The sequence below is a fragment of the Phyllobacterium sp. OV277 genome, assembly GCF_900104355.1.
In the GTDB taxonomy this organism is placed as follows: domain Bacteria; phylum Pseudomonadota; class Alphaproteobacteria; order Rhizobiales; family Rhizobiaceae; genus Phyllobacterium.
In genome coordinates, this window is the sequence record NZ_FNIY01000001.1 from 397551 (window position 1) to 512290 (window position 114740).

General features: G+C 56.0%; 108 protein-coding genes and 1 pseudogene (2 of these 109 cut by a window edge). 53 read left to right on the forward strand and 56 right to left on the reverse strand.

Translation table 11 applies throughout. The features are described from left to right. Positions 1–103 carry the end of a glucoamylase family protein gene (locus BLU05_RS02065; protein WP_091877481.1) on the forward strand. It extends 1202 nt beyond the left edge of the window, so the window shows 103 of its 1305 coding nt (coding positions 1203–1305); its start codon lies off the left edge, out of view; the stop codon is at positions 101–103. Between the two features lie 77 nt (positions 104–180). Continuing rightward, positions 181–1092 carry a diacylglycerol/lipid kinase family protein gene (locus BLU05_RS02070; RefSeq protein ID WP_091877483.1) on the forward strand — a complete coding sequence of 304 codons (912 nt, stop codon included), beginning with the start codon at positions 181–183 and terminating at the stop codon, positions 1090–1092. Positions 1093–1139: 47 nt separating this feature from the next. On the opposite strand, the gene BLU05_RS02075 is transcribed toward BLU05_RS02070, so the two are convergent. The 8 genes from BLU05_RS02075 to BLU05_RS02110 form a co-directional block, all read right to left on the reverse strand. After that, entirely contained in the window at positions 1140–1589 is a 450-nt protein-coding gene (locus BLU05_RS02075; protein WP_091877485.1) for a hypothetical protein, read from the reverse strand. A gap of 128 nt (positions 1590–1717) precedes the next feature. After that, complete coding sequence (locus BLU05_RS02080; protein ID WP_244518178.1) at positions 1718–2584, reverse strand: alpha/beta hydrolase family protein; 867 nt, start codon at positions 2582–2584, stop codon at positions 1718–1720. Between the two features lie 27 nt (positions 2585–2611). Continuing rightward, positions 2612–4231: an NTP transferase domain-containing protein gene (locus tag BLU05_RS02085; protein ID WP_091877489.1), complete on the reverse strand. Its 1620-nt coding sequence runs from the start codon at positions 4229–4231 to the stop codon at positions 2612–2614. After that, complete coding sequence (locus tag BLU05_RS02090) at positions 4228–4941, reverse strand: XdhC family protein (protein ID WP_091877491.1); 714 nt, start codon at positions 4939–4941, stop codon at positions 4228–4230. The genes BLU05_RS02085 and BLU05_RS02090 overlap by 4 nt, the downstream gene beginning before the upstream one ends. A gap of 2 nt (positions 4942–4943) precedes the next feature. Next, positions 4944–5276: an XdhC family protein gene (locus tag BLU05_RS02095; protein WP_091878411.1), complete on the reverse strand. Its 333-nt coding sequence runs from the start codon at positions 5274–5276 to the stop codon at positions 4944–4946. 17 nt (positions 5277–5293) lie between these two features. Further along, on the reverse strand, positions 5294–6532 hold the full coding sequence (locus BLU05_RS02100; protein ID WP_091877493.1) for a vWA domain-containing protein: 1239 nt from the start codon (positions 6530–6532) through the stop codon (positions 5294–5296). Between the two features lies 1 nt (position 6533). Then, the gene (locus tag BLU05_RS02105) at positions 6534–7460 is read right to left on the reverse strand and encodes an AAA family ATPase (protein ID WP_091877496.1); all 927 of its coding nucleotides are present in this window, start codon (positions 7458–7460) and stop codon (positions 6534–6536) included. Between the two features lie 16 nt (positions 7461–7476). Further along, positions 7477–7932, reverse strand: coding sequence for a flavin reductase (locus BLU05_RS02110; RefSeq protein ID WP_091877498.1), 456 nt, complete (start codon positions 7930–7932; stop codon positions 7477–7479). Positions 7933–8207: 275 nt separating this feature from the next. On the opposite strand from BLU05_RS02110, the gene BLU05_RS02115 reads away from it, so the two are divergent. From BLU05_RS02115 to purB, 4 genes are all read left to right on the forward strand, one after another. After that, positions 8208–9290: a branched-chain amino acid ABC transporter substrate-binding protein gene (locus BLU05_RS02115; RefSeq protein ID WP_244518114.1), complete on the forward strand. Its 1083-nt coding sequence runs from the start codon at positions 8208–8210 to the stop codon at positions 9288–9290. Then, positions 9290–10297, forward strand: a complete 1008-nt coding sequence (locus tag BLU05_RS02120) for a P1 family peptidase (protein ID WP_091877500.1) — start codon at positions 9290–9292, stop codon at positions 10295–10297. Before BLU05_RS02115 ends, BLU05_RS02120 begins: the two co-directional genes overlap by 1 nt. 70 nt (positions 10298–10367) lie before the next feature. Continuing rightward, a complete protein-coding gene (rpe, locus tag BLU05_RS02125) occupies positions 10368–11039 on the forward strand; it encodes a ribulose-phosphate 3-epimerase (RefSeq protein ID WP_091877502.1) in 672 nt (223 codons plus the stop codon). Positions 11040–11334: 295 nt separating this feature from the next. Continuing rightward, the gene (gene purB / locus BLU05_RS02130; RefSeq protein WP_091877504.1) at positions 11335–12642 is read left to right on the forward strand and encodes an adenylosuccinate lyase; all 1308 of its coding nucleotides are present in this window, start codon (positions 11335–11337) and stop codon (positions 12640–12642) included. Between the two features lie 260 nt (positions 12643–12902). On the opposite strand, the gene BLU05_RS02135 is transcribed toward purB, so the two are convergent. Next, complete coding sequence (locus BLU05_RS02135) at positions 12903–13814, reverse strand: VOC family protein (RefSeq protein ID WP_091878415.1); 912 nt, start codon at positions 13812–13814, stop codon at positions 12903–12905. Positions 13815–13989: 175 nt separating this feature from the next. Here BLU05_RS02135 and BLU05_RS02140 point away from each other — a divergent pair, with 175 nt between their 5' ends. Then, positions 13990–14538: an RBBP9/YdeN family alpha/beta hydrolase gene (locus BLU05_RS02140; protein WP_091878417.1), complete on the forward strand. Its 549-nt coding sequence runs from the start codon at positions 13990–13992 to the stop codon at positions 14536–14538. An 8-nt stretch (positions 14539–14546) separates the two neighbouring features. Here the strand turns inward: BLU05_RS02140 and BLU05_RS02145 are convergent, their stop codons facing one another. Together BLU05_RS02145 and BLU05_RS02150 are read right to left on the reverse strand one after the other, a co-directional pair. Beyond that, complete coding sequence (locus BLU05_RS02145) at positions 14547–15311, reverse strand: HpcH/HpaI aldolase family protein (RefSeq protein WP_091877506.1); 765 nt, start codon at positions 15309–15311, stop codon at positions 14547–14549. A gap of 123 nt (positions 15312–15434) precedes the next feature. Next, positions 15435–15752, reverse strand: coding sequence for a DUF1476 domain-containing protein (locus BLU05_RS02150; RefSeq protein WP_091877508.1), 318 nt, complete (start codon positions 15750–15752; stop codon positions 15435–15437). A gap of 334 nt (positions 15753–16086) precedes the next feature. On the opposite strand from BLU05_RS02150, the gene purC reads away from it, so the two are divergent. The 5 genes from purC to BLU05_RS02175 all read left to right on the forward strand — a co-directional run bounded on the left by purC (position 16087) and on the right by BLU05_RS02175 (position 18974). Continuing rightward, on the forward strand, positions 16087–16851 hold the full coding sequence (gene purC / locus BLU05_RS02155; protein WP_091877510.1) for a phosphoribosylaminoimidazolesuccinocarboxamide synthase: 765 nt from the start codon (positions 16087–16089) through the stop codon (positions 16849–16851). Positions 16852–16884: 33 nt separating this feature from the next. Next, on the forward strand, positions 16885–17124 hold the full coding sequence (purS, locus tag BLU05_RS02160) for a phosphoribosylformylglycinamidine synthase subunit PurS (protein ID WP_091877513.1): 240 nt from the start codon (positions 16885–16887) through the stop codon (positions 17122–17124). Then, the gene (gene purQ, locus BLU05_RS02165) at positions 17125–17793 is read left to right on the forward strand and encodes a phosphoribosylformylglycinamidine synthase subunit PurQ (protein ID WP_091877515.1); all 669 of its coding nucleotides are present in this window, start codon (positions 17125–17127) and stop codon (positions 17791–17793) included. A 78-nt stretch (positions 17794–17871) separates the two neighbouring features. Continuing rightward, positions 17872–18531 carry a glutathione S-transferase family protein gene (locus tag BLU05_RS02170; RefSeq protein ID WP_091877517.1) on the forward strand — a complete coding sequence of 220 codons (660 nt, stop codon included), beginning with the start codon at positions 17872–17874 and terminating at the stop codon, positions 18529–18531. 26 nt (positions 18532–18557) lie between these two features. Next, complete coding sequence (locus BLU05_RS02175) at positions 18558–18974, forward strand: hypothetical protein (RefSeq protein ID WP_091877519.1); 417 nt, start codon at positions 18558–18560, stop codon at positions 18972–18974. 47 nt (positions 18975–19021) lie between these two features. On the opposite strand, the gene BLU05_RS02180 is transcribed toward BLU05_RS02175, so the two are convergent. Together BLU05_RS02180 and BLU05_RS26390 are read right to left on the reverse strand one after the other, a co-directional pair. Beyond that, positions 19022–19243 carry a DUF1127 domain-containing protein gene (locus BLU05_RS02180; RefSeq protein ID WP_091877521.1) on the reverse strand — a complete coding sequence of 74 codons (222 nt, stop codon included), beginning with the start codon at positions 19241–19243 and terminating at the stop codon, positions 19022–19024. 156 nt (positions 19244–19399) lie between these two features. Further along, a complete protein-coding gene (locus tag BLU05_RS26390; protein ID WP_244518115.1) occupies positions 19400–19645 on the reverse strand; it encodes a DUF1127 domain-containing protein in 246 nt (81 codons plus the stop codon). Positions 19646–19738: 93 nt separating this feature from the next. On the opposite strand from BLU05_RS26390, the gene BLU05_RS02190 reads away from it, so the two are divergent. From BLU05_RS02190 to BLU05_RS02200, 3 genes are all read left to right on the forward strand, one after another. Continuing rightward, complete coding sequence (locus BLU05_RS02190; RefSeq protein ID WP_091877525.1) at positions 19739–21160, forward strand: aminotransferase-like domain-containing protein; 1422 nt, start codon at positions 19739–19741, stop codon at positions 21158–21160. Positions 21161–21496: 336 nt separating this feature from the next. Beyond that, a complete protein-coding gene (gene purL / locus BLU05_RS02195; protein ID WP_091877527.1) occupies positions 21497–23728 on the forward strand; it encodes a phosphoribosylformylglycinamidine synthase subunit PurL in 2232 nt (743 codons plus the stop codon). A 21-nt stretch (positions 23729–23749) separates the two neighbouring features. Then, on the forward strand, positions 23750–23983 hold the full coding sequence (locus BLU05_RS02200; RefSeq protein WP_091877529.1) for a BolA/IbaG family iron-sulfur metabolism protein: 234 nt from the start codon (positions 23750–23752) through the stop codon (positions 23981–23983). Between the two features lie 3 nt (positions 23984–23986). On the opposite strand, the gene BLU05_RS02205 is transcribed toward BLU05_RS02200, so the two are convergent. Then, entirely contained in the window at positions 23987–24799 is an 813-nt protein-coding gene (locus BLU05_RS02205; protein ID WP_091877531.1) for a phosphodiester glycosidase family protein, read from the reverse strand. Between the two features lie 108 nt (positions 24800–24907). On the opposite strand from BLU05_RS02205, the gene grxD reads away from it, so the two are divergent. Further along, complete coding sequence (gene grxD, locus BLU05_RS02210) at positions 24908–25240, forward strand: Grx4 family monothiol glutaredoxin (protein WP_091878419.1); 333 nt, start codon at positions 24908–24910, stop codon at positions 25238–25240. A 141-nt stretch (positions 25241–25381) separates the two neighbouring features. Further along, positions 25382–26587, forward strand: coding sequence for a multidrug effflux MFS transporter (locus BLU05_RS02215; RefSeq protein ID WP_091877533.1), 1206 nt, complete (start codon positions 25382–25384; stop codon positions 26585–26587). Between the two features lie 21 nt (positions 26588–26608). Here BLU05_RS02215 and BLU05_RS02220 read toward each other — a convergent pair whose 3' ends face one another. The 4 genes from BLU05_RS02220 to rpsD all read right to left on the reverse strand — a co-directional run bounded on the left by BLU05_RS02220 (position 26609) and on the right by rpsD (position 30355). Next, on the reverse strand, positions 26609–27436 hold the full coding sequence (locus BLU05_RS02220; protein WP_091877535.1) for an inositol monophosphatase family protein: 828 nt from the start codon (positions 27434–27436) through the stop codon (positions 26609–26611). Continuing rightward, a complete protein-coding gene (ttcA, locus tag BLU05_RS02225) occupies positions 27426–28289 on the reverse strand; it encodes a tRNA 2-thiocytidine(32) synthetase TtcA (protein WP_091877537.1) in 864 nt (287 codons plus the stop codon). Before ttcA ends, BLU05_RS02220 begins: the two co-directional genes overlap by 11 nt. A gap of 442 nt (positions 28290–28731) precedes the next feature. Then, positions 28732–29661, reverse strand: a complete 930-nt coding sequence (locus tag BLU05_RS02230; protein ID WP_091877539.1) for a glutaminase — start codon at positions 29659–29661, stop codon at positions 28732–28734. Positions 29662–29737: 76 nt separating this feature from the next. After that, positions 29738–30355 carry a 30S ribosomal protein S4 gene (rpsD, locus tag BLU05_RS02235; RefSeq protein WP_091877541.1) on the reverse strand — a complete coding sequence of 206 codons (618 nt, stop codon included), beginning with the start codon at positions 30353–30355 and terminating at the stop codon, positions 29738–29740. Positions 30356–30649: 294 nt separating this feature from the next. On the opposite strand from rpsD, the gene BLU05_RS02240 reads away from it, so the two are divergent. Then, a complete protein-coding gene (locus BLU05_RS02240; RefSeq protein WP_091877543.1) occupies positions 30650–31642 on the forward strand; it encodes an extensin-like domain-containing protein in 993 nt (330 codons plus the stop codon). 247 nt (positions 31643–31889) lie between these two features. Here the strand turns inward: BLU05_RS02240 and BLU05_RS02245 are convergent, their stop codons facing one another. Both BLU05_RS02245 and BLU05_RS02250 read right to left on the reverse strand, forming a co-directional pair. Beyond that, positions 31890–32081, reverse strand: a complete 192-nt coding sequence (locus tag BLU05_RS02245; RefSeq protein WP_091877545.1) for a DUF3008 family protein — start codon at positions 32079–32081, stop codon at positions 31890–31892. A 265-nt stretch (positions 32082–32346) separates the two neighbouring features. Beyond that, on the reverse strand, positions 32347–32763 hold the full coding sequence (locus tag BLU05_RS02250) for a winged helix-turn-helix transcriptional regulator (protein WP_091878421.1): 417 nt from the start codon (positions 32761–32763) through the stop codon (positions 32347–32349). Positions 32764–32911: 148 nt separating this feature from the next. On the opposite strand from BLU05_RS02250, the gene BLU05_RS02255 reads away from it, so the two are divergent. Continuing rightward, positions 32912–33553, forward strand: coding sequence for an NAD(P)-dependent oxidoreductase (locus tag BLU05_RS02255; RefSeq protein ID WP_091877547.1), 642 nt, complete (start codon positions 32912–32914; stop codon positions 33551–33553). A gap of 1036 nt (positions 33554–34589) precedes the next feature. Next, positions 34590–35651, forward strand: a complete 1062-nt coding sequence (locus BLU05_RS02265) for an LLM class flavin-dependent oxidoreductase (protein ID WP_091878423.1) — start codon at positions 34590–34592, stop codon at positions 35649–35651. Between the two features lie 36 nt (positions 35652–35687). On the opposite strand, the gene murI is transcribed toward BLU05_RS02265, so the two are convergent. Together murI and BLU05_RS02275 are read right to left on the reverse strand one after the other, a co-directional pair. Then, positions 35688–36488 carry a glutamate racemase gene (murI, locus tag BLU05_RS02270; RefSeq protein WP_091877551.1) on the reverse strand — a complete coding sequence of 267 codons (801 nt, stop codon included), beginning with the start codon at positions 36486–36488 and terminating at the stop codon, positions 35688–35690. Then, entirely contained in the window at positions 36481–37341 is an 861-nt protein-coding gene (locus BLU05_RS02275) for an RNA methyltransferase (protein ID WP_091878425.1), read from the reverse strand. The genes murI and BLU05_RS02275 overlap by 8 nt, the downstream gene beginning before the upstream one ends. A 547-nt stretch (positions 37342–37888) precedes the next feature. Between BLU05_RS02275 and BLU05_RS02280 the strand changes: the two genes are divergently transcribed. After that, complete coding sequence (locus BLU05_RS02280; protein WP_091877553.1) at positions 37889–39103, forward strand: NADP-dependent isocitrate dehydrogenase; 1215 nt, start codon at positions 37889–37891, stop codon at positions 39101–39103. A gap of 213 nt (positions 39104–39316) precedes the next feature. Continuing rightward, the gene (locus tag BLU05_RS02285; protein ID WP_091877555.1) at positions 39317–39916 is read left to right on the forward strand and encodes a histidine phosphatase family protein; all 600 of its coding nucleotides are present in this window, start codon (positions 39317–39319) and stop codon (positions 39914–39916) included. Between the two features lie 519 nt (positions 39917–40435). On the opposite strand, the gene BLU05_RS02295 is transcribed toward BLU05_RS02285, so the two are convergent. From BLU05_RS02295 to recA, 3 genes are all read right to left on the reverse strand, one after another. After that, complete coding sequence (locus tag BLU05_RS02295; RefSeq protein ID WP_139210384.1) at positions 40436–41050, reverse strand: hypothetical protein; 615 nt, start codon at positions 41048–41050, stop codon at positions 40436–40438. Between the two features lie 1108 nt (positions 41051–42158). Further along, positions 42159–44816, reverse strand: coding sequence for an alanine--tRNA ligase (gene alaS / locus BLU05_RS02300; RefSeq protein ID WP_091878427.1), 2658 nt, complete (start codon positions 44814–44816; stop codon positions 42159–42161). 418 nt (positions 44817–45234) lie between these two features. After that, positions 45235–46329, reverse strand: coding sequence for a recombinase RecA (gene recA, locus BLU05_RS02305; RefSeq protein ID WP_091877561.1), 1095 nt, complete (start codon positions 46327–46329; stop codon positions 45235–45237). Positions 46330–46646: 317 nt separating this feature from the next. Here recA and BLU05_RS02310 point away from each other — a divergent pair, with 317 nt between their 5' ends. Beyond that, entirely contained in the window at positions 46647–47594 is a 948-nt protein-coding gene (locus BLU05_RS02310; RefSeq protein ID WP_091877563.1) for a carbohydrate kinase family protein, read from the forward strand. A 40-nt stretch (positions 47595–47634) separates the two neighbouring features. Beyond that, a complete protein-coding gene (locus BLU05_RS02315) occupies positions 47635–48558 on the forward strand; it encodes a pseudouridine-5'-phosphate glycosidase (RefSeq protein ID WP_091877565.1) in 924 nt (307 codons plus the stop codon). Here the strand turns inward: BLU05_RS02315 and BLU05_RS02320 are convergent. Both BLU05_RS02320 and BLU05_RS02325 read right to left on the reverse strand, forming a co-directional pair. Further along, the gene (locus BLU05_RS02320; protein WP_091877567.1) at positions 48551–49210 is read right to left on the reverse strand and encodes a YiaD family glycine zipper/OmpA-like lipoprotein; all 660 of its coding nucleotides are present in this window, start codon (positions 49208–49210) and stop codon (positions 48551–48553) included. The genes BLU05_RS02315 and BLU05_RS02320 overlap by 8 nt on opposite strands. Before the next feature lie 71 nt (positions 49211–49281). Then, entirely contained in the window at positions 49282–49806 is a 525-nt protein-coding gene (locus BLU05_RS02325) for a GNAT family N-acetyltransferase (protein ID WP_244518117.1), read from the reverse strand. A gap of 323 nt (positions 49807–50129) precedes the next feature. On the opposite strand from BLU05_RS02325, the gene BLU05_RS02330 reads away from it, so the two are divergent. Then, positions 50130–50843, forward strand: a complete 714-nt coding sequence (locus tag BLU05_RS02330) for an SDR family oxidoreductase (protein WP_091877573.1) — start codon at positions 50130–50132, stop codon at positions 50841–50843. 300 nt (positions 50844–51143) lie between these two features. Here BLU05_RS02330 and BLU05_RS02335 read toward each other — a convergent pair whose 3' ends face one another. Both BLU05_RS02335 and BLU05_RS02340 read right to left on the reverse strand, forming a co-directional pair. After that, on the reverse strand, positions 51144–51839 hold the full coding sequence (locus BLU05_RS02335; RefSeq protein ID WP_091877575.1) for a winged helix-turn-helix domain-containing protein: 696 nt from the start codon (positions 51837–51839) through the stop codon (positions 51144–51146). Positions 51840–51947: 108 nt separating this feature from the next. Further along, complete coding sequence (locus tag BLU05_RS02340; RefSeq protein ID WP_091877577.1) at positions 51948–54536, reverse strand: cell cycle histidine kinase CckA; 2589 nt, start codon at positions 54534–54536, stop codon at positions 51948–51950. Between the two features lie 338 nt (positions 54537–54874). Here BLU05_RS02340 and BLU05_RS02345 point away from each other — a divergent pair, with 338 nt between their 5' ends. After that, positions 54875–55957 (forward strand): flagellar biosynthetic protein FliO, encoded by a 1083-nt coding sequence (locus BLU05_RS02345; RefSeq protein WP_091877579.1) that lies wholly within the window; start codon positions 54875–54877, stop codon positions 55955–55957. 69 nt (positions 55958–56026) lie between these two features. On the opposite strand, the gene dksA is transcribed toward BLU05_RS02345, so the two are convergent. Next, entirely contained in the window at positions 56027–56443 is a 417-nt protein-coding gene (gene dksA, locus BLU05_RS02350; RefSeq protein ID WP_091877580.1) for an RNA polymerase-binding protein DksA, read from the reverse strand. 373 nt (positions 56444–56816) lie between these two features. On the opposite strand from dksA, the gene BLU05_RS02355 reads away from it, so the two are divergent. The 4 genes from BLU05_RS02355 to BLU05_RS02370 all read left to right on the forward strand — a co-directional run bounded on the left by BLU05_RS02355 (position 56817) and on the right by BLU05_RS02370 (position 60611). Beyond that, entirely contained in the window at positions 56817–57332 is a 516-nt protein-coding gene (locus BLU05_RS02355) for a SixA phosphatase family protein (protein ID WP_091877581.1), read from the forward strand. Between the two features lie 91 nt (positions 57333–57423). Further along, a complete protein-coding gene (locus tag BLU05_RS02360; protein WP_091877583.1) occupies positions 57424–58887 on the forward strand; it encodes a YcjX family GTP-binding protein in 1464 nt (487 codons plus the stop codon). Continuing rightward, positions 58884–59966 carry a YcjF family protein gene (locus tag BLU05_RS02365; RefSeq protein ID WP_091877585.1) on the forward strand — a complete coding sequence of 361 codons (1083 nt, stop codon included), beginning with the start codon at positions 58884–58886 and terminating at the stop codon, positions 59964–59966. The genes BLU05_RS02360 and BLU05_RS02365 overlap by 4 nt, the downstream gene beginning before the upstream one ends. Positions 59967–60074: 108 nt before the next feature. Continuing rightward, complete coding sequence (locus BLU05_RS02370) at positions 60075–60611, forward strand: hypothetical protein (RefSeq protein WP_091877587.1); 537 nt, start codon at positions 60075–60077, stop codon at positions 60609–60611. Here the strand turns inward: BLU05_RS02370 and folK are convergent, their stop codons facing one another. Further along, positions 60612–61136 carry a 2-amino-4-hydroxy-6-hydroxymethyldihydropteridine diphosphokinase gene (gene folK / locus BLU05_RS02375; protein ID WP_091877589.1) on the reverse strand — a complete coding sequence of 175 codons (525 nt, stop codon included), beginning with the start codon at positions 61134–61136 and terminating at the stop codon, positions 60612–60614. After that, positions 61136–61972: a dihydropteroate synthase gene (gene folP / locus BLU05_RS02380; protein WP_091877591.1), complete on the reverse strand. Its 837-nt coding sequence runs from the start codon at positions 61970–61972 to the stop codon at positions 61136–61138. The genes folK and folP overlap by 1 nt, the downstream gene beginning before the upstream one ends. Positions 61973–62109: 137 nt before the next feature. Between folP and BLU05_RS02385 the strand changes: the two genes are divergently transcribed. After that, positions 62110–62724 (forward strand): DUF922 domain-containing Zn-dependent protease, encoded by a 615-nt coding sequence (locus tag BLU05_RS02385; protein ID WP_091877593.1) that lies wholly within the window; start codon positions 62110–62112, stop codon positions 62722–62724. 44 nt (positions 62725–62768) lie between these two features. On the opposite strand, the gene BLU05_RS02390 is transcribed toward BLU05_RS02385, so the two are convergent. The 3 genes from BLU05_RS02390 to BLU05_RS02400 all read right to left on the reverse strand — a co-directional run bounded on the left by BLU05_RS02390 (position 62769) and on the right by BLU05_RS02400 (position 64716). Beyond that, positions 62769–63797 carry an NAD(P)/FAD-dependent oxidoreductase gene (locus tag BLU05_RS02390; protein WP_091877595.1) on the reverse strand — a complete coding sequence of 343 codons (1029 nt, stop codon included), beginning with the start codon at positions 63795–63797 and terminating at the stop codon, positions 62769–62771. Positions 63798–63897: 100 nt separating this feature from the next. Then, complete coding sequence (locus tag BLU05_RS02395; RefSeq protein ID WP_091877597.1) at positions 63898–64218, reverse strand: 2Fe-2S iron-sulfur cluster-binding protein; 321 nt, start codon at positions 64216–64218, stop codon at positions 63898–63900. Between the two features lie 123 nt (positions 64219–64341). Beyond that, complete coding sequence (locus BLU05_RS02400) at positions 64342–64716, reverse strand: Hpt domain-containing protein (protein WP_227986384.1); 375 nt, start codon at positions 64714–64716, stop codon at positions 64342–64344. A gap of 301 nt (positions 64717–65017) precedes the next feature. On the opposite strand from BLU05_RS02400, the gene BLU05_RS02405 reads away from it, so the two are divergent. Further along, complete coding sequence (locus BLU05_RS02405) at positions 65018–70159, forward strand: apolipoprotein A-IV repeat region-like domain-containing protein (protein ID WP_091877599.1); 5142 nt, start codon at positions 65018–65020, stop codon at positions 70157–70159. Between the two features lie 469 nt (positions 70160–70628). Here BLU05_RS02405 and ftrA read toward each other — a convergent pair whose 3' ends face one another. Further along, complete coding sequence (gene ftrA, locus BLU05_RS02410) at positions 70629–71642, reverse strand: transcriptional regulator FtrA (RefSeq protein WP_210184592.1); 1014 nt, start codon at positions 71640–71642, stop codon at positions 70629–70631. 65 nt (positions 71643–71707) lie between these two features. Between ftrA and BLU05_RS02415 the strand changes: the two genes are divergently transcribed. Next, complete coding sequence (locus BLU05_RS02415; RefSeq protein WP_091877603.1) at positions 71708–72133, forward strand: rhodanese-like domain-containing protein; 426 nt, start codon at positions 71708–71710, stop codon at positions 72131–72133. 3 nt (positions 72134–72136) lie between these two features. Here the strand turns inward: BLU05_RS02415 and BLU05_RS02420 are convergent, their stop codons facing one another. The 3 genes from BLU05_RS02420 to BLU05_RS02430 all read right to left on the reverse strand — a co-directional run bounded on the left by BLU05_RS02420 (position 72137) and on the right by BLU05_RS02430 (position 74666). Continuing rightward, complete coding sequence (locus BLU05_RS02420; protein ID WP_244518119.1) at positions 72137–72730, reverse strand: ABC-type transport auxiliary lipoprotein family protein; 594 nt, start codon at positions 72728–72730, stop codon at positions 72137–72139. A gap of 67 nt (positions 72731–72797) precedes the next feature. Beyond that, positions 72798–73790: an MlaD family protein gene (locus BLU05_RS02425; RefSeq protein WP_091877605.1), complete on the reverse strand. Its 993-nt coding sequence runs from the start codon at positions 73788–73790 to the stop codon at positions 72798–72800. 12 nt (positions 73791–73802) lie between these two features. Next, positions 73803–74666, reverse strand: a complete 864-nt coding sequence (locus tag BLU05_RS02430; protein WP_091877606.1) for an ABC transporter ATP-binding protein — start codon at positions 74664–74666, stop codon at positions 73803–73805. Between the two features lie 167 nt (positions 74667–74833). Between BLU05_RS02430 and dgcA the strand changes: the two genes are divergently transcribed. Further along, entirely contained in the window at positions 74834–75817 is a 984-nt protein-coding gene (dgcA, locus tag BLU05_RS02435; RefSeq protein WP_091877608.1) for an N-acetyl-D-Glu racemase DgcA, read from the forward strand. On the opposite strand, the gene BLU05_RS02440 is transcribed toward dgcA, so the two are convergent. The 3 genes from BLU05_RS02440 to BLU05_RS02450 all read right to left on the reverse strand — a co-directional run bounded on the left by BLU05_RS02440 (position 75814) and on the right by BLU05_RS02450 (position 79071). Next, positions 75814–77025: an MFS transporter gene (locus BLU05_RS02440; RefSeq protein ID WP_091877610.1), complete on the reverse strand. Its 1212-nt coding sequence runs from the start codon at positions 77023–77025 to the stop codon at positions 75814–75816. The genes dgcA and BLU05_RS02440 overlap by 4 nt on opposite strands. A 138-nt stretch (positions 77026–77163) precedes the next feature. Beyond that, entirely contained in the window at positions 77164–78222 is a 1059-nt protein-coding gene (locus tag BLU05_RS02445) for a glycosyltransferase family 4 protein (RefSeq protein ID WP_091878433.1), read from the reverse strand. Between the two features lie 27 nt (positions 78223–78249). Then, complete coding sequence (locus tag BLU05_RS02450) at positions 78250–79071, reverse strand: UDP-2,3-diacylglucosamine diphosphatase (RefSeq protein ID WP_091877612.1); 822 nt, start codon at positions 79069–79071, stop codon at positions 78250–78252. Positions 79072–79299: 228 nt separating this feature from the next. Here BLU05_RS02450 and BLU05_RS02455 point away from each other — a divergent pair, with 228 nt between their 5' ends. Continuing rightward, complete coding sequence (locus tag BLU05_RS02455; protein ID WP_091877614.1) at positions 79300–81597, forward strand: NADP-dependent malic enzyme; 2298 nt, start codon at positions 79300–79302, stop codon at positions 81595–81597. Positions 81598–81692: 95 nt separating this feature from the next. Further along, a complete protein-coding gene (locus tag BLU05_RS02460; protein ID WP_175540505.1) occupies positions 81693–82805 on the forward strand; it encodes a DUF2865 domain-containing protein in 1113 nt (370 codons plus the stop codon). On the opposite strand, the gene gltX is transcribed toward BLU05_RS02460, so the two are convergent. From gltX to BLU05_RS02495, 7 genes are all read right to left on the reverse strand, one after another. After that, on the reverse strand, positions 82723–84096 hold the full coding sequence (gene gltX / locus BLU05_RS02465) for a glutamate--tRNA ligase (protein WP_091877618.1): 1374 nt from the start codon (positions 84094–84096) through the stop codon (positions 82723–82725). The genes BLU05_RS02460 and gltX overlap by 83 nt on opposite strands. A gap of 538 nt (positions 84097–84634) precedes the next feature. After that, the gene (locus BLU05_RS02470; protein ID WP_091877620.1) at positions 84635–86449 is read right to left on the reverse strand and encodes an ABC transporter ATP-binding protein; all 1815 of its coding nucleotides are present in this window, start codon (positions 86447–86449) and stop codon (positions 84635–84637) included. A 607-nt stretch (positions 86450–87056) separates the two neighbouring features. Continuing rightward, entirely contained in the window at positions 87057–88739 is a 1683-nt protein-coding gene (locus tag BLU05_RS02475) for an NAD+ synthase (RefSeq protein WP_091878434.1), read from the reverse strand. Between the two features lie 87 nt (positions 88740–88826). Further along, a complete protein-coding gene (locus BLU05_RS02480) occupies positions 88827–89177 on the reverse strand; it encodes a diacylglycerol kinase (RefSeq protein WP_091877622.1) in 351 nt (116 codons plus the stop codon). Between the two features lie 122 nt (positions 89178–89299). After that, complete coding sequence (locus BLU05_RS02485; protein ID WP_091877624.1) at positions 89300–89719, reverse strand: GFA family protein; 420 nt, start codon at positions 89717–89719, stop codon at positions 89300–89302. A 64-nt stretch (positions 89720–89783) separates the two neighbouring features. After that, positions 89784–90971, reverse strand: a complete 1188-nt coding sequence (gene nhaA / locus BLU05_RS02490) for a Na+/H+ antiporter NhaA (RefSeq protein ID WP_091877626.1) — start codon at positions 90969–90971, stop codon at positions 89784–89786. A gap of 146 nt (positions 90972–91117) precedes the next feature. Further along, positions 91118–92497 carry a class II 3-deoxy-7-phosphoheptulonate synthase gene (locus BLU05_RS02495; protein ID WP_091877628.1) on the reverse strand — a complete coding sequence of 460 codons (1380 nt, stop codon included), beginning with the start codon at positions 92495–92497 and terminating at the stop codon, positions 91118–91120. A 207-nt stretch (positions 92498–92704) separates the two neighbouring features. On the opposite strand from BLU05_RS02495, the gene BLU05_RS02500 reads away from it, so the two are divergent. Further along, a complete protein-coding gene (locus BLU05_RS02500) occupies positions 92705–93589 on the forward strand; it encodes an alpha/beta hydrolase family protein (RefSeq protein ID WP_091877630.1) in 885 nt (294 codons plus the stop codon). Between the two features lie 181 nt (positions 93590–93770). Continuing rightward, positions 93771–94379: a class I SAM-dependent DNA methyltransferase gene (locus tag BLU05_RS02505; RefSeq protein ID WP_091877632.1), complete on the forward strand. Its 609-nt coding sequence runs from the start codon at positions 93771–93773 to the stop codon at positions 94377–94379. 72 nt (positions 94380–94451) lie between these two features. Here the strand turns inward: BLU05_RS02505 and gor are convergent, their stop codons facing one another. The 3 genes and pseudogenes from gor to rpiA form a co-directional block, all read right to left on the reverse strand. Continuing rightward, positions 94452–95843 carry a glutathione-disulfide reductase gene (gor, locus tag BLU05_RS02510; RefSeq protein ID WP_091877634.1) on the reverse strand — a complete coding sequence of 464 codons (1392 nt, stop codon included), beginning with the start codon at positions 95841–95843 and terminating at the stop codon, positions 94452–94454. A 227-nt stretch (positions 95844–96070) separates the two neighbouring features. Then, positions 96071–96595: pseudogene (locus BLU05_RS02515) on the reverse strand (DUF2059 domain-containing protein); the annotation flags it as partial. Positions 96596–96632: 37 nt separating this feature from the next. Then, entirely contained in the window at positions 96633–97328 is a 696-nt protein-coding gene (rpiA, locus tag BLU05_RS02520) for a ribose-5-phosphate isomerase RpiA (RefSeq protein ID WP_091877637.1), read from the reverse strand. A 182-nt stretch (positions 97329–97510) separates the two neighbouring features. On the opposite strand from rpiA, the gene BLU05_RS02525 reads away from it, so the two are divergent. The 6 genes from BLU05_RS02525 to BLU05_RS02550 all read left to right on the forward strand — a co-directional run bounded on the left by BLU05_RS02525 (position 97511) and on the right by BLU05_RS02550 (position 103171). Continuing rightward, complete coding sequence (locus tag BLU05_RS02525; RefSeq protein ID WP_091877638.1) at positions 97511–98194, forward strand: phosphoglycolate phosphatase; 684 nt, start codon at positions 97511–97513, stop codon at positions 98192–98194. 187 nt (positions 98195–98381) lie between these two features. Continuing rightward, positions 98382–98936 carry a BA14K family protein gene (locus BLU05_RS02530; RefSeq protein ID WP_244518121.1) on the forward strand — a complete coding sequence of 185 codons (555 nt, stop codon included), beginning with the start codon at positions 98382–98384 and terminating at the stop codon, positions 98934–98936. 241 nt (positions 98937–99177) lie between these two features. After that, positions 99178–100590: a circularly permuted type 2 ATP-grasp protein gene (locus BLU05_RS02535; protein ID WP_091877639.1), complete on the forward strand. Its 1413-nt coding sequence runs from the start codon at positions 99178–99180 to the stop codon at positions 100588–100590. Positions 100591–100662: 72 nt separating this feature from the next. Continuing rightward, positions 100663–101604 carry an alpha-E domain-containing protein gene (locus tag BLU05_RS02540; RefSeq protein ID WP_091877640.1) on the forward strand — a complete coding sequence of 314 codons (942 nt, stop codon included), beginning with the start codon at positions 100663–100665 and terminating at the stop codon, positions 101602–101604. Between the two features lie 5 nt (positions 101605–101609). Further along, positions 101610–102407, forward strand: coding sequence for a transglutaminase family protein (locus BLU05_RS02545; RefSeq protein ID WP_091877641.1), 798 nt, complete (start codon positions 101610–101612; stop codon positions 102405–102407). A 32-nt stretch (positions 102408–102439) separates the two neighbouring features. Continuing rightward, a complete protein-coding gene (locus tag BLU05_RS02550) occupies positions 102440–103171 on the forward strand; it encodes a proteasome-type protease (protein ID WP_091877642.1) in 732 nt (243 codons plus the stop codon). A gap of 348 nt (positions 103172–103519) precedes the next feature. On the opposite strand, the gene BLU05_RS02555 is transcribed toward BLU05_RS02550, so the two are convergent. Together BLU05_RS02555 and BLU05_RS02560 are read right to left on the reverse strand one after the other, a co-directional pair. Then, entirely contained in the window at positions 103520–103813 is a 294-nt protein-coding gene (locus tag BLU05_RS02555; RefSeq protein ID WP_091877643.1) for a GIY-YIG nuclease family protein, read from the reverse strand. A gap of 534 nt (positions 103814–104347) precedes the next feature. Further along, positions 104348–106264: a L,D-transpeptidase family protein gene (locus BLU05_RS02560; protein ID WP_091877644.1), complete on the reverse strand. Its 1917-nt coding sequence runs from the start codon at positions 106262–106264 to the stop codon at positions 104348–104350. A 293-nt stretch (positions 106265–106557) separates the two neighbouring features. Between BLU05_RS02560 and BLU05_RS02565 the strand changes: the two genes are divergently transcribed. Continuing rightward, positions 106558–107166: a L,D-transpeptidase gene (locus tag BLU05_RS02565; protein ID WP_091877645.1), complete on the forward strand. Its 609-nt coding sequence runs from the start codon at positions 106558–106560 to the stop codon at positions 107164–107166. A 2-nt stretch (positions 107167–107168) separates the two neighbouring features. On the opposite strand, the gene BLU05_RS02570 is transcribed toward BLU05_RS02565, so the two are convergent. Beyond that, positions 107169–107549, reverse strand: coding sequence for a gamma-butyrobetaine hydroxylase family protein (locus tag BLU05_RS02570; RefSeq protein ID WP_091877646.1), 381 nt, complete (start codon positions 107547–107549; stop codon positions 107169–107171). A gap of 201 nt (positions 107550–107750) precedes the next feature. On the opposite strand from BLU05_RS02570, the gene moaA reads away from it, so the two are divergent. From moaA to BLU05_RS02610, 8 genes are all read left to right on the forward strand, one after another. Further along, positions 107751–108740: a GTP 3',8-cyclase MoaA gene (gene moaA, locus BLU05_RS02575; RefSeq protein WP_244518180.1), complete on the forward strand. Its 990-nt coding sequence runs from the start codon at positions 107751–107753 to the stop codon at positions 108738–108740. 100 nt (positions 108741–108840) lie between these two features. Beyond that, positions 108841–109761 (forward strand): DMT family transporter, encoded by a 921-nt coding sequence (locus tag BLU05_RS02580; protein WP_244518122.1) that lies wholly within the window; start codon positions 108841–108843, stop codon positions 109759–109761. A 3-nt stretch (positions 109762–109764) separates the two neighbouring features. Further along, positions 109765–110412 carry a molybdenum cofactor guanylyltransferase MobA gene (mobA, locus tag BLU05_RS02585; protein WP_091877648.1) on the forward strand — a complete coding sequence of 216 codons (648 nt, stop codon included), beginning with the start codon at positions 109765–109767 and terminating at the stop codon, positions 110410–110412. Continuing rightward, entirely contained in the window at positions 110409–110918 is a 510-nt protein-coding gene (mobB, locus tag BLU05_RS02590; RefSeq protein WP_091877649.1) for a molybdopterin-guanine dinucleotide biosynthesis protein B, read from the forward strand. Before mobA ends, mobB begins: the two co-directional genes overlap by 4 nt. 231 nt (positions 110919–111149) lie before the next feature. Continuing rightward, positions 111150–111938, forward strand: a complete 789-nt coding sequence (locus BLU05_RS02595) for an ABC transporter substrate-binding protein (RefSeq protein ID WP_091877650.1) — start codon at positions 111150–111152, stop codon at positions 111936–111938. Positions 111939–112079: 141 nt separating this feature from the next. Beyond that, positions 112080–112790, forward strand: coding sequence for an ABC transporter permease (locus tag BLU05_RS02600; protein ID WP_091877651.1), 711 nt, complete (start codon positions 112080–112082; stop codon positions 112788–112790). Then, positions 112787–113623 (forward strand): ABC transporter permease, encoded by an 837-nt coding sequence (locus BLU05_RS02605; protein ID WP_091877652.1) that lies wholly within the window; start codon positions 112787–112789, stop codon positions 113621–113623. Before BLU05_RS02600 ends, BLU05_RS02605 begins: the two co-directional genes overlap by 4 nt. Positions 113624–113641: 18 nt before the next feature. Further along, positions 113642–114262 carry a glutathione S-transferase family protein gene (locus BLU05_RS02610; RefSeq protein WP_091877653.1) on the forward strand — a complete coding sequence of 207 codons (621 nt, stop codon included), beginning with the start codon at positions 113642–113644 and terminating at the stop codon, positions 114260–114262. A 2-nt stretch (positions 114263–114264) separates the two neighbouring features. Here the strand turns inward: BLU05_RS02610 and BLU05_RS02615 are convergent, their stop codons facing one another. Further along, positions 114265–114740, reverse strand: partial view of a penicillin acylase family protein gene (locus tag BLU05_RS02615; RefSeq protein ID WP_091877654.1) — the 3' portion only. The gene runs 1981 nt beyond the window's last position; 476 of the gene's 2457 nt are visible here — the last part of the coding sequence; the start codon falls outside the window, past its right edge; its stop codon occupies positions 114265–114267.

Consider the following 114740-nt stretch of genomic DNA (forward strand, 5'->3'; position numbering starts at 1 on the left):
GTTCATGAGCGCGCCAGAAGTGCAGCAGGGATTGCAGAAGCTTGGTTTCACCAGCCCGCATCTTGCCAATAGTGAGCAGGCAATTTTGGAACCAATGGCCTGATTGTGCATTGCCACATCGAGAACAGCCGGTCACATTCCGGCCTGATATTATGACATGCCTGCCATCGGGGACCATTCATGAAAATCCATGCCGTTTTCAACCACGATGGCGGAACGTTCCGCACGATGGATATGAATGCATTCGCCCGGACAGCGAAGGAAATCTTTGAAAAACATGGCCATAGCTTCGAGAGTGAAAGCGTGGCCGGTAAAGACATCGTCAAGGCGCTGACAAAGGCCGCAACACAAGACGATGATCACATATTGATGGCAGGCGGCGGCGATGGCACCATTTCCGCTGCAGCGGATGTTGCATGGAAAGCGGGTGTGCCGCTCGCTGTCTTACCTGCGGGGACCATGAATCTTTTTGCCCGCTCGCTGAAAATACCGCTGGAACTCAATGCCGCGCTGGAAAGTCTGGCAGATGGAACCATTAAGGCGGTGGATATCTCGACCGCCAATGGACAGACATTCGTTCATCAGTTTTCCATCGGGTTTCAGCCGCGAATGATCAAGCTGCGCAATACGCTGGAATTTAACTCGCGCTGGGGAAAACGTCTGGCGAGTATGCGGGCCTTTACGGTTGTCATTGGCAATCCGCCGCGTTTTGCCGTCCGCATGACCATTGACGGCGCACCGACAGAGCGTACCGTCTCGGCAATTTCCATCTCCAACAATCCCTATGGCCGGGGCATGCTGCCGATCGCCGATGATCTGGATCGGGGTGAGCTTGGTGTTTACATCGCCGAGCGGCTTTCGCCGCTGTCAGTGATCAAACTGGCGGCAACAGTGCTTATGCGCTCATGGCGCAAAAACATTGATGTGAACGAAATTCTGGCCAAAGAAGTGGATCTGCACTTTCCGCATCTTTATTCCGAGGCCAGGGCAACAATAGATGGTGAGCTTGTTCCATTGGGGCAGGACGTGACCATCAAAATCCATGCGGGCGAATTGAAAGTTCTGGTTCCCGCTCAACCGCTGCTCAAATAAAAACGGCGCAGCTCGCGCCGCGCCGCTTCATCAACAAGGTAAAACAATCAGCCCTGCTGCTGAGCCTGCTTCTTGCGGGTCTTCTTAACAGGCGCATCGGCAGCAGTGCCACCAGCGGCCTTCTTGGCAGCGGCAGCTTCTTCAGCGGCGGCCTGATCAGCGCTCTTTCCCATTGTATCGACAACCGAGCGAACCTTGCCCTTGTCGGAAACGGTGCAAAGCGCATCGCGAATATCAACCTTCAGGCTGACTTCGTTCAAACCAGCGCCAACTTCACGTTCATCAACAGCACGGATATTGCGTTCCGACAGAACATATTTGCTGGCTGCCGCCGCGATGCACGGACCTGCGAGTTCCGAGCTAACGGGAGGACGAACCGGCGAGAACGTTGCGAATGTCGGGCCCATGCTGGGCTCACCGGTCGTCGAACATGCGGCCAAGGGAACAAGAATTGCCAAGGGAGCAATCCGGCTGAAAAGAGAGGTAGGCAGGCGCATGGCTTTCTCCGCAAAGTCTCATCGCAGGGTGATGTCTGATTAGGCCGGAAACTATTCGCTTTTAGCCATTTGTCTAGTGGCGCAATTGCCACAATGGCACTTTATTGCCACAATCCCCAAACCTTACCTCATGGTGCAACGGTGAGCATCCAATTCAAAACGCCACGCCAATCCGACATACGGATCGGCGTTCCGTGATTACCGGTCTCGAAGCGAACGAAGCGCACGGGATAGCCTTTGGAGGATTTGCGTATCTTTTGGTAAAACGCCTCCTGATCATCGATACCAAACACCGGATCGCGGCTGCCATGGCCGAAGAAAACAGGAATACGCCGCTTATATGAGGGCGAACCGATGAATTTGTCTTCCCAGAGAGAGCCGAGAATAACCAGACCGGATATGTTTTTCGCCGCCTCTGCATCCTGCGCCAGCCCCCAGCACAGGGAGCCACCCATCGAACCGCAGGCGACGAACAGCTTGGCTTGTGGTGATTGCGATTTGAAATAGGCAATCAGCCCAGCAATCTGCGCGACGCCTCTATCGCCAAAATCATGAAAATCCGGCGTCAGATACAGCCCGCCATTGAGAACCATCAAATTCTTGATGCGGTTGAAATTGCCGCCAAAGGTAAAATCATTCATGCCTTGCTGGCGATTGCCGCCCTGCCCGTGCAGATAGATTGTGATGATGGAAGCGCCGGGCTCAATCTTCCCGGCAGCCATGACCTTCACCGGTCCATTGGCTGTTGTCACCACCAGATCTTTCTGGGCCCGCTTGGCGGCAAGATCGATATATTTGCGTCTCACGCGCAGTTCAGGCACCTCGTCACGACCGTTGATATCGCGCATTTCATTGTAATCGACCACGATGTAATCGCCGCCATCGCCAGTTTTCATGATGCCCGGATAAGCAAATATATCGTCTTTGAACGGCTCAAGCTGCGTGGCAAGCGCGGCGCTGGAAAAACAGACGGCAGCCAGCGCGCCAAGAAGAATAGTCCTGATCAAATGCAAGTCCCCTGATTACCGCACCGTTTCCACGATGGTCCCGCCTGCCTGCCGCAACATATCCGGCGTGTCCACGTCAATGGCCGCCGCTTCGCCAAGCTCTACATCAATGACGGGAATATCGCCACGCTCCACCAGATGCCGCGCACCGACATCTCCGGCGAGCGTGAATACTTCATCAAAGAGGAAACGCGGCAGGATGACCGGATTGCCACGCTTGCCCCGAAACGTGGCTCGCACGACCGTTTGCCCGCCGACATCATGGAACTGCCGGATCAGGGTCTGCAGGTCGGATGCAGACAAAGCAGGCATATCGGCAAGCATGATCATCACCCCATCCACTGATGCCGGAAGATGCCTGATAGCCACATGCAGCGAAGAGGCAAGCCCGCTGGCATGATCCTTGTTGAGCGCGATGTTTACGGGCAAGCCATCGAGCGCCGCGCTGCATTCCTCCGCCATATGTCCGAGAACAGCAATGACCGGTTCGCCTCCCGCCCTGATCGCCATCTCCGCCGAGCGGCGGATCAGCGGCACGCCATCGAACGTCGCCAGCAATTTGTTGGTACCGCCCATGCGGGTGGATTGACCGGCGGCAAGAATGGCGATGGCAACTACGGGCTTGGGTAAGGGAGGCCGGGGGTCGCGCGGCTGTGGCCGTGTCGGGATTTCCATCAGCAGGCCACCGACACCCATGCCGACAATATCAGCCTTGGTGACGGGAATATTGGCCATGAGACGGTCAATCACCCAGTCAAAACCGTTTTCCTTCGGGCTGCGCGCGCAACCTGGCGCACCAATAACGGGTTTTCCATCCAGCTCGCCCAGTACCAGCAGATTGCCGGGATCAACGGGCATGCCGATATGATGCACCGTCCCACCCGCTTCGCGAATAGCTGCCGGAACCACATCATCCTTGTCGACCACAGCGGAAGCGCCGAAAATGATGACCATATCGCTGTTCCGGTGCATTTGCCGGATCGATACCGCCAGCGGGCTGGCTTCATGCGCCGGGCGCAATTCACCAATCAGGGTGCCACCACTGGCAGCAGCGCGCGCATCGAGAACCCGTGTTGTCTTGTCGAGTACGGAGGATTTGACCGATGCGAGCGTTGTCTGGATCAGCCCGACGCGTGTGCCGGAAAAAGCATGAACCCCAAAAGCATTGCCTCCATGGGCAAGACTGGCAATCTCACTGAGAACCGATTTCGCGACGGCAAAAGGGATAATCTTGATGGTCACAACCATCTGCCCCTGCTCGACCCGCTCAAACGGTTTCAGCGTCGCGATAGTCACAGACGGATCGACTGAATTGATCGCATTGATGAGATCGGCATCCACGGTAAAAACGCCCGATGCCTGCGCATAGCAATTCACCCGCCCCGTTGCGGCAGGCCCGGCCTGAATACCGAACCATTGCAAGGCGCTGGTTATCTGCCGGGCGGCGGCGTTCTCCTCGACATCATCAGCGTCAAGCCGAGCCGCCGTCACCTGCGTAACACCGGCACCGCGCAACTGCTCGATATCATCCGTCGTCAGGACATGACCCTTTTTCAGCTTCACGGCACCCGCGTGGGTAGAATGAGCCAGAACGGCCCCAAGAGCCTGATCCAGAGGTGTATCGCCGAAAATCATGCGGTCTTTTCCAGTGTTTGCGGCATGCGCAGACTGCGGGCGCGAAAAGCCTCAATGATTTCAGCCAGCACCGCCACGGCAATCTCCGCAGGGCTAGCCGCACCTATATTGAGCCCGATCGGCGCGTGAATGGTGGCAATGCTTTCATCGCTAAGACCAACCGCCTGCAGACGCTCCACCCGTTTGGCATGGGTTTTGCGGCTGCCCAGCGCACCGACATAGAAGCACCCGGCTTTCAGGGCTGCTTCCAGCGCATAATCGTCAATCTTCGGATCGTGGGTAACAGCCGCAACCGCCGTATAGGCATCAAGCGGATGCGTTTTCAACACATCCTGCGGCCATTCGGTAAAAAGCCTCACATCGGAAAAACGCTCCGGCGTGGCGAAAGCCGTACGCGGGTCGATGATTTCCATATCATAGCCTGCAACCCTCGCCATAGGCACCAGCGCCTGACTGATATGCACAGCGCCGATAACCACAAGGCGCGGCGGCGGCAGATGCACATTGAGGAAGAATGAACGTCCATCAACCTCGACAACACCTGACTGACCCGACAGGAATGCCTTGGCAATCACCTCGCCCAACTCTCCGGCAACCGGATCGCCTTCCTTGATCACCCGGTCACGGCCATCGCCAAGATCGGTCAAAAGCAGCGCTGCGCGGCGCGCCCGGCGCTCAATGTTCAATTTCTTGAGGCAATAGGGGTCCACGATCAGCCCAACCGTTCCACATAGACTTTGATGTGCCCACCGCAGGAAAGTCCAACCTGCCATGCGGTTTCATCGGCAACGCCAAACTCCAGCAATCGCGGCTCCCCGCTGGTCAAAACATCCATCGCCTCCGATATCACCGAGCCTTCGACACATCCGCCGGAAACCGAGCCTTCAAAATTACCCTTCTCGTCAATGACAAGGTGGCTGCCAACGGGACGCGGCGCTGATCCCCATGTTTCGACAACCGTGGCGATAGCAACATCACGGCCATCAAGCATCCAGCTTTCGGCAATCAGCAATGGGTCCAGCTCATTCGTGTTCAATTGTGTCATAAAGGCCTCCCGCAGCATTATGAATATAACGTGGGTTGTGGGAAAGACCTTTGCAACCAGCGTTTCGGATCATCCCGCTTTTCTGACGGACGCCCCAGCGCTTTGCACAAATCCTCCAGCGCATCGAGATTATGCACGGCGCGAAAATCATCGACATAGGGCAACATCGCCCTCACCCCTCGGGCGCGTGGTTCAAAACCCTCGAACCGCAGAAGCGGATTGAGCCAGATCAGCCGCCGGCACGATTTTGCCAACCGTTCCATCTCCGCTTCCAGCCCATCGGTTTCCTCCCGCTCCAGCCCATCGGTGATCAGCAGAACCACCGCACCTTGCCCCAGAACCCGGCGCGACCAGTGCCGATTGAATTCGCGCAGCGTTTCGCCGATCCGCGTGCCGCCCGACCAGTCGCGTACAGCACCGGTGCAATGGGCAATCGCGTCATCCGGGTTCCGGTAGCGCAAGGGGCGGGTGATGTTGCTCAGCCGCGTTCCAAAGACAAAACAATTGATACGGCGGCGCTTGGCCATCATCGCATGCATGAAATGCAGGAAAATCCGGGTGTATTGGCTCATGGACCCGGAAATATCCGCAAGCACAACCAGTGGCGGGTGTATTTCTCGCCGCGCGCGAAATTTCGGCAAAATGAGGTCGCCGCCGGTTTTCAGGCTCGCACGCATCATGGCGCGTGGATCGATACGCCGTCCTTTCGGATCAGCCCGAAAGCGCCGCGTCTCCACCTTGTCGACAGGCAAGACCAGTTGATCCATCGCCCGGCGCGCTTGGGCAAGCTCGCCAGCGCTCATCTGGGCGAAGTCCTTGGAACGCAACACTTCCCTGCCGGAAAAGGTGAAACGCGCATCAATATCTGTTTCAGGCGGTTGCTGCTGGGGTTCATGGCGGCCATTGCCGTTGAAAAGCGCTTGGCCGACACGCGCTTCGGTTGGCTTTGACCGCTCCGGTTCCATGGCATCGGGCGAAAACATGGCGAGCATTGCCTCAATCAGCTCACGTGAGCGCCAGTAAAGCCTGAAAGCCTCGTCAAATGTCGCATGATCCTCGCGCCTGACAATGAGAACGCTGCGTAACGTCCAATAAAAATCGTCACGCGAGCCGATACCACCGGCAAGGACAGCCTCTATGGCATCCTTTACCGCCGCGGGACCAACCCGCACACCCGCCTTGCGCAGGGCTCTGGCGAAATAGACAATATTGTCTGCCAGCCGGCTGGTTGATGGCGATGATGTCGGCGTTTCCATTCTAGGCTGCGTTCAGCTCCGCCTTGACCTCGTCAAGAATGCGCCGTCCCTCGCCCGCAGCGATCCGTGCGATGTCATCCTGATATTTGAGCAGCACGCCAATTGTATCGGAAACCGTCTCCGGATCGAGCGCCAGCTTGTCCATCTCGGTCAATGCCCCTGCCCAGTCGATGGTTTCGGCCACACCTGGCAGCTTGAACAGGTCCATATCCCGCAGTTTCTGCACGTAACGGACGATTTCGTCGGAAAGCCGTTCATTGGCGGATGGGACTTTGCGCCTGATGATCTCAAGCTCGCGTTCCGCCGTGGGGTAGTCAACCCAATGATAGAGACAGCGGCGCTTCAAGGCATCATGGATTTCGCGGGTGCGGTTGGTGGTGATGATGACGATGGGCGGTTCGGCGGCCACAATCGTGCCAAGCTCGGGTATCGTCACCTGATATTCAGATAGAACTTCCAGCAGAAACGCTTCAAAAGCCTCATCCGTGCGATCCAGTTCATCGATCAGAAACACCGGAGCCCTGCCCGGTTCCCCCGATAACGCCTGCAACACGGGACGCCGGATCAGGAACTTTTCGGAAAATACATTGCGTTCAATGGCAGATTTGTCGAGCGTTCCTGTCGCTTCATCCAGCCGGATCTCGATCATCTGCGCCGCATAGTTCCACTCATAGACGGCGGAGGAAATATCAAGACCTTCATAGCATTGCAGACGGATGAGCGGGCGATCCAGCGTCGACGCCAGAACCTTGGCAATCTCTGTTTTGCCGACACCCGCCTCACCTTCGAGAAACAGCGGGCGCTTCATGCGCAGGCAGAGAAACAGCACCGTTGCCAGCGCCCGATCCGCCACATAGCCACCGGTTTCAAGCAGTGCCAACGTCTCGTCAATCGATTGCGGCAATGGTGAAACGGACTGTTCGGCCATGGAGTCTCCGTTGGTTCTAGTCTCCTACACCGTGATAGGAGCGGTTGAGATAGACGAGTGACTGGCTGCGCTCGCCAATATGCAGTGCCGTCACCTTGCCATAGATGACATAATGCGTCGCCACCTCATGGGTGGCAAGGATACGGCAGTCAAAGCTGGCCAGCGCATCGGCGAGCACCGGCGCGCCCGTTTGCAGCGTCTGCCAGTGCCCAAGCCCAAAGCGGTCTTCCTGCGAAAGATCACCCTTGCCTGAGAAAGCCTCCGAAACCGCCTGCTGGCCCGACGAAAGCACGTTCAGGGCAAAAACCTGATTCTCGATGAAGAGATGATTGAATTCATGCTGGCGGTTCAAACAGACCAATATGGTCGCCGGATCGTCAGACACGGAACACGCTGCGGAAATAGTCACGCCGCGCCTGCCCGCCGGTCCATCTGTCGTAATGATGTGAACCGCTTCCGCAAAATGGCTCATGGCATTGCGGAAGGCGAGCGGTTCTATCTTCTGATCTTTGGCGATGAGCACTATATTGTTTCCATTGTCCAAATCATCACTATCGCAACATGCTTCCGAACCATAGGGCTTGAACCACTGGAGCAGAATATTTTTTCCACGCCTGCGATCTGACGCCGATATTATCGCACCATGCCTATCCTTTTATATAGAGCCGCATTGCGCAGAGTGAAGGAAACAGCTACCCAAATCGAACGTTTGGTTATCCAATGTCCCGAAGGTACGGCAATATCGCAATGAATCCCATGATACGCGCCGCAACGCTTGGCCTATGCCTGTTGTTTAGCTGTGTCGCCTATGCGCAGGATAAGATCGGCGTCATCGCACCGCTTTCCGGCTCCTTTGCGCGGCTGGGCAGCCAGCTTGTGGATGGCGTCAATGTGGCTGTCTCGGGCAACAAGCAGGGTCAGGATATTGGCGTTGTCACCGCCGATGACAAATGTGACGCTGCGGGCGGTGCCGCTGCGGCCCGCGAAATGGTGCTTGCCAATGCCACCATCGTTATCGGATTTCTCTGTGCAGAATCGCTTGAAACAGCCCTGCCCATTCTCAGCCAGAAGGGCATCGCCGTCATAACACCGGGTGTACGGGACCAGACGCTGACAGAATTGCGCGCCGAAACACCCTATCAGGTATTTCGTATCGCTCCGTCCGAGCGCAATGCCGCACGCGAGACTGGCGATCTTCTGGCGGGTATCTGGCGATCTTCCCCCTTTGCGATCATCGATGACGGCACCATTTTTGGCCGCGAGATCGCCTCCGCCGTGCGGGCGCGGCTGGAGGAAAAGCGCCTGAAGCCGGTGTTTACCGATACCTATCGCCCCGGTCTCGATAATCAGAACGCGCTTATCGCCCGGTTGAAACGTGCCGGAGCGACACAGGTTTTCATTGGTGGAGAACGCGATGATGTCGTTGCCATCGGCCGCAGCGCCGCGGCACTCAACTATCCTCTCACCATTGTCGGCGGCGAAACGCTCAACGCAATCACCAATGGCAGCGATCTTTCCGTGGGAACCGTGATGGTCGCACCCGTTGACCCGGCAACGCTCGAAAGCGCGCGCAATGCCAAAAATGCCATTGAACTCGCGGGCAAGGTGCCTGAGGGCTATACGGTGCCCGCCTATGCCGCAGCTGAAGTGGCGATCCAGCTTCTGACCACCGCACAGGCGCAAGCCGCCTCGCTGGCTGATCTCCTGCGCAAAAACGTATTTGATACAGCCATTGGACCCGTTCAGTTCGATGCGCATGGCGAGCGTATTGCCGACACCCTTCGTCTGCAACGCTATGATGGAAAGCAGTTTGTGCAGGAGACGAAGTAATGCCGCTTAAATCTGGCCCTCGCAATCTCATTACGGATGTCGCCGGATTGAGCATCGGCAATGCTGCAGATGCCACAATCAAATCCGGCACCACCGTCATTCTCTGCGATGAACCGGCAACGGCGGCTGTACAGGTTCTGGGCGGTGCCCCCGGCACACGCGAGACTGATCTTCTTGAACCGCACAACACCGTTGAAACCATCAATGCGCTTGTTCTGTCAGGTGGCTCGGCCTTTGGTCTCGATGCAGCCTCCGGTGTACAGGCGGCTTTGCGCGAAAAGCGTATCGGCTTCAAAGTCGGTGGCCAGCGCATTCCCATCGTTCCCGCCGCCATATTGTTTGACCTGATCAATGGCGGCGACAAGGATTGGGGGCTTTATCCACCCTATCGCGAGCTTGGCTATCAGGCAGTGCAATCCGCATCGCGCGATTTTGCCCTTGGCAGCGTGGGTGCGGGCACGGGTGCGCTTGTGACCGGCATGAAAGGCGGCCTTGGCTCCGCCTCATCCATCCTGCCAAGCGGCGCCACCATGGGCGCGCTTGTTGCCGTCAACGCGCTTGGATCGGTTACTGTCGGCAAAACCCGCCATTTCTGGGCAGCACCTTTTGAGATCGGCGATGAGTTTGGCGGTCTCGGCCTACCCCATCCGCTTCCCTCCGATGCAACTGACGTCAAAACAAAATTCAAGGAAGCGGCTAAAGACACCAACACAACCATCGGCGTCATTGCGACGGACTTGCAACTCACCAAGGCACAGGCCAAGCGTCTAGCCATTGCGGCCCATGACGGTTTTACCCGCGCCATCTGGCCGTCGCACACACCATTCGATGGCGATCTGGTGTTTGCTCTTGCAACCGGAACCGCCGGACGGGCACCTGAAATCGATGAATTCATCGAGCTTTGCGCTGCCGCCGCTTCAACCATGGCCCGTGCCGTCGCGCGCGGCGTATTTGCCGCCACAGCAGCGCCCAATGACCTGTTTCCTGTGTGGAGCACGCGCGCCTGACAGGGTTTTCATTGTGCCTGCCGGATACCCATGGTAACGGGCGCGCACAAAACCTCTACCGGAGAACGCCATGAGCCGTCCGCTTGTCATCGCCCCGTCCATCCTCGCTTCCGACTTTTCCAAGCTTGGCTCGGAAGTCACCACGGTCCTGAAAGCTGGTGCTGACTGGGTACATATTGACGTCATGGATGGCCATTTCGTCCCCAATATCACTTTCGGCCCGGAAGTGGTCAAAGCGATCCGTCCGCTCACCGATGCAGTTTTCGATACGCATCTGATGATTTCGCCTTGCGATCCCTACCTCGAAGCCTTTGCTAAGGCAGGCTCCGATATCATCACCATTCATGCCGAAGCCGGTCCGCACGTCCACCGCTCGCTGCAGGCAATCCGCGCGCTTGGCAAGAAGGCTGGCATTGCCATCAATCCCGGCACACCTGAATCCGCCATCGAATATGTTCTGAACGATGTCGATCTGGTGCTCGTCATGACCGTCAATCCCGGCTTTGGCGGGCAAAAATTCATCACTGAAACCTTGGGCAAGATCCGCAAGATCAAAGCCATGATCGGCGACCGCCCGATTGATCTGGAAGTCGATGGTGGAATTACCGCCGACACGGCTGGACTGGCGACTGAAGCCGGTGCCAATGCGCTCGTTGCAGGTTCTGCCGTATTCAAAGGTGGCTCAGAAGCCAGCTACCGCGCCAATATCGATCTCATCCGCAACGCAACACTCAAAGGCTGATGTAGGCTTTCCTTCTGCCAGTGGTGGGTGGTTCGTGGTCCGTGGTTCGACAAGCTCACCATGAGGGAGAGAGTGGATGTAACGCTAATCACCAACGTTTCGGGATATAGCTCCCTTTCATCACCTCTCTCCCTCATGGTGAGCTTGTCGAACCACGAACCACGAACCACTCCCACGCTCTACTGAACCCAGTATTTCCTGCCCATGCTGAAAAAGCCGCGTTGAGTACAGCGCCATGGTCTGTTAGAGCAGGTTTCACATTCATCCGCCCATCGATTGCCAATAGGAACACACAATGATCCCGCGTTATTCGCGGCCCGAAATGGTCGCCATCTGGTCCCCGGAAACGAAATTCCGCATCTGGTTCGAAATCGAGGCCTATGCCTGCGATGCGCTGGCGGAACTGGGCGTTATCCCGAAGGAAGCTGCCGCGACCATCTGGGAAAAGGGTGGCGCTGCGACATTTGACATCGACCGTATCGATGAGATCGAGCGCGAAACCAAGCACGACGTTATCGCCTTCCTGACCCATCTGGCCGAGATCGTCGGTCCCGACGCGCGTTTCGTGCATCAGGGCATGACCTCCTCCGACGTGCTCGACACCTGTTTCAACGTACAGCTAATGCGCGCCAGCGATATTCTGCTTGCTGATCTCGACAAGCTGCTCGTTGCATTGAAAAAGCGTGCTTTCGAGCACAAGGATACGGTCACCATCGGCCGTAGCCATGGCATCCATGCGGAGCCGACAACTTTCGGCGTCAAGCTGGCACAGGCCTATGCCGAGTTCGAGCGCTGCCGCACGCGTCTCATCGCCGCCCGCGCGGAAATCGCCACCTGCGCCATCTCAGGCGCCGTCGGCACTTTTGCGAATATCGACCCTTATGTCGAAGAGCATGTGGCCAAGTCGCTTGGCATGGAGCCGGAGCCGGTTTCGACGCAGGTTATCCCGCGCGACCGCCATGCCATGTATTTTGCCACACTCGGCGTCATCGCCTCATGCATTGAGCGGCTTTCGGTAGAAATTCGCCATTTGCAGCGCACGGAAGTTCTGGAAGCGGAAGAATATTTCTCCCCCGGCCAGAAGGGCTCGTCCGCCATGCCGCACAAGCGCAATCCGGTGCTGACTGAAAACATGACCGGCCTTGCCCGCATGGTCCGTGCCTTTGCCCTGCCAGCCATGGAAAATGTGGCGCTGTGGCACGAGCGCGATATTTCGCATTCATCCGTCGAGCGCATGATCGGCCCTGACGCAACGATCACCCTTGATTTTGCCTTGGCCCGTATGACCGGCGTTATCGACAAGCTATTAGTCTATCCTGACAATATGTTGAAAAACATGAACAAGTTCCGCGGCCTTATCCATTCCCAGCGTGTTCTTCTGGCTCTCACACAGGCGGGCGTTTCGCGTGAAGATTCCTACCGCCTCGTCCAGCGCAATGCGATGAAGGTCTGGGAACACGGCAAGGATTTCCTTGAGGAACTTTTGGCCGATACGGACGTACGCGCTGCCCTGCCCGAGGAAACCATCCGCGAAAAGTTCGACCTTGGTTATCACACCAAGCATGTCGATACGATTTTCAAGCGGGTTTTTGGCGAGGCTTGATTGCTGGGTGGCTGATTGAATTGCGGCGCGCGATTTCACCCCCCTCTGTCCTGTCGGACATCTCCCCCACAAGGGGGGAGATCACATTGACATGAACGCCTTTGCACAACCGGAAATGTTTCAGATTGTGCAAGATGATATTGAAGGCTGATCTCCCCCCTTGTGGGGGGTCCGAAGGACGGGCGAGACCCGTGGCTCGCCCCGGTAGCCCGACAGGACAGAGGGGGGTGAGCATCCCCCTCACCATTCAACCTGCCAATTTATCCAAAACTTTTCCCCGGCACGATCCGCATGACATTGCCCCAGGGATCAACAATCTCGCGTTCATCCTTGGCATCGACGGACACAAACTCCGCCCAGGCAAGACCGGAACGGTCATTGTCACGCTTGCCGGCACCCCTGCTCTGCCAGGAATTGGCAGCGACATGGTGGTGATAGCCACCTGTTGACAGAAACACGGCACTGCCGCCAACCCCGGCGACGGTCTGCATGCCAAGTTCCCTGTGCCACCATTCCTCTGCTTCGCCAGCATTGCCGACACGCAGGTGCAGATGGCCGACCATGGCCCCATCAGGCGCGCCATTCCACTCCGCCGTATCCGGCTTTAACCCGCCAAGCAGATTGCCGACATCAAGCGCAGCCGTGCCCATCTGAACCGATGAACCGTTCCATTTCCAGCTTTCGTGCGGGCGATCCGCATAAATCTCGATGCCATTGCCTTCCGGGTCGGTCAGATAGATGGCCTCACTGACAACATGATCCGACGCGCCGACAATTGGCGTTCGCTGATCGATGGCGCGTTTGGCCCAGCGCGCAAGGTCAATGCGTCGCGGCAGGAGAAACGCCGTGTGGTAAAGCCCGGCGCTGCTCGGATCATCCGCCCGAATGGCGGATGCCTGTTCGATTTCGAGCAATGGCGTATCGCCAGCGCCAAGCACAACCGTCTGCCCCTTGCGGGACAGTTCGCGCAGGCCCACCACATCAGTATAATATTTTGAAAGCTGATCCGCGTCCTTGGCCTTGATACCCACTTTTGACACATGAGTCGGGGCCATTGCTGCAAAAGGTAGAGTGTTCATATCTGTCTCCGCGCGGGCTGGTTCTCCGCCCGCAATCGCCTGAAAGGCAAGCACCCCGGCACCGCCGACAACATCTCTGCGTGTGACCTTCATGTGCATCCCCGCGATTTCATCACCTGTTTCTTCTGTGATAAAGTCGGCTCTCTCAGGCCAATATACAAGCCACGCAGCGGCGAACAGCATGTTCACTATTAGTGAACCGACCATTCGCCACTGTTTACAATCTTACCACATTGCGATCCGGCAGGAATTTTCCTAAATGGGGGATATGAAAGTCAAAGACGCCGATATTCTCATTATCCCCGGTTACACCAATTCCGGCCCCGATCACTGGCAGTCACGCTGGGAAGCAAAGCTTTCCACCGCGCGCCGTGTCGAGCAGAAGGAATGGTCAAAGCCTGTTCTTGCCGATTGGGTGGCCGAAGTGGTCAAGTCAGTCAATGAGGCGACACAGCCGGTTGTTATTGTCGCGCATTCGCTTGGCGTGCCAACCTTTGTGCAAGCGCTGCCGCAGATTGCTGACAAGATCAAAGGCGCGTTTCTGGTCACGCCGCCGGATGTATCGAATCCTAAAATTCGGCCAAAACACCTGATGACTTTTGGGCCCTACCCGCGCGAGCCCTTCACATTTCCGTCGGTGGTCATTGCCAGCCGCAATGATCACTACTGCGAATATGCAGTCGCCGAGGATCTGGCTGCCGCATGGGGCTCGCTGTTCATCGATGCGGGTGAATCCGGCCATCTCAATTCCGAATCCGGCCATGGACCATGGCCAGAGGGTTCGATGGTTTTTGCGCAATTTATCTCAAGGTTGTAAGCGCCGCTCTACTGCCCCACAGCATCCAGCAGGCTTTTGACACCAGACTGCAAATAGCCAGTATCGACCGCGAGTGGAACATAGGTATAGCCGAGGCTGGTGAACCGTTTCGCCAGTTCCGCATTCGCCGCGTAGATGCCGCAGAGTTTGCCCGCAGCGAGGGCCTTGGCTGCGATCTCCTTCAATGGCTCAATAATGGCTTGCGATCCGGCATCCACCTCGGCTCCATTGCTCCAGCCGATGGAAAAGTCCGAGGGGCCGACGAAAACACCGTCAATACCGTCGACAGCAAGGATACCATCCAGCGCCGCAAAGGCCGCACGGGTTTCGATCATTGCAAAAGCCAGCGTCTTGCCGTTGACTTCACTGAGGTAAGCGCCGGAGCCGCCAGCGCCATAACCTGCGGGCCGTCCCCGTAGTTGCCCCCATGAACGCTCGCCAACCGGCGGATATTTCATCGAGGCCGCAAACCGCTTTGCATCTTCAACGGAATTGATCATCGGGGCGATAACGCCCTCGGCGCCGAAATCCAGCGCGCGGCTTGCCATGTCGAAACGATCAACAGGAATGCGCACCACCGTGTGCTTGCCTGCATTCTGGATGATGCCGACACTTTGCAGCACCGATTGCGTATCAAACGCACCATGCTGCATATCGAGCATGAAAGTGGTGAAATCCGTACGGCACAGGGTTTCCATAACCAGCGGATAAGGCAGGTTGCACCAGGCGGAATAAACCGTTTCTCCCGCCCTCAGACGTGACGCTAGCGACATGATTTCTCTCCCTGATGCTCTGCTGATGGTCGACTCGGCCTGCAGTGAAGCAAAAACGGCGGAGGTGCGCCAACAAAAAACCGCCCGTGAAGGGCGGTTTTTACGAAGCGCGTGCAGGTGAGATCAGGAGCCCTGAATCTGCTTGATAGCTTCCTGCAGCATCTCGTCCATCGTGCGGCGGATGCGGTGATCGGATTTGTCGACCCCAGCGGCATCGAAATCAGCCCGGATCTTGCGGAAAACATCGTCGTCGCCGGCTTCCTGAAAATCTGCCTTGATGACCTCAAGCACATAGGCTTCGGCTTCCGCGCCTGTCTTACCAAGCTTTTCCGCCGCCCACTGACCGATCAGCTTGTTGCGCCGTGCCTCTGCCCGAAAGCGAACTTCCGCATCATGTGCGAATTTGTTTTCGAAGGCATTTTCGCGATCTTCCATTGTCATCCTCTCTTGCTCCCGCAAAATGAATTGGTCATTCCGGTGAAAGATGCCTCCCGGGTCTTGGCATTTTTAGGGCAAGTCCCGATCAACATAGTTTCTGAGGTCCATATAACTATTCTGCACAAAATCGAAAGTCTGAATTGAACCTCATCAGTCAAACATGGGTCACTTTGTCGTGGAAAGTCCATATAACTCATAATTCGGGGGATCACATACCCCATAATTCAGGGGAACTCATAAAGTATCATTGTAGAATGCTTGCTTTTACGATAGTTAGCGCGCCAACATGATGGCTATGACCAAGGCCGACCGATAACTCCAATACCAGAGACCTGCAATGAATCGTCGCCGCCGTGTCTACGAAGGCAAAGGCAAAATCCTTTACGAAGGACCAGAGCCAGGAACACTTGTTCAACATTTCAAAGACGACACCACCGTGCTACATCCAAAGAAGCACGAAGTCATTGATGGCAAAGGTGTTCTGAACAACCGGATTTCCGAATATATTTTCACCCAGCTGAACCGCATGGGTATTCCGACGCACTTTATCCGCCGCCTCAATATGCGCGAGCAGTTGATCAAGGAAGTCGAGATCATCCCGCTTCAGGTGGTTGTGCGCAATATTGCCGCCGGTTCGCTGGCAAAACGCCTTGGAATCGAGGAAGGCACGGTTCTGCCGCGCTCAATCATCGAATTCTACTACAAGGCCGATGCGCTGGATGATCCGATGGTCTCTGAAGAGCACATCACGGCCTTTGGCTGGGCAGCACCGCAGGAAATCGATGACATCATGGCTTTGGCCATTCGCGTCAACGACTTCCTCAGCGGTCTGTTCCTCGGTGTCGGCATCCAGCTTGTGGATTTCAAGATCGAGTGCGGACGTTTGTGGGAAGGCGACATGATGCGTATTGTCGTTGCCGATGAGTTTTCGCCTGATTCCGCCCGCCTGTGGGATAGCCAGACCAATGAAAAGCTTGATAAGGACCGGTTCCGCCGTGATATGGGCGGTCTGATCGAGGCCTATCAGGAAGTCGCCCGGCGTCTGGGCATCATGAATGAGAATGAACAGCTGCGCCCCACCGGGCCGGTTCTGGTTAAATAAACGCTGATTGAACAATCCCGGAGAAGACAATCGATGAAGGCACGTGTCACTGTAACCTTGAAAAATGGCGTTCTTGACCCACAGGGTAAGGCGATCGTCGGCGCGCTCGGCAGTCTTGGTTTCGAGGGCGTCGCATCCGTGCGCCAGGGCAAGATTTTTGATGTCGAGGTCAACACGACAGACCGCGCTACTGCCGAAGCCAATGTCAAGGCGATGTGCGAAAAGCTGCTCGCCAACACAGTCATCGAAGATTACGCGGTGGAGCTTATCTAAATGAAATCAGCTGTCGTACTTCTCCCGGGCCTTAATCGCGACCGTGACATGATTGCGGCGCTGACGAAAATCTCCGGCCATGCACCCCAGACGGTCTGGCAGACGGACACCGAAATCCCCGATGTCGACCTGATCGTCATTCCCGGCGGCTTTTCCTATGGCGACTATCTGCGGTGCGGCGCCATTGCTGCGCGTATGCCCGTCATGCAGGCGATCCGCGAAAAGGCTGACAAGGGCGTTATGGTCATGGGCGTATGCAACGGTTTCCAGATTTTGCAGGAAGCTGGCCTGCTGCCCGGCGCGCTCATGCGCAATGCTTCGCTGAAGTTCGTGTGCCGTGAAGTGAAGCTTGAAGTCACCAATGCCAACACCGCCTTCACCCGCGGCTATTCGCATGGCCAGATCATTCGCTGCCCCGTCGCCCATCATGAGGGCAATTTCTTCGCTGACGAAAAGACTTTGGCCCGCATCGAAGGTGAAGGTCAGGTGGCTTTCCGCTATGCGGAAGGCACTAATCCGAATGGCGCCATGAATGACATTGCTGGCATTATCAGCGAAAAAGGCAATGTTCTCGGGATGATGCCGCATCCGGAGAACCTGATTGAAGCCGCCCATGGCGGTTCCGATGGCCGCGCACTGTTTACGGGCATTCTTGGGATTGCCGCCTGAGTAAAATTCTATACGTTTGAGAAATGCCGTTTTGATCCGCCATGGGTTGGAACGGCACTCAAATGGAGGAATTGAGACATGAAACTCTACTCTCGGCCGCTATCCCCCTACTCCTCGATTGTTCGCTGCATCGCCTATTACAAGAATGCACCGATCAAGGTTGTGGCCCCACCCGCAGGTTGGCCGATCCCCGAAGAGTTTCGCAGCATTTCTCCATTCAATCGCATTCCGGTTCTGATCACCGGCTCGGGCCTCACGGTCCTCGAAGCCACAGTTATCTCAGAATATCTGGAAGAACATTTCCCCGAACCTGCGCTTCTGCCAGCCGATTCGCGTGATCGCGCCGTCGTGCGCATGACCGCCCGCCTTGCCGAACTGGAAGTGCTCGTCCCGGTGATGGAGCTTTTCGAGCTCGTCCACACCAAATCGAAAGACGATGCCCGTATCACCAAGCTTTTCGCCCAGCTGGAAGCCGGTCTGCACGAGATCGAGCACCGTATCGGTCATGGTCCTTATGCCCTCGGCAACCAGATGACGATGGCCGATGCATGGCTCACGCCGATCCGCTTCCTCTTCAACCATTTCCGGGTGATGACGCGCCGTTCGCGCCTGCTGGAACCATTTCCGAAATTCGACGCCTATGAGCAACTTATTATTCAGGATCCGGTGCTATCGCTGGTCTGGTTCGAGATGGCGGATGCCTCAAAAGTGTTTCTCGCCGAACTTGAGGCAAGTTAGACCGTAAATTCATTGGAGATAGCTGGATGCATATGAAGACGATTGGCATGGCCATGATGATTTCACTCGTGGCACTTGCCGGATGCCAATCACCCAGCAAGCCCGGGCCCGGTTCCCTCGCCTTTGGTTCCGATAAGGCTGCCCTTGCCACCATGGAACGGGTAGCCCTTGCCGCCAATACCTGCTGGTTCAAGTCGAAGGATTCAGCCTTCAAGCCCTATCATCTGGCACCGGAACTGAATTCCTATTCGGGACGTCCGCGCATTCTGGTGGTTCCGGCTGGCAATCCCGGCGGACGTCCGCTGCTCGTTGTTCACGCGGAGGGCAATCCTGCCAAGGTTGAAGCCTTTGGACCGCTGATGGGCCATTCCATGGGAAATCGCATCTCGTCAGACGTACAGCGCTGGGCCGCAGGAACACCATCCTGCACCGCGCGCGGCTGATCGATTACAAACGGGAGGCCGGTGCGACGCGCACCGGCTTTCAAACCTCAAGCAGACAAATAGCGATCGAGATCGGCTTCAACGTGATCGCGGGTCAGGGCAAGGTCTTTCAGCCCCTCATCGCTCAACCTGCCAAGTTGCAGTCGCGTGCGCCGTTTCATCAGGGCGCTTTCCACCCATCCGGCAAATTGTGACAGGAAGTCAGGCTGTGAGGCATAGGTCAGTCCCCGGATAGCAGGCCGGTTAGGTTCTACAAAAGTCGTACCCATATGCGCCTCCCTAAAACGGTTGAATATCTAATATATATGTAAATCACAAAAAATTCATTCAATATTACTGAGCGCTGGTATCAACTATTCTGATTAATGCGGAAACAGCATTCACCACGCAACAATCGGCAATTTTGCCGATTGAGCACAGGGCAATCAATCCCAGAAAAACCGTTTGGATTCGTGCCACGCCTGCGATGGCGACATGCCGATATCCTTCAGCTGATCCTTTGTCAGTTCGCGCAGTTCGATGCGGGTGCGGCGTTTGACGGCTGCGTTGCTCATCCACACAACAATGCGACGCAGCATTGTTACCCTGTCATGGGGCAATTTTGGCAGAAACACCGCTTTTACGCCTCTTGAGCCCGCACATTCTCTTTCGATTGCATCAATTGTACTCATAATCTCCATCCTACCAAGCCGAAATGACTCGAATTGTATCGCTGATTGTATTGGATTGACTCAATTGGAATCGCAATATACATAATTGTCACCATGACAAATTGGCTTCCAGAATTGAAACACGGCAAAGGCCCGCTCTATCTGCAGCTTGCGGAGCGGATTGAATCGGATATTGCCGATGGTGTGCTTGCGCCGGGCACGAAATTGCCGCCGCAGCGCAACCTCGCCTTCGATATCGGGGTGACAATTGGTACAGTTGGCCGCGCGTACAATCTCATCCGCGAGCGCGGCCTTGTCAGCGGCGAAGTCGGCCGTGGCACCTATGTGATCGATCATGGGGAGGCGAAGCTGATCGAACTCCCCACAGCCCAGAATTCGCAGCCCTTCGGCGGCACGCGCGCCCACATTATTCCACCCGGCAATATCCGGCTCGACAGCACTGCCGCCATTGATGTGGGCCAATCGGCGATCATGGACCGCTTCCTGCGCGATATTACCAAGAACTATCCAGCTGAAATTGCCAGCTATTCCCGCACCCTGCCCCCCTCATGGCAATTGGCAGGCAGCCGCTGGCTCGGTTCATCCGAATGGCGGCCCGATATATCATCCATCGTGCCCACACTTGGCGCCCATTCCGCCATTCTGGCGATCATTGCCGCTGTCACGGTTCCGGGCGACCGTATTGCGTTCGAAGATTTGAGCTATTGTTCCGCCGCACGCAGCGCCAATCTGATGGGCAGGCGCAGCATCATCATCAATACGGAAGACGGCAGCGCCACGCCTGATGATTTCGAGCGGCTTTGCGCGCAGCAGCATCCCAAACTGGTGTTCCTGATGCCATCGCTGCAAAACCCGACCGCCACCACCATGTCCGAAGAGCATCGTCGTGCCATCGTCGAGACAGCCCGCCGGTACAATGTCTGGATCATCGAGGACGAGATTTATGGCTCGCTCGTTGGCCTTGATCACGTCAAGCTTGCGGAACTCGCCCCTGAACGCACTTTCCATATTGGCGGCCTGTCCAAATCCGTGACCGCAGGCGTGCGCGGCGGCTGGGTTGCCTGCCCGCCGCATCTCACATCGCGCGTCATCACCGCCCACAAGATGGTAACGGGTGGTATGCCCTTCCTCATGGCGGAACTTGGCGCGCAACTGGTCAATTCAGGCGAAGCGGACGCCATTCGCATCAAGGTGCGGGAGGAAACATCCGAGCGGGAAACACTGGCACGCTCTATCTTCAGCGGCTTTGAGTTCAACTCGCACCCCTATTCCCCCTTCATCTGGGTAAAACTGCCCGAGCCATGGCTTTCCGCAACCTTCAAGAGCGCCGCGCTCAACGAAGGCGTGCTGATTGATGATGAGGATGAGTTCAAGGCGGGCCGGACGGAAAAAACATTCCACCGCGTGCGGTTTGGCTATTCCGTTCCCGGCACAAAACAGGAAGTCGCCAGTGGGTTGAACATCCTGCGCAGGCTCATGGAAACCGACAATACGAGCTATGATAGTTATTCCTAACTTCTTTGCATGAGCAGTGGTTCGTGGTTCGTGGTTCGACAAGCTCACCATGAGGGAGAGTGAGGCTGCAACGATAATCGTAGAGATTGCAGATCACAAATGTTGCAGATCGCAAAGGTTGCAGAACTTGACTCCCTTTCATCACCCCTCTCCCTCATGGTGAGCTTGTCGAACCACGAACCTGCAGCACACCCACGCACCCCTGATATTGTTTAGGATCACACCACCTGTTGAAGAAACGCGGCAAGCGACAATTTTTCCGCGTTTGACGGTGTATTCCCCGCACAAATTGCTCTAAGAGAACCCAAGAAAAGCGCAATGGAATTGGTATTACCGATGGCTCTCTCCAATACAATCCAGATCACACCGGAACTCGTTGCTTCGCACGGGCTGAAGCCGGACGAATATCAACGCATTCTCGACCTGATCGGGCGTGAGCCCAGCTTTACCGAGCTTGGTATTTTCTCGGCCATGTGGAACGAGCATTGCTCGTATAAATCCTCGAAGAAATGGCTGCGCACGCTGCCGACAACCGGACCGCAGGTCATTCAGGGGCCGGGCGAAAACGCTGGTGTTGTTGATATTGGTGATGGCGATTGCGTGGTCTTCAAGATGGAGAGCCACAACCACCCCTCCTATATCGAGCCCTATCAGGGCGCGGCAACAGGCGTTGGTGGCATTTTGCGCGATGTGTTCACCATGGGCGCGCGGCCGATTGCAGCCATGAATGCACTGCGCTTTGGCGCGCCGTCCCACCCCAAGACACGCCACCTCGTATCCGGAGTGGTTGAAGGCGTTGGCGGCTACGGCAATTCCTTCGGTGTTCCGACCGTCGGCGGCGAAGTCAATTTCGATGCCCGCTACAACGGCAACATTCTGGTCAATGCCTTTGCCGCTGGCCTTGCCAAAACAGATGCGATCTTCCTGTCCGAAGCCAAGGGCGTCGGCCTTCCCGTGGTTTATCTCGGTGCCAAAACAGGCCGCGATGGTGTCGGCGGTGCCACCATGGCATCGGCGGAATTTGACGAATCGATCGAAGAAAAGCGCCCGACCGTACAGGTTGGCGATCCCTTCACCGAAAAATGCCTGCTTGAAGCCTCGCTGGAGCTGATGGCCTCGGGCGCCGTCATCGCTATTCAGGACATGGGCGCTGCTGGTCTCACCTGCTCGGCGGTTGAAATGGGTGCCAAGGGCAATCTTGGTATTCGCCTGAACCTTGATGATGTGCCGGTGCGCGAAGAGCGCATGACCGCCTATGAAATGATGCTGTCGGAAAGCCAGGAGCGTATGCTCATGGTTCTGCGTCCGGAAAAGGAAGCGGAAGCCCAGGCGATTTTCAAGAAATGGGGTCTGGATTTTGCCATCGTCGGTTACACCACCGACGATCTGCGCTTCCGCGTCATCCATCAGGGCGAAGAAGTCGCTGATCTGCCGATCAAGGATCTCGGCGATCAGGCACCTGAATATGATCGTCCATGGATGGAACCCGGTAAACATGCGGCGCTGCCCGCTGCAAACGTTCCCGATGTGGATGATTATGGCGCAGCGCTCTTGAAACTGATCGGCTCGCCTGATCTTTCCTCGCGCCGCTGGGTCTACGAACAGTATGACACGCTGATCCAAGGCAATTCATTGCAGGTGCCCGGCGGTGACGCCGGTGTTGTCCGCGTTGAGGGCCACCGCACCAAGGCGCTCGCTTTCTCTTCAGACGTCACTCCGCGCTATTGCGAAGCTGATCCCTATGAAGGCGGTAAGCAGGCCGTTGCCGAATGCTGGCGCAACCTGACTGCCGTCGGCGCCGAGCCGTTGGCGGCCACCGACAACCTCAATTTCGGCAATCCGGAACGCCCTGAAATCATGGGCCAGCTGGTCAAAGCCATTGGTGGCATCGGCGATGCCTGCCGCGCGCTCGCCTTCCCCATCGTTTCAGGCAATGTGTCGCTCTACAACGAGACCAATGGTCAGGCGATCCTGCCGACACCGACCATCGCAGGCGTTGGCCTGATCCCCGACTGGTCGAAGACTGCCAAGATCGGCAGCATGCATGAGAGTGATGTGCTGATCCTCATCGGCGGCGATGGCACACATCTTGGCCAATCGGTCTATCTGCGTGATCTGCATGGCCGTGCGGATGGCCCGCCGCCGCCCGTTGATCTCAACATTGAAAAGCGCAACGGCAATTTCGTCCGCTCGGCTATCCGCAATGGTCAGGTCACAGCCTGTCACGACCTGTCTGACGGCGGCCTTGGTATTGCGCTGGCTGAAATGTGCATGGCTTCCAGTAAGGGCGCTACCGTCAATGTTGGCGAAGGCCCTGCTCATGCGGTGCTCTTCGGCGAAGATCAGGCGCGTTACCTGATTGCCGTTGCTCCCGACACGGCGAATTTGATTTCGCTCAATGCCGAGGGCTCGGGCGTTCCGTTCCGCAAGCTTGGAACTGTCGGCGGCAATACATTGACGATCGAGCGTCTCGCCTCCATATCAGTTGCAGACCTGACAAAAGCCCACGAATCGTGGTTCCCTGACTATATGAGCGGTCAGGACAGCGAAGAAACACAGGCTGCATGATCGAAGATTGGGAGACAGAATATGGCTATGGACGCGCACGACATCGAAAAAATGATCAAGGACGCCATTCCTGATGCGCAGGTGACCATTCGCGATCTGGCGGGTGATGGTGATCATTATGCAGCGGAAGTCGTCGCCGAGAGTTTTCGCGGCAAGTCGCGCGTTCAGCAGCACCAGATGGTCTATGACGCGCTGAAGGGCAATATGGGCGGGGTGCTGCACGCCCTCGCCCTGCAGACCAGCGCTCCCGAATAATCCCTACTTCTTCCCGAATACGGCGATAATCGGCCCCACGGGGTCGGTGCCGCCAACCAGCGTTTTACGACCATTGGCCAGCGACGAGATCGTGCCATCGAAAAACAGCGCATTGGCGCAGCCAAGCCCGTCCTTGAACAGACGGGCAAAACTCCCCAGACTGACCGGCTCTATGGTGATCGCCAGAACCACGGTATTGGCATCGCGAATGCCGACACCATTGCGGATAAGACGCGACGTGCCGTTCGGCTCGAAGCGCGGATGCACCTGTCCGTCGATAACAAGCATCGGCCCCGATTGCGTTGCGATGCGCACATCGGGCGCAGCAGCGGCAAACGCTCCTGTTTCAAGAATACCGGGCGTTCCGTTCTTGCCGATAAAGAACACCCCGTTCGGTTTCAGGAAAAAATTGCCTTCGCCCTCATTGGTCTCCAGTTCCGATGTCTGGTTGCCCTCCTCGACATAAAGGCCAACGGGTGAAAGGTCTTCCTCATACATGCCGGCATTCATCGCAAGGATCGGCCTGACATCCTGCGGACGGGACTCCATAAACGCCTTGAGCGAGCCATAGGCCTCGCCATCGGCATTGGCCCGTGCCAGATCAATGCGGTGGGTGCGCAGATCAATCTCGCAAACGATGGAGTCGACCCCCTCGAATGTCATCTTGCGGCAGATATCGGGCAGATCGCCATCAGAGATATTGATTGGCGGATTGGGCGCAGGTTTGGGCGGCGGTGGAGGTCGCATAAACCAGAAAATGCCGAGCATAATGACCAAAACAACGATACTGATCGCGATAATGCTACGAGATGACACAATGACCAGCCTTGTTTTGCCAGAATTGAAGCGCTATTTGTTTAGAAGAGATCAATTTGGACCAATGATGACGATTCGTCGTGCATTGGTATGAAAGGTTTGCCCGAAATGAGCGGTATCAACGAATTTATCGACAATGAGGTCAAGAGCAACGACGTTGTCCTGTTCATGAAGGGTACGCCGGGCTTTCCGCAGTGTGGCTTTTCCGGGCAGGTTGTGCAGATCCTTGATTATATCGGCGTTGATTATAAGGGTGTGAATATCCTTACATCAAATGAACTGCGTCAGGGTATCAAGGATTACTCTAACTGGCCGACCATCCCGCAACTTTATGTGAAGGGCGAGTTTGTCGGCGGTTGCGACATCATCCGCGAAATGTTCCAGGCAGGCGAATTACAGACCCTGCTCAGCGAGAAGGGCGTCGCCACAAAGGCCGCCTAGTAACGCAATAATTTCAGTTGGTTCCGGGGAAATCCGGAATCTTATTCTCAAGGCGTCGGGCCCTCCGACGCCTTTGTCGTTGTTTTTGCAGGTCTCATAATGGATAGCACTACACAAGCATCAGCACCGCGTCTGATGGGGATGGGGAAAGTCGAATTCATCGGGATGATGGCCATGCTCATGGCGATCAACGCGCTGGCAATCGATATCATGCTGCCCGGTTTGCAGCAGATCGGCGCGAGCCTCGGGGTGACGAACGAAAACCACAGGCAATATGTGATCTCGGCTTATCTGCTCGGTTTCTCCATATCACAATTATTTTACGGCCCGATCTCCGATCGTTTCGGCCGCCGCAAGCCGCTGCTGTTCGGCCTTGCGGTTTATGTCATCGCAGCCACCAGCGCCGCCTTCGTGCCAAGTTTCGCCTCGCTCCTGTTCTTCCGGCTGATTCAGGGCATTGGTTCCGCAGCAACGCGCGTTATCACCATTTCCATCGTCCGCGATGTCTATGGTGGCCGTCAGATGGCCGAAGTCATGTCGCTCATCATGATGGTCTTCATGATTGTACCGGTTATTGCGCCGGGCACGGGTCAGGCCGTCATGATCTTTGGCGACTGGCATCTGATCTTCATATTCATGGCTGTGATCGCCGCTGCCGTCACGCTCTGGATGTATATCCGCCTGCCCGAAACCTTTGATCCGGCTGATCAGCGCCCGTTCACGTTGAAATCGGTTGCTCAAGGCTTCAAGATCGTGCTGACCAACCGCGTGGCGCTCTGCTACACGCTGGCAAGCGCGTTCCTGTTCGGGGCGCTCTTCGGCTTCATCAATTCGGCCCAGCAGATCTATATCGGCATTTACGATCTTGGCATCTGGTTCCCGGTGGCGTTTGCGTCCGTCGCGATCACCATGGCGTTTTCATCCTTCATGAATTCACGCCTTGTTGGCCGCTTTGGCATGCGCCGTCTTTCCCACGGCGCATTGCTGGGCTTCCTGACCATCAGCACGATCTGGGTGCTGCTGACCATATTCGGACCGTATCCAACGCCCTTCCCGCTCTATCTCGTGCTCTTTGCGCTGGCGATGTTTCAGTTCGGCTGGATCGGCTCGAACTTCAACGCACTGGCAATGGAACCGCTCGGCCATGTGGCTGGTACAGCGTCCTCCGTGCTCGGGTTCATGGGTACGGCGGGCGGCGGCGCCATCGGCGCACTTATCGGCCAGTCCTTTGACGGGACGACCTTGCCGCTGGTCATGGGCTTCTTCGTGGTTTCGGTGATCGGTCTGATATTCGTGCTGATTGCCGAGAAGGGAAAACTCTTCCATCCACACAATCCGCGGGTTTAGACCCGCGGATTTTTGCGTGACTTACTCAGACCAGAGTATCTCACGCAAATCCTGCCAGTTCGCCTTGTCAGGCGCGATCAGCAAGCCGCCATCCAGATGCTTGGGCAGATAGGCAGAACCATCAAAGCGGGCCGCATGGCCGCCCGCTTCCTGATGGATGAGCACACCGGCAAGGTGATCCCACGGCATCAGTTTGTTGAATATGGCAAAATGCGCATTTCCCGATGCTATCAAACGATATTCATGCGCCGCGCAGCGGAAGCCGAACGACGCCTTGCATTTGGCATGGTTACGCGCCAGCGTTGAACGCAAGGGATCGCTGAGGAATTGCCAGGAAATCGCACCGAGCATTTCATTGACCGCCAGTGGTGGTGATACAGACACCTTGTGCCTGACATCAAAAGCCGAACGGATATGGCTGCCTGCGCCTTTGACGCCAATGATCCAGTCCTTGCCGACAGGGTCATGAATAATCCCGGCCACCGTTTCGCCATTGACCACAACGGCAAGCATCACGCCGAAGAGCGGAACACCGGTGGCAAAATTATAAGTGCCATCAACAGGATCAATGATGAAGGCCAATGGCGCATCTTTCAGCTTGCCGAGCAACGATGCGTCAAGCTCACAGGCTTCCTCGCCGAGCACAAATGCATCGGGATAGCGCTCGCGCAGACGTGCCGTGATTACGCGCTCTGCACTGGTATCGGCTTCTGTCACCAGATCAAGTGCTGACGTCTTCTGCTTGATATCGGCAGTACCAAGCTGGCGAAAGCGCGGCATGATCTCCTGAAGTGCAACTGCACTGAGCAGATCACTCAACCAATCAATATCCTGATCATTAAACGGCACTGGCTTCTGCTCCACTTGTGACAAGACCGGCAAAATCAAAGATGTTGCGGTCAAGAAGATGGCTCGGGCGCGTATTGGCGAGCGCGCGGATCATGATTTCCTTGCGGCCCGGCATGCGCTTTTCAATATCGGTCAGCATCGCCTTCATCATATTGCGCTGCAAGCCATCCTGACTGCCGCAAAGATCACACGGAATGATCGGAAACTGCATGGCGGTGGCGAACTTTTCCAGATCATCCTCGGCGCAATAGCTCAAAGGCCGCAGCACCATCACATCGCCCTCATCATTGAGCAGCTTTGGCGGCATTGCGGCGAGCCTGCCGCCATGAAAGAGGTTCATGAAAAAGGTTTCGAGAATATCCTCACGGTGATGGCCGAGCACCAGCGCCGAACAGCCCTCTTCGCGCGCAACACGGTAAAGATGACCACGCCGCAGCCGCGAACAGAGCGAGCAATAGGTCTGGTTTTCCTGCACCTTGTCGGTGACAATGGAATAGGTGTCCTTGTATTCGATCCGGTGCTCAATGCCGTTCGTTTTGAGGAATTCCGGCAGGATATGTTTTGGAAAATTCGGCTGCCCCTGATCGAGATTGCAGGCGAGCAGGTCCACCGGCAGCATACCGCGCCATTTCAGGTCCAGCAGCAATGCCAGCAGGGCATAGGAATCCTTGCCGCCTGACAGTCCGATCAGCCAGCGCTCGCCCGGCCTGACCATGCCGAAATCATCCAGGGCCTGACGCGTATTGCGCAGGAGCCGCTTGCGCAGCTTGTTGAACTCGACATTGGACGGCACCCCGAGAAACATCGGGTGGCAACCCGCCGCATCCGCCAGATCCTGATCGTGAATGGTCATCTTCTCACCTCTGGCGCCTTCATTGCCCCGGTGCAAGCCTCAACGCAAGCAGTGTTTCGTTTTGTGCCAATCCTAAAGTTTGAATTCACCTTTGTTTCAGTAAACTTAAAATTTGCATCAACATTGTTCGTGGTTCGACGGGCTCACCATGAGGGAGAGCGGTGGGCTGCAAAGATAATCGCAACGTTGCAGAACTTGACTCTCCACACTCCACCTCCTCCGTCATCCTCGGGCTTGACCCGAGGACCCACGACCAAGGAGATCAAACGAACTTATATGTTCTGCGCTTTTAAATTATGGGTCCTCGGGTCAAGCCCGAGGATGACGGAGTTGGGGTAACGACGAGGAGCCACAGTTTGCAACGTTGCGATTATCTTTGCAGCCCACCCTTCTCCCTCATGGTGAGCCTGTCGAACCACGCATGATGGTCCTGCAAACAAAACTATTGCCCGAACACCGACCAGCCCGTGCGTTGCGCCAGAAGCTCCAGCGCCGCCGAGCCCAGCAGCGAATTGCCGTTCTCATTCAGCCCCGGCGACCACGCGGCAATCGATGCTCTGCCCGGTGCGATAGCCAGAATGCCCCCGCCGACACCGCTTTTACCCGGCAGGCCGACCCGATAGGCAAAATCACCCGAGCCATCATAATGTCCGCACATCAGCATCAGCGCGTTGATACGCCGTGCCCGGCTTGAGGACACCACACTGCCGCCACTGAGCGGATTGCGCCCGGCAGAGGCCAGATAGAGCCCGGCATGTGCCAGTTGCCGGCAGGACATGGCAATGGCGCAATGGTGAAAATAAACGCCAAGCACATGTTCAGCGGGATGATTGAGATTGCCAAAGGAGCGCATGAAATTGGCAAGTGCCACATTCCTGTAGCCGGTATTGGTTTCGGAGCGTGCCACATTGTGATCAATGGCAATGGTCTCATCATCGGCAAGATGCCGGATGAACTGGACGATTTCGCCAATTGCCTCTTTCGGCAAATGCCCCGCCAGCACCACATCGGCAACGGCAATCGCCCCGGCATTGATGAAGGGATTGCGCGGTTTGCCCTTCTCCTGTTCCAGCTGAACAATCGAGTTGAACGCATTGCCCGAAGGCTCGCGCCCGACACGCTTCCACAACCCATCACCGATCTTGCCGAGCGCCAGCGTCAGGGTGAAAACCTTGGAAATGCTCTGGATGGAGAACGATGTGTCGGCGTCACCAGCCGTATGCACCTGACCATCGACGGTGCACAGCGCCAGTCCGAACTGCTTCGGATCAACCGTGGCGAGTTCGGGAATATAATCAGCCAGCTTGCCCTCGCCGATACGGCTGGCAAGATCCTGATACACACTGTCGACGACATCCTGAAGATCGGTCATACGCGCTCCGGCAAGATAAGAGACAAAAAAAGCCGCCCGGATTTCTCGGGGCGGCTTTTCGAAAACTCAGAACTGATTAACGCGAATAGAATTCGACAACCAGATTTGGTTCCATCTGTACAGCGTATGGCACATCGGAGAAGGCCGGAACGCGTGAGTACTTGGCAACCATCTTGTTGTGGTCAACTTCGAGATATTCAGGAACGTCACGTTCAGCAAGCTGGCTGGCTTCGAGAACAAAAGCAAGCTGCTTTGACTTTTCGCGCACTTCAATCACGTCACCTGCCTTGCAGATGTAGGACTGAATGTTGACGCGGCGGCCGTTAACGTTGACGTGACCGTGGTTGACGAACTGGCGCGCAGCAAAGATCGTCGCAACGAACTTGGCGCGGTACACCACTGCATCCAGACGCGACTCCAGCAGGCCGATCAGCTGTTCGCCGGTATCGCCCTTACGACGGGAAGCTTCTTCATAGGTCTTGCGGAACTGCTTTTCCGAGATGTCGCCGTAGAAGCCCTTGAGCTTCTGCTTGGCGCGCAGCTGTACGCCGAAATCGGAAAGCTTGCTCTTACGGCGCTGACCATGCTGGCCGGGACCATATTCACGACGGTTAACCGGGGATTTTGGACGGCCCCAGATGTTTTCGCCAAGACGGCGATCAATTTTATACTTGGACGATTCGCGCTTGCTCATCGCATTTCCTTTCAACCAAACCAAATCGAAGCTTGCGCCCCGATTCAAGGAAACGCGCCCTCCTCTGCCTCCTGTTTTTGAAGACTGACAGAATGATTCACGCACGCTTTGCGAAATCACTCACGGGACACGTCAAATGAAACGCAGAGCTGTTGAGCCCTGCGCTGGGGTGGCTTCTAGTGTGAAGGTTTCGTGATGTCAAGCCAGACCAAGCATTTCACCGGTTTATAAAGTTTGAAACCGATAGCCCGCATTAGGCGTTAGGTTAGACGCTCAACAGGAGTAGAGCCGATAATGACCCTATTCTCGCAGCAGCAGCGCTGTTCGACACTCGTTCTTTTATCCCTCACAGCATGTTTTGCAACAACGGCTTTGATCAGTAGCACTGATATTACCGAAGCGCGCCAGAGGCGGCATTTTCAGGCGAACCGCCCTGCACTGCCAGTGATTCCGCCAGTCCCGCAAACCAAACCCGGCAGTGAAGCCGCACCCGAAGCGCCCAAGCCTGAGGAAAAGCCGGTAGAGGATATTCAGAAGGCCGATCCGGAAACTACGCCCGTTCCCGAGCAGAAACCCGCGCCGGAAGCCAAACCGGCGGAAAAACCTGATATGAAGCCCGCAGAACAGCTCGGACCCAATCCTCCCCCCGATGGAAAAGCCGGGGATAAGAATGACACGAAGTCTGATGATGAGGACACGGCTGAGAAATCTGATCCGGCCACCTCTCCCGATCGCGTTTATCAAAATGCCTGTCCGGCCTTGATGAATGGCGATGTTCAGGGCGAAATCATTCCGCCGTTGTCCGAGGGCATGTGCGGTGAGCGCTCCCCACTCAAAATTACCGCCATCGGCAAGGACAAGCCGGTGAAATTTGCTGCGCCCATCACCACCAACTGCACCATGGCTGGAACACTTGCCGGATGGATCGGCGATGTGGAGCAGGCAGCACAAAAATCATTTGGTGCAGGGATTGAGAGTATTTCAACGGGTTCCGACTATCAGTGCCGCAAGGTCAATAATGGCCATAAAGGCCGCGTATCGGAACACGCCTTTGCCAATGCACTCGATATCATGTCGTTCAAGTTCACCAACGGCAAAGCCACGGAACTTGGTTCCGGCTGGAAAGGTTCACCGGAAGAACAGGAATTCTGGCGGTCAGTACAAAAAACCAGCTGCGAGAAATTCATGACAGTGATCGGACCGGATGGTGACGCCGCCCATCAGGGCAATCTGCATCTGGATCTCGGCTGCCACGGTAAGGCATGCAAGGCGCGGATTTGTGAGTGATATCTGGGGGGTGCAGGTTTTGCCTTGATTAGTTCAATAGAATGCGTTGCATTGCTGGTTCGTGGGTTCGTGGTTCGTGGTTCGACAAGCTCACCATGAGGGAGATGGGTGATGAAAGGGAGTCAAGTCCTGCCCCTTTCGTGATCCGCAATCTTCGCGATTAGCGTTACATCCACACTCTCCCTCATGGTGAGCTTGTCGAACCACGAACCCACGAACCCACGAACCCACGAACATTGCAACACACTTATTTCTTGGACTTCACCTTCTCGGGCAGACCTTTGCGATCGGTCTCGGCAAATTCCTCGAGCTGTTTTTCATTCATCGATTCATACATGCTTTTCGATGCGCCCTTGAGTTCGCTTTTCTTCGTCTCACCGCGTTTGGCCGATAAAGCCGCGCCCGCAGCTTTCTGCTGGGCTTGAGATTTTGCAGGCATTGTCTTTCTCCCTGTCAATTTCCTACGGGATAAAAACGCGGGGGATACGCGAGGGTTCCCAGCAGCACCATGGTTCGTGGTTTGACAAGCTCACCATGAGGGAGATTGAAGCGTTGCAGGGAGCTAAGTTCTGCAATGCTGGTGATTGGCTTTTGAAGCTCTCACCTCCGTCATCCTCGGTCCCCGGGTCAAGCCCAAGGATGACCCGAGGACCGAGGATGACGGAGGTCGGTGCTTAAAGATGACGGAGTGAGAGGTGCGGCCTTTAACCTTCCTGTGCCTCATCAAACACCTTGCGCGCATCACGCAAATGATCGCGGTTTTTCACTGCCCAATCCCCCAACGCACCAACAGGAACGGCAATCGAATGGCCAATCGACGTCAGCGCATAGGTAACTTCAGGTGGCGACGATGGTTTGACCGTGCGCAATACCAGGCCATCACGCTCCAGCGAACGAAGCGTTACCGTCAGCATGCGCTGCGAAATCCCCTCGACCATCCGGCGCAGTACATTGAACCGGCGCGGCCCGCCCTGAAGATTGATGATCACCAGCAGGCTCCAACTGTCGCCGACAATATCCAGCACCTCGCGCATGGGGCAGGCACCGGCGCCATCAGCCACCATAGCTGCCGATGTTGACAGCAGCGGCACATCGCCGTCGGGCTTTGAATGAATGCTCATCTCATGGTCCTCATCATTTTCAGGGGTGGTTACTTCCATGTTCCCTGAAACGGAAAAAGTGCGTTCTTCACAGGACGCGGCTTCTAGCATAGATGGTTATTAATAGTAACCAGAAAACAATCCGTACCCGAGCATATAGGAGATCAACATGAAAATCGCACTCATCGGCGCCACAGGCTTCGTGGGCAAAGAACTTTTGAAGGAAGCCGTATCGCGCGGCCATAGCGTGACTGCGCTGGTTCGCAATGTCGACAAGGTGGAAAAACTCGATGGCGTGAAGGCAGTCAAGGTCGACGTGCTTGACGTTGCTGACCTTGCCGCAAAGCTTGGTGGCAGCGACATTGTTCTCTCCGCCTATAATCCGGGCTGGGGCGTGGATGACATTCAGGCCATTCACGTCAAGGCCAGCAAGGCCATCACCGAAGCCACCAAAAAGGCTGGAATCAAGCGCCTGATCGTTGTGGGCGGCGCTGGCAGCCTGTTCAATGCGGAAGGCAAGCAATTTGTCGATGGTCCTGATTTTCCTGCGGAATGGAAGGAAGGCGCGCTCGGTGCTCGTCAGGCCCTCAACGACCTGAAGACCGAGAACGGCCTCGACTGGAGTTTTGTTTCACCGCCTTTCGCTCTCGTGCCCGGCTCACGCACCGGCACCTACCGGCTTGGCAAGGACAACCCGGTGTTTAACGCCGAGGGCCACAGCACCATCAGCGCATCTGATCTTGCCGTCGCCATTGTCGATGAGGCCGAGGCCGCCAAGCACGTCAAACAGCGCTTCACTGTCGGCTACTGATATCTTCTTGTCGCGATCACCGGTCCTCGGGTTTAACCCGAGGATGACGGAGGGGGTGCAACGCTAATCGCTGATGTTGCAGAATTTGACTCCCTGCAACCAACCCATGGTGAGCTTCCTGAGCTTGTCGAAGGGCGAACCACGAACCACGCATACGTATCGGCGGTGCTCACCCCCCTCTGCCCTGTCGGGCATCTCCCCCACAAGGGGGGAGATCAGCCTTCAATACGGTCTTTGCACAATCTGAAACATTTCCGGTTGTGCAAAGGCGTTCATGCCCATGTGATCTCCCCCCTTGTGGGGGAGATGCCCGACAGGGCAGAGGGGGGTGAATACATCCACCAACATTGCAGTTGCAGAACATACCTCTCCCATCACCACGCCCGCTTTTGCGTCTGGCTATTGATGAGGTGGGAAAGACGGGCGATCCAAAAGGGAACGCGGAAGTCTTGGTATTGGTAGTGTAATCAATGCGTTCCCCAGAGATTTTCCTGTTTGAGACAAGAAACTCCCGGATCACCCGTCTCGATGACTGTTTTACTCTTGTGAGATAAAACCGCTTCCCCTGCGGTTGGGTTCTCCCCGCAGATGAAATCACCGATCCTTTCCTGACTTCGAAAGTTTTCCGGAGCATTCCCGCCGGAAAGGACACCATCAGAATAAGCGAGGTGAGATGGTGTTGGATAAGTTGGTGTGATTTTTTTTGAAAATGGGCCGCAGTAACATCGCTGGCCCTTCGACAAGCTCAGGATGAGGGAGAGGGGTGGGTTGCGGGGAGCCAAGTTCTGCAACTTTTGTGAGGTGCGACGTTGGTGATGTGAAATCTCTGCGATTAGCGTTGTATCCACCCAAGTCCCTCATGGTGAGCCTCCTGAGCCTGTCGAAGGGCGAACCACGAACCACAGCGGCAAAACTCCCCAACAAACACCTCCCACCCCGGTTTCCTTTTGGTGCCTTGGCAACCGGAATGTGCGTTCTTCACAAGCCTCCACCCCGTGCTTAACTAAGCGGCAACGGAAATTCGAAGGTGAAGATCATGGAACTCGGCATTTATACATTTGCGGGCATGAGCCCTGACCCGGCAACCGGTGTTGCCATTGATGCGCATCAGCGCATGCTGAATCTGCTCGAAGAAATGGAACTGGCCGATCAGGTCGGTCTTGATGTTTTTGGCATTGGCGAACATCACCGGCCGGATTTCGTCATTTCAACGCCCGCTGTGGTTCTGGCCGCCGGTGCGGCACGTACCAAGAACATTCGCCTGACCAGCGCTGTTACGGTTTTAAGCTCCGAAGATCCGGTTCGCGTGTTTCAGGAATATGCGACGCTCGATCTCATCTCGTCGGGCCGCGCGGAAATCATGGCCGGGCGCGGTTCGTTCATCGAATCCTTTCCGCTGTTCGGTTATGACCTCAACGATTATGACGAGTTGTTCACCGAAAAGCTCGACCTGCTGCTGAAACTGCGGGCCAGCGAACGTGTGACGTGGAAAGGCAATCTGCGCGCGCCGATCAACAATCTCGGCATCTATCCGCGTCCGGTGCAAAATCCCCTGCCCGTGTGGATCGCAGTCGGCGGCACACCCGCTTCGGTCATTCGGGCCGGTACACTTGGTCTGCCGCTTGCGGTTGCAATCATCGGCGGTGAGCCACACCGCTTTGCACCACTGGTTGAACTTTACCGCGAGGCCGGAGCAAAGGCTGGCCATGCGCCTGAAGTGCTGAAAGTCAGCATCAACTCGCATGGCTATGTCGCCGAGACATCGCAGGCCGCAGCGGATGGCTATTGGCCGTCCTATGAGGTGGTGATGAACAAGATCGGGCGCGAACGCGGCTGGCCGGCGAGCAACCGGGCGCAGTTTGAAGCGGGCCGCACGCCGCGCGGTGCACTTCTGGTGGGATCACCGCAGGAGGTCATCGACAAGATCATGCTGCAGCATACTTACTTCAAGCATGATCGTTTCATGCTGCAGATCGATCTTGGCAGCCTGCCGCACAAGAACACACTGAAGGCCATTGAGCTATATGGAACCAAGGTTGCCCCTGTCATCCGCAAGGAACTCAGTCAGCCAGTGAAGGCCGAAGCAGCATTGGTATGAAAGACTGAAAATGGCGGCGCTTCGGTCCCGCCATTATCAGGCCATGGCGAGCCCAAAGCCCTGCATCAGCCGCCGTGTTGAAAAATCGGGATCGCCCGATGTGAACACAGCGATATCGTCGCCATGCTCAGGCTCGATACCCGTACCATTGGGCTTGAGCAGCGATAAAGTGCGGCGAGCAATCGCCTCAGCCGGATCAAGCCAGTCCACGGGCCATGGCGCCAGCCGGCGAAACACATTGGCCAAAAACGGGTAATGCGTGCAGGCGAGCACGACAATATCGGTGCGCTTGCCATCCATCTCGACAAAACACGGGGCAATCTCAGCCAATATGTCGGCATCATCAATATGATCACCGCGAATATGCGCTTCGGCCATGCGAGCCAGATTCTGGCTGCCAACAAGCCGTACATGGCATTTCGTGGCAAAGGACTGAATGAGATCGCGCGTATAGGCGCGCTTCACGGTGCCGGGCGTTGCCAGCACCGAGATGAGGCCCGATGATGTGCGCTCGGCAGCCGGTTTGATCGCAGGGACGGTGCCGACGAAAGGCACCGATGGAAAGGTCAGGCGCAGATCATCCAGCACCAGTGTTGAAGCCGTGTTGCAGGGGATGATGACGATCTCGGGATCATATTTCGCAATAAACCCCTCGAACAACCCGACAATGCGCTCACGCAACGGTTCTTCTTCCCAGTCGCCATAGGGGAAACCGGCATCATCGGCGATATAGACAAAGCGCCTGTTGGGGATGAGCACCCTCGCCTCGCGCAGCACGGTCAAACCGCCAATGCCGCTATCAAATGCAATGATTGGCCGATCGGCTGTTTCACTCATCGCCTGATGTGTCCTCCTCGGGAACCACTATCTTTTTCGCAACCGGCTTTTCCCGCTTGCGCCCCTCTGGAGCGCCCGAGCCGCGCGGCGTCTTGGGACTGAAATAGTCGAGCGAGACGACGACCCCGCGCAACAACTTCAATTCCGAATCGGAAAATCCGGCGCGGGTCAACACACCGCGCAGATTGTTGACCATGATTTCCTTGCGCGCCATGGGGCGGAAATATCCGCGCGCCTGCAAAGCATCTTCCAGATGGTTGAAAAAGCCCTGCAGCTGTTCTTTTGGCGCAGGCTCAAGCTCGGGACCACGAAACGCCGTGTCCGTTTCCTTCTCCAACCCGGATTTCATCCACTCATAGGACATGAGCAAAACCGCCTGTGCGATGTTCAGCGACGAAAATGCCGGATTGACCGGAAATGTCACCAGCTCATCGGCGAGGCTGACTTCGTCATTATTGAGGCCGAAACGCTCGCGGCCGAAAAGAATTCCTGTTTTCTCACCCCGGTTAAAACGCTGGCGCAATGTCTGGCCGGCTTCAACTGGTCCGCGCACCTGCTTGAACGCATCACGCTCGCGCGCCGTGGTGGCATAAACAAAATGCAGGTCCTCGATGGCCGATGGCAGATCGTCATAGACCTTGGCGGCATCGATGATGTGGTCGGCCCGGCTGGCAGCGGAGCGCGCCTTGTCATTGGGGAATTCCTCGCGTGGTTTAACGAGGCGTAATTCCGCCAGACCGAAATTCGCCATGGCCCGCGCCACCATGCCGATATTTTCGGGCAATTGCGGCTCAACCAGTATGATTGCCGGTCCTTCGGCGATGAGCGTGCGCTGTCTGTCTGTACCTGCCATGATCAATCCATTGTGAACGCCGCCCTCATACAACGCGCTTTTTCACGGGGCAATGCGGTGTTTTGATTGTGCGTGGTTCGACAAGGGAGATTGCTGCTGTAATGCTAACTGCAAAGGTTGCAGAACGTCACTCCCCAACCCCCTCTCTCCGTCATCCTCGGGCTTGACCCGAGGACCCACAATTTAAAAGTGAAACAGCCATATTTGTTCGACGTCTGTAACTTTGGGTCCTCGGGTCAAGCCCGAGGATGACGGAGAGAGGGGGTATGCCCCTCATGGGAAGCTATATTCTGGAACCTTTGGGATTGGCATTGCATCCAACACCCTCCCTCATGGTGAGCTTGTCGAACCACGAACCACGAACCACGCACCAGCCCTCCACTTTTACCTCCCTCAAAAGCTCTCCCCCCCATTATTCCGCATGGATTGCCATCAAAGCGTTAAAGCCTGTCTTTGCGTTCTCGTTTGCGAGTGCTATAGGGGCGCGAACCCTCAATGAAAACCGATGCTGGCATTCCCAGACCAGCAAAAAAGAGGCTGACTATTCATGGCAAAGATCAAAGTTGCAAACCCGGTTGTCGAGCTTGACGGCGACGAGATGACCCGCATCATCTGGCAGTACATCAAAGAAAAGCTGATCCATCCCTATCTCGACATCGATCTGAAATATTATGATCTTGGCGTCGAGCACCGCGATGCAACCGATGATCAGGTGACCATTGATGCCGCCAATGCGATCAAGCAGTATGGCGTCGGCGTCAAATGCGCCACCATCACCCCGGATGAACAGCGCGTTGAGGAATTCGGCCTCAAGAAGATGTGGAAGTCGCCCAACGGCACCATCCGCAACATTCTCGGCGGCGTTATCTTCCGCGAACCGATCATTGCCAAGAACGTTCCCCGTCTGGTTCCGGGCTGGACACAGCCGATCATCGTTGGCCGCCATGCTTTCGGCGATCAATACCGCGCCACCGATTTCAAATTCCCCGGCAAGGGCAAGCTGTCGATCAAGTTTGTCGGCGAAGATGGCAAGACCATCGAACATGAAGTCTATGACGCACCGGGCGCGGGCGTCGCCATGGCCATGTACAATCTGGATGATTCCATCCGTGATTTTGCGCACGCCTCATTCAACTATGCCTACAACCGCGGCGTTCCCTGCTACCTCTCGACCAAGAACACCATCCTCAAGGCCTATGACGGCCGCTTCAAGGATATTTTCCAGGAAGTGTTCGATGCCGAATTCAAGGACAAGTTCGCCGAAAAGAAGATCACCTATGAGCATCGTCTGATCGATGACATGGTCGCATCCGCATTGAAGTGGTCCGGCGGTTATGTCTGGGCCTGCAAGAACTACGATGGCGACGTCCAGTCCGACATCGTGGCACAGGGCTTTGGCTCGCTCGGCCTGATGACTTCAGTGCTGATGACACCGGATGGCAAGACGGTGGAAGCGGAAGCCGCCCACGGCACAGTGACGCGTCACTACCGCCAGCATCAGAAGGGCGAAGAAACCTCGACCAACTCCATCGCCTCAATCTTTGCCTGGACGCGTGGCCTCGCCCACCGCGCCAAGCTCGACGGCAACAAGGAGCTGGAACGCTTCAGCCTGACACTGGAAAAGGTCTGTGTGGACACGGTTGAATCCGGCTTCATGACCAAGGATCTGGCGCTGCTGATCGGCCCGGATCAGCCTTGGCTCTCAACAACAGGCTTCCTCGACAAGATCGACGAAAATCTGCAGAAGGCCATGGCTGCCTGATCAGGCAATCATTTCGAAATGGAAAAGCCCTGTCGAAAGATGGGGCTTTTTTCTTGCTCTGCTCAAGAACCAAACAATCGCACTTTTGATCCCAACATCACGTTTCCGATAGTGATCGAGTTTCGGTCCATGCGAACAGAACAGAAAAGATTTGAATATTCAGAATGTTGCATGTGAAATGATTGTCATTTCGCAAAAGGACATTTCGAGACAATGAAATCATTTCGCAACAAATCCATATATCTGGTTCGCCACGGGGAAACTGTCTGGAACAGTGTGGGACGTTTTCAAGGACAGTTGAATTCTGCATTGACACAACGTGGAATTGAACAAGCTGAGCAAGTGGGGACGATTTTAGCCCAGGAAATCAAAGACCATTCGTTTCCCATCAATATTCACATAAGTCCGTTGGGACGCGCCAGAGAAACTGCTTCTATCCTTACGAGACATGTTGATTTACCCAGCCGTGAAGAACCGCGAATTTCCGAGGTAACCCTGGGATCATGGGATGGAATGACGCACTACGAGATAGATACCGAATATTCCGGCCTGCTCACCGGCGCAGATGCTTTTGACTGGTATTTTCGATCTCCGGATGGCGAGACATTCGATTCTGCGTGTGCCCGTGTGAAAGCGTGGCTGTCTGACCTATCCGTGTACACAATTGCAATATCGCACGGGTTAACAGGACGGCTTATACGAGGCCTGTACCTTGGATTGCCCATGCGCGAAATGCTTGAATTGCCTGTCTCGCAAAATGGCTTCTTCAAACTGCATAATGGCAGCGTGGAATTCATGGCATACAAGGATTGATGATCAAGAAGGCCATGACCGTCTGATCAGTCAAGCATTTCAGAATTGAAAAGCCCTGTCGAAAGATGGGGCTTTTTCTTTGGGTTGCGCTGTCTCCACCTCGGTATTTTGGGCTTGGTTATTTGACTCGGGATATCTGGCTCTGGGTATCTGGTGGCTAACCATTTGGTTGGTTATTTTGGCTTGGCCATTTGCTACTTCGCCATTTGCTGTTTCCTGTAGCTTTAAACTGATTGCCGCTTTGGGCTGCATTTGGGCTTGCAGCGGGCTGTTTGCAGCTTAAAAATTTAACATTGCCAGCATTTAATATTGCCTAGGTTTGAGGTTGCCCATCGTTGCTGCCTATTGTTGCCATTAGCCATCGTTGCGATTAGCCGACTTTAACGAACATCGCACCTCAGCCGCCATAGTATGATGGACTTGAACGGATGATGGACTTGACCGGACTATTTACAAATGAACTGACCGGACGCATCTCAACGGGCGCCCGTCCCAGCGCGGCAGCACATCCCGGTCAAATCACATTTGCAGGAGAATTTCCCCCTCGGCATCAGTTTCCACCTCTTGGTCAGATTCCGCCTTTGCTTGGTCAAATCCCTCCTTTCCACTCGGTAGCCTGTTCGGCTTTGCCGCCGTAGAACAGATGACCGGGCATCGTGGCAGCTTCATCGTCAATTTCAGATCGAGCACCCGGCGAAATGCATGGGCTGGTATCCTACCGACAATTTTCCCGGCTTTCCCTGCCAGTTCAAAATCAAATCCCTTCGTAGCAGCGGCGACAAAGTCCGCCTCGTCCATCGAAACCACGCCCGTGTCTTCCCGCGTCGGCGAACACGGCAGGAGATAACAAGGCACTTTGGCGCTTAATCCGCCGCTAAACTGCAGTTGCTTACCATAACTCCATGCTTGCGAAATCATACTTTTGCTCGGCCCCACATAGCGTGTCTTGAAACCATAACCCACCGTGGTCGAGTAAAACGGCTGGGCACTCAGCGACGTGAACACAGCGTAGTAAGCCATGACATCAGGTCCATAGGCAGTATCGCTTGCCATATGGATATCTTTGACCACCGTCGATGTCTGACAAGCAACAAGCATCACCGCGGCAAATAAAAGAGCCAGAACAGCTTTCACAGCAGCTCACAAAATCAATAATTAAAACAGATACTCAAGACGTCAAGCAATACGCTCTCGAACTCATTTACCAAAACTGCATACCAAAAAACTGCATGCATTTACCTATAAAATAATATCCACGCACAACGTATCTGCGCACAACACATCTATCGAAGCACTATAAAAACATACCAAAAATAGAATGAGATTCAAATTAGACCATAGTATAATTGATCATGAATTCCGGACCCTATATATTCAAGCTCAAGTGACGAATGAGGAAACAAGATTGAGATTGAGGCCGTATCAAGATCTATGTCCTCGACCGCATCAAAGTACCGCCTGAAATACCCTGAAACACAAAGCGCATTGTTGGGGCTATAAGCGCTTGATGCGAAATGAACGGGCTGCGGCTCGCCGTAGAGATCTGCGTGTGAAAGGTGAGCAGTGTATGGCGTGGATTCCAGATGTGTGGATGATGGCCAGGTGCGTAGGCGATAGGATAGCAGACCAAGGGATCAAGGGTTGATAGCTCAAGCTCGATGTCTCAATAGTGCCGTCATGCTTCCTGCGGACGACTGTTCCTGCGAACCTCCGCGTTGCACATGGACCGTCTTCTTGGCTGCACATGGACCATCTTCTTGAGGGCATCTTCTACGGGAGCGGATTGTACTGCCGAATCTGCCGGGATGGTTTTCACGCGCGTTGGTTCACGGCGCCAGCATCGTTCGCAATAGGCCATACGCCGCCAGGAGATCATACGACTAACCACACGCCACCGGCGCGCGCGCTAACATACCCCCGCTAGCGCCAGCGCGTACGTCGACAGCGCGTGCAGCGTCCCGACAAGCGGCATTCGGCAACGGCCGCATTCGGCAATTCTCGGCAACTGCCGAGAGGCGGCCTACCGACATGTGGCTTTGGGTCGGCAGAACCAGTCCAATCCCGCCGCCAATCCAATCCGCCTGATGATACAAAAAGAGGCTGCTCTAATTGTGAGCTGTGTTAACCCGCCGAAGCGTCGCGCACGGCCTACCGTCAGGTGGTTTGGGTAGACAGAACCAGTCCAATCCCGCTACCGATCCGCCTGACGATACGAAAAGAGGCGCTCAAATAGCGAGCTGTGTTAACCCGCCAAAGCGTCGCGCACGGCGGTAATAGCAGCCTCGGCCTTGGAGCCATCGGGACCGCCAGCCTGCGCCATGTCAGGACGGCCACCACCACCGGCACCGCCAAGTGCCGCTGATGCGATCTTGACCAGATCGACGGCGCTGAATTTGCTGACGAGATCATCGGTGACGCCAACAACAGCGCTGGCCTTACCATCTTCCGAGACGCCGATAAAGGTCACGATGCCGGAGCCGACAGTCTTCTTGGCGTCATCGGCCAACGGCTTCAGGTCGCGCGGACTGACGCCAGTGACAACCTTGCCGATGAAGCCGACGCCGTTGACGGTTTCGGACTGGGCACCGCCAGTGCTGGACCCGCCAAGTGCTAGTTGCTTGCGGGCTTCAGTTAATTCCCGTTCGAGCTTGCGGCGTTCATCCATTAACGCGGTCACCCTCGACAATGCATCGGCGGGTGAGGATTTGAGCGCGCTGGCGATAGATTTGACGCGTTCATCCTGCTCTTCGAGATAGCGGCGGGCCGCCTCGCCTGTCAGCGCTTCCATGCGGCGAACACCGGCAGCAACAGCGCTTTCCGAGACAATACGGATCAGGCCGATATCGCCGGTTGCGCGCACATGCGTGCCGCCGCAAAGCTCGGTCGAATAGCTCTTGCCTGCTTTTTCGCCATGCAGGGCCGTGCCCATGGAGACAACGCGTACCTCATCGCCATATTTTTCGCCGAACAGCGCCATGGCGCCTTCGGCAATGGCATCGTCCACCGCCATCAGGCGGGTGCTGACAGGTGCATTCTGCAGGACGATTTCGTTGGCAAGATCTTCGATAACAGCGAGTTCCTTGTCGGAAATCGGCTTCGGATGCGAGAAATCGAACCGCAGCCGATCCGGTGCAACGAGTGAACCTTTTTGCGCCACATGGGTGCCGAGCGTTTCGCGCAGTGCTTCGTGCAGAAGGTGCGTGGCCGAATGGTTGGAGCGGATACGCGTGCGGCGTACGCTGTCAACCACCAGCTCAACTGGCGCATCCAGTTTCACTGTGCCCTTGACGACCTTGCCGAGATGCACGAACACGCCATCATTCTTCTTTTGCGTATCGGTGACGACAACCGTAAAGCCATCACCGGAAATGACGCCCGTATCGCCCTGCTGGCCACCGGATTCGCCATAGAACGGCGTCTGGTTGACCACGATGGCAACATTCTCGCCTTCTCCGGCACTTTCAATCTGCACACCATCACGCACCAGTGCAGTCACAACGCCTTCGGCCTTTTCCGTTTCATAACCGAGGAACTCGGTCGCACCGACCTTGTCGCGCACCGCGAACCAGACCGTTTCTGTGGCAGCATCGCCCGAACCGGACCAATGGGCGCGCGCCTCCGCCTTCTGGCGTTCCATGGCTGCAGCAAAAGCGTCGGTATCAACAGCAATGCCGCGCTGGCGCAGGGCGTCCTGCGTCAAATCAAGCGGGAATCCGAAAGTGTCATAGAGCTTGAATGCGGTCTCGCCATCAAGACGATCACCTTCGCCCAGACCTTCCGTCGCATCGCTGAGCAGGCCAAGGCCGCGATCCAGCGTCTTACGGAAGCGGGTTTCCTCAAGCTTCAATGTTTCGGAAATCAGGGCTTCAGCACGGATCAACTCCGGATAGGCCTGACCCATCTCGCGGATCAGTGCCGGCAGCAGGCGCCACATCAGCGGCTCCTTCGCACCAAGCAACTGCGCATGGCGCATGGCGCGGCGCATAATCCGGCGCAGTACATAACCACGGCCTTCATTGGATGGCAGCACGCCGTCAGCAATGAGGAAGCTCGACGAGCGCAGATGATCGGCAATCACCCGGTGGCTGGCGCGGAATTTGCCTTCCGCCTTAACGCCAGTTGCATCTTCCGACGCGCGAATGAGCGCACGGAAGAGGTCAATATCGTAATTGTCATGTTCGCCCTGCAGCACCGCCGCAAGACGCTCCAGACCCATACCCGTATCAATCGACGGGCGCGGCAATTCAATGCGCTGTTCCTTGGTGATCTGCTCGAACTGCATGAACACCAGATTCCAGATTTCGATAAAGCGGTCGCCGTCCTCATCGGCGCTGCCGGGAGGGCCGCCCCAAATATCTTCGCCATGGTCGTAGAAAATTTCCGAACACGGACCGCAAGGACCGGTGTCACCCATGGCCCAAAAGTTGTCGCTGGTGGCGATGCGGATGATGCGGTCTTCCGGGAGACCGGCAATTTTTTTCCAGAAACCAGCCGCCGCGTCATCCGTATGGTAGACGGTGACCAGCAGCTTGTTCTTGTCGAGACCAAATTCTTTGGTGATCAGGTTCCAGGCAAGGTTAATCGCCTCTTCCTTGAAATAATCGCCAAAGGAGAAATTGCCGAGCATTTCAAAGAAAGTGTGGTGGCGGGCGGTATAGCCGACATTATCAAGATCATTGTGCTTGCCACCGGCGCGCACGCATTTCTGCGATGTGGTGGCGCGGCTATAAGGGCGCTGCTCCAGACCGGTGAAAACATTCTTGAACTGCACCATGCCGGCATTGGTGAACATCAGCGTCGGGTCATTGCGCGGGACAAGCGGGCTCGACGCCACGATCTCATGGCCGTTCTTCTTGAAATAGTTCAGAAATGTCGACCGGATCTCGTTGACGCCACTCATGTGCATTGCCTTCTGACTTGTCTTGAACCAAAGCGGAATAACCCCTTATTGCATCAAAGGGGCAGAACGCAACGCTTGTAGCGAGGCCACCGCTGCCTGTCCAGAAAATCCGGGAGAGTTGGGGGCTCAAACATCAACGGGTGTTGAGTTCAGTGCTGAACTCCTCTTCGAACATGTCTCTCCCCGTCATCCTCGGGCTTGACCCGAGGATCCACTGCTAAGCAGTCAAACGAACCCGGCTATTCAGCGCTTTTAAATTGTGGGTCCTCGGGTCAAGCCCGAGGATGACGGGGAGAGATATCTTAGACGTGGCGAGCAGGAAGTGCGCACCACAAACCATGCCAAAAAAAGAAAAACCCGTATCCACAGCTGGATACGGGTTTCACATCACAGACCAGAAACAGCCTGTCCCGGGAGATCAGCCTTCGGCGGCCTCGGGGCCATCCGTGTCTTCAATATCGTCAGGGCCCTTGTCGAGCATCTGCTCGGCGATGAGACCGGCGTTCTGGCGCAGAACCAGCTCAATCTCATTGGCCACCTCAGGATTGTCCTTGAGGAAGATTTTCGCGTTGTCGCGGCCCTGCCCCAGACGCTGGGAATTGTAGGAGAACCACGAGCCGGATTTTTCAACGATGCCAGCCTTGACGCCGAGATCAACCAGTTCGCCCGTCTTGGAAACGCCTTCGCCATACATGATGTCGAATTCGACCTGCTTGAAGGGCGGTGCCAGCTTGTTCTTCACAACCTTGACGCGGGTCTGGTTACCGACCACTTCGTCACGCTCTTTCAAGGCGCCGATACGGCGAATATCCAGACGAACCGAAGCGTAGAATTTCAGCGCATTACCGCCTGTCGTGGTTTCGGGCGAACCGAACATCACGCCGATCTTCATGCGAATCTGGTTGATGAAGATAACCATGCAATTGGAGCGCGAAATCGAAGCGGTCAGCTTGCGCAGTGCCTGGCTCATCAGGCGTGCCTGCAGGCCGGGGAGAGAATCGCCCATCTCACCTTCAATTTCCGCACGCGGGGTCAAAGCCGCCACGGAGTCGACCACCAGAACATCGATCGCACCGGACCGGACCAACGTATCGGTGATTTCGAGCGCCTGCTCACCGGTATCAGGCTGCGAAATCAGGAGGTTTTCAAGGTCCACACCCAGCTTACGGGCATAAACAGGATCAAGCGCATGTTCCGCGTCAACAAAGGCGCAGATGCCGCCCTTCTTCTGGGCCTCGGCAATCGTATGCAGCGCAAGTGTCGTCTTACCGGAACTTTCAGGCCCGTAAATCTCGACAATACGGCCTTTCGGCAAACCACCGACGCCAAGGGCTATATCAAGCGAAAGCGATCCGGTCGAAACCGTTTCAATTTCCACAACCTGCTCATTGCGTCCCAGCCGCATGATCGAGCCCTTACCAAAGGCCCTCTCGATCTGGGACAATGCCGCATCCAGCGCTTTCGTTTTATCCACCGAATTACCCTCAACTAACCGCAAAGAATTTTGAGCCATAATACACTACCCCTGTACTATCCATGAAGTCCGGACGCTCCGGTCTATGAAGATATTTGTATCTGTTTTGTTCTCATTTGGCAATATGCATAACCAATTGAAAAATAATGATAACTCAAAAATGTTCTTAAAACGTTCTTGTAGGCGATGCCAATCCCTTGTCCACATATTCCTTGGCGCGAACTGCCGCAAATGCCGAAACAGCCCATTGTAAATTCGAATCGTTCTGATGATTGCGTAAGGCAACGGAGCAATTTAGAGAGGAGCCAGACCAAGTGTCTTGCAACCGATCATTTTGTTCAGCAAAAGCCTTCATTATGACCCAGGACCAAATCCCGCTGCTTTTTGCTGTCGGCGGCGCCCATATGGACCGGCGCGGCCAAAGCAGTGTGCCCTTTATAGCGGGCGCTTCGAACCCCGGCGTGATGCGCGAGGAACCGGGCGGCGGCGTGTTCAATGCGCTGCGCCTTGCGGTCAGGCGCGGCGTCAAGGCAGAGATGTTGTCGGTACGCGGCGGCGACCGGGTCGGCGATGTGATCAGCGCGGCGTTTGAAGCTGCCGGAATCAAAGACAGTTCCGCCGTGTTCATTGACCGGACAACGCCAAGTTACACGGCCATTCTGGATGAACGTGGCGATGTGGTTGCCGCTATCGCCGATATGGCGCTGTATGAACTCGCTTTGCCCCGGCAATTGCGCCGGCGCAAGGTACGCGATTCCATTGAAGCAGCCGATGCGGTGTTCGGCGATGCCAATCTTCCTTCTGAAGGTTTGCAACGGCTGGCGGGCCTTGCCGGAGACAAGCCGCTCTATGCGCTGGCGATTTCTCCGGCCAAGGCTGTGCGATTAAAACCAGTGCTTGGCGATCTTGCCTGCCTGTTTCTCAACCGGCGCGAAGCGTTTGCGCTGACGGGGCTGGGCGCAGATGCAGGCCTGCCTGATCTTCACAAGGCTTTAAAAGCCGAAGGTCTGCGCGCGGCTGTCGTCAGCAATGGCGGCGATGCTGCACTTGTCTATTCCGGTGCGCGCGCATTCTCTTTGCTTCCCCCTGAGATATCAGGGATTGCCGATGTAACCGGCGCTGGTGATGCGCTGGCGGGAGGCACCATTGCCGCGCTGATGCGCGGGCGTCCCCTTGAGGATGCCGTGCGCGAAGGCTTTGCCGCCTCGGCGCTAACCCTGCAAACGCACTCCGCAACCCCTGTCTTCACCGCCAAAATTTTCGATACGGCACTTGCACATATCCCGGCACCAAGCCCGCTCTAATGAGCAGCTTTGCCGGATACGATCATACAAAGGAAGAACCATGACCATTTCAGCCCTCAACCCGTTCACCGATATTGCTCCGGAAGTGCAGAAGGCGCTTGATGCCGGGCGGCCTGTCGTGGCGCTGGAAAGCACGATCATCACCCACGGCATGCCCTACCCTGACAACAGCCGCATGGCGGCCGATGTCGAAACCATCATTCGTGAGGGTGGTGCCGTTCCTGCTACCATCGCCATTATTGATGGCCGCCTGAAGATCGGCATTTCAGCCGAGGAGCGCGAGGCATTGGCACAAGTCAAAGGCGCCATGAAACTGTCGCGCGCCGATCTTGCCTATGCGCTGTCGGAAGGCCGCACCGGCGGCACCACGGTTGCAGCAACAATGCTCGCCGCACATCTTGCAGGCATCAAGGTGTTTGCAACGGGCGGCATTGGCGGCGTGCATAAGGGTGCCGAAACCAGCTTCGACATCTCAGCTGATCTGGAAGAACTGGGCCGCACGCCTGTCATCGTTGTTTCCGCTGGAGCCAAAGCGATTCTGGATATTGAAAAAACGCTGGAAGTGCTTGAAACCAAAGGTGTTCCGGTTGTGGTCTATGGCTCTGATGTCCTGCCAGCCTTCTGGTCGCGTCAGTCGCCCATCAAAGCGCCGCTGCGCCTCGACACACCGGACGCCATCGCAAAATTTCAGGCAACGCGCAGCGCCATCGGCGTCGATGGCGGCATGTTGATTGCCAATCCAATTCCGGCGGAGAGTGAAATTCCGGCTGAAATTATGGGCGGCTACATAAGCGAAGCGCTGGCGCGTGCCACAAAAAATGGCATTACGGGCAAAGCCGTAACGCCATATCTGCTGTCGGAAATTCTTGATATCACCAAGGGCGAAAGCCTGAAGGCGAATATCGCATTGGTGGAAAACAATGCACGCCTTGCGGCACGCATTGCTGTTGCGCTGGTTAGCTAAGCGGCGAAATCTGCAGCTCGACGCGGCGGTTTTGCGACCGGCCAGCTTCCGAATTGTTGGAAGCGACGGGCTGGCTCATGCCAAAGCCGCGCACTGCAAAGCGCCGGTTGTCGATGCCCTGCTGGGTCAGATAGTTTGAAACGGAAAGCGCGCGGCGTTCAGACAGCAGTTGGTTGTACTGCTCGCCGCCGACATTGTCCGTATGGCCGTAGACATCGATGATGCTGCGGTCGAACTTGCGCAAGACAACCGCAACGGAATTGAGCGTTGCGTAGAATTGCGGTTTCACCGCATCCTGATCCGTCGAGAACGTAATGTTCGATGGCATGTTCAGGATGATCTTGTCGCCAACGCGGGTCACGGATACCCCGGTACCCTGCAACTGGGCCCGCAATTCTGATTCCTGCCGATCCATATAATTGCCGACCGCACCACCCGCCAGCGCACCAATACCAGCGCCGATCAGTGCCGCGTTACGACCGGACTTGCCACCCCCGCCAACAGCAAGACCGCCCAGCGCGCCAACTGCTGCGCCAATGGCAGCACCGCCAGCCGTATTCGATATTTTCTGCTCACCCGTATATGGATCGGTCGTGGTGCAACCGGCCAAGAACGTCGCGGCAAGACAGCCGATGGCAAACTTCTTGATCATAGAATCAGTACCCCGTTGGAAATGCGGGAAAATATACCAACGAATACGGCAAAATATGGAAAGAATACGGGCTAAATCGCCCGTATCCGCGCCATGGCCAGAGCATCGACAAACCGTCCATCCTTGAAGGCGTAATCGCGGTGAATTCCCTCGCGCTCAAAGCCGCATTTTTCATAGAGGCTGATGGCTCTGGAGTTGTCGGTATAAACGGTCAGTTCGAGCCGCCGGATATTGAGCCAGTTATCGGCCGCATCAATCAGGGCATGCAGCAGCGCCTTGCCGATACCCCTTCCTGTGAAATCATCATGCACGCCGATGCCAATACCTGCCGCATGGGCACGCCGTCCCGATGATGGTTGCAGGCCCGCATGACCAACGATCTGTCCGCCTGTTTCAGCCGCAATGTTGAGTGCGCCGGGAGCCAGGTTCTCCAGCCATCTGCGTGTCACCTCAACGCTCTGAAATGGCAGACGCAACGTGCCGGCACGAAAGCCGGGTAAGCTGGTCAGGACATTGATCTGTTCGAAATCGCCAGGACGCGTGGCGCGGATCGAAAATCCGTTGGCTTCAAGTGGTGGTGGGTTCTGGTCGTTCATATTGCTCTCCATTTGATCGAGGAGAGCAACGGTCAGACCCTGCTCGCCTCATTGGCAGGGTCTGGTGAAAGATCGCGTCGACTTTAGCGCAATAGCTCTCCACCACCCCTGAAAAGGAGTGAGGTGCACAGCATCACGAAGGTCGAACGGTCGATCATGGGCAGTATCTTTCACCACAATATCAATGATTTCAAGGGGTGGCCGGATTCAAAACATCATCCCGGTTCAAAAATTTTGACCGATACGCCCGGCGAAATTCGTTTGCGCCCCGCCTGTTAATCAAAGATGCTCCGCGGCAGTTAAACGATAGAATAGGATTTCGCATGACCGACACTTCACAAGCACCCGTAGCAATTATCACCGGCGGCGGACGTGGCATGGGCGCAGGCATTGCCCGCGAGTTGCACGCGCGGGGCTATCGCCTTGGCCTGATGTCGCCCTCGGGCAGCGCTGTCGAGCTGGCAACGGAACTTGGCGCTATCGGCATCAAGGGATCAGCCGGGGAAGCCAAAGATCTGGAAACGCTGGTTGAAAAGACGGTTGAAGCCTATGGGCGCGTCGATGCGGTGGTCAACCACACGGGTCATCCGCCCAAGGGTGATCTGATTGATATCACTGACGAAAAATGGGCCATTGGCAATGATCTGATGGTGCTCAGCGTCGTGCGCATGGCGCGTCTGGTCACGCCTTACATGTTGAAACAGGGCAAGGGCTCGTGGGTCAACATCACCACGTTTGCTGCATTCGAGCCAAGCCTCGTCTTCCCGGTATCCTGCGCCTATCGCGCTGCTGTCGGTGCCTATACGAAGCTTTATGCGGATCGTTATGCCGCCGACAATATCCGCATGAACGCGCTGCTTCCGGGCTTCATTGACAGTCTTGAGCACAAGCCCGGTACGGAAACCGGTATCCCGATGAAGCGTCTGGGAACCATGAATGAAATCGCCAAGACAACGGCATTCCTGCTTTCAGACGATGCGGGGTATATCACTGGTCAGAATATCCGCGTCGATGGCGGTATCACCAAACACGTTTAAGCGATGGTTTGGGCAGCATTGGAGAGTGCTGCCCATTACTGTGCGTGCGTTGGGGGCGTGGTTCGTGGTTCGTGGTTCGTGGTTCGACAAGCTCACCATGAGGGAGAGGGGTGATGCAACGATAATCGCAAAGATTACAAATCCACAAAGGTTACAGATCACAAAGATTGCAGATCAAAACGGTTGCAGCGCAAAGATTGCAGAACCTTGCTCCCTTTCATCCACTCTCTCCCTCATGGTGAGCTTGTCGAACCACGAACCACGAACCACGAACCGCAACCACACGCTCCGTCCCTTAATCTATATGAGATTGACACCAAGGGATTCACGCAAATGCCTCTGGCCATTGGGCGTCACTGACACCGCGCGGGTGCCTTCCACGCGTCTGATCCAGTCCTTGTCAAAACAATGGCTGCACAGCGCGGCACCAATGGCACCGGCCAGATGCGGGCGACGCTCGCTCCAGTCGAGACAAGGGCGGCACAATATGCGCCCCTTCTTCTGCGTGATTGCGCTGACATCCATTCCCAGCCGGTCAAACAGCGACATGCCGGTATCCGTCAGTTCACCCGCATCAAGCCCAAGATCAAGATGTCCTGCCCCGACAAGCGCATCGGTGATGGAAACGCCGAGCTTTCCCGCCAGATGATCGTAACAGGTGCGCCCTGCCCGCAAGGCTGCATCCTTTGGCCCGGTTCGTACAATTTTGGTACTCGTAGCGGGCGTTGCAACCTGCATGATGCTTTCGATCATCTGCGCAACTGCGGGTGATGCCAGCCGGTGATAGCGATGCCTGCCCTGCTTTTCTACCTGTAGGAGCCCGGCCTCGGTCATGCGCATCAGGTGGCTGCTGGCGGTCTGGGCGGTGATACCGGCGAGATGCGCCAGTTCAGTGGCGGTCAATGCCCGACCATCCATCAGGCCGGTTAACATGCTGGCGCGGCCGGGATCTCCGGCCAGCGCAGCGATTTCGGCAAATCTTGCATTGTTCGACATGGCACTCTTCCGTGGTTGCTTCCCACAAATTCTGGTGCATCCACGGCCAGAATGCTTCGAAAACGCTCGAACTATCAAGCGCTCCTGACATGGAGCAAAGCGTCCAGGTTATTCGCTTTCCAGCATTTCCTTGACCGACGTCGCCAACTGCTTCAGCGAGAACGGCTTTGGCAGGAAGCCGAATTTGGCATCCTCAGGCAGGTTACGGGCAAAGGCATCTTCTGCATAGCCGGAGACGAAGATGAACTTGATATCCCCGTATTCCTTGCGCAGTTCGCGCAGCAGCGTCGGGCCGTCCATTTCGGGCATGACCACGTCGGAAACGACGATATCGACCTTGCCGTCGAGTTCCTTCATCACCTCAAGCGCTTCAACACCGCTGGAAGCCTCGTGCACCGTATAGCCACGCGATTGCAGCGCGCGAACACCGCCCATGCGCACGGCATCCTCGTCCTCGACGAGAAGCACCGTTGCGGAACCGGAAAGATCAGTGGCCTTCTCGGCTTTCTTTTCCTTCTTCGGTGCTTCAACGGCAACGACTTCGCCCGCCTCGTTGAGGACAGGTGCTTCGACGTGGCGCGGCAGGAAGATGCGGAATGTCGTGCCCTTGCCGAGTTCGGATTCGCAATGGATCGAACCGCCAGTTTGTTTGATGATGCCGTAGACCATGGAAAGGCCAAGGCCCGTGCCCTTGCCGACTTCCTTGGTGGTGAAGAACGGTTCGAAAATCTTTTCAATAACCTCAGGCGGCATACCCGTGCCGCTATCCTGCACCTCGACCAGAACATAATCGCCCGGAACAAGATCGCGGTAATTCAGCCCGGCGCTTTCGCTTTCGTTCATATTGCGCGTACGGATCGTGAGATCGCCGCCCTCCGGCATCGCATCGCGCGCATTGACGGTGAGATTGACCACCACCTGCTCGAACTGGCCAAGATCGGCGCGCACCGGCCACAAATCGCGGCCATGTTCGATCTTGAGGTTGACCTGCGTGCCCGCAAGCCGCGTCAGCAGCATACGCACATCGGCAATGACATCGGTGAGATCAAGCACCTCCGGCCGCAAAGTCTGGCGGCGCGAGAAGGCCAGCAACTGGCGCACCAGCGATGCGGCACGGTTGGCGTTCTGCTTGATGTTCATAATGTCGGCAAATGAGGGATCGGACGCCCGGTGATTGGTCAGCAACAGGTCTGATGACATGATGATAGCGGTCAGCACATTGTTGAAGTCGTGTGCGATACCGCCTGCAAGCTGGCCGACAGCCTGCATTTTCTGGCTCTGGGCCATGGTGGCTTCAAGCGCTTTCTGCTCGGTGGTTTCAACCACGGAAACAATGGCAGCTTCCTCGGCGCCCTCTTCCGAACCCGCATCAAAGACCGGGCTGATATAGAAGCGCAGATGGCGTTCCTCATGCCCGGGAATAACCGTATCGACAGGCGATATCTCGGCCTTGCCGGCAAAGGCAGCGGCAAGCGCCCGGTCGAAAGCCTCGCGGTCGCGCTCATGCACGACGGTTTCAAGCGGTGTGCGCCGATCGATGGCATCGCGGTCAACAACGGGCGAGAACAGACCAAGGAAGCGCGCATTGGTGCGCAGAATCTTGCCTGAGGCGTCCACCGCGGCAATCGCCATGGAAGCGGAGTTGAAAAAGCGGGTAAAGCGCACTTCGGCGGCGCGCAACGCAGCGGAATTGTCTTCGCCCTCGGCGCGGTTCAGCACGATGGTACGGGTCGGACCGCGCTTGCCATCGCGCTGGGCCTGTACGCGGTGATAGAAGCGCACAGCGAGGCTTTGGCCGTTTGCCTTGGCAAGATCAAGATCGATAACCGTATTGCGGCTGGTGCCCGGCTCTGTCTTGACGGCATTGATCAGCGCCATGCCATTACCCGCAACAATATCGCGGACGGTCATTGAACCCGGCGTAAATTTGGTCAGATCAACCCCGAGCCATTCGGCAAGCGTGGCATTGATGTAAATGATGCGCCCGTCGGGATCAGCCGAGAAGAAACCAGCCGGAGCGTGGTCGAGGTGATCAATTGCTTCCTGAATATCCTGAAAATAGCGTTCCTGCTCGGCGCGCTCGGTGGAAATATCAGCAATCTGCCAGGCAAAAACCGGGGCAGTCTGGCCCGGAATACCTGCAACAGCGCGGGCTTTCACCCGGTACCAGGTCGGAACAGGCTCGCGCGCCGGATCGAGCGGACGCGACAGACGCAGCTCCTCCTGACCGGACACACCGTCCCGCACCGCATTGGCGAGCCGGTAAATGGGATCAGAAGCTGCGCTTTCACTGGAAAGAATATGCTCAATCGCCTGAACATCGCTTGAATTGGTAACGCCCGTCAGCTGGGCATAGGCCCGGTTGGCATAAACAATGCGGCCTTTCTGGTCGGTAACAACGGTTCCTTCAGGGAACGTATCCACAAACGCCCGTGTCAGCTCATCGCTGGTGCCGCGCGGGGTGAACTGGATGACATTGATGGCCGAGCCGAACAGATAAAACACGCCGGTCATGGCGAGTGTGCCAAGAAGCCCAAGCAGGAATTGCTGGCCCAACTGGTCACGATAGATGAAATAGAGGATGGAAACGCCCACCAGCAGCACGCCAAGGATGACAAGACGCAAGGCGGCTTTGGTCGACTTGGTATTGGCGATGATCGGCTCTGGATAAAGATCGTTGTTCGTCTCTTGAGACATGCGTCTCAAACCCCTTCTTTTCATCGCGGAAGCTGCCCGGGCAGGCCACAATATTCTGAACCGGCTGAGATCCGTATGATCAATGCCGGTTCCGATTCGTTTGGATCATATCTTTGATGCCGTATAAACCCCAAGCTTGCAGAAGTGACTATTATTCCACGATTTCGCGAAGCAATTGCGGCGTGAGATCAGCCGGGGTGAACCGATAGCCACAGGCGTAACCATGCATCAGGGTTGCAGCAAGCAAAAGCTGGCATTAGTGTCGCACAAAATTATACTCCGGGTTCCATGTCGGGGGACGTGCGTTTTGGACCGGAGTCTGTAAAGGAGAGTTCGTCATGAATAACTGGCTGGTCGGTATTGTCGGCGAAACCGCTGCCCCGATTGTCGGGTTCGTCCTGCTTTTCGCTTTGGTCATCGTCCTGTTGCTGCTGGTCTTCGCCGTCCTGCGGCGGGTAACCGGCGGAACCTTCGTGTCAGGCGGGCGCAACCGGCAGGTCCGCCTTTCTGTCACTGATGCCGCTGCTGTCGATAACCGGCGCCGGCTCGTTCTGGTGCGCCGCGACGATGTGGAGCACCTGATCATGATCGGTGGCCCGAGCGATCTCGTCATCGAACAGAACATCCGGCAGTTTGCCAAACCCCAGTCGCGTGTCGAACCTGCAGCGACCATCACTCCGGCAGAAGCAGAGCCAAAGGCCGAGACAAAGCCAGTTGAAGCGTCTCGCCCGCTACCCGTCGCTCCCGCGCGTGTTTCACCGCCCATTACACCCGTTGTCAGGCCCGCCGTCCCTGCACAGGCTGCTGCACCGCATATTCCCGTTCGCCCGGCGGCTCCCGTTCAGCCTCCAGTTCCGCCGCGTGAAACACCGCAGCCGGAGCATCAGCGTCCGATTGCAGCGGCAGTACCACTACCGCCTATTCCGCCCATGCAGCCCATCCCGCCCGTTGCTGCCGCTGCGGCGGCGGTCGTATCTGCCCCATCCGCACAGGAACCGGCAGAAGCTCCATCTCTGGGCGCACCGCAAAGAGACAATGGCTGGCAGCGCACGGCGTCACCTTCGTTCGGTACGGCCCAGCGCAGCGAACCGCATATAGATGCACTTCCCCATTTCGAAGAGACGCGTCCGGAACCGGTAACCTCAGCTGAAACCAGAACGACCACAGCCGCAGCTTTTCCGTTCTCCGTGCAGAACCTCAAGCCTGCTCAGGACGAGGCGTCGCTGGATATCCTTGGACCAGCGAAACCGGAAGAGCCCGAGATCAATCTGGCTGACCTCAATTTCGACGATGCATTCGAATCCGATCTGGAAGGCGAACTGCATGTCACGCCCGATGAAGAGCCCCGCAAGGAGCCCGGTAATATCGAGGACGAAATGGAACGTCTGCTCGACGACCTCTCCAAGCCTGAGAAACGCTGATTGGTCATACCCCAAACAATAAAAAGCCCGGAATTTTCCGGGCTTTTTATTTGGTTCATTGAGATCGCATCAATCGTCGCGGTAAACTTTCTCGCGTCGCTCGTGACGTTCCTGCGCCTCAATGGAAAGTGTAGCAATTGGACGTGCATCCAGACGCTTCAGACTGATCGGATCACCGGTCTCCTCACAAAACCCGTATGTCCCGTCGTCGATCCGCTGCAAGGCAGCATCGATCTTGGAGATCAGCTTGCGCTGGCGATCACGCGCCCGCAATTCGATGGCACGGTCAGTTTCTGACGACGCACGATCAGCGATATCTGGCAGGTTCGCATTTTCCTGCTGCAGGATTTCAAGCGTTTCGCGCGCCTCCCGCAGAATGTCATTCTTCCAGTTGATTAGTTTTTCACGAAAATAGGATTTCTGCCGATCACTCATGAAAGGCTCGTCATCCGTGGGCTTATAGTCAAGATCGATAAGTTTATTCATCTTTGAATCACCCTGCACCTATGAGACGCGAGGAGGCCTATATAGGTTGTGTCACAAGGCGGCACAACTACAAAACGACAGGCAAGAGCGGGATTCGAATAACGCCATTTTGCTTAAATAATCGGCAAATAATTTGCCAAATACAGTGTCTTTGAACCCCAAAAAGCGGAAATTGCGCCGAAATCACCGTTAATCCGCGGTTTTAATGGCCCGACTCGCATGACGCAATTTGACTATTGCCTCACAGAAATGCAGCCCGCCCATAAATAAGACAGGCCGGTTTTGCACAATTATTTGAGAATTGCGTCATTTGTCGCAGAGGTTTATCCGTTATTTGTGTCCTAAAAGGAATAACGACACCTTGGAGTTAAAGATGAGCCAGGTCTATTTACTCCGACATGCCAAAGCAGTCTGGCCATCTCCGGGACAGAAAGACTTTGACCGGACGCTGGATTCATCAGGTGTTGAATCGGCAACAGTTCTCGGCGAAGAGATGAAGCGGGCCGGATTGAAGCCGGATATCATTATCTGCTCGACGGCGGTGCGCGCCCGTCAGACACTCGAACATATCAACCTGAAAGCACGGCTGGTTCAGGAAGAATTGGAAAAACTCTATTCCGGCACGGCAGACAATTACCTGATGGCCATCCGCATGGCTGGTCTGGAGCATGAAAGTGCCGGCTCTGTTATGCTGGTCGGCCATAATCCGATGATGGAAGATGTGGCCATTGCCCTTGCCGGGCGCGGCGATCCGCCTGCCCACCCCACCTTTGCCGCCGGTTTTCCAACGGCTGGGCTGGCCGTGATCAATTTCGACAGTCCATTGGCGGAAATCCGTCCGGGAACTGGCACGCTGGCGACGTTTCTTTCACCTTCCGAACACCTCTGAAAAAAGCCAACTTCTTGTCATTAGACGTGTGGCCCCTATATCCGGCCACAGACTTGCATTGGTAACAGGGCGAAAGCGCAGGACGATTGACTTGGGAACACTGACCACACTGACCGACGAAGCAAAGATCGCGCTCGATACTCTGGCGGATCGCACCACAGCGCTGGTTTCCCCCTCGCTGCGGCTTGGGGTCACTGGCCTTTCCCGGGCAGGCAAGACAGTTTTCATCACGGCACTGGTGCACAATCTCATCCATGGTGGCCGGTTGCCATTGTTCGAAGCGCAAAAGTCCGGACGTATCGCCAAAGCCTATCTCGAAGAACAGCCAGATGATGCGGTGCCGCGTTTTCAATATGAGGACCATCTGAAAGCCCTCATCGAGGACCGTGTCTGGCCCGACTCAACCCGGGCAATTTCCGAGTTGAGGCTGACCATCGAGTACGAATCCGCCTCGATGTGGAACCGCATGTTCTCCGGCGGCAAACTCTCGGTCGATATTGTCGACTATCCCGGCGAATGGCTGCTTGATCTGCCGCTGCTCAACAAGAGCTTTGCTGAATTCTCCAAGGACTCGTTTGAACTCGCCCGGCTTGAAAACCGGCAGGAGCTGGCAAGCGAATGGCTTGCCGAGGCGGATAGCATCAATCCCGATGCACAGGCCGACGAGGTGACCGCCCAGCGCCTCGCCCGTAGTTTCACCGGTTATCTCAGAGCTGGCAAGGCAGACGAGCGCGCGCTCTCGACATTGCCACCCGGTCGCTTCCTGATGCCCGGCGATCTTGATGGATCGCCCGCTCTCACCTTTGCACCATTGCCTAATGTTGGTTCAGGCAAACATCGCTCAGGCTCGCTGGTCGCCATGATGGAGCGCCGCTACGAGGCGTACAAAACCCACGTGGTCAAACCGTTCTTTCGCGAACACATTGCGCGGCTGGACCGGCAGATCGTGCTTGTCGATGCCATGCAGGCGATGAATGCCGGAACCTCGGCCATAGCTGATCTTGAACGCGCTTTGACCGAAATTCTCTCGTGCTTTCGTCCTGGAAGTACCAATTTTCTCACCGGGCTTGTGCAGCGGCGTATCAGCCGCATTCTGATTGCTGCCACCAAGGCCGATCATCTGCACCATGAAAGCCACGACCGGTTGCAGGCGATCGTTCGCCGTCTCGTCGACCGCGCTGTCAGCCGTACCGATTTTTCCGGCGCAAATGTTGATGTGCTTGCCATGGCAGCCGTGCGCACCACACGCGAAGCTACGGTCACACAGGGCAAAGAGATTCTGCCCGTTATCATCGGAACACCGCTGAAAGGCGAAACCATCGACGGCGAACGCTTCGACGGCAAGACAGAAACCGCGATATTTCCCGGTGACTTACCGGAAAAACCGGACTCAATTTTCGAAGGACCGGAATCAGTTTCTGAAGACCCGGCTATTCGCTTTGTCCGCTTCCGTCCGCCAAGCCTCGAAAAAACCGCGGAAGGGTTTACACTTTCGCTGCCGCATATCCGGCTTGACCGGGCGCTTCAGTTCCTGATCGGAGATCGTCTCGCATGACCGACAGCAACCTACGCAAACCCGCCGCCTTCCGCATTGACCCGCCTGTTGTAAACCAGCGCGCAAAGACCGAGACGGCACCAAAGCCTGAGGCCCGCAGGCCAACAGCGATAAAGGATATCGCCGTCATTACGCCAGCGCCGGTTGATGTCTTCGATCTGGACGCTGACGCGGCGGGCGAACTCGACGCCTTGACCCCGCCACCGGCTTTGCCACGCAAAAAACGCCTCTCCTTTGCATCCGTATTGACGGGCGCGCTGGGTGTCCTCGTCTCCCTTGCTGTTGGCCTTTGGGCCGACAATCTCATCCGCACATTGTTCGAGCGCGCACCATGGCTTGGCTGGGTAGCGCTTGCTGTTGGTATTGTCGCCGCGCTCTCGCTTCTGGCTATCATTATCCGGGAAGGCCTTGCCCTGCGCCGTCTGGCATCCGTGCAGTCGTTGCGCGATGAAGCGGCAAAAGCAGCTGTTGATAATGATGCAAGGCAGGCCAAGGCCGCCGTCGCCCGGCTCGTGACAATCGCCGAAACCATGCCCGCCACGGCGAAGGGCCGCGCCCTGCTGCATGATTTGCGCGATGATGTGATCGACGGGCGCGACCTCATTCGCCTGACGGAAACCGAGCTGCTGCGCCCGCTCGACCGGCAGGCGCGCGAAATGATCCTCGCCGCATCCAAACGCGTTTCGGTTGTTACTGCCGTTAGTCCACGCGCGCTGGTTGATATCGGCTATGTCATGTTTGAATCCGCGCGCCTGATCCGTCGCCTGTCGGAACTTTACGGCGGACGCCCGGGAACGCTGGGTTTCCTCAAGTTGACCCGCAATGTGATCGCGCATCTGGCTGTTACGGGCACCGTTGCCATGGGCGACAGCATTATCCAGCAGCTTGTTGGTCATGGTCTTGCAGCAAAACTGTCGGCGCGTCTGGGCGAAGGCGTCATCAACGGTATGATGACGGCACGCATCGGCATCTCGGCGATGGATCTGGTCCGCCCTTTTCCGTTCAATGCGGAAAAGCGGCCGGGAATTGGCGATTTTATCGGGGACCTCGCCCGCATTGGCGGTGCAAAAAAAGAATAATCCTGTGGACGGGGTTGCAATTTCGGCAGGAATAGCAACCATCCGTTAACCATTCCAACCGATGATCGGTCATCGTCATTTCAATGATTTGTGTTGAGTATATCCCCAATGAAAACACGCGCAGCTGCCGCTACCCTGTCTTTGTTCGCCTGCGCGCTCTTCGCGTTTTCAGCACAAGCCAAGGATAAAGACGCAGAATTCTTCCAGACTGTGGAAGGCCAGTGGGTCGGCCCCGGCGAGATCGTCGCGGGCAAATACAAGGGTACGAAATTTACCTGTACGCTCGATGGCTCAACGCCTGACGAGACCGCTGGCATGACGCTTGATGGCAATTGCCGCGTTGGCATTTTCAACCAGCCGATGAAAGCAACCATTGCCCGCAGCGGCGGCACCTACAAGGGTACGTTCCTCGATGGCGCATCTGGCAAAGGCCTTGATATTACCGGTGGCAGCGTCTCCGGTGATCGCGTGGTGCTGAATATCACCCGCAAGCAATTGACGGGCGCCATGCTGGCCAAGTTTACTGGCGATAATCAGCTGAACGTCACCATTTCGGTACGGCTTGAGGACACGCTGATCCCGGTCGTCGGAATGACCCTGAAGCGCGTCGACAACACCGCCGTCGGCAGTATCGTCAAGAACTGACTATTCGGCCCTGCTTTCAAGCCACCAGCCCGCGTCTTCGCGGGCTTTTTCTATGCCGGAACGATCACATAATGCTGCCCACTCGGCGATGCGTTTCCCATTGACCACAAGATCAGGCGCAACATCGCTGAGCGGCACCAGCACAAAGGCCCGTTCGGTCATGCGCGGATGGGGGAGCGTGAGGTTCAGGCTTTCAACGGGTTTCCAGTTTTCATAAACGAGCACATCAATATCGATGATACGCGGCCCCCAGCGCTCAATCCGTTCACGTTTCATGTGGCGCTCAATATCGAGGCAGACGGCCAGCAAATCCTCCGGCAGCATGGATGTTTCCACCTGCGCGCAGGCATTGTGAAACCACGCCTGATCGGTTTTGCCCCATGGCGGGGTGCGATAGACAGGCGAAACAGCGGCGACACGCGTATCATCGCGCGCATGCAGCGCCTGCAAGGCCTCAGCCATCGCCTGTATGGGTTCGCCGATATTGCCGCCAAAGCCAAGCCACGTTCTGTATCTGATGGTCATTAATCAGCGCTCCGCTGTTGAAGGATTGCATCCGTCATGACAAGCGCATCCCGGTTCGTCTTGACGTCATGCACCCGGAAAACATCCGCTCCGGCCAGTCGCAGAATAGCTGAGGTGGCGGCGGTTGCCGCATCCCGCTCATCCGCCTCCCGTCCAGTAACGGCACCAAGAAAGCGCTTGCGCGATGTGCCAGCCAGAAATGGATAACCGAAAGTCTTGAGTTCACCGAAACGCCGGATCAGCGCCAGATTCTCTTCGGTTTCCTTGGCAAAACCAAACCCCGGATCGAGCACGATCTGGTCATGTGCCACACCTGCAAGCTTGGCGATCTCCAGTGACCGGTTGAGAAATGCGAACTGATCGACGATCACGTCAGGGTCACGTTCCCTTTCGCGGCCCGTGTGCATGATGACAAGTCCGGCGCCCGTCTTAGCCGCAAGATCGGCAATCGCCGGTTCGCGTTGCACACCCCACACATCGTTGACGATATGCGCACCGGCTGCAACGGCCAGCCGTGCGGTTTCTTCGCGATAGGTATCGACCGAAATCAGGACGTCGGTTTCTTTTGCGAGTGCCTCGATGACGGGAAGCACCCGCGACTGTTCCGTTTTGGGATCAACCCGGGTGGCACCCGGACGGGTCGACTCACCACCGACATCGATGATCGCAGCACCCTCGGCAATCATCGCCCGTGCGCCCTCTATTGCCTTATTGAGTGCAAGATGTACGCCGCCATCGGAAAAGGAATCCGGTGTAACGTTAAGAACACCCATAATGACGGACACTGGCCCGAGGGTCAGGGATCTTCCATGCGCCAGACGCCACTCTCTTTGCATAGGGATGCTCCTCTGATGAATGCAGAAACTGTTTTTGAACAGAACAATCGCCGCGTCAATTCATCCGCAACGTTTTTGGTCCTAGAGTATTGTAAGCTTGATCAGGCAGGCTCGTCAGAAACGAAGGACCGATCCCCATGAAGACTATCTTGAGAATGGCGGCTTGCGCATTCGTATGTCTGTTTGCGGCGCAAAGTGCCAGTGCAGCGGTGGTCCTGCGCAAATATGAGTATTTTACCCTGTCGGGCAAAACCGCTGCTGATCTCGACCGTGAACTCAGCCGTCGCGGCCCGCAAATACACAAAACAGGGCAGCGTCATCCCGGCGCGACGCAGATGCGTTTCAATACCAAAGTCAAATATGGTTCCGACGCCAAAAGCTGCCGGGTTGTCGAGGCTGATATCACCATCCATGCCCGTGTGCATCTGCCACGCTGGAAGCAGCGTGCATCGGCCAAGCCCGACCTTGCGCTGATCTGGGACACGCTTTCAGCCGATATCAAGCGCCACGAGGAGAGCCATATCATTATCGCCCGCACGGCGGCATTTGATATGGAGCGGGCGTTCAAAGCCCTGCCTTGGCGCAGTAACTGCGACGATATGAAAAACGATGCTGCGGCTCTGATGACCAAGCTGATGCAACAACAGGACGCAGCGCAGGTCCAGTTCGACCGGGTAGAAGGCAAGAACTTTGAACGCCGTTTCGAGCGGCTTCTGGTCTTCCGGCTCCAACGGCAAATGGAAAAGAAGTGATCAAGGAAAGAACCGGCACGTCTGTGCCGGTTCGTCGTTAAATTCTATGAGTGCACACCAAGCTTTTTCTGCAGGCTTGTGGATGAGGTCGTGTACTGGAACACCACCCGCTCACCGGGGCTGACGATCCGCTTGGCCGCCTGTGTCATCAACGCTGCCTCGTGGAAGCCCGATAGAATCAGTTTCAGCTTGCCCGGATACCAGTTGATATCGCCGATGGCGAAAATCCCCGGTTCGGATGTTTCAAATGTCTCGACATTAACCGGAACGAGGTTCTCATGCAGATTGAGCCCCCAATCGGCAATAGGCCCGAGTTTCATCGTCAATCCGAAGAATGGCAGCAGACGTGTGACGGGAATTTCAGTTTCGCCCTCGGCGGCCTTGATCGTCGCGCTTGAAAGCTGACCGTCCTCACCCTTCAGGCCTGAAATCTGCCCAAGCTCGAAACGAACGCTGCCGCTTTCAACCAGCTCGAACATTTTCTTGACGCTATCGGGCGCTGCGCGAAACTCGGCACGGCGATGCACCACTGTCAGACTACGGGCGATAGGTTGCAGATTGAGCGCCCAGTCCAGCGCCGAATCGCCGCCGCCGACAATCAGCAGGTCTTCATCACGGAATTCCTCCATGCGGCGCACAGAATAGAAAACGCTCTTGCCCTCAAAGGCTTCAATACCGGGAACCGGCGGGCGTTTCGGCTGGAATGAACCACCACCGGCGGCAATCACCACCACTTTTGTTTCAAAAATCTCGCCTTCATCCGTCTCCACATGGAATTGACCATCCGGCTGGCGTTCCAGCCGGGTCACCATGCGGTTGAAATGGAACTGCGGTGCGAATGGCTTGATCTGCTCCATCAGCTTGTCGGTCAGCCCCTGCCCGCTGATTTCGGGCCAAGCCGGAATATCATAAATAGGTTTTTCCGGATAAAGTTCAGCACATTGGCCGCCGGGGCGATCGAGAATATCAATGAGATGGCATTTGAGATCATAAAGGCCAAGTTCAAACACGGCAAACAGGCCAACTGGCCCCGCGCCAATGATCACAACATCCGTTTTCGTCATTTCACTCATCGATATTTCCTCATGACATGCCAACATACTATTCCACACCGGCTTGCGGTCGGGAATGGAGCATTTCTAATCGGTCGATGAGAAAATATCAGCCTAAATATTAGGCTTGACGTTCCGGAACATGGACGACGAGCCCGTCCAGTTCATCAGAAACGCGGATCTGGCAGGACAGACGCGAACTCGGGCGTACATCATAGGCAAAGTCGAGCATGTCTTCTTCCATGGCCTCAGGCTCGCCGGTCACATCTTTCCACGCATCATCAATATAAACGTGGCATGTGGCGCATGCACAGGCACCGCCGCACTCGGCGTCGATGCCCGGAACCGCATTGCGGATGGCATTTTCCATCACTGTCGAACCGTTTTCGGCGTCCGTATCAAAGCGGACACCGTCGAAAGTGACAAATGTGATCTTTGCCATGAAAAAAGCCCCAAGCAGAAAAGTTACCGCTGAGATAGGGATTTGGACAGGGAAGTCAATTGCACTCCCTGACGCAGCCCAGACCTTGCTAAGGTCAGGCTGCTAGCGCGTAACCGCTGCTAACTAGCGCGTGATCGCTGCTATATAGTCGCGAACATCGATAATTTCAGGGCGAAGTTCGTTCACCAGCTTTGCATTGCCGGGAGATTGTTCGATTGATTCGGCAATATCGGCAACGCGAAAGGCACCGACGGCACGCGCAGAACCCTTGAGCGATTTGGCAAGACGAACGCGTTCATCGACATTTGCCTGACCAAGCCGATCAACGATCGTGCAAATCTGCCGGGAAAACAGGCTGAGGATTTCGGTCTCAAGCGCCCTGTTGCCAAATGTTTCGCGGGTAAGGTGTACGAGATCGATAGGTCGCTTGCGTGATGGTTTGGATGTTTCGCCGCCCGGCAACGCAAATGCCATTGACGCTTGTTGTGGCAGTGCCATTATACTCTCCTGAACACAGACTCGAATGAATGCACAAGTTTAATCACTTGCCTGGTATTCTGGGTTAAAGCATGGCGGCTACCCCCCGAATTGGCCTGACGTGGTGAACGAACGGTTAATTCAGGCATTCGGGCAAAATTTGGATTGGCCCTCAAAAATTAACCTTGTGTTTAAACTTTTAAGCATTTCCCGAATCCATTGTTTCTTTCCAATCCATGTGCCAGTACGATAGACTTAAGGCGTAAAGAGTATGGCGCGGTCGACTCCACATGTGGTCGCTGCCCAATATTGCGAGGTAAACATGGCCACAGCCCCGAAGAATAAAGTAGCGAAAGCCGAAGATGAACTCGGTGAAGCTCTTGAAAAGGCTCTAGAAATTGATTTCGATGAGTCGACACTCGGCATGGATATGGATCTTTCGCCGATCGACGACGATCTGATCTCTTTTAACGATCTTGAGGCCCAGATTTCTCAGGCCGCACAGGAACTGGCAGCGGAAAAACACACGCCGCCGGTGGTGCCTGAACCTGTGAAACCCGTGGAAATCAAGGAAACCCTTGCCACGCAGAACACGATTCCGCTGCCTGCCCCCAAGCCGCAGATCATGGCTGCCAACCCGATTCCCGCCGCCCCGCCCGCGCCGCCAAAGGCACCGGCTGTGCCGCCGCAGACCTTCAAGCCGGCAAATGATGATTTGCTGCAAAACACCCAATCAGCCATCCGCGCAACAGGTTCGCTTCAGGCGCCGCGCTCCTATGGTCTCGTTACGGCTATCGTCAGCATTCTTTGGGCTGCCGGGGTTATCGCACTCGGTCAGGCCATTTACGGCTCGTCCCTATGGTCGATTCGCTCCTTCGCCGATTTTGCTGCCGCGCCGCACGCCATTGCGCTTGCGGTCGCGATTATCGTTCCGATCATGCTGTTCTGGGCCTTTGCCCTGATGGTCCGCCGCGCACAGGAAATGCAATACGCTGCACGTTCCATGGCCGAAGCTGCAATGCGCCTCTCCGAGCCGGAAATGCTCTCTTCCGACCGCGTGGCCTCGCTGGGCCAGGCCGTTCGCCGTGAAGTCGCCGCCATGAGCGAAGGTGTTGAACGCACCCTCGCCCGCGCCGTTGAGCTGGAAACGCTGGTACAGACCGAAGTAAACCAGCTGGAACGCGTCTATACGGACAATGAACACCGCATCCGTACGCTTGTTGACCGCCTCGGCGGTGAACGCGAATCGGTGATCGGCCATGCCGAACGGGTTCGCGCCTCGATTTCGAGCGCGCATGAGCAGTTGAAGGATGAATTGTCCCTCGCTGGCGATTCGCTACGTGACAATCTGCTCAACGCTTCGACCAATCTCACCATGTCGATCAGCCAGTCGGGCGACTCGCTTATTGATCGTCTGACCCAGAGCGGTCACACGATTGCCGAGTCCATCGGTTCACGTTCCGACGACATCTCAGCCAAGATCACCACTTCGGGCGAAGCCTTTGCAAATCTTTTGGAAATGCGGATTGCGGCTCTCTCCGAACAGACCGATTCGGTCACGATGAAACTGGCCGATACACTGGATGGCCGCACCAACAGCATGCTTTCGCTGCTTGGTAACGCCACCCAGACGCTGGTCGGTGAATTTGATACACGCCTTGCCGGATTGGACACCACGATCAACGACCGTGGCCGCTCCCTGCTGGCAGAGTTCGAAACCCGCGCCCAGTCGCTGGATGCAAGCACCGAGCGCCTGAATTCGGCTCTCGAGGCCCGCGCGCGCCAGATCAACGAACAGTTGATCGAACGTACCCGCGACATCGCCAAGACCTTCACCGATGGCCGCGCCTCAATCGACGGTATTGTCGATGAGACAAAGGCGAAGATCGGCAACGATCTGTCGAGCCTATCGGAATCCGTTGGAAGCCTCTTGTCAGCCAATGCCTCGACCTTTGCTGACAAACTGGCCGAAAGCCGCGATGCCCTCGCCGCAACCCTGTCGGGCGAAACAGAACGTGCCGCCTCGATCATTCGCGACCAGGCCGGACAGCTTGGCGATCATACATCGAGCCTGCGTTCCGCTCTCGAAACCAGCACGGCGGCCATCGGCCAGATCATTGATGGCCATACGGCGTCAATTGATGACCGTGCGGCCGGCCTGCGCTCTGCCCTTGCGGATAATGATGCCCGCATCGGTGCAACGCTTGATTCCCACGCCAAGGCCATCGAAGACCGCACATCGGGCATGCATGCCGCATTCTCCGATACGGACGAAAAGATCCGCCAGACGCTCGACGAACATGCCCGCAGCATCGATGCCCGCAGTGCTGGCGTTGAAGCGGCGATCCTGGCTGGCGATGCCCGCATCGGCCAGACGCTCGACGCCCATGCCAAGATCATCGATGATCGCACATCCGGTATGCGCGCCGCCTTTGTCGACACGCACGCCAAGATTGCCCAGACTCTTGACCATCACGCCAAGAGCCTTGATGAGCGCAATCAGGACATCCAGCTGGCTCTGGCTGGCAGCGATGCCAAGCTTGACGAAACACTGGCTGCCCACACGCAGGCCATCGACGCCCGCAATGCGGAAATACAGTCAACCCTGCTCAACAGCGGTGCGCGCATTGATGGCACGCTCAACGGCTTCATCGCATCCGTTGATGGCCGCACAAGCCGCATCGAAAGCGCATTGACCGGCAGCGATGAGCGCATCAGCAATGTTCTGGCATCCCATGCCAGCGCTATTGAGGATCGCACAGCGGGTATCGAACAGGCGCTTGCCAATAGCGATACACGCATCGGTAATACGCTTTCCTCCCATGCCTCGGCATTGGATGAGCGCACGGCAGCCATTCAGGCAGCGCTTGAAAACACCCACGCGCAAATCGGCCAGACCCTTGCCGGTCATGCCTCGGTTATCGATGAACGCACAGCGGGTATCCGTTCTGTCCTCGACAGCAGCAATGCGCAGATCGGCAGCGTGCTCACCTCGCACGTTACCGCCATTGATGAACGCGCAGCAGCACTGCGGGCAACCCTCAATGACAGCAGTGCCCAGATTGGCGATACACTTGCTACGCATGTTGGTGCGATTGACGAACGGGCAGCGGCCGTCACGGCGGCGCTTGCCAACAGCAACGCCAAGATCGGCAATACGCTTGCTTCGCATGTCAACACGCTCGACGAGCGCGCGGCAGCAATTCAGGCAACGATTGCCGATAGCAATACCGGTATCAGCGACACGCTTGCAGCACATATCAACACGATTGATGAGCGTGCAGCGGCGATTGCAGCGACCCTTGCCGACACGGATGCCCGTATTGGCGATACGCTGAACAGCCATGCCAGCGTATTGGATGACCGTATCAGCAATATTCGCGCAGCCATGGAACAGGGCAATGCGATCATCAGCCAGACCCTCGACGGTCAGGCAGGGGCAATCACCGATCGCACTGTTGCCTTGCAGGCCGTTCTGCAGGATAGCGCCGATGTACTCGCCAAGGCCTTTGAAAACCACGGCGGCACCATCGACGAACGCACCACAACCATGCAGAGCGCGCTCGCCATGGGTGTCGATAATGTCCGCAAGTCGCTTGAACAGAGCGCCTCGGTTGTTGCCCGCACCCTGCGCGAAAAGATCACCGAAGCCGCTTCCACTCTTACAGGTGAAGCACAGAAGGCCGGTGAAGCGCTTGATGGTCATGGCGAGGCATTCAGCCTGCGCATGAACGAAAGCCTTGCCGAAACCGAAAAGCGTCTTGGTCATCGTGCAACCGAAGCTGCCGCTAATCTGGAAGCTCTGGAAGCCCGCTTCACGGCCGCCACGGATTCGACAGCATCGAAGCTTGCCGAAAGCACGCGCGAACTCAACGAAGTGCTTTCTGCCCGCTCGCAGGAAATCATCAGCATTCTCGACAACACGGCACAGCCGCTGGTTGAGAGCCTTGCTGATAATGGCCGCACTCTGGCTTCACAGCTTGTTGAAGCCACCACAGCAGCCACCGAACGCCTGCGCGTGGAAAATGCGGCGCTGATCAATGCCATTGCCAGCCGGACTGCGGAAACCATCACCGCCGTTCAGCAGGCCAAGGCAGGCCTCACCGATGACGTGAGCAACCTGATCGACCGCCTTTCCTCTTCCAATGCGAAGCTGGGCGAACTGATCGATATGGCCACCAAGAACCTCGGTGACATTGACGGACGTCTGCTCGACACGACAACAACCTTTGCTGAAAATGCAACGCGTGCTGCCGAGTCCTTCGAGACCTCGACACGCCTCATCGATGGCAATATCGGCAAGCTCTCGCAGCTGTCCAACGTGACACTTGTGGACATTGCCTCCATCGCCAAGCGTTTTGACGAACATGGCAAGATGCTGGGTGCAGCCTCCGAACTGATCAACTCGTCCCAGTCGAACCTCGCATCAACCTTTGATGACCGTCAGGTTGCCTTGCAAAATCTGGCAGCAGGTCTTGTGGAGAAATCCGAGAGCGTCGAAAAGACCATGCGGTCGTTCGAATCCCTCGTCTCCTCCGCTTTCGACCGCGCAGAAGGCCGTGCCACTCAGACAACCGAACAGATCCGCAATTCGATCTCGGAAGTTGTCGAACAGGCATCGCAGAAGTTCGCCAATGCGACGGACGAAATTCGCCGCTCCTCAGCTGCTATCCGCGCGGAACTCGAAGAGACCCGTTCGGAACTGCAGCGCGGTGTGATGGACATGCCTGAGGAAGCCAAGCAGTCGACTGCACAGATGCGCAAGGCGGTTTCCGAGCAGATCAACGCCTTGAAGGAACTGTCGGAAATCGTTCAGAAATCCGGACGTCTGACAGATGTTGGCGAAGCACGGGCAGCCCGCGCTCCCGCTCCTGCCCGCGTGGCAGCGGCAGCCGCTCCGGCTCCACAGCCGCGCAGCGAACCTGTCGCCGCTCCTCGCGCAGCAGCTCCAGCCCCTGCCGCACCGGCCCCCGCCATGCGCGGCAGTCTCGATGCCCGTGGCAATGCCGAACAGCCAAAGCAGGGCAATGGCTGGGTTTCCGACCTGCTCCGCCGCGCTTCCAGTGACGAAGCACCGGCTGAACCCAAGGCAAAGGCGCCTGAAGCCCGCTCGCCCGGTCAGGTGGTTGAATCGCTGAACTCACTTTCAGTCGATATCACCCGTGCGATCGATCATGAGGCTTCTGTTGAACTCTGGCAGCGTTATCGCGCCGGTGAACGCAATGTGTTCACCCGCCGTCTCTACACGCTGAAGGGCCAGCAGACCTTTGACGAGATCAAGCGCAAATATCAGGCTGATGCCGAGTTCCGCCGTGCGGTTGACCGTTATATGGACGATTTCGAGCGCCTGCTCGAAGACGTGGCCCGTAACGATCGCGACAATGTCGTCACGCAGAATTACCTCACATCGGATACAGGCAAGGTCTACACCATGCTTGCGCATGCGAGTAACCGCCTGCGTTGATCTGAGAACGCTCTGAACTGAAAAACGCGGCCTTCGAGCCGCGTTTTTTGTTTGTGGGAGGTGGTGGGGATGGTTCGTGGTCGACATAACAAGCATGAGGGAGAGTGAGGATGCAACGATAGTCGCAGAGATTGCAGCGCAAAGATTGCAGAATAAAGCTCCCTGCAACCCACTCCTCTCCCTCATGGTGAGCCTGTCGAACCACGAACCATGTTCATGCAAAGTGAATTTGTTGATGAGATACCGATCATCCTCAAATGGCATCCAAACTCATCTGCACTTACTATTGCGCGTGGTTCGACAAGCTCACCATGAGGGAGAGGAATGGGTTGCAGGGAGTCTAGTTCTGCAATCTTTGCGCGCTGCAATCTCTGCGATTATCGTTACATCCTCACTCTCCCTCATGGTTGTTATGTCGAACCACGAACCACACACCCATCCCTCACACACCACTTATCAAACCCAACCCTCAATCAGCCATCTGCCGCCCAAACATCTCCCGGTATGCCGTTGGTGTTGTGGCCAACTGCTGGCGAAAGTGATGCCTGAGAGTGGCGGCAGTGCCAAAACCGGTAGACTCGGCAATCATTTCCACAGAAAGCAGGGACTGCTCCAGCAGTTCCCTCGCCTTGGCCAAACGTTCTGACAACAGCCATTTGGCTGGTGTCGTGCCTGTCGCCGCCTCGAAACGGCGCAGGAATGTGCGCGGGCTCATACCCGCCGCCTTGGCCAATGACGCGATGGAAAAATCTGTCGTAAGTTCATTGCGCATTCGCTCCAGCAGCGGGGACAGACGAATGCCCTCATGAGCAGGCGGCACAGCGCGTTCGACAAATTGTGCCTGCCCGCCCTCGCGGTGCGGTGCCACCACAAGACGGCGGGCGACCTTGTTGGCGGCTTCCGTGCCGAAATCGCGCCGGATCAAATGTAAGCAGAGATCAATCCCTGCCGCACTGCCGGCCGAGGTCAGAACACTGCCTTCATCCACATAAAGGACATTTGGTTCAACCGCGATATCGGGATAACGTTCAGCCAGAAGGTCGGCATAGCGCCAATGCGTCGTTGCCTTGCGCCCCGACAAAAGCCCCGCTGCCGCCAGCACAAACACGCCGGAGCAGATGGAAAGAATGCGTGCGCCATTAGCATGTGCCTTTCTCAGTGCCTCCGACAACGGCTCAGGCACCGAATGCTCGACGCCGCGCCAGCCGGGCATGATGATGGTTCCGGCCTGCTCAAAAAGATCGAGCCCGCCATCGGCGATGATGCGAACACCGCCAGTTGCACGCAGTTCGCCCACCTCAATGCTGGCGACGGCAAACCTGTACCAATCATCGCCCATCTCCGGGCGTGGCAGCCCGAACATTTCCACGACAAGGCCAAATTCGAATGTGCAGAGCCCGTCATAGGCAACGGCAACAACCAGCGGATTTTCAAGGCGAGCGGCAGTAGATGCGTTTGACATGATATCGACGATATATGGCAATCTTGCCAACTACCAGTGCCCAGTTGCCTGTCCTATTGATTTGACGTCAAAACAGGAGAGCCCCCATGAGCTATGTCACGGAAACGCCAGCCGCCTCTGCACAGATCGCCATCGAGCATTTTTCCCGGCTTCTTTCGCTGGAAACCGATTGCGCGGATGTCGCCGCCGCTTTGAAAACAGGTGAACAGGATTTTGTGCTTCTGCATGTGGTGGGTACACCGGCAGCCTATGAACGCCGTCACGTACCGGGTGCCATTCACCTGCCGCACCGGGAAATATCGGCCGAGCGCATGGCTAAATGGCCTGATGATACAGTGTTTATCGCCTATTGCGCCGGGCCGCATTGCAATGGCGCGGATCAAGCCGCGTTAAAGCTGGCGAGACTTGGCCGTCCGGTAAAGATCATGATCGGCGGCATAACCGGCTGGGCTGATGAAGAACTACCCTTCGCCACTGGTCCGGAAGCCGGCGCGCTCAAAAAAGTCGCGTAGACCTTAAATAACAGACAGCGTCCAGGTGACGATATCGCTTGCGGCGCTGTCAAACGCACTATCGAGCGCCTTGATATAGGCGGCATTGCCCTGCCCGCCACTCACAGGCGAAGTTGAGCGGAACACACGCGTTGCGCGAACCGTGCCGTTCTTGTCGTTGAGAATCTTGATGGCAATCTCGACGACGGCGGTTTCCTTGCCCGAGGCATCGATATCGAACGTGCGAATATTGCTGATAACCTGATAATCGATTGCCAGCCCCTCGCCGGGACGCCCCACACCGCCAAAACGGCCAGAGCTTTCAAACGCCTGTACCAGCCGTGTCTGCACAATATTCGGCAGACGATCCGACCATTGCGCGCCCTTGAGGAACGAAATCGCATTGGGCCCGGAGCGGACAACGACATTCTCGCCATCTAGCGCCTTGAGAGCAGACGGAGCAGCGATCAGAATCTGGCGGCTGCCATGCTTTCTGGATGCACTGTCTGACAGGGACGGGCTGGAAAGATCAAATGTATCAAGCTTCTTGGCTCCCGCGCATGCGGAAACGGACAAGGCCATCAGCAGAGCGGCAATTGTCGTTCTTGAATTCACCAATGGTCTCTTCCCTGTCACGCAACGCTTCACGATTCATTAACCTTCATGCGATGCAGTTTTGCCAAAGTCAACGGCGTGTCCGGCCATCATACTCAGGGACATTGCCGCCGCCCCCGAAAATCACCCGCTGCGGGTTCTTCTCAAGGTCGCTGATCGCCCGTTCAATACGCTGTACCGACTGACGGCTCTCGGTGACGAGTGCCTGCACATCACGCAAACCCTGACCGGAGAAGCGGTTGAGATTGTCGGTGATAGGCCCGAGCTTCGTGTTCAGATTGTCGGCAACGGCGCGATAGGATTCCAGCGTCTGACGTGCTTCGGCAACAACGCTGCCCTTATCGTCGGAGACAAGCCTGTCCACCTTTGCCAGCACACCATCCACGCGAACCGATGCCGCATTAAGACGCGTCATCATTTCGCGGGCTTCGCGCACCACAGACTGCACATCTTCGGCGCTCTGGCTGAACTTGTCGATCACATCGGAGTTCTTGGCCAGCGCATCGGTGAACTTCTTGGTATTGTTGACCGTATCAACCAGCGGCCCCTTCACCTCAGTAATGAAGCTCTCAATCGAACTCATGGCCGTATTGACGCGCTCCAGAATATCCTGCGCCTTCTGCAAAAGGTTGTTCACCACGGACGGATCGGCGTCAATACGCGCAACAGCGCCATCCTTATCCGCTTCTTCAAGCAGATTGGGCTCATAGGCCTTGCCGCCCTTCAGTTCCACAAAGGCCTGACCGGTCAGACCGGTAAAGCCGAGAGTTGCCTGGGTCGAACGGGTGATCGGCGTGGTGCTGTCAATTTCGGATATCGCAATAACCGCATCAGGATTGGTCTTGTCGATATTCAACCGGCGGATGGTGCCGACCTTGATACCGTTGAACAGAATCTGGCTGCCTTGGGAGAGACCGGTCACGGAACCCGCAATGCGGATTTCCAGCGTCGTCATCTCTTGCCGGTCGCCATAACGGGCAATCCAGTACACGAAAATGAACGCAGCAAAGCACACCGCAAGCGTAAATATCCCGACCAGAACGTAGTTGGCTTTGGTCTCCATCGATTATTCCACCTAACCCTGTCCCTTCAGCGCCAGTCCGGCAATTTGTTCATGATCGGGCTTTCGCCGGTTGCTGCCATTAGGCACAATCTGGCGTGCACGCTTGCCATGAAAATATTCCTGAACCCACGGGTCCTCAAACGCCAGCATGTCGTCAATGGTTCCTTCCACAAGAACCCTTTTCTGACCTAATACCGCGATTCGGTCGCAAACGGCGAACAGGCTGTCGAGATCATGGGTGACCATATACACGGTCAAACCCATCGTATCGCGCAAATTTGCAATGAGTTCATCGAAATCCGCAGCGCCAATAGGATCAAGGCCTGATGTCGGCTCGTCAAGGAAAACAATCTCCGGATCAAGCGACAGGGCGCGTGCCAAAGCCGCGCGTTTGATCATGCCACCGGAGAGTTCCGAGGGAAATTTCTCTGCCGTATCCGGCTTCAGCCCGACAAGATCGATCTTGAGACGCGCCAGTTCGTCCATAAGACTATGCGGAATATCGAGATATTCGCGCATCGGCACCTGAATATTTTCCAGAACGGTCAGGGACGAAAACAGCGCACCATGCTGAAACAGCACACCCATACGCATATCGACGCTCAACTTTTCCTGATCGCTCGCATGGTCGATATCGTGGCCAAAAATGCTGATCTTGCCGTGCTGTTTCTGATTGAGACCAAGAATGGTCCGCATAAGAACTGACTTGCCCGTACCGGATGCTCCGACAAATCCCAGAATCTCGCCGCGATAGACATCAAGATCGAGGTGTTCAAGCACGGAGGAGCGGCCGAAAGACACGCTCACATCCTTGACGGAAAGGAGCACATCGCCGGTTTTCTGATCGCTGTTCTGGCCGTTTTCTGTCGAATTCATTCGCCTCTGGCGTCCCTGAACTTCATTCGTCTGCGATCATCACCCGCGTTGAGATCGACAAGACGCACCATAACCACAGAAGCACTTGAATTGTTTGCTCTATCGGTCAACATCCCCAACACATATCGAGTCTCTGACTTGATGTCACTGTAGCAATTAAGGCGCATATCATGACTATTTTAGAGATAACCGTCGAACGTTGGCCCATTGCTGGAACGTTCACGATCTCACGGGGTTCCAAGACCGAAGCAGCCGTTGTGCTTTGCACATTGCGCGATGGCATCCATACGGGACGTGGCGAATGCGTTCCCTATGCGCGCTATGGCGAAAGCCTCGAAACCGTCTGCGCTGAAATCGAAAAGCTGCGTGACGCTCTCGCCGCAGGCGCAACGCGGGAGGATTTGCCTGGTTTGATCGGCGAAGGCGCTGCCCGCAACGCAGTTGACTGTGCCTTGTGGGATCTGGAGGCCAAACGCAGCGGCAAGCGGGTCGCTGACCTTTTGAACCTTCCACCCCTCAAAACACTTACAACAGCTGTCACCGTTTCCTTCGGCGATGCCGCAACCATGGCTGCATCCGCCCGCGCCATGGCTGACCGCCCTGTGATCAAAGTCAAGGTTGGCGGCGAGGACGATGAAGAGCGTATTTTCGCAGTTGCCGAAGCTGCACCCAAGAGCCGCATTATTCTCGACGCCAATGAAGGCTGGACCGACGCGAATATTGTCAGGCACATGCTGGCGGCGGCAAAAGCCGGAATTGTGCTGATCGAACAGCCTCTACCAGCGGGAAAGGACGCCATCCTTTCCACCATCCCCCACCCTGTGCCCATTTGCGCCGACGAAAGCGCCCATGGCACGGATGATCTGCATAATCTGCTTGGCCGCTATGACAGCATCAACATCAAGCTCGACAAGACAGGCGGCCTGACCGAGGCGCTGCGCATGCAAAAGCGCGCGCGAGACCTTGGTTTCGGCATCATGGTCGGCTGCATGGTCGGCACATCGCTCGCCATGGCACCGGCTGTTCTTGTGGCACAGGATGCGGACTTTGTTGACCTCGACGGTCCGCTGATTCTGAAAGAAGACCGCAGTCCCGGCCTTGTCTTTGAAGGCAGCCTGGTATCACCGCCAGAGCCGCAACTCTGGGGCTAAACCACCTTGTGCTCGCGCTGTTCCAGCTTCAGGGAAACATTGGCGAGCACAAGCCCGACAGCCGCAAGCACCACCATGGCATAGAACCCATAGATGCCGGTCGCGCTGTAAAGCGGCCCGGAAACCATGGTGACAATGGCCAGCGACGTGCCGATGAAGAATGTCGAGATGCCCTGAGCCGTACCGCCCTTCTCCTCGGGAATAGTCATGGCGATCATCTTCTGCATGCCGAGGAATGACAGGGCAAACGAGAAGGAATGCAGGCTCTGCACCACGAAAAAGCCGATGACGCCAAGCCCAGCCGGTACGATCAGCGGGAACACCGTCCAACGGAATATTGCGACCGCTGAGCCGATCATCAGCACCCTCGCCGGATGCAAACGCCCGAAAACCCGGCGAAAGCAGGTGAACATGATCACTTCGGCCACGACGGCGATGGACCAGAGCGCGCCGATCACCGTCTCTTCGATGCCGATGGATTTCCAGTAGATGGCCGAAAAGCTGTAGCCGTAGGCATGGCTTGCCTGCGTGATCCCCGTGGCAATCAGGAAGGTCACGAAAGCAGGGCGGCGCAGTGCCCTGCCCGCATTAGCCATATCAATATCCGACAGTGGCGACAGGCGGCGCGGCTTACCAATGCGCGGTACAACAAAACTCATGCCGCAGGCCGCAACCAGCGCGCCGAGCAGAACCGTCGGGATGATCCATTCACCCGTGTGCTGGATCAGGACACCGCCGGCAAAAGACGCCAGCAGAAAGGCAATCGATCCCCAGACGCGCATCTTGGCAAAATCAGCGCCATAGCGGCGCACGCCTGAGAGCGCAATCGTATCAGCCAGCGGCACCTGTGCCGTCCATGGCGCAGCCAGCAGCAGCGACACCATGAGAATGCCGAAGAAGTTGAATGGCAGAAAGTAAAACGCCGCCACGATCACAGCAAGAATGGTGGCAATCGTCAGAATATGCGCCCGGTCATTCGACTGATCGGCGAGAATGGAAACCAGCGGCGCCGCGATAACCCGGACAAACAACGGCATGGACAGAACGATTGATATTTCCGTCGGCGACAGCGAGCGAAACTCCAGCCACAGCGGAAAATATGGCAGATGCAGACCGCTTGAGATGAATATGGCGAAATAAGCCAGTGCAAGCCGCAACTCGAAACGAGACGGATTGTCCTGAAAAGTGTCCGCTGTAGCGGCTGTCATGGAGGGACTTTCGGAAGATCGAGGAACGGCGCACTAATATATCAACTAGCCGTCTCCCGAAATATCATGATTTGCCCCAACTGCCTAGAAACATGAGAGGTATTCAGCGCAATTATCGTGAAAGCAGGAAATGTTCGATCAGCGCGCAGATACCGCTCGCGTTGCCTTCGCCTGGTGGCTGATCTGTTGCTTGGCGCCGACAATCGCCGTGAGGATTTCCTCAAAAATGTCGGCGCATGCTTCCCAGCTGAAACCTTCCAGCGTGGTATCAGGATCGATGCGGCCCATGGAAAGCGCGCCGAGCGCTGCCTGCTGTAGATCGGTTGACAGAACGCCGGCACCTGTTGCGCCGATCACGTCCTTTGGTCCGGCAACCGGATAGGCGGCAACCGGAAGCCCGCAGGCTATCGCCTCAAGCAGCACCAGACCGAACGTATCGGTGCGGCTCGGAAAGACAAAGACGTCGGACCCCGCATAGTGGCGGGCAAGTTCCTCGCCTTCTTTCTTGCCGACAAAGACAGCGGCGGGAAACTTTTGTTTCAGCGCTTCCATATCGGGACCATCTCCAACAATGAGCTTGGTTCCCGGCAGATCAAGCGAAAGGAACGCTTCAAGGTTCTTTTCCGGTGCAACGCGGCCCACGCAGAGAAAGATCGGATGCGCGAGGCCCAGATCAACATCCGCTTGCGGGCGGAACAGGTCGCGATCAACGCCGCGCGTCCACACCCGCAAAGTATCGAAACCGCGCTCGGTCAGTTCATCATAGATCGATTGCGTCGGAACGAGACAGGTTTCGGCGGCATTGTGAAAGCGGCGCAGAAAACCATAGGTCCAGCCAAGCGGAACAGGCAGGCGCTCACGTAAGTACTCGGGAAAGCGCGTGTGAAAGCTGGTGGTGAAGCGCCATTTGTTCTTCAGGCAGGCGCGCCGCGCCATGATACCGAGCGGGCCTTCGGTGGCGATATGCACGAAGGCGGGCTGCAATGCCTCAATCCGAGCCTTGACCGCAGCTGGATGGGTCAGTGCCAACCGGATTTCCGGATAGGTCGGGCATGGTGCAGAGCGGTAATCTGCGGGCGAGATAATAGTCACCTCGACGCCGCGCGCCTCCATCTGTTCACGCAATTTGGTCAGGGTGCGCACCACGCCATTGACCTGCGGATGCCAGGCGTCCGAAACGATAACGAGCCTTTTCATTGGATCAATCCCTGTGCGGAAATCCACTTAGGCTGCATTCGCCGCCTTCGGGCGCTTGTCTTCAAGTTTGACCACTGGTGCAAAGCCCGCATTCTCGCCAATCAGGTGCGTCCAGGAGATAAGCTCCATCTTGCCGTCATTATGTTCAACAATGGCCGTGCAGCTTTCAACCCAGTCGCCCGTGTTGATATATTCAATGCCGTCGATCTGCTCGATCGTTGCATGGTGGATATGGCCGCAGATAACCCCGTCCGCACCAATGCGCCGGGCTTCCTCGGAAACGACAGTCTGGAACGAGCCGATGAAGTTGACGGCCTTCTTCACCCGGAACTTTGCCCAGGCGGAGAATGACCAATAGCGCAGGCCAAGCATGCGCCGGACCTTGTTCATGACAGTGTTGATCGCCAGTGCCGCATCATAGGCCCAGTCGCCGAGATAGGCGATATGGCGCGCATTGCGCACAACAACGTCGAACTGATCGCCATGGATCACCAGAAATTTGCGGCCATCGGCCGTTTCGTGCATCGTGCGGTCCATAACCTCGATGCCGCCGAAATGCGTACCCTGAAAGTCGCGCAGAAACTCGTCGTGGTTACCGGCAATGTAAAGGATACGTGCGCCCTTGCGGCTCTTGCGCAAAAGCTTCTGCACGATATCATTGTGCTCTTGCGGCCAGTGCCAGCTGCGGCGCAGACGCCATCCGTCAACAATATCACCGACGAGATAGATGGTGTCGGCATCGTGGTACTTCAGAAAGTCCAACAGGAAGTTCGCCTTGGCGCCTTTGGAACCAAGATGCACATCGGACAAAAAGAGCGTGCGAAACTTACGTGTCTCTGGCTCATCCATGAGGCTGATCTCCGTTCAGCACCGGTACACGAGGGTACCTTTGGTCTGACAGAAACCTGATTCATGTCACAGTCTTATGACGCCGGTAAAAAGTATATGATTTCTAAAGATAAACACTTGTAACAAAATGCACTTCATTTATGGCTCTTCATGTCATTTATGCATGCTAAAAAGATTGAATCGCAAATCCCAAGATGCGACAAGCCAATTTTCCGGAGGATATGATCTATGGCCAAGGACACCACGCCCGACCTATCTGACCTTGACGAAAGCGCCCTGTTTTACCATCGCTTTCCCCAGCCGGGTAAGTTGGAAATCCAGGCGACCAAGCCGCTTGGAAATCAGCGCGACCTTGCCCTTGCCTATTCCCCCGGTGTCGCTGCACCTTGCCTTGCCATTCATGCCGACCCGGCGACGGCAGCCGACTATACCAGCCGCGCCAACCTCGTAGCGGTTATATCCAACGGCACTGCGGTTCTTGGCCTCGGTAATATTGGCCCGCTCGCGTCCAAACCCGTCATGGAAGGCAAGGCTGTTCTGTTCAAGAAGTTCGCCGATATCGACGTGTTCGATATCGAAATCGATGCGCAGGAAATCAACAAGATCGTTGACGTCGTTGCCGCGCTCGAACCCACCTTCGGCGGCATCAACCTCGAAGACATCAAGGCGCCGGAATGCTTTGATGTGGAGGAAATCCTCCGTGCCAAGATGAATATCCCCGTCTTCCATGATGACCAGCACGGCACAGCCATCATCGTCGCTGCGGCCATTCTCAACGGCATGGAACTGGCAGGCAAAGACCTGTCCAAGGTCAAAATCGTCGCATCAGGCGCGGGTGCCGCAGCGCTTGCCTGCCTCAATCTTCTCGTCAAGCTCGGTGCTGACCGCAAGAACATCTGGGTCTGCGATCTTGACGGCGTGGTCTATGATGGCCGCAACACATTAATGGACCGCTGGAAGTCCGTCTACGCCCAGAAGACCGATGCACGCGTGCTGGCCGATGTCATTGGCGGTGCCGACGTGTTCCTCGGCCTATCAGCTGCCGGAGTTCTAAAGCCCGAACTGCTTAAGCAGATGGCGGCGAACCCGCTGATCATGGCGCTTGCCAATCCCAATCCTGAGATTATGCCCGATGAGGCGCGCGCCGCCCGCCCTGACGCGATGATCTGCACCGGACGGTCTGATTTCCCCAATCAGGTCAACAACGTTCTATGCTTCCCCTATATTTTCCGCGGCGCGCTCGATTGCGGTGCGCGGGCGATCAACGAAGAAATGAAGATGGCGGCGGTCAAGGCTATCGCCTCGCTGGCCCGCGAAGAACCATCTGATGTCGCCGCGCGCGCCTACTCAGGCGAAACCCCAACCTTCGGCCCCAACTACCTCATCCCTTCGCCCTTTGATCCGCGCCTGATCCTGCGTATCGCTCCGGCTGTGGCCAAAGCCGCCATGGAAACCGGCGTCGCTGATCGTCCGATCGAGGATTTCGACGCCTATCTCGACAAGCTGAACCGCTTTGTCTTCCGCTCCGGCCTCATCATGAAGCCGATCTTCACCGCAGCACGTACCGCCGAGAAGAAGCGGGTTATCTATGCGGATGGTGAAGATGAGCGCGTTCTGCGCGCCGCTCAGGTGGTGCTTGAAGAAGGCACGGCAATCCCGACATTGATCGGCCGCCCGCAGGTCATCGAAACGCGCCTGAAGCGCTATGGTCTCAAAATCAAGCTCGGCACCGATTTCGACATCATCAATCCTGAGGACGATCCGCGCTATCGCGATTATGTGGATTTGCTGGTTAACCTGACCGGTCGCCGTGGTACGACGCCGGAAGTTGCCCGCACCATGGTCCGCGCCAGCGGTACGGTGATTGCGGCACTCGCCCTTGTTCGCGGCGAGGCTGATGCGATGATCTGCGGCCTCGAAGGTCGTTTCGAACGTCATTTGCGCAATGTTGACCAGATCATCGGCAAGCTGGAGGGTATCCGCAATTTCTCGGCCCTCAGCCTGCTGATCTCCCAGCGCGGCATTCTGTTCCTGACAGACACCTATGTCAGCATCGATCCAACAGCCGAAGAGATAGCGGAAAAGACGGTGCTTGCCGCCAATGAAATACGCCGTTTCGGCATCGAGCCCAAGGCCGCCCTGCTCTCGCACTCCAATTTTGGCTCGCGCGATTCCGACAGTGCCGCCAAGATGCGCGCCGCCTCGGAAATCCTGCGGGCAAAGGCGCCGGATCTGGAACAGGACGGCGAAATGCATGGCGACTCCGCTTTGTCGGAAATGCTGCGCGAGCGTGTTCTGCCGCATTCCCGCCTGAGCGGTGAAGCCAATCTTTTGGTTTTCCCCAATCTCGATGCGGCCAACATTACGCTCAACGTGGTGAAGTCAGTCACGGACGCGCTGCATGTTGGGCCAATTCTGCTTGGTGCGGCCAAACCGGCGCATATCCTGACGCCATCTGTGACATCGCGCGGTATCGTCAACATGACGGCTCTGGCGGTAGTTGAGGCTTCGCAGCGCGTCGAATAGCGCGCTGCCGTCTTATTGCTGCCGCACGTTCATGGATGGTTCATGCGCAATCAGCCAGTTTGGCTGCGCATGATCTTGCAGGGCTCGGGCACCATATGAAACGGTTCATACAATTTGCGGCGTTGGCCATAGGCGCACTTCTGCTGACGCCGCAGTTTGCGGCGGCTCAATCGGACGCTTGCGCCCGCATGGAACAGCGGCTGCGTGAAATCAACAATGATTTTGTCAGCGATGAATATGAACTCAACCTGCGACGTGACCGCGTTGAAGCGGCGATGGATGCCAATAATTGCCCATCATCCGAAGACTATGACCGCGTTATCCGGCCACACGAACAGGAACCGCGGCGGCGGCCTTACGAAATCCTCGGCAATGAACAACCGGAACAGTCCGAGCCTGAGGAAAGCAACGCACCCGTTTATGGCGGACAGTACCAGACACTGTGCGTGCGCACCTGTGACGGCTACTATTTCCCCATTTCCTATGCGACCGGCGCCGAAAACTTTGGTCGCGACGAAGCACAATGTCAGGCGCAATGCCCCGGTGCAAAACTGTTCTATCACTCAACACGCGGCGAAACTGTCGACCAGATGACCTCCCTGCAGGGGCAGGCCTATACGGATATGCCTTACGCTTTCAAATTCCGCAAAGTCGGCGCGAACGGCACCCCGCAATGCACCTGCCAGAGAACAGCGGGAAACTACACCACCTTGGGAAATCCGAAGGACATTGCCAAGCAACCGGCCAAACCGGCGCCGCAAGTGCTGACAGCGCCAACGGCTGAACCTGCACAACCCAGCGAGCCTACTCAACCGGCAGGAACCCTCGCGCCAGCCGAACCAATCAAGCCTGTCGCCCCTGTGACGGCTGAACCGCTGCCGCCTGCGGGCAATCCAGGCAATACAACCGAGCCAACCAAGCCTGCAGCGCCGGTACAGACAAAAGTTGAACCTGCGCAACCGGTCAAGCCAATTGAAACCAATGTCGAACCAGCTCCGGCACCGGTGGCAACAGAGAAAAAGCCGTCATCAATTATTCAGCTTGGAGAACCGGCGGTACCGAAAGTCGAAGCGGAACAGCCGAAACCACTGACGCCGGACAAGCCAATTGACCCCAACCGCAAAGTCAGGGTCGTCGGGCCAACGTTCCTTCCCGACCAAGAAGGAGCAATAAATCTGCGAGTTCCGGGCCAGAAGCCAGCCCAGTAAGCGCTATGCGCAGCGGCATGAACAAAGGCTTGCCCTTGCGCCCGCTCTGCGCCTTCACGGCTTCGGTCCACTCTTTCCAGGTCTCGCGGCTCCACGGCTCCTGTGGCAGGAGATCGAACGCGGCAACAACAAAGTCGCGATCCTCTGCGGCCAGAGGCTCGTCACCAACAGGGCCGTCCTGAACGATCTTCCACCAGAGCGCCGCATCGGCAACACGGGTAAGGTTGCCGCGCACCGCCAGCCAGAAAGCTTCAGCCTTATCGCCGGTGATACCCATCTCCTGCAGACGGTCCTTTGCGACTTCAAATGGCATCGCATGGATGATCGTGCGGTTGAGCGTATCAAGTTCCGCCGGATCAAATTTCGAGGATGATTTCGACGTGGCTTTCGGATCGAATATTGCGGCAAGCGTCGCCATATCGGGCATCGCCACCACATTTTCGGAAGTGCCGGTCAAAACGGCAAGGCTAACGACAGCCATTGGCTCGTATCCATCGCGCCGCAGACTGCCAACGGACAAAGCGCCAGTCCGTTTGGAAAGCCCCTCGCCCGAAACGGTGGTCAGCAGATTGTGATGGCCAAGTTCTGGCGCCTTCGCGCCCAGCGCTTCGAAAATCGAGATTTGCACACCGCTATTGGTGACATGATCATCGCCGCGAATGATGTGCGTGATACCCATGTCGATATCATCGACCACCGAAGTCAGCGTATAGAGATAGGTGCCGTCCTCGCGGATCAGCACCGGATCGGAAAGCGATGAAAGATCAACATGCTCAGGCCCGCGCACAATGTCGTCCCATTCGACAATGGTACGCTCAGGCGCAAACGGATCGCTTTTGAAGTTCGGCAGGAGAAAACGCCAGTGCGGGCGGTGGCCTTCCGCTTCCAGCTTCGCCCGGTCTTCCGCCGTCAGCTTCAGCGCATCCCGGCCATAGACAGGTGGCAAACGGCGTGCAAGCCGCAGCTTTCGCTTGCGTTCCAGCTCTTCCGCTGTCTCGTAGCAGGGGTAAAGCACACCCGATGCCTTCATCTTCTCGACCGCCGCATCATAGAAGGCAAAGCGTTTTGACTGGTACTCGACCCGAACAGGCTTGATACCCAGCCATGCAATGTCAGCAGCTGTAGCTTCGGCATATTCAGTCTTCGAACGCTCCACGTCGGTATCGTCAAAGCGCAAGATCAATTGGCCATTGTTCTTCAGCGCAAACAGCCAGTTGAACAGGGCTGTGCGGGTGTTGCCAATGTGAATATAGCCGGTCGGAGATGGTGCAAAACGGACGGTAATGGTCATGCCTCGGGCATATCGGAACGAGGCGTGAAGATCAATATGTTCAAATTGAATGGGGTCGTTGCGGGACTATCGTGTGTGGTTCGTGGGTGGTGGTTCATGGTTCGTGGTTCGACAAGCTCACCATGAGGGGCTTGGGTGGATGCAACGATAATCGCAAGGATCGCAGATCACAAAGCTTGCAGAACTTGGCTCCCTTTCATCACCCCTCTCCCTCATGGTGAGCTTGTCGAACCACGCGGTATGGTTCTGCAAACCTTGTAGGAAGATTAGAAGGAGCAGCAACATGGTTCGTGGTCCGTGGTTCGACAGGCTCACCATGAGGGGCTTGGGTGGATGCAAGGGAGTCAAGCTCTGCAACGTTGGCGATTAGCGTTACAGCACCCCTCTCCCTCATGGTGAGCTTGTCGAACCACGAACCACGAACCACGAACCACGAACCACGAACCACGAACCACGAACCACGAACCACGAACCACGCACCACTCACCTTTTACAACCTCCCCGCCGAGCTAAAACCCGGCGAGGAGAAACCACTCTATCAGTCATCCGCCAGAACGAGACCCTTGGTCAACTCCAGAGCCTGCCGTTCGAACAGGCTGCGGTAGATCCCGCCATTCAGGCGGATCAGCGCTTCATGGTTGCCCTCTTCCGCGATCTGGCCGTGGCTGAACACCAGCAGCCGGTCAAGCGCCCGCACCGTGGACAGTCGGTGAGCAATCACCAATGTCGTCCGGCCCAGCATCAGCCGTTCCATCGCCTGCTGGATCAGCACTTCCGATTCGGAATCAAGGCTCGATGTTGCCTCGTCCAGAATCAGAACCGGAGCATCCGCAAGGAAAGCCCGGGCGATGGCCACACGCTGGCGTTCACCACCGGAGAGTTTGACACCGCGTTCGCCCACCAATGTGCCATACCCCTTCGGCAGAGCCATAATGAAGTCATGCGCACTGGCTTGCCGAGCCGCTTCCTCGATCTCGCTTTGCGTGGCTGATGGCCGCGCATAGGCGATGTTCTCGGCCAGCGTCCGGTGGAACAGGATCGGCTCCTGCTGCACGATGGCAATCTGCTGGCGCAGGGATGCCTGTGTAACCGAGGCAATGTCCTGACCATCAATCAGGATCTGCCCCGCCTTCACATCGTGCAGACGCTGGATCAACTTGACGAACGTGGTCTTGCCCGAGCCGGAATGGCCGACAAGACCAACCCGCTCGCCTGCCCGGATCGTTACCGAGAACCGGTCATAAAGCGGTGCCCGATGTGCCCCGTAGTGGAACGTCACATTGTCGAAGACGATCTTGCCATTGGTGATCTGGATCGGCTTTGCGTCGGACCGGTCATCAATGCCAAGCGGCTGACTCTGGATGTCAACCAGCTCTTCCATGTCGTTGATCGAACGCTGCAAATTGCGGATGTGCATACCGACTTCGCGCAGGTAGCCCTGCAGGATGAAGAACGATGTCAGCACGAAGGTGATATCACCCGCACTTGCCTGCCCCTTCGACCATAACCACAGGGCAAAGCCGATGACCGCCGCCCGCAGAATGAGCAGCATCGAACCCTGTGTGGTGCCGTTGCGGGTCCCGCGAATCCACGTCCGCCGTGTCCGATCCTGCCACTTGGACAGAACCTTCTGCAAACGTGCATCCTCGCGCTTTTCCGCGCCGAAGCCCTTCACAACCATGTTGCAGCTGACCGCATCAGCCAGCGAACCGCCGAGCTTGGTGTCCCAGCGATTGGCAAGGCTTGCCATCGGCGCAACATAGCCAAGCGACATCAGGACCGTGACACTGACGAAAACAAGCGATCCCAGACCGATAATGACGCCCATCATTGGCCAGTACCAGGCCATCAGCACTGTCGAGCCGACAAGCATGACGACAGACGGAAACAGCGCCAGCAAGAGCGTATCGTTGAGCAGATCAAGCGCCCACATGCCGCGCGTGATCTTGCGCACGGTCGAGCCGGCAAAGCTGTTGGCATGCCAATCGGTCGAGAACCGCTGAACGCGGAAGAATGCCCCGGATGCGATATCCGACATCGTCTTCAACGTCAGTTGAACAATCGCCATGAAGGTGATGTGTCGCAGGATGATCGCCCCCAGTGACAAGGCAATGAGGGTCGAGAACGCCGCCATTGCGGCATCCCAGACAACGGTTTCCGTTGCCGCGCCATTGACCACCGCGTCAACCAGCCGCCCGGAATAGAGCGGTGTCAACACGTCGGCCAGCGTCGAAATCAACACTGCACCAAGAATAAGGGCCACGCGCACCGGCTGTTTTTGCCAGTGAACCCAAGTGAATCCGAGAACGCTGCGGAAAGCTCCGCCGCGCAAGGCTATACGTAAAAATGCCATGACAATCGTCCGGTGCAAAACACACCGGCCTCATAATAAATTTCAGACGAGAATGCCGCGTAACGGTATCAGGGACTCAATACGGCATATTTGGTTTGGCGACTTGCCTGAATACAGGAAAGGCCAAGGTCGGCGATGATAGTTCTTGACCGGTGAAGTCAATTGAAAAGCCATCAGGGCTTTTCATCATCACATGTCAGGAACGGACGCCGCCCCGAGGGGACATTGAAAAAGCTGCCATTCTAAACCTCCCGGGCATGATTGCCGGAATGTTGGCTTATAGGTGAATCGCACCGGGTCGCCAAGCGCCTGTTTTTGTGCAGGTGTTTTTGGAGAATGGGTGCGGCGCGATTGCAACACTAGACTTTGGTCGCAGGTTTTACGCTCTCAAATTGGGCTGCAATGACGTGGTTCGTGGTTCGACAAGCTCACCATGAGGGGCTTGGGTGGATGCAACGATAATCGCAGAGATTGCAGGTCATAAAGGTTGCAGAACTTGGCTCCCTTACATCACCCCTCTCCTCATCCTGAGCCTGTCGAAGGGCCTCATGGTGAGCTTGTCGAACCACGAACCACGAACCCCATCATTGCAGATATAAATCTAAGACTAACTCCGATCCCTGAACCTGTTGGTAATCGGATAACGTCGGTCACGACCGAAATTCTTGCGCGTCACCTTCACACCCGGCGCTGACTGGCGACGCTTATATTCGGCGAGATAAAGCAGATGTTCGATCCGCTCGACCGTCTTGCGCTCATGTCCGCGCTCGACGATTTCATCCACGCCCATCTCGTTCTCAACCAGACATTCGAGAATATCATCGAGCACCGGATAGGGCGGCAGCGAATCCTGATCCGTCTGGTTTTCACGCAGTTCGGCTGAAGGGGCTTTGTTGATGATATTTTCCGGGATCACCACGCCGGATGGGCCAAGACCACCCGCCGGAACGTTTTTGTTGCGCCATTCTGACATGGCGTAGACCTGCATCTTGTAGATATCCTTGATCGGATTGTAGCCGCCGTTCATGTCGCCATAGAGGGTGGCATAGCCCACCGACATTTCCGACTTGTTGCCCGTGGTGACAACCATGGAGCCGAACTTGTTGGAGATGGCCATCAGGATCGTGCCACGCGCGCGGCTTTGCAGGTTTTCCTCGGTAATGCCTTGTTTGGTGCCCTCGAATGTTGGCCCAAGCGCTTTCAAAAAGCCCTCGACAGGCTCGAAAATCGGCACGATATCGTAGCGGCAGCCAAGCGCCTTGGCGCAATCTTCGGCATCCTTCAGCGAATCCTTTGACGTATAGGTGTAGGGCATCATGACCGCACGCAGCCGCTCTTCACCCAGCGCATCGACGGCCAGAGCCGCGCAGATCGCCGAGTCGATACCGCCGGAAAGGCCGAGCACCACATCCTTGAAGCCGTTCTTGTTGACATAATCGCGCAGCCCCAGCAGGCAGGCGCGATACTGCGCTTCCTCACCTTCAGGGATTTTCGACATGGGGCCTTCCGAGCAGGACCACCCGCCCTCGCCCCGCCGCCATGTGGTGACAATCAGCTGTTCCTCGAACTGCGACATCTGGAAAGCGATGCTCTTGTCCGCATTGAAGGCAAAGGATGCGCCGTCGAAAATCAGATCGTCCTGACCGCCCAGCTGATTGGCAAAAATCAGCGGCAGGCCGGTCTCGATCACCTGACGCAACACGACCTGATGGCGCACATCCACCTTGCCATTGTAATAGGGGGAGCCATTGGGAACACACAGGATTTCCGCCCCGCTCTCGGCCAGCGTCTCGCAGACACCGAGATCGCCCCAGATATCCTCGCAGATCGGAATGCCGATGCGGATACCGCGGAAATTCACTGGTCCCGGCATTGGCCCCTGCTGAAACACGCGCTTTTCATCAAATTCGCCGTAATTTGGCAAATCAACCTTGAAGCGCTCCGCAATCACCTTGCCACCATCCAGCAGCAGAGCAGAATTGTGCAACCCGCTTTCACGCCGCAGCGGTGTGCCGATGATGACACCGGGGCCACCATCCGATGTGTCAGCCGCGAATTCCTTGACGGCCTTTTCACAGGCTTCGATGAAGGCGGCTTTCAGCACCAGATCCTCAGGCGGATAGCCCGAAATGAACAGTTCCGTAAACAGCACAAGGTCAGCGCCCTGCCGCGCGGCATCGGCGCGGGCTTCGCGGGCTTTGGCCAGATTGCCCCTGATATCACCCAGAACAGGATTGAGCTGGGCGATGGCGATGCGGAGAATATCGGGAGTCACAGGATTTTTGCTCATATTGAACATATATCGTTTCGCTGGATGTTAAACAAGAGCCCGGAGCAAATTTGCCGCAGAGACAAAAGCTGCTCCGGCGACTCGGCTTCAGGCAATAAACACGGTCCACACCGTATAGAACCAGACGGTTGCCACAAGAACAACCGAGATCAATACGGCAAGTGAGCCGCAATCCTTGGCGATCTGGATGTCCCGCTGGAAATCGCGCGATACGGCGTTACAGGCGGCTTCAATGCCGGTATTTAGCACCTCAATCATGATCAGGAACAGCATCGAACCTGTCAGCGCCAGAAAGGAAAGCAGCGAGGGGGCAATGGCTGCGGCAACAGGAACTGAAAGGATAAACAGGATCAGTTCCTGCTGAACTGCCTTTTCATGCACCGCCAGATGCCTGAGCGCGCGCATGGAATTGACGAATGCCAATAATAGCCGCTGCATGGTCCGCTCTCGTCCTTCCCGTAAACGGCAGCTATAAGGCCAGATCAGGCGGCGTCAATCCTTCTCGTGCAAGTTTGGCCTTCACGCGCAGTTTGGGCTTCAGGGACGGTTTGGGGTCGTGTTCAGTCGCCAGCGACCACAACACCGCCGCCACTCGCCACATATTTCGGCAAGCCGTCCTGAATGTCGTAATAGTCGCCCTTGTCACCAACGAAGATATGCACTTCGCCTTGCAGATTTGTCGGCTTGTCGAACGACCCTGCCATCACCGAGATGTAATCGAGATCATGATGTTTCCAGAACATCACCGAGCCGCAATTCTTGCAGAAACCGCGCGCCGCATATTCGCTGGCCGCGTACCATTTGATGTGTTCTTCACCTGTAATGGTAATGGCGTCATTTTGAACATTGGTTGCCGCATAGAAATGGCCTGACTGTTTGCGGCACTGGGAGCAATGGCAATAAACAATCCCGCGCAGCTCACCGCGCGTCTTGAAGCGGATAGCGCCACACAGACATGATCCACTATGCAATTCCGACATCAGGACGGCCTCCCGTTCAACTCCGCAATATTGTAGGTCCGCGCCCGTGTCTCGCCTTTCGCGATCACGCCTTTGGCGACCGCGTCAACGACATGCGCAGAAGCGCAGCGCCAACAACGGCGGAAAGCAGCGACCCGAGCAGCACGCCCAGCTTTGTTTCATCCTGCAACAATGGCGAATTTGCGTATGCCAGAAGACCGATAAACAGGCTCATGGTGAAACCGATGCCGCAGAGGATCGAAACGCCATAAATCTGGAACCAGCTTGCCCCGGCGGGCCGTTCCGCCAGCTTGAGCTTGATGGCAAGGAACGCAAAGGCAAAAACGCCAATCTGCTTGCCGATGAAAAGACCGGCTGCCACGCCAAGCGGCACGGGATCAGCAAGATTGGACAGTGATACGCCGCTGAAGGAAACACCGGCATTGGCAAAACCGAAGATTGGCACGATGGCAAAGCCAACCCATGGCTGAATGGCATGCTCCAGCTTGAGAAGTGGCGATTCGACCGCCCCGCTCTCTTCTTTGGCGCCGCGCATTGGAATGGTCAGGGCGAGGAGCACACCGGCAATCGTCGCGTGGATGCCCGACTTGAACACCAGAATCCACAGAATGACGCCCAGAACGAGATAGGCCCAGAGCCGCACCATGCCCATACGATTCATCGCCATCAGAATGATGAACACAGCCGCCGCGCCTGCGACAGCGGCAATATTCAACCCACCCGAATAGAACAGCGCAATGATGATGACAGCACCGAGATCGTCGATAATGGCCAGCGCCGTCAGAAAAACCTTGAGCGACAGGGGAACGCGCGAGCCAAGCAGCGAGAGAACGCCAAGCGAAAAGGCGATATCGGTAGCCGAGGGAATGGCCCAGCCGCGTGCCGTTTCACCGCCACTGTTGAAGGCAAGAAAGATCAGTGCCGGAACAACCATGCCGCCGACCGCCGCAAAACCCGGCAATGCGCGGCGTGACCAGTTGGAAAGCTGGCCACTGATCATTTCACGTTTGATTTCGAGCCCCACCAGCAGGAAGAACACGGCCATCAGCGCATCATTCACCCAATGGAGAATGCTCAAACCGCCAATATAAGTCTTCAGAAGACCAAAATAGCCATCACTGAGGGGTGAGTTGGCAATGATCAGCGCCAATGCCGCCACCACCATCAGAATGATGCCACCAGAGGCCTCGCTCTCAATGAAGGAACGGAAAGACGATGTCAGGCGGATTCGGCGCGAAGGATTTGTGGTCATAAACCCTTGATAGAATCCATAGACACAAAATTCCAGCCAAAACGGGCGGATGTTCTGACAGATGTGTGATCTGCCCAAAGTTGTTACCCGCAAAACAAAGGGCGACCCGAAAGGCCGCCCTTTTATTTATCAATAGTGTCAGCGTATCAGCCGTTGACAGCGATCTTCTGTGGATGAGCGTTGCGTTCCTTCTTGAGAAGTTCTGCAACGAGGAATGCCAGTTCCAGTGCCTGATCGGCATTGAGACGTGGATCGCAATGGGTGTGGTAACGGTCCGACAGGTCTTCTGCCGAAATCGCCCGCGCACCGCCGGTGCATTCCGTGACGTTCTTGCCGGTCATTTCGATGTGGATGCCACCGGGATAGGTGCCTTCCGCGTGATGAACTGCAAAAAATCCTTCAACTTCCTTCAGAATACGGTCGAAAGGCCGTGTCTTGTAGCCATTGGCCGTGATCGTATTGCCATGCATCGGATCACAGGACCAGACCACATCGCGGCCTTCCTTCTGCACCGCGCGGATAAGCTTGGGCAGATGATCGCCGACCTTGTCATGGCCAAAACGGGCAATGAGGGTCAGACGGCCAGCTTCGTTCTCCGGATTAAGCACATCGATCAGCTTGATGAGATCATCAGGCTCCAGTGAAGGACCACACTTGAGGCCAAGCGGGTTCTTGATGCCACGGCAATATTCCACATGGGCATGATCAGCCTGACGTGTGCGGTCGCCGATCCAGATCATGTGGCCAGACGTGCCGTACCAGTCACCGGAGGTTGAATCCACGCGGGTCAGCGCTTCTTCATAGCCAAGCAGCAAGCCTTCATGGCTGGTGTAGAAATCCGTCTCACGCAGCGTGTGGTTGGTTTCCGAAGTAATGCCAACGGCGCGCATGAAATCCATCGTGTCGGAAATCGTGCGGGCCAAGGATTCATAACGTTCACCCTGTGGGCTGTCCGAAACGAAGCCAAGCATCCACTGGTGCACGTTTTCAAGGTTGGCATAACCACCCTGAGCGAAAGCGCGCAACAGGTTCAGCGTTGCGGCTGACTGGCGGTAAACCATTTCCTGACGGCTTGGATCGGGGATGCGGGCAGCTTCGGTGAATTCCGTGCCATTGATAATGTCACCGCGATATACGGGCAACTCAATACCACCAATGGTTTCCATATCCGCCGAACGTGGCTTGGCGAACTGACCAGCAATACGGCCAATCTTCACAACGGGCTGCGACGCACCAAAAGTCAGCACAACGGCCATTTGCAGAAACACGCGGAAAAAGTCGCGGATATTGTCCGCGCCATGCTCGGCAAAGCTCTCGGCGCAATCGCCGCCCTGCAGAAGAAAGCCCTGCCCTTTGGATACGGCTGCGAGCTGGCGCTTCAGCTTTCGCGCCTCACCTGCAAAAACGAGTGGCGGATAAGTGCGAAGACGGGCCTCGACATCGCTCACAGCTTGAGCGTCCGGATAGAAAGGAGCCTGTTTGATCGGCTTGTTTCTCCAGGAAGTCGGCGTCCAGTTCTTCGTCATTATTGCACCTGTTTTCGATTGTCCGCACTGGTTAGTGATGGTTTGCGATTTCCGGTTGCTCCGGAAGGCGCTCATATAGTGGAAATATCCCCAATATACCAGTCCTATACCAATCCCGTTAAGGTTTGAGGCTGGAACGCGAAATCGAGATTGTCGCAAGCGCCATTTTGATTTACGTTAACGTTAAAGTCAAAGTTGGAGCGACCAATGCGCGATATCGCTTTTGAAGCCTCGGATGGCTTTCCTCTCCATGGCACCATGTTTGAAGGCAAAGGTGATGGTCCTGCGGTTCTGATCTCGTCTGCAGCCGCCGTTCCCAATACATTTTACCGCCACTTTGCCGGTGAATTGCTCACCTCAGGTGCTTCAAAAGTGCTGACTTACGACTATCGCGGCGTGACCAAATCCAAGACGCCGAAGGGTTGGACCGCGCGCTTGGGCATGAAAGACTGGGGCGTTCTGGATTTTCCGGCGGCCATTGATGTGATCAAGCAGGCGGCGAATGGCAAACCGCTTGTTGGCATAGGCCATTCCTATGGCGGTCTCGCCCTTGGTCTCAGCAACCGCTCTGCGGATTTTGTGCGCTATACGTCGATGGCGTCGCTCAACGGCTATTACCGCAACACGGCTGTACCGTTTTCCGTCTTTGCCAAGATGAACCTTATTGCCCTGCCATTGGCGCTTTCGCTGGGACGCCTGCCGAAATGGAGCGGTATTGGCGAAGAACTTCCCGGTAGCGTGTTTCAGGACTGGGCGCGCTGGTGCCGCAGTCCGAACTTCCTCTTCGGCGATGCCAGAACGCCGGAGTCAAAGTACTTTCAGTCGGTCCGCATCCCCCTGCTCGCGGTCGGCATCACCGACGATCCTTGGGGAACGCCCAAAGCGGTTGACCACCTGCTGGCTCACTATGCCAATGCACCGACAACGCAGTTGTGGCTCTCGCCGGAACAATCCACGGGCGGCGCGGTGGGTCATCTCGGCTTCTTCCGCAAAAATCATGTGGCCACCCTATGGCCGCCGGTCATTGACTGGCTGTTGCATGAAACAATCCCGCAAGGGGCAATTCAGCGCGAAGAAAAGCGCGTCGCCTAGGTTCGTCAAACCTTTCAACTTCTCGCTCTGCCATTCAGGCGCCCGTCGCGGATTGTGCCCTTCAGAATAGACACCGTCCGCGCGGACGCATTCGGTAATCAAAATAGAATCGACTTCAATGTGCGGGATGATACCCTCACGACAAAACAATCGATGATTAGCCAGATGACAGGAGGAAAAGATGACCAAACCGACCGAATCGCTGGCAAAGAACCTCCAGACAATCGCCTCCTATGAGGACTATGCGGAACAGTACAATACAATTGTGGGAGAGCTTCCAAACGCCAATGGTATAGAAGGCCTAAGGCGCGTTGCGGCAATCGCCGGCGCAGGTGGCCATATACTTGAAATCGGATCCGGACCGGGCCGCGATGCGGACTTCCTAGAGACTCTCGGCGCTCAGATCAGGCGTACTGACGCGACGCAGCGGTTTCTCGACCTACAGGCGGCGCGCGGCAAGAAGGGTGATCTTCTGAACGTCATCACCGACGATCTTGGCGGCCCCTATGATGCGGTTGTGGCCCTGTGTGTGCTCATTCATGTGGCGCGCGATCAGATCGATCAGGTTCTTGCAAAGATAACCCAGTCACTGCGGCCGGGAGGTGCCTTCCTGGTATCAATGCGCGACGGCCACGGCGAAAAGAATGGCGATTACCATACCATCTACTGGACGAAAGACGATTTCGCGGCACGCATTGAAAGCGCCGGAATGAGCATTGTCTGGGACAAGTTCAATATTGGCGGTGATGGCGACGGGTGGAACACATTTCTGGCGGTGAAGCCATCATAACCGGCGCAGGATGTTTGCACAGCCATAACCGAAACAGGCGGCCATATCCGGCCGCCTGACAACTGTCCGGCATCAGTCGATCCGCGTGCCATCCACGACGCGGTATGTGGGTTTGTACATGGTCACCAGTTCCTCAGCCGCTGTCGGATGGACAGCCATGGTGCGGTCAAAGTCTTCCTTGGTGCAGCCGGCTTTCATGGGAATAGCCAGAAGCTGCGCCATTTCACCCGCATCGGGTCCAAGAATATGTGCGCCAATGACTTTCCGGCTGGCCGCATCGACAATCAGCTTGATCAGCATCTTTTCTTTGCTACCGGAAAGCGTATTGCGCATCGGGCGGAACACCGCGCGATAAACCTCGATCTCCTTGAATTTCTGCGCCGCATCCTGCTCGGTCAGACCGACCGTGCCAATTTCAGGCTGCGAGAAAACAGCTGTGGCGATCAGTTCATGATCCGGCTTCGTCGGATTGTTCTTGAAGACAGTCTCAAGGAAACACATGGCTTCGTGGATCGCGACGGGGGTTAGCTGCACCCGGTTGGTAACATCACCAACGGCCCAGATATTGTCCTTACTGGTACGCGAATATTCATCCACCTTGATTGCACCCTGCTCATCGACGGCGACACCGGCAGCTTCAAGACCAAGGGATTTCGTATTCGGCACACGCCCGATAGCCAGCATGACCTGATCGGCGGGGATGACGTCACCACCGGACAGGTGCACGCGCTTGCGTCCATCATCGCCGCGCTCGACCTTGGTAATGATCTCCGTGACGCGAATGTGGATGCCCTTCTCGACCATGGCCGCATGCAGCATATGGCGCAAATCCTGATCGAAGCGCGAGAGTATCTCCTTGCCGCGATAGACAAGTGTCGTCTTGACCCCGAGACCATGGAAAATATTGGCAAACTCCACCGCGATATAGCCGCCGCCTTCAATCACGATCGATTTCGGCAATGTGTCGAGATGAAACGTTTCATTGGAGCTGATGCAGAGTTCATTGCCTGGCAATGAGGGATGCGGGCTCGGGTGGCCGCCGGTGGCGAGCAGTATCTGGTCGGCGGTTACCCGCTTGCCGGAGTTCAAAATCTCGACCGTGTGATCGTCGATCAATACAGCGCGGCTTTCAAAAATCTCCACTTCGGAGTTCTCAAGCCCCTTGCGATAGAGCCCTTCCAGACGCGCAATTTCGCGGTCCTTGTTGGTGATCAGCGTTGGCCAATCGAACTTGGTTTCGCCGACAGTCCAGCCATAGCCTGCAGCGGCGTCGAAATGTTCCTGAAACTGCGACGCATAGACAAAGAGCTTCTTGGGCACGCAACCGCGGATAACACACGTACCGCCCATACGATACTCTTCGGCCAGCCCGACCCGTTTGCCCATGGCGCCCGCCAGACGTCCGGCACGTACCCCACCGGAGCCGCCGCCGATGACAAAGAGGTCATAGTCATAGGTCGCCATTCAAAACACTCCGAATCCGTTCAATTACTGATCACCATATATGGGTTCTATAGCGCGGCTTTAAAAGAACAAAGCCCGGCTGTTACACCGGGCTTTGCAATTCTTCAGAAAGGTAAAATTTATGGCTTCGGCTTGGCCGGTGCAGCTGGCTTGGCAGGTGCCTTTGCCGGTGCCTTGGCGGGAGCCGCCGGGGCTTCCGGCGCTAGGGGCGTTTCTGCGGCAGCAGGTGCCGGTGTTACCGGAGCAGTCGCAGCGGCCGCGGCAACAATCTTCTCGGCGACCGCCTGTGCGAGATCCCGCGCGATGCCATTGCGCCAGATGCTGGCTGCCTTCATGACTTCGCGGGTTGCAATCGGGCCTTCCGACAAGAGCTTCTTGCCCGCAGGTGAATTGTAGAAGCCGGTAATGGCATTCAGCTCTTCTTCGCTAAACGAAACCGCATAGGCACGGGCCGCTTCGTTTTCGAGATCAACGCGGCGCGCAGCCAAGGTCAAAGCCTGTTCGTCAACAGCGGCACTGATGATGGATTCGAGATTCGGGTCCTTCTCGATCAACTGGGCCTTTAGAGCCTGCGCGGCATCCGGCAAGATTCCGTCAAATGCATCCGTTGCCTTGATCGCCGAAATTGCAGCGCGTGCGGCGGAAAGATGCGATGGGGTAATTTCCTGCGCCTGTGCGGTATAAAGACTGCCCAGCATGATTACGACAGACAGAGGTGCAATCAAACGGCGAAAGCCAGTTGCTCGGTTCATGGATTTATTGCTCCGTTTTCTCTCAAGACTTTGCCCTTTAGGGCTGTGTTCGTGTTCGTATACCGTCTGCACCGGCTAAAATAGCCACGCGCGCCAGCCCCAGAAATAGTCCGTGCTCCACAACACCAGGTATGGCGTGCAGAGCGTTTGATAACGCTCTTGTATCCGGAATGCGGCCAAAAGATGCATCCAGGATCAAATGCCCGCCGTCTGTAACAAATGCTTCGCCTCCCGTCATCCTCAATGTAAGGGAACCGGAAAGATCGAGGTCAGAAGCAGCCTTTTCTATCGCAATTTTCGTTGCGGCAAGTCCAAATCGATTGACTTCAATCGGCAACGGGAACTTGCCAAGCGTCTCGACATTCTTCGACTCGTCCGCAATCACCACCATCTGGGCCGATGCCGCAGCGACAATCTTCTCGCGCAACAACGCACCGCCGCCGCCTTTGATCAAGGCTAATTCGGGACCGACCTCGTCAGCGCCATCAATCGTCAAATCGAGGACAGGCGTTTCTTCCAGCGTCGTCAGCTTTACACCAAGCTCCAGGCAAAGAGCTGCCGTGCGCTCGGACGTCGGGACACCGATGATATCAAGGCCTGCAGCAACCTTTTCCGCCAGAAGCCTGACAAACTCCTCAGCGGTCGAGCCAGTGCCTATTCCCAGACGCATACCATCCTTGACATAGGTCAGCGCTTCGGCCGCTGCCTTGATCTTCAATGTCCTGGGGTCCATCCGGGTGCCTCTCCTCGCTTTGACTTGACACTTGGCTCCCTAACACGTCAGACACCCGGGTCAAGGCTCGATACTTGATTTCGTCAGATAGTTATGCGCGAGTGTCAGTTCCGTCGGAGGGCGCCACGCCGGAAACACATAAATCCCAAGTCTCAATCCTAACGTTAGATATAGGTCTGCAAATGTCCAAACCCATTGTTGTTTTCGACCTTGATGGCACCCTGGTCGATACCGCGCCTGACTTGCTTGATAGTTTGAATCACTGCCTGCATGAAGCCGGAATGAAAAAAATCGATCCCGTGGCGTTGCGTCGCTACGTCGGACAAGGCGGGCGCGTGATGATCGAACGCGCTTTTGAGGCGCAGCAGAAAATGCTCAGCCCCGAACAGCTTGATTGGCTGGTGGGTCTGTTCCTCGAACATTACAGCAAGAATATGCCCGGCCATTCGGCCCTTTATGAAGGCGTCGAAGCCGTCATGGACGATCTCTCGCAGGCCGGTTATCTGCTTGCGGTCTGCACGAACAAGTTCGAAGGACTTTCCGTCAGCCTGTTGACCGCACTTGGCCAGACATCCCGCTTTGCCGCCATTTGCGGTTCAGACACGTTTGCATTTCGCAAGCCTGACCCGCGCCACCTCTTTGAGACCATAGCAAAAGCCGGTGGAGATCGGGATCGCGCCTTGATGGTTGGCGACAGCCACACCGATATCGACACGGCCAAGGCCGCTGGAATCCCCGTTATCGCCGTGGACTTCGGTTATTCAGACCTGCCCGTATCGACCTATGAACCAAGCAAGGTCATTTCACACTATCGTGAATTGAATATTCAACTTGCCGAACGCTTGATCAACGCCGTCAACGCCTGATTTTGCTGGTTCTACTGGCTTTTAGCTTCCTCCGACATCCCCCTGTCGGGATGGGAATGGTGGAACAATTACTGCAATCATGCGTTGCAGTTTTTGATCGATACTATGCCGAGTGGTGTATTATCCGACATTTCTTCACTCTTATTTGAAAGCGGAGATTTCGAGCTTCGTGATTTCAGGAGGAAATATGAGAAAGCTTATTTCGTTCTTTACAGCGGCGGCCATGTCCATCGGTATGCTTTCTGCAAGCACCGTGGCCGGTTACTCTGCTCCCATTGTGCCGCAATCGATTGAAGGCAATTCGCAGGTTCTGCAAGTCAGAGATCACGGCAATTGGCGCATGCGCCCGCTTCGCGGCGGTGATCGTGGTTGGCGCGGTGATCGCGGCTGGCGCGGCGGTGATCATTGGCGCGGCGGCGGCTGGCGCGGTGATCGTGGCTGGCGTGGTGATCGCGGTTGGCGCGGTAACAGGGGCTGGCGTGGCGATCGCTGGTACAGAGGTCATCGCGGCTATTATGGCGATTATCGGCCCGGCTATCGCTATTATGACGGCGCGTGGTTCCCTCTGGCAGCATTTGCCGGTGCTGTGATTGTGGGCAATGCCATCAACAATGACCGTATTGTCAGCCGTGGGTCGAGCTATCACACCCGCGCGTGCTACAACCGCTACCGGTCTTATCGGGCCTATGACAATACCTATCAGCCCAATAACGGTCCTCGCCGTCAGTGCATTACCCGCTAAGGCATAATTGACGACACATGATTCCCGAACCTGGCTGCAGACGCGGCCGGGTTTCTTTTTGTCATTCATTTCAATGCTGTAAACAGCCTATGCTTTAACCGCAGGGCCCCTTTGACTTGCCTCAAACGTGGCAGGCCTGCTCATTTTTTGGGCGATTTTCAGCGTTGCAGCGTAAATAGCGGAATGTGCTTGCATTTTTTTCCCAACGCGCTTGAATGAACGTGTCTGAAGGGGATTATGAGTGAAGCCATTTGATGAGATGATCAAAACCGGCGGTCAGGTACGCCCGCCATATGAACAACTGCAATGCTGGCTTGATACCCAGAACCCGGAAAGGTTTGCGCAGAAAGCGCGCGATGCAGAAAATGTCTTTCGCAAGACCGGGATTACCTTCGCCGTCTATGGCGACGAAGAAGCGGCAGAGCGCCTGATCCCATTCGATATCATTCCACGCATCATCACCGGCAATGAATGGCGACGACTGTCGCAGGGCATCGAACAGCGCGTAATGGCCCTCAATGCTTTTCTTGATGACATTTATCACCGTCAGGAAATTATCCGCGCAGGCCGTATCCCGCGGGAACTTTTCACCCACAACGATGCCTTCCTGCCCGAGATGGTGGGTTTCCGGCCACCCGGCAATGTTTACACCCATATTATTGGTGTCGACATCGTCCGAACCGAAGAAAATCAGTTCTACGTTCTCGAAGACAATGCCCGCACGCCGTCAGGTGTTTCCTATATGCTGGAAAACCGCGAGACGATGATGCAGCTGTTTCCGGAACTGTTCCAGCAGATCAAGGTCCGGCCCGTCGAAACCTACCCCAAATTGCTGCGGCAATCGCTGGCCGCCGTCGCGCCTCCCGGCTGCAATGGCACGCCGACAATCGCAGTTCTTACTCCCGGCATCTACAACTCAGCCTATTTCGAACATGCGTTTCTGGCCGATCAGATGGGTGTTGAACTTGTCGAGGGCAGTGATCTCAAGATCGAGAACGGCAAGGTGGTCATGCGCACCACCGAGGGCAACCGCGCCATCGATGTGCTTTACCGGCGCGTGGACGATTCCTATCTCGATCCCCTCACCTTCCGCCGCGATTCAACGCTTGGCGTTGCCGGGATCATGGATGTCTACCGTTCGGGCAATATCACCATCGCCAATGCACCCGGCACCGGTATTGCCGATGACAAGGCGCTTTATTCCTACATGCCCGAGATTGTCGAGTTCTATACGGGCCGCAAGGCGATCCTTGAAAATGTTCCGACACATCGCTGCTCCGAGCCGGATACATTGAAATATGTGCTGGAAAATCTGGCGGAGCTTGTCGTCAAGGAAGTGCATGGTTCGGGCGGCTACGGCATGCTTGTCGGCCCGGCGGCTACAAAGAAAGAGTGCGAAGATTTTGCGCTAAAACTCAAGGCCAATCCGAAGAACTATATCGCCCAGCCGACTTTGGCTCTGTCGACAACGCCGATCATGACCGAAAAAGGTCTGGCACCGCGTCACGTCGATTTACGCCCCTTCGTGCTTGTGTCGGACCGTATCCGCATCACGCCGGGTGGCCTGACGCGCGTGGCACTCAAAGAAGGCTCGCTCGTTGTCAATTCCAGCCAGGGAGGCGGAACAAAAGACACCTGGGTTCTCGACGATTGAATAAGCCGAATGGGTAATGAGGGCTGCCACAGACGGCCCCGTCAATAAATAAAAGAGGGATACAACCGAAACATGCTTCTTGGTCGCACCGCGAATGGTCTCTACTGGATGTTCCGCTATATCGAGCGGGCAGAGAATATGGCGCGTCTGATCGACGCCGGCTTGCGGATGGCTTTGACAAAAACCTCGGACGCACCGGAGGAATGGTCTTCCGTGCTGATGAGTGCTGGTGTCAAAATCGGCTATGACGCAAAATACCGCGAGTACAATGCCAGCCTCGTCTCGGATTTTCTGTTGCGGGACCTCAGCAATCCATCGAGCGTGATGTCATGCGTTGAAACCGCCCGTTCCAACGCCCGCATGGTGCGCACGGCGCTGACCCGCGAGGCATGGGAAAGCGTCAATGAGACGTGGATGATCCTGAAATCCACCCTCGCCTCCGCCATTCCGGAAACCGATCTTCCGCGCGTTCTGGACCAGATCAAGCGCGAAACCGCCATCATCCGCGGCGCCTTCCACGGCACCATGCTGCGCAACGAGATTTTCAACTTTGCCCGGCTTGGCACCTTTATCGAGCGGGCCGATAATACGGCACGCATTCTCGACGTGAAATATTATGTGCTGCTGCCCTCGATTTCCTATGTCGGCACGACGCTCGACAACTTTCAGTGGGAGTCGATCCTGCGCTCAGTTTCAGCGCACCGCTCCTATCGCTGGGTCTATGATGTCGAATACAATCCGGTGAATATTGCGGATTATCTGATCCTCAACTCGCGCATGCCGCGTTCACTGAATTTCTGCTATTCGAACATCGTCGATAATCTCAAATATCTTGCCAGTGATTACGGCAAACGGCATGAGTGCCACGATATGTCGGAAAACATCATGACTCGGCTCGAGAACAACGAAATTCGCAGCATTTTCGACAATGGCCTGCACGAATTTCTGAGTGACCTGATCTATCAAACCAATGGTCTCGGCAGCAAAATCGCCGAAGCCTATAACTTTGATTGAAAATCATGCTTCTGAACATCAAGCACACCTCCCGCTATCAATATGACTATCCGGTGCAATACGCTGTCCAGCGGTTGCGTCTGCAGCCGTCAAGCTCTCCGGGGCAGAAAGTCATTGATTGGAACGTGACCGTCAGCGGCGCCGAGCAGGAAGCGAGTTATCGCGACGGCTATGGCAACCGCACCCAGCTTGTGCGACTTGATCGCGACGTCAAGGAACTCGTCATCGAGGCGACGGGACAGGTGGAAACCGAAGACCGCTCCGGCGTATTAGGCAAGGTCTACAATTTTATGCCCATCTGGCTTTATGAGCGTGAAACGGAGCTGACAAAGCCCGGAGATGCCATAAAACAGCTGGCGGCAAGCCTTAAAGTCACAAATGACAGGCTGGCGGTTATGCACGAGCTGATGACCACGCTGCACAAGGTTGTCGCCTATACGCCGGGAACGACCAACATCACCACCACGGCCGAGGAAGCCCTCACCCTTGGGACGGGCGTCTGTCAGGATCACACCCATGTTTTCCTCGCGGTTGCCCGCGTATTGAAAATCCCTGCCCGCTACGTTTCGGGGTATCTGATGATGCTGGATAGCATCGAGCAGACAGCCACCCATGCCTGGGCGGAAGCACATATTGACGGATTGGGCTGGGTGGGTTTCGACGCGGCCAATGATATCTGCCCGAACGAGCATTATATCCGTGTTGCCTGCGGCCTCGACTACAACGAAGCCTCGCCAATTTCCGGTATGCGCTTCGGTCCCGGCATGGAATCACTTGCCGTCGACCTCAATGTAGAGCAGTAATCGCCGAGATTTTTTAGAATTCGGGATTCGCTATGACCTATTGCGTCGGGCTTAAATTGGATCGTGGGCTTGTGTTCATGTCGGACACGAGAACCAATGCCGGCGTCGACAACATCTCCACGTTCAAGAAGATGTACACATGGGCAAAGCCCGGTGACCGCGTTATTACACTGCTGTCATCAGGCAATCTTGCCACCACCCAGACGGTCATCAGCATTCTCAACGAGCGGACAAAGATCCCTTCCGAGCGCGCACCATCGATCTTTGACATGCCATCCATGTTCCAGACGGCGAAGCTGGTGGGCGATACGATCAAAAGCGTCATTCACGATGTGGATTCCGATGGCCAGCGCGCCGATTCCTTCGGCGCATCGATTATTCTCGGCGGCCAGATAAAGGGCGGCGAACCACGCCTGTTCCTCATCTATCCCGAAGGCAATTTCATTGAATCATCCCCAGATACGCCGTTTTTCCAGATTGGCGAGCACAAATACGGCAAGCCGATTATTGTACGCTCCTACGATCCGGCAATGACATTTGAAGAAGCGACCAAGCTGCTGTTCGTGTCCTTCGATTCCACACTAAAATCCAATCTTTCGGTCGGATTGCCGCTGGATATGCAGTTCTATGAAGCCGACAGCCTCAAACTCGGCTTTGAAAAACGCATCGAGCGCAATGATCCCTATTACGAAGCCATTTCCGAAGGCTGGTCACAGGCCCTGAAACTGGCATTCCAAAGCCTGCCTACGTTCAAGATTGAATAGAGCAGGCCCCACTCTCTACAACCGAACTATCTCCGTCATCCTCGGGCTTGACCCGAGGACCGAGGATGACGGAGAGTTGGGTGCTTTAGGATGACAGAGATGGATGGGTTGCAGGGAGTTAAATTCTGCAACATGGGTGACTACCGTTGTAGCGCTCCACTCTCCCTCCCCATTCGTTGCACAACTATTGGTTCGTGGTTCGACAAGCTCACCATGAGGGGCTTGGGTGGATGCAACGATAATCGCAAACATTCCATCGCTAATGTAGCAGAACTTGACTCCCTGCAATCCTCACCCTCCCTCATGGTGAGCTTGTCGAACCACGAACCACCCTCATGCAACGCACCGCTATGAATGCGGGCATCGGCTTCTTGAAAGCCGAGGCAAGCGTTCATAATCCAACGCGATCAACGCCTGTTTCTTAACCCGTGACCAGCCCTTGATCTGACGTTCCCGCGCTATCGCATCAAGGATGCGGTCATAGGTTTCTGTGAAAACCAATTGAACAGGGCGGCGGTTCTTTGTGTATCCATCGCAGATACCGGCATTGTGTTCCCAAACACGCGCTTCGATCTCCTGCTTTGTAAGCCCGGTATAATAGGACCCATCAGAGCATAGCAGTATGTAGACCGTGACTTCCATGATTGCCCCGCAGCATCCGAAGCAACATTCTAGAAAAGCGGGCTGGGCTGTACAATTCAACGAAAGTTGGATGAATAGGGTTCGTGGTTCGTGGTTCGACAAGCTCACCATGAGGGGCTTGGGTGGATGCAACGATAATCGCAACATTACATCGCTAATGTTGCAGAACTTAACTCCCTGCAACCCTCACTCTCCCTCATGGTTGTTATGTTGAACCACGCGCTATGCTCATGCCACTATTCTCATATTCAAATAAATCCAACCGAGGAATTGACCAGTTGCAGACCCCGTTATGTCGTGGTTCGACAGGCTCACCATGAGGGGGAGTAGAGGGTTGCAGGGAGTCAAGTTCTGCAACATTAGTGATGGAATGTTTGCGATTATCGTTGCATCCACCCAAGCCCCTCATGGTGAGCTTGTCGAACCACGAACCACGCACCGTAAACCACGCGTGACAGGACCTACAATCCATCAACAAAAAGGGGCGCATTGCGCCCCTCATCATATCAATATTCTGGCATCCCAAACCAACGCTTAGAGCTGTGCAGTCTGGTTGCTCACAGCCTGACGAACAGCCGTGGTCTTGACGATGGCTTTCTCCATATAGAGATCACGCTGGTAGACGTCATCGAAATAATGGATGGCGCCTGTTTTGGCATCCGGCCATGCGGTGAAGTACGAGACGTAAACCGGTAGCTGATCCTTGACCCGGACACTCTTCTCGTTCTTGCCAAAGTACTGATTCAGCTCCTCAACCGGCACACCAAGCACGGCAGCCGCCATATCGCGCGGGCGCTCCAGACGGATACAACCATGGCTCAGCGCGCGCATATCCTTCTTGAAGTAGGATTTCGCCGGTGTGTCATGCATGTAGATGTCATGGCTGTTCGGGAACAGGATTTTCAATTCACCCAGCGCATTGTCGAGGCTCGGCTTCTGGCGGATGCCAACGCCGCCGCCACTTGATGCAACCTGCGACCAATCGACCGAACTTGACGGGATAACACGTCCCGATTTGTCATAGACCTCATAGCCGCTATTTTCGAGATAGGATGGGTTGGCAAGAATCTTCGGCATCATCTCGTTGAGAATGATCGAGCGCGGCACACCCCAGGATGGGTTGAACACAACGGTCTCAATCGTATCGTCGAAGAAATAGGTCTGGTTGGTTGGCGAGCCAACAACGATGTTCATCGCCAGCTTTTCGGTGCTGTCATCAAAATACTGTGCCCGGAAGGCGGGCTGGTTGATGAAGACGTAACGCTTGCCGAAATCATGCGGCAGCCAGCGCAGACGTTCCATGGAATAGAGAATGCGGTCGCGCTTGGAACTGTTTGTCTCGCCCTGCAGCGAACTGATGGTGCCACGGCCAATCACACCATCAGGCTTCTTGCCCTGACTGGTCTGGAAATCCTTGATCGCCTCGACAAGGCTTTGGTCATAAACCGTCGCGTTCTCGTGTTCCTGCAACACGGCTTCGTGCTTGACCAGAAAATCTTTCGGCGCCTTCGCCTTGATGAGCGCAACCACGTTGCGCAGCTCAGGATTGTCTTCGCCCGGACGGATCATGGTGCCGGTGGCAACACGCACCACTGGCTCCGACCCTACATCACCACCGAGCGCATGCAGATTCTGTTTCAGCTCCGCATACCACTTGCTCTGCGGCTCAAAACCCTTGAGCAGCGCCGCGGCGTCATTGCTGGACGCGAGTTGTTCGATGACGGCACGCGGCTTGACGCGGTCGACGGCTAGATCATGGAAGCCGCTCAGACGGTTTGGATTGATGCGGCCATCGCCCTGATCCATTGCGTAACGCAGGGCACGGGCCGACATTGTCAGTTCGAAATCGGCCAGTTCTTTCAGACGTGCCGGGATATCGGCCCGGTCATACGCGTCGCTTGGCAGCTTGACCGCGTAATCCTTAGGATCAAGGCCCTCTTCGCCCGCCGCGTTGAACAGGGCAGCCACAGCCTTGGCTTTGGCTGAAACATCATAAGACGACGTCCAGATGGGCTGCTGCTTGGTGGCGTAGTAGGAGACGACAGCATCCGCTATGTCTTTCTCCGCCAGAACATGGGCTTCCTTGATCTGCTCGATCTTCAGGCCAAACTGTTCAAGCGGTATCTGCGTCGCAGAATCCGAATTGTGATTGGCCGAGGCAGTCAACTGGGAATCGATCTTGGAAAAATCGATCCGAACCAGCGCATCTGGCTTGTAATCATAATTTTTCGGGGCCGTTACCGTCACACGCTTGATCGGTGTCGAGCGGGACACGTTTGACTGGGCAGGCACAACTGGCCGGGGCGGATAGACAGGCTGCGCCTGTACCCGGCGGCTTCCGAACAGAAAATCCATCAGATTGTCGGCGGCCAGTGCCGGGGACATGGAAATGGCTGTTGCTGACAACATTGCAGCTACAAAAATCGCATGCTTTTTCGAATAGGAATTCATAATACTCGCCCAGATGGTACAGTCACGCCCGCAACGAATGCAGGCCACGAATGGTGATTCACAGCCAGTTTCGCCTCATCCTATTTACAATCTTTTAACAATAACCCGTCCCCCGATTTATATTCACGCGAGCTGCAAAAGAGCTGTGAATACGACTTTTGTCTCATTTAACCCGATTCATCACAGCTTTCATGACGATTCGCATACCTGGCCCTTGACCAAATGAATTCTTTTGCAAAACATGCAAGAATGTCACAGTTCAAGTGACAGGAAACATTGAATTGGGGGATTCGATGCATAGATGTCTCCAAGTAACTTTACTATTATTTACTATAGCAGGAATAAGTACTTTAAGCACGCCTGCAAGTGCAGGTGATAATCTTCTTAAGAAAATATTTCTTGCGGGGAAACCGGATCGACCCGCAGGGAAATACCAGTCAGACCGGTCACCGATCCCGCGCCAATATGTCTCTTTTTCAGAGGGCTATGAGCCGGGCACCATTGTCATCAATACGCGGCAACGCAGGCTCTATCACGTCACCGAGTTTGGGCGGGCTATGGCCTATGGGATTGGCGTCGGCCGCGAAGGGTTTACCTGGAGCGGAACGAAGCGCATTTCGCGCAAGGCCGAATGGCCGGGCTGGACACCGCCAACCATCATGCGGACGCGTGAAGCCAGAAAAGGCCGTATCCTGCCAGCCTATATGGCCGGTGGTCCAAGCAATCCGCTGGGTGCGCGAGCCATGTATCTTGGTTCAAGCATGTATCGCATTCACGGTACCAATCAGCCATGGACGATTGGCCATGCCATGTCGTCAGGCTGTATCCGCATGGCCAATGATGATGTGATGGATCTCTATGATCAGGTTGGCATCGGTACGAAGGTTGTGGTCCTGCGATAAAATCAGTGGCGATGCCTGCTCACCACAGGCTCGCGGCTCAAGCCTTTTGCTGCCAGTTCGTCGAGATAAGCCTGCCAGCGTTCGTCCCGGTTACGGCCGAGATCAATGAGATAATCCCAGCTGAAAAGGCCGGTGTCGTGCATGTCATCGAAGGTGATGCGCACGGCATAATTGCCAATGGGCTCCATCTTGGCAATTTCAACATTCATCTTGCCCGGCACCGTCACGCGTTGCTCTGGCGAATGGCCCTGCACTTCTGCCGATGGCGAAGCAACGCGCAACAGTTCGGCGCCCAGCGTATAGGTCTCGCCCGTATCAAATGCGATAGTCAGTGAGCGGCGATCTTTGCTCACACGCAATTCCTTGGGCCAGGCAGTGGTCATGGTAGATGCTCCTTTGTGCACACCCTGTCTAATCGCATGGTCATAGTGCCGCAAGCGGCCAATTATTGGTATACATAACACCAAATTGCCATACATAACCCGAAGGTGACTAGACAACCCGTAACCGCCACCCTATCTCTTGCAAAGGAGGTTTGCTTGGACCATATCGCATTATTCGACAAAACGATTGCACAGACACCGATGATTGATCCTTTTGGTAGGACAATCAGCTATTTACGCGTGTCTGTAACGGATCGTTGCGACTTCCGCTGCACCTATTGCATGTCCGAGCACATGACCTTTCTGCCCAAGAAAGATTTATTGACCCTCGAAGAACTGGATCGCCTTTGCACAGCCTTCATCGAAAAGGGTGTCAAGAAGTTGCGTCTGACCGGTGGTGAGCCACTGGTCCGCAAGAACATCATGCATTTGATTGGCGAACTCTCCCGCCACTTACGTTCAGGCGCTCTCGAAGAATTGACGCTGACCACCAATGGCTCGCAGCTTGCCCGCTATGCGGCAGAACTGGCCGACCACGGCGTCAAGCGCATCAATGTCTCGCTCGATACGCTCGATCCGGAAAAATTCCATGCCATCACCCGCTGGGGTGATTTGAACCGGGTCCTTGAAGGCATCGACGCCGCTCAGGCTGCCGGTATCCGGATCAAGCTCAATGCGGTCGCCCTCAAGGGGTTCAACGATCACGAGATTCCGGAGATGATCCGCTGGGCCCATGGCCGCGATATGGATTTGACGCTGATCGAAACCATGCCGATGGGCGAGATTGATCTGGACCGTACCGACCAATATCTGCCGCTTTCCATGGTTCGCAGCGATCTTGCCAAACAGTTCACGCTTGAGGACATCCCTTACAAAACCGGTGGCCCGGCGCGCTATTCGCACATTCGCGAAACCGGCGGCCGCATTGGCTTCATCACGCCGATGACCCATAATTTCTGCGAAAGCTGCAATCGCGTTCGTCTCACCTGCACTGGCACGCTCTATATGTGCCTCGGTCAGGAAGATGCCGCCGACCTGCGTGCGCCTTTGCGCGCTTCCGAGGGCAATGAACTTTTGAACGACGCGATTGACGAAGCCATTGGCCGCAAGCCCAAGGGGCATGATTTCATCATTGATCGCAGGCACAATCGCCCTGCCGTTTCCCGCCATATGAGTGTGACAGGCGGCTAGAGCTTTTCTCAATATTCCGGATGCAAGAAGCCGTCAGGCTTGATATATCAATCTTGGCGATTCCGGGGGAGAATCGCGTGCTCTCATTCGGATGAATGCCTTGGCGCTTACGCCCAATCTTCGCGGCAGCCTGTATATGGCCATTGGTATGGCCAGCTTCACCTTCAATGACGCTACGGTAAAACTCGTTGGCGAGCATATGAATATGGGTCAGGTAATGCTGGTGCGCGGTTTGATGGCGACCACGCTCATCCTGCTCCTCGCCTGGCATCAGGGCATGCTCATACCACTGCGCCATGCTCTGCACCGCATGACCATCCTGCGTGTTATCGGCGAAGTGGTGGGAACGGTCAGTTTTCTTATCGCTCTTGTTCATGTTCCGCTCGCCCTCACCTCGGCAATTCTGCAAGCCCTGCCTTTGGCAGTCACGCTGGGTGCCGCCATGTTTCTTGGCGAGCCAGTGGGCTGGCGGCGCTGGATCGCCATCGCCATTGGGTTTTGCGGCGTGCTCATTATCGTTCGCCCCGGTTATGAGGGCGTCAGCCATTATGTCCTGCTGATTGTTGTAACCGTGATCTTTGCTGCGATGCGCGATCTTGCGACGCGAAAAGTTCCGAAAACCATTCCTGTCCTGATGATATCGGCACTGACTTCAGTTGGCGTATCGCTCGCAGGCATTGGCCTGATTATCCCATTGGGCGGCTGGACGCCCATGACACTCACCCACACAGGCCTGCTGTTCTTCGCCTCCTGCTGCGTGATTGTGGCCTATCATTTCATCATTCTCGCCATGCGCGAGGGCGAGATTTCCTTCGTCGCCCCGTTCCGTTACACCAGCCTTGTCTGGGCCATTCTTTTGGGCTTTCTGTTCTTCGGCGACCTGCCTGACCTCCCCATGATCATCGGGGCGCTTATCGTTATTGGCAGCGGCCTTTATACACTCTACCGTGAACGCGTGGTCGGACGGATGGTCCCGGTCGCAACGATAGCGGCGGCAAGTTCATCGCCCGACGGAGTGTAAACAGTGCGCATTGCAGGGATTATTCTGGCGGGTGGCCGGTCGAGCCGCATGGACGGGCATGACAAGGCATTGCTGCCCTTTGGCAAAGCGCGCCTGATTGATTTCATAACTGAACGCCTGTCGCGGCAACTCGAAACTGTGGGGGTCAACAGCAATGGCGACCCCGCTGCCTTCGCTGATCTCACTCTCCCAATCATCGCCGATAGTGTTTCGGGCTTTGCCGGCCCCCTTGCGGGCATTCTGGCGGGCATGGAATGGGCAGCAGGCCAACCCGATCCATTCACCCACATACTGACTGTTGCGACGGATACCCCGCTCTTCCCGCACGATCTCAGCGCAAAGCTTGGCAAGGCAATCGCCGACTCACCTGACCATATCGCTGTCGCTGTTTCCGGTAATATGTGGCACCCGGTCTTCGGACTTTGGCCGGTGACGCAGAAAGATGAGCTGAAACAATGGCTGCGCGATCCGCAAAACCGCCGTGTGCGCGTCTGGATTGAAGAGCACGCTCATCATCAGGTGGATTTTCCCCTTGTAACGACGCATTCGGGCGAGAGGTTCGATCCGTTCTTCAATATCAATCGCCCCGATGACCTTGACCATGCCCGCGCGATGATTGCAGAATCGCATGACTGGAAAACACATTCATGACTCACCGCATCTTTGGCATTACCGGCTGGAAAAACTCGGGCAAGACCACCCTGACGGTCAAGCTTGTAACCGAACTGACGCGGCGCGGCTGGAAGATTTCAACCATCAAGCATGCCCATCACGATTTCGACATCGATCATGAGGGCACGGACTCCTATCGCCATCGCAAGGCCGGTGCCGGAGAAGTGGCAATCGTTTCGGATCGCCGCTGGGCATTGATGCACGAATTGACCGACGAAAATGAGCCATCTCTTGCCGATATTGTCGCGCGGTTCGCCCCTTGTGACCTTGTTCTTGTGGAAGGTTATAAACGCGAAGGCCATAAAAAGATCGAAGCAAGACGTCGCGAGGGCCGTTCAGGCGAAAGTCTGGCGCAGAATGATCCGAGCATCATCGCAATCGCCAGCGATTTCCCCATTGATGGCGAGCAGATTCCCGTCTTTGACCTTGATGACACGACGGGATTGGCGGACTTTATCGAACGTGAGATGGGTCTTACCCGCTAGACGGGTCACGAAATGACGTTTCGCGCGGAAGCTGCGCAACAAAAATATAATCCCAAAACAATTATGTGGTTTTGCCTTGCAGATTCGCCGGGTAGCAAAAGATTCCCGGTTGCTTTTATCAGAAAACTAGTGGGAATATCGCCGTCAGGAGCAGTAAAAAACTGCGACCTTGCCCGGAAGGCTGTCCAAAAGAACAGGGGAACAGCCGGGCCACAAAAGAGAGGTTGAATAATGCGTATCACCAAGCGTCTCGCACTCGGCGTTGCTGCCGTTGCCTTTGCATTGTCCATGGGAGCGGCCCATGCAGAGGACGCCCTGAAGCTGACCATCGCTTCAGAGGGAGCCTACCCACCCTTCAACAATCTGACGCCGGATGGCAAGCTTGAGGGCTTTGACATCGATATTGGCAAGGCGCTTTGCGAAGAGATGAAGGCACAGTGTACCTTCGTATCACAGGATTGGGACGGTATGATTCCGGCCCTGCAGGCGGGCAAGTTCGATGCCATTATCGCATCAATGTCCATCACCGATGAACGCCTGAAGAAGGTCGACTTCTCCAAGAAGTACTACAACACACCTCCAGGCATTGCCGTACCAAAGGATTCCAAGCTCAAGGACGTCACGCCAGAGTCGCTCAAGGGCAAGACACTGGGTGTTCAGGCTTCAACCAGCCACTCCAACTTTGCCGAAGCCAAATATGCCGGCTCCGACATCAAGATGTACCCGACAGCTGACGAATATAAGCTCGACCTGTCGAACGGTCGTATCGATGCCGCCATGGACGACTCGGTTGTGCTCGGTCAGTGGCTCGACAGCGATGCGGGCAAGTGCTGCAAGCTTCTCGGCACAATCACACCTGATCCAGTCATCCATGGCCCGGGTGCTGGCGTGACCGTCAAGAAGGGCAACACAGCCCTGGCTGACAAGTTCTCCGCTGCGATCCTGGCAATCCGCAAGAACGGAAAGTACAAGGAAATCAACGACAAGTACTTCAAGCTTGACGTTTATGGTGCCGAATAACTAAGACTTAAGTCTAGAATTGACCAATGATGGTTGGCGGAGATATTCCGCCAACCATTTCTGATCTTTGAATTCAAGAATGACAGGTCTGCTCGAAAATCGAGCACTGGGGAATGACCTGCAAAAGAATGAAAGAAGCCTATGGGCTCAATTGCGTTGTTGGGATTCGGTGAAGGCGGCTGGGGCACCAGCATTGCAGGCGGCATTCTCGTGACTGTCAGTCTTGCTCTTGCGACATTGCCCGTTGGACTGCTCATCGGATTTTTCGTGGCCTTGGGAAAACAGGCCGAAGAACCATCCATCAGGCTTGCGGCCAATATGTACACCACGATTTTCCGTGGCTTGCCTGAGCTTCTCACCCTCTTTCTGGTTTATTTCGGTGCCCAGATCGGTATTCAGAAGCTCGGCGTGATGCTGGGTTATGCCGGAACCATCGAAATCAATTCCTTCCTTGCCGGCATGTTCGCCATGGGTGCAGTCTTTTCATCCTATGCAAGCGAGGTCTTTCTATCGGCTTTTCGCGCCATCCCGCGGGGACAGTATGAGGGTGGCTATGCCATCGGCCTTTCCTATGGCCAGACCATGTGGAAAGTGATCCTGCCACAACTGATCCGGGTTGCCCTGCCCGGTCTTTCCAATCTGTGGATGATCCTGCTCAAGGACACCGCACTTGTTTCCGCCATCGGCCTTGCTGACATCCTGCGCCAGACCGGCGTTGCAGCACGCGTCACCAAACATACATTTCTGTTTTACGGCACAGCCTGCCTGATCTATCTCGTGCTTGCCATCCTCTCATCCTTCGTCATCGGCGCAATTGAAAAGCGCACCAAAGCCAGTGGAGTGAGGCGATGACCGAAAGCTTCCTCAACGCCCGCACCGCTGTGGTGGCTCGTCCGCCCGCGCCACCAAAACGCTGGACCAAGGCGCGGATCATCGGTCACCTGCTTGTCGCTGTCTGGGCGGCGCTGATCATCGGGATCATCCTCGATCTCTATTTTGCCTGGGATATCGTTCTCATCCAGACCTATGGCCCCAAATACTGGCAGGGTCTCGTCACCACTTTGACAATCGTATTCTCGGGTATTCTTTTCGGGGCAGTTCTTTCCATACCCGTCGCCTTTGGCCGAATGAGCAAGAACAGGATCGCTTCTGGGATAGCCTATGCCTATGTCTATTTCTTCCGCGGCACGCCTCTGATCGCGCAGGTATTCCTGATGTATTACGGTATCAGTGAATTCAGGACAGAAGTCGAAGCGATCGGCCTGTGGTGGTTCTTCCGCGAAGCCTGGTATTGCGGCTTTCTGGCCTTTGCCCTGAACACAGCAGCCTATCAGGCAGAAATATTGCGCGGCGCAATCCAGAGTGTGCCGCTCGGGCAATGGGAAGGCGCGGCGTCGCTTGGCATCTCGAAATTCGTGACATTCCGCAAGGTTATCCTGCCACAAGCATTGATTGTTGCGCTCCGCCCCTATGGCAATGAGGTCATCCTGATGATCAAGGGCTCGGCCATCGTGGCTCTGATCACGGTGTATGACCTCATGGGCTACACCAAACTTGCCTATTCACGGACTTTCGATTTCCAGGCCTATCTGTGGGCCGCTATCATCTATCTCCTGCTCGTAGAAGTGCTACGCCACATCTGGGACTGGATGGAACGCCGTATCACCCGGCATCTGATACGCTAAACTGAAAAGAAGTGAGCCATGCTGAAAATCTGGGGTCGAGCCAACTCGACCAACGTCAAGAAGGCACTCTGGGCTGCCGAAGAGCTTGCGATCCCCTATGAGAACATTCCGGCTGGCGGTGCTCATGGCATCGTCACCGACCCGGCGTATCGCGCCATAAATCCCAACAGCCGTGTCCCGGCCATTGAGGATGATGGACTGGCGCTATGGGAAAGCAACACGATTGTCCGCTATCTCGCCGCTCAATACGGAAAATCCAGCCTGTATATCGAGGACCCGGCAGCCCGCGCCAGCGCTGAAAAGTGGATGGATTGGACAACGGCGAGCATTGCCGGTCCGTTCCGTGACGTGTTCTGGAACACAGTGCGCCTTGCACCTGACCAGCAGGACCATGCGGCCAAGGAAAAGGGCCTTGCAGCTTGCGGCGAGATGTTTGCCATTGCTGACGCAGCGCTTGCATCCCAGCCTTATCTCTCCGGCAAGACCTTCAGCATTGGCGACATTCCGCTTGGCTGCTTCGTCTATGCGTGGTTTGAAATGCCGATCAAGCGCCCTGATCATCCGCATTTGCTGGCATGGTATGAGCGTCTCAAAACCCGTCCTGCCTATCAAAAAGCGGTGATGACACCTCTCACCTAGGCCTATTGCGGCTTCAACCGCCAGATGCCAAGTAGACCATCCTGATACACTTTCTCGTCCGTCGAGATCGTAATCGCCTGTGTATCGGCCCATTTCTGCGCAAAGTCGCGGTAATTGGCCGAAAACACATTGCCGGATTGTCCTGTTGTCTGGATATAGGTCGACCGGTTGAGATCAGCCAGATCGAACAATCCGCGATAGCTGCTGCCATGCACCGCACGGTATGGATTGCTTTCATCCGTAAACAGCGACTTTGCCCGGTCAAGCGTGAATGCCCCGCCCGATGCCGGAACGTCCACGTTGAAAATCCGGTCAAGCGGGCTGACCTGCGCAAAAGGCCGGTGTGCGCCATAGGCATAATGCACAGCGCCCCAGTTCCATTTCGAACGGTCTGTGCCAAGGCGTCCATCCAGATCCTTCAGCGCATCGCCGAGTGCCAGAGCAAGCACGTCGCCGCAGCTTTCCTTTTCTGGCGTGC

What these genes read in the sequence shown, in the direction of transcription:
- BLU05_RS02070 (WP_091877483.1), top strand. Translation starts at nt 181, where the DNA reads ATGAAAATCCATGCCGTTTTCAACCACGATGGCGGAACGTTCCGCACG.
- BLU05_RS02075 (WP_091877485.1), bottom strand. Translation starts at nt 1,589, where the DNA reads ATGCGCCTGCCTACCTCTCTTTTCAGCCGGATTGCTCCCTTGGCAATT.
- BLU05_RS02085 (WP_091877489.1), bottom strand. Translation starts at nt 4,231, where the DNA reads ATGATTTTCGGCGATACACCTCTGGATCAGGCTCTTGGGGCCGTTCTG.
- BLU05_RS02095 (WP_091878411.1), bottom strand. Translation starts at nt 5,276, where the DNA reads ATGACACAATTGAACACGAATGAGCTGGACCCATTGCTGATTGCCGAA.
- BLU05_RS02100 (WP_091877493.1), bottom strand. Translation starts at nt 6,532, where the DNA reads ATGGAAACGCCGACATCATCGCCATCAACCAGCCGGCTGGCAGACAAT.
- BLU05_RS02105 (WP_091877496.1), bottom strand. Translation starts at nt 7,460, where the DNA reads ATGGCCGAACAGTCCGTTTCACCATTGCCGCAATCGATTGACGAGACG.
- BLU05_RS02110 (WP_091877498.1), bottom strand. Translation starts at nt 7,932, where the DNA reads ATGAGCCATTTTGCGGAAGCGGTTCACATCATTACGACAGATGGACCG.
- BLU05_RS02115 (WP_244518114.1), top strand. Translation starts at nt 8,208, where the DNA reads ATGAATCCCATGATACGCGCCGCAACGCTTGGCCTATGCCTGTTGTTT.
- BLU05_RS02120 (WP_091877500.1), top strand. Translation starts at nt 9,290, where the DNA reads ATGCCGCTTAAATCTGGCCCTCGCAATCTCATTACGGATGTCGCCGGA.
- rpe (WP_091877502.1), top strand. Translation starts at nt 10,368, where the DNA reads ATGAGCCGTCCGCTTGTCATCGCCCCGTCCATCCTCGCTTCCGACTTT.
- purB (WP_091877504.1), top strand. Translation starts at nt 11,335, where the DNA reads ATGATCCCGCGTTATTCGCGGCCCGAAATGGTCGCCATCTGGTCCCCG.
- BLU05_RS02135 (WP_091878415.1), bottom strand. Translation starts at nt 13,814, where the DNA reads ATGAAGGTCACACGCAGAGATGTTGTCGGCGGTGCCGGGGTGCTTGCC.
- BLU05_RS02140 (WP_091878417.1), top strand. Translation starts at nt 13,990, where the DNA reads ATGAAAGTCAAAGACGCCGATATTCTCATTATCCCCGGTTACACCAAT.
- BLU05_RS02145 (WP_091877506.1), bottom strand. Translation starts at nt 15,311, where the DNA reads ATGTCGCTAGCGTCACGTCTGAGGGCGGGAGAAACGGTTTATTCCGCC.
- BLU05_RS02150 (WP_091877508.1), bottom strand. Translation starts at nt 15,752, where the DNA reads ATGACAATGGAAGATCGCGAAAATGCCTTCGAAAACAAATTCGCACAT.
- purC (WP_091877510.1), top strand. Translation starts at nt 16,087, where the DNA reads ATGAATCGTCGCCGCCGTGTCTACGAAGGCAAAGGCAAAATCCTTTAC.
- purS (WP_091877513.1), top strand. Translation starts at nt 16,885, where the DNA reads ATGAAGGCACGTGTCACTGTAACCTTGAAAAATGGCGTTCTTGACCCA.
- purQ (WP_091877515.1), top strand. Translation starts at nt 17,125, where the DNA reads ATGAAATCAGCTGTCGTACTTCTCCCGGGCCTTAATCGCGACCGTGAC.
- BLU05_RS02170 (WP_091877517.1), top strand. Translation starts at nt 17,872, where the DNA reads ATGAAACTCTACTCTCGGCCGCTATCCCCCTACTCCTCGATTGTTCGC.
- BLU05_RS02175 (WP_091877519.1), top strand. Translation starts at nt 18,558, where the DNA reads ATGCATATGAAGACGATTGGCATGGCCATGATGATTTCACTCGTGGCA.
- BLU05_RS02180 (WP_091877521.1), bottom strand. Translation starts at nt 19,243, where the DNA reads ATGGGTACGACTTTTGTAGAACCTAACCGGCCTGCTATCCGGGGACTG.
- BLU05_RS26390 (WP_244518115.1), bottom strand. Translation starts at nt 19,645, where the DNA reads ATGAGTACAATTGATGCAATCGAAAGAGAATGTGCGGGCTCAAGAGGC.
- BLU05_RS02190 (WP_091877525.1), top strand. Translation starts at nt 19,739, where the DNA reads ATGACAAATTGGCTTCCAGAATTGAAACACGGCAAAGGCCCGCTCTAT.
- purL (WP_091877527.1), top strand. Translation starts at nt 21,497, where the DNA reads ATGGCTCTCTCCAATACAATCCAGATCACACCGGAACTCGTTGCTTCG.
- BLU05_RS02200 (WP_091877529.1), top strand. Translation starts at nt 23,750, where the DNA reads ATGGCTATGGACGCGCACGACATCGAAAAAATGATCAAGGACGCCATT.
- grxD (WP_091878419.1), top strand. Translation starts at nt 24,908, where the DNA reads ATGAGCGGTATCAACGAATTTATCGACAATGAGGTCAAGAGCAACGAC.
- BLU05_RS02215 (WP_091877533.1), top strand. Translation starts at nt 25,382, where the DNA reads ATGGGGAAAGTCGAATTCATCGGGATGATGGCCATGCTCATGGCGATC.
- ttcA (WP_091877537.1), bottom strand. Translation starts at nt 28,289, where the DNA reads ATGACCATTCACGATCAGGATCTGGCGGATGCGGCGGGTTGCCACCCG.
- BLU05_RS02230 (WP_091877539.1), bottom strand. Translation starts at nt 29,661, where the DNA reads ATGACCGATCTTCAGGATGTCGTCGACAGTGTGTATCAGGATCTTGCC.
- rpsD (WP_091877541.1), bottom strand. Translation starts at nt 30,355, where the DNA reads ATGAGCAAGCGCGAATCGTCCAAGTATAAAATTGATCGCCGTCTTGGC.
- BLU05_RS02240 (WP_091877543.1), top strand. Translation starts at nt 30,650, where the DNA reads ATGACCCTATTCTCGCAGCAGCAGCGCTGTTCGACACTCGTTCTTTTA.
- BLU05_RS02245 (WP_091877545.1), bottom strand. Translation starts at nt 32,081, where the DNA reads ATGCCTGCAAAATCTCAAGCCCAGCAGAAAGCTGCGGGCGCGGCTTTA.
- BLU05_RS02250 (WP_091878421.1), bottom strand. Translation starts at nt 32,763, where the DNA reads ATGAGCATTCATTCAAAGCCCGACGGCGATGTGCCGCTGCTGTCAACA.
- BLU05_RS02255 (WP_091877547.1), top strand. Translation starts at nt 32,912, where the DNA reads ATGAAAATCGCACTCATCGGCGCCACAGGCTTCGTGGGCAAAGAACTT.
- BLU05_RS02265 (WP_091878423.1), top strand. Translation starts at nt 34,590, where the DNA reads ATGGAACTCGGCATTTATACATTTGCGGGCATGAGCCCTGACCCGGCA.
- murI (WP_091877551.1), bottom strand. Translation starts at nt 36,488, where the DNA reads ATGAGTGAAACAGCCGATCGGCCAATCATTGCATTTGATAGCGGCATT.
- BLU05_RS02275 (WP_091878425.1), bottom strand. Translation starts at nt 37,341, where the DNA reads ATGGCAGGTACAGACAGACAGCGCACGCTCATCGCCGAAGGACCGGCA.
- BLU05_RS02280 (WP_091877553.1), top strand. Translation starts at nt 37,889, where the DNA reads ATGGCAAAGATCAAAGTTGCAAACCCGGTTGTCGAGCTTGACGGCGAC.
- BLU05_RS02285 (WP_091877555.1), top strand. Translation starts at nt 39,317, where the DNA reads ATGAAATCATTTCGCAACAAATCCATATATCTGGTTCGCCACGGGGAA.
- alaS (WP_091878427.1), bottom strand. Translation starts at nt 44,816, where the DNA reads ATGAGTGGCGTCAACGAGATCCGGTCGACATTTCTGAACTATTTCAAG.
- recA (WP_091877561.1), bottom strand. Translation starts at nt 46,329, where the DNA reads ATGGCTCAAAATTCTTTGCGGTTAGTTGAGGGTAATTCGGTGGATAAA.
- BLU05_RS02310 (WP_091877563.1), top strand. Translation starts at nt 46,647, where the DNA reads ATGACCCAGGACCAAATCCCGCTGCTTTTTGCTGTCGGCGGCGCCCAT.
- BLU05_RS02315 (WP_091877565.1), top strand. Translation starts at nt 47,635, where the DNA reads ATGACCATTTCAGCCCTCAACCCGTTCACCGATATTGCTCCGGAAGTG.
- BLU05_RS02320 (WP_091877567.1), bottom strand. Translation starts at nt 49,210, where the DNA reads ATGATCAAGAAGTTTGCCATCGGCTGTCTTGCCGCGACGTTCTTGGCC.
- BLU05_RS02325 (WP_244518117.1), bottom strand. Translation starts at nt 49,806, where the DNA reads ATGAACGACCAGAACCCACCACCACTTGAAGCCAACGGATTTTCGATC.
- BLU05_RS02330 (WP_091877573.1), top strand. Translation starts at nt 50,130, where the DNA reads ATGACCGACACTTCACAAGCACCCGTAGCAATTATCACCGGCGGCGGA.
- BLU05_RS02335 (WP_091877575.1), bottom strand. Translation starts at nt 51,839, where the DNA reads ATGTCGAACAATGCAAGATTTGCCGAAATCGCTGCGCTGGCCGGAGAT.
- BLU05_RS02340 (WP_091877577.1), bottom strand. Translation starts at nt 54,536, where the DNA reads ATGTCTCAAGAGACGAACAACGATCTTTATCCAGAGCCGATCATCGCC.
- BLU05_RS02345 (WP_091877579.1), top strand. Translation starts at nt 54,875, where the DNA reads ATGAATAACTGGCTGGTCGGTATTGTCGGCGAAACCGCTGCCCCGATT.
- dksA (WP_091877580.1), bottom strand. Translation starts at nt 56,443, where the DNA reads ATGAATAAACTTATCGATCTTGACTATAAGCCCACGGATGACGAGCCT.
- BLU05_RS02355 (WP_091877581.1), top strand. Translation starts at nt 56,817, where the DNA reads ATGAGCCAGGTCTATTTACTCCGACATGCCAAAGCAGTCTGGCCATCT.
- BLU05_RS02365 (WP_091877585.1), top strand. Translation starts at nt 58,884, where the DNA reads ATGACCGACAGCAACCTACGCAAACCCGCCGCCTTCCGCATTGACCCG.
- BLU05_RS02370 (WP_091877587.1), top strand. Translation starts at nt 60,075, where the DNA reads ATGAAAACACGCGCAGCTGCCGCTACCCTGTCTTTGTTCGCCTGCGCG.
- folK (WP_091877589.1), bottom strand. Translation starts at nt 61,136, where the DNA reads ATGACCATCAGATACAGAACGTGGCTTGGCTTTGGCGGCAATATCGGC.
- folP (WP_091877591.1), bottom strand. Translation starts at nt 61,972, where the DNA reads ATGCAAAGAGAGTGGCGTCTGGCGCATGGAAGATCCCTGACCCTCGGG.
- BLU05_RS02385 (WP_091877593.1), top strand. Translation starts at nt 62,110, where the DNA reads ATGAAGACTATCTTGAGAATGGCGGCTTGCGCATTCGTATGTCTGTTT.
- BLU05_RS02390 (WP_091877595.1), bottom strand. Translation starts at nt 63,797, where the DNA reads ATGAGTGAAATGACGAAAACGGATGTTGTGATCATTGGCGCGGGGCCA.
- BLU05_RS02395 (WP_091877597.1), bottom strand. Translation starts at nt 64,218, where the DNA reads ATGGCAAAGATCACATTTGTCACTTTCGACGGTGTCCGCTTTGATACG.
- BLU05_RS02400 (WP_227986384.1), bottom strand. Translation starts at nt 64,716, where the DNA reads ATGGCACTGCCACAACAAGCGTCAATGGCATTTGCGTTGCCGGGCGGC.
- BLU05_RS02405 (WP_091877599.1), top strand. Translation starts at nt 65,018, where the DNA reads ATGGCCACAGCCCCGAAGAATAAAGTAGCGAAAGCCGAAGATGAACTC.
- BLU05_RS02415 (WP_091877603.1), top strand. Translation starts at nt 71,708, where the DNA reads ATGAGCTATGTCACGGAAACGCCAGCCGCCTCTGCACAGATCGCCATC.
- BLU05_RS02425 (WP_091877605.1), bottom strand. Translation starts at nt 73,790, where the DNA reads ATGGAGACCAAAGCCAACTACGTTCTGGTCGGGATATTTACGCTTGCG.
- BLU05_RS02430 (WP_091877606.1), bottom strand. Translation starts at nt 74,666, where the DNA reads ATGAATTCGACAGAAAACGGCCAGAACAGCGATCAGAAAACCGGCGAT.
- BLU05_RS02440 (WP_091877610.1), bottom strand. Translation starts at nt 77,025, where the DNA reads ATGACAGCCGCTACAGCGGACACTTTTCAGGACAATCCGTCTCGTTTC.
- BLU05_RS02445 (WP_091878433.1), bottom strand. Translation starts at nt 78,222, where the DNA reads ATGAAAAGGCTCGTTATCGTTTCGGACGCCTGGCATCCGCAGGTCAAT.
- BLU05_RS02450 (WP_091877612.1), bottom strand. Translation starts at nt 79,071, where the DNA reads ATGGATGAGCCAGAGACACGTAAGTTTCGCACGCTCTTTTTGTCCGAT.
- BLU05_RS02455 (WP_091877614.1), top strand. Translation starts at nt 79,300, where the DNA reads ATGGCCAAGGACACCACGCCCGACCTATCTGACCTTGACGAAAGCGCC.
- BLU05_RS02460 (WP_175540505.1), top strand. Translation starts at nt 81,693, where the DNA reads ATGAAACGGTTCATACAATTTGCGGCGTTGGCCATAGGCGCACTTCTG.
- gltX (WP_091877618.1), bottom strand. Translation starts at nt 84,096, where the DNA reads ATGACCATTACCGTCCGTTTTGCACCATCTCCGACCGGCTATATTCAC.
- BLU05_RS02470 (WP_091877620.1), bottom strand. Translation starts at nt 86,449, where the DNA reads ATGGCATTTTTACGTATAGCCTTGCGCGGCGGAGCTTTCCGCAGCGTT.
- BLU05_RS02475 (WP_091878434.1), bottom strand. Translation starts at nt 88,739, where the DNA reads ATGAGCAAAAATCCTGTGACTCCCGATATTCTCCGCATCGCCATCGCC.
- BLU05_RS02480 (WP_091877622.1), bottom strand. Translation starts at nt 89,177, where the DNA reads ATGCAGCGGCTATTATTGGCATTCGTCAATTCCATGCGCGCGCTCAGG.
- BLU05_RS02485 (WP_091877624.1), bottom strand. Translation starts at nt 89,719, where the DNA reads ATGTCGGAATTGCATAGTGGATCATGTCTGTGTGGCGCTATCCGCTTC.
- nhaA (WP_091877626.1), bottom strand. Translation starts at nt 90,971, where the DNA reads ATGACCACAAATCCTTCGCGCCGAATCCGCCTGACATCGTCTTTCCGT.
- BLU05_RS02495 (WP_091877628.1), bottom strand. Translation starts at nt 92,497, where the DNA reads ATGACGAAGAACTGGACGCCGACTTCCTGGAGAAACAAGCCGATCAAA.
- BLU05_RS02500 (WP_091877630.1), top strand. Translation starts at nt 92,705, where the DNA reads ATGCGCGATATCGCTTTTGAAGCCTCGGATGGCTTTCCTCTCCATGGC.
- BLU05_RS02505 (WP_091877632.1), top strand. Translation starts at nt 93,771, where the DNA reads ATGACCAAACCGACCGAATCGCTGGCAAAGAACCTCCAGACAATCGCC.
- gor (WP_091877634.1), bottom strand. Translation starts at nt 95,843, where the DNA reads ATGGCGACCTATGACTATGACCTCTTTGTCATCGGCGGCGGCTCCGGT.
- rpiA (WP_091877637.1), bottom strand. Translation starts at nt 97,328, where the DNA reads ATGGACCCCAGGACATTGAAGATCAAGGCAGCGGCCGAAGCGCTGACC.
- BLU05_RS02525 (WP_091877638.1), top strand. Translation starts at nt 97,511, where the DNA reads ATGTCCAAACCCATTGTTGTTTTCGACCTTGATGGCACCCTGGTCGAT.
- BLU05_RS02530 (WP_244518121.1), top strand. Translation starts at nt 98,382, where the DNA reads ATGAGAAAGCTTATTTCGTTCTTTACAGCGGCGGCCATGTCCATCGGT.
- BLU05_RS02540 (WP_091877640.1), top strand. Translation starts at nt 100,663, where the DNA reads ATGCTTCTTGGTCGCACCGCGAATGGTCTCTACTGGATGTTCCGCTAT.
- BLU05_RS02545 (WP_091877641.1), top strand. Translation starts at nt 101,610, where the DNA reads ATGCTTCTGAACATCAAGCACACCTCCCGCTATCAATATGACTATCCG.
- BLU05_RS02550 (WP_091877642.1), top strand. Translation starts at nt 102,440, where the DNA reads ATGACCTATTGCGTCGGGCTTAAATTGGATCGTGGGCTTGTGTTCATG.
- BLU05_RS02555 (WP_091877643.1), bottom strand. Translation starts at nt 103,813, where the DNA reads ATGGAAGTCACGGTCTACATACTGCTATGCTCTGATGGGTCCTATTAT.
- BLU05_RS02560 (WP_091877644.1), bottom strand. Translation starts at nt 106,264, where the DNA reads ATGAATTCCTATTCGAAAAAGCATGCGATTTTTGTAGCTGCAATGTTG.
- BLU05_RS02565 (WP_091877645.1), top strand. Translation starts at nt 106,558, where the DNA reads ATGCATAGATGTCTCCAAGTAACTTTACTATTATTTACTATAGCAGGA.
- BLU05_RS02570 (WP_091877646.1), bottom strand. Translation starts at nt 107,549, where the DNA reads ATGACCACTGCCTGGCCCAAGGAATTGCGTGTGAGCAAAGATCGCCGC.
- moaA (WP_244518180.1), top strand. Translation starts at nt 107,751, where the DNA reads ATGATTGATCCTTTTGGTAGGACAATCAGCTATTTACGCGTGTCTGTA.
- mobB (WP_091877649.1), top strand. Translation starts at nt 110,409, where the DNA reads ATGACTCACCGCATCTTTGGCATTACCGGCTGGAAAAACTCGGGCAAG.
- BLU05_RS02595 (WP_091877650.1), top strand. Translation starts at nt 111,150, where the DNA reads ATGCGTATCACCAAGCGTCTCGCACTCGGCGTTGCTGCCGTTGCCTTT.
- BLU05_RS02600 (WP_091877651.1), top strand. Translation starts at nt 112,080, where the DNA reads ATGGGCTCAATTGCGTTGTTGGGATTCGGTGAAGGCGGCTGGGGCACC.
- BLU05_RS02605 (WP_091877652.1), top strand. Translation starts at nt 112,787, where the DNA reads ATGACCGAAAGCTTCCTCAACGCCCGCACCGCTGTGGTGGCTCGTCCG.
- BLU05_RS02610 (WP_091877653.1), top strand. Translation starts at nt 113,642, where the DNA reads ATGCTGAAAATCTGGGGTCGAGCCAACTCGACCAACGTCAAGAAGGCA.